This is a genomic window from Massilia endophytica (assembly GCF_021165955.1).
Classification (GTDB): Bacteria; Pseudomonadota; Gammaproteobacteria; order Burkholderiales; family Burkholderiaceae_D; genus Rugamonas; species Rugamonas endophytica.
The window spans coordinates 1,015,994-1,124,664 of record NZ_CP088952.1; the positions used below are offsets into that span (position 1 = coordinate 1,015,994).

112 protein-coding genes, 3 tRNA genes, 1 other RNA gene and 1 riboswitch (2 of these 117 running past the window's edge) are annotated in these 108,671 nt (G+C 64.7%); of the genes, 58 read left to right on the forward strand and 58 right to left on the reverse strand.

Translation table 11 applies throughout. The features are described from left to right. On the forward strand, positions 1-365 hold the 3' portion of the coding sequence (locus LSQ66_RS04670) for a hypothetical protein (protein ID WP_231768639.1). It extends 151 nt beyond the left edge of the window; the window shows 365 of its 516 coding nt (coding positions 152-516); its start codon lies off the left edge, out of view; the stop codon is at positions 363-365. Here the strand turns inward: LSQ66_RS04670 and LSQ66_RS04675 are convergent, their stop codons facing one another. The 3 genes from LSQ66_RS04675 to LSQ66_RS04685 form a co-directional block, all read right to left on the reverse strand. Then, entirely contained in the window at positions 366-1,022 is a 657-nt protein-coding gene (locus LSQ66_RS04675) for a thiol:disulfide interchange protein DsbA/DsbL (RefSeq protein WP_231768640.1), read from the reverse strand. Between the two features lie 77 nt (positions 1,023-1,099). Beyond that, entirely contained in the window at positions 1,100-1,294 is a 195-nt protein-coding gene (locus LSQ66_RS04680) for a DUF2970 domain-containing protein (RefSeq protein ID WP_231768641.1), read from the reverse strand. A 216-nt stretch (positions 1,295-1,510) separates the two neighbouring features. After that, on the reverse strand, positions 1,511-3,304 hold the full coding sequence (locus LSQ66_RS04685; RefSeq protein WP_231768642.1) for an amidase: 1,794 nt from the start codon (positions 3,302-3,304) through the stop codon (positions 1,511-1,513). Positions 3,305-3,551: 247 nt separating this feature from the next. Here LSQ66_RS04685 and LSQ66_RS04690 point away from each other — a divergent pair, with 247 nt between their 5' ends. The 5 genes from LSQ66_RS04690 (at position 3,552) to LSQ66_RS04710 (ending at position 14,226) form a co-directional block, all read left to right on the forward strand. Further along, positions 3,552-5,183, forward strand: a complete 1,632-nt coding sequence (locus LSQ66_RS04690; RefSeq protein ID WP_231768643.1) for a GGDEF domain-containing protein — start codon at positions 3,552-3,554, stop codon at positions 5,181-5,183. A gap of 121 nt (positions 5,184-5,304) precedes the next feature. Further along, positions 5,305-7,254: a helicase-related protein gene (locus LSQ66_RS04695; RefSeq protein ID WP_231768644.1), complete on the forward strand. Its 1,950-nt coding sequence runs from the start codon at positions 5,305-5,307 to the stop codon at positions 7,252-7,254. A 154-nt stretch (positions 7,255-7,408) separates the two neighbouring features. Further along, complete coding sequence (locus LSQ66_RS04700) at positions 7,409-10,171, forward strand: TonB-dependent receptor (RefSeq protein WP_231768645.1); 2,763 nt, start codon at positions 7,409-7,411, stop codon at positions 10,169-10,171. 58 nt (positions 10,172-10,229) lie between these two features. Further along, on the forward strand, positions 10,230-11,414 hold the full coding sequence (locus LSQ66_RS04705) for a DUF418 domain-containing protein (protein WP_231768646.1): 1,185 nt from the start codon (positions 10,230-10,232) through the stop codon (positions 11,412-11,414). Between the two features lie 115 nt (positions 11,415-11,529). Continuing rightward, the gene (locus tag LSQ66_RS04710) at positions 11,530-14,226 is read left to right on the forward strand and encodes an eCIS core domain-containing protein (protein WP_231768647.1); all 2,697 of its coding nucleotides are present in this window, start codon (positions 11,530-11,532) and stop codon (positions 14,224-14,226) included. Between the two features lie 40 nt (positions 14,227-14,266). Here the strand turns inward: LSQ66_RS04710 and LSQ66_RS04715 are convergent. From LSQ66_RS04715 to LSQ66_RS04760, 10 genes are all read right to left on the reverse strand, one after another. Continuing rightward, positions 14,267-14,342, reverse strand: a tRNA-Lys gene (locus LSQ66_RS04715). 16 nt (positions 14,343-14,358) lie between these two features. Next, positions 14,359-14,434 (reverse strand) — tRNA-Lys (locus tag LSQ66_RS04720). 91 nt (positions 14,435-14,525) lie between these two features. Further along, positions 14,526-15,272, reverse strand: a complete 747-nt coding sequence (gene ybgF / locus LSQ66_RS04725; protein WP_231768648.1) for a tol-pal system protein YbgF — start codon at positions 15,270-15,272, stop codon at positions 14,526-14,528. A 100-nt stretch (positions 15,273-15,372) separates the two neighbouring features. Then, positions 15,373-15,900 (reverse strand): peptidoglycan-associated lipoprotein Pal, encoded by a 528-nt coding sequence (gene pal / locus LSQ66_RS04730; RefSeq protein ID WP_231768649.1) that lies wholly within the window; start codon positions 15,898-15,900, stop codon positions 15,373-15,375. Positions 15,901-15,934: 34 nt separating this feature from the next. After that, on the reverse strand, positions 15,935-17,206 hold the full coding sequence (gene tolB, locus LSQ66_RS04735) for a Tol-Pal system beta propeller repeat protein TolB (protein ID WP_231768650.1): 1,272 nt from the start codon (positions 17,204-17,206) through the stop codon (positions 15,935-15,937). Positions 17,207-17,214: 8 nt separating this feature from the next. Next, positions 17,215-18,057: an energy transducer TonB gene (locus LSQ66_RS04740; protein WP_231768651.1), complete on the reverse strand. Its 843-nt coding sequence runs from the start codon at positions 18,055-18,057 to the stop codon at positions 17,215-17,217. Positions 18,058-18,059: 2 nt separating this feature from the next. Then, positions 18,060-18,497, reverse strand: a complete 438-nt coding sequence (locus tag LSQ66_RS04745; RefSeq protein ID WP_231768652.1) for an ExbD/TolR family protein — start codon at positions 18,495-18,497, stop codon at positions 18,060-18,062. 9 nt (positions 18,498-18,506) lie between these two features. Then, complete coding sequence (gene tolQ / locus LSQ66_RS04750) at positions 18,507-19,202, reverse strand: protein TolQ (protein WP_231768653.1); 696 nt, start codon at positions 19,200-19,202, stop codon at positions 18,507-18,509. After that, positions 19,202-19,636, reverse strand: a complete 435-nt coding sequence (ybgC, locus tag LSQ66_RS04755) for a tol-pal system-associated acyl-CoA thioesterase (protein ID WP_231768654.1) — start codon at positions 19,634-19,636, stop codon at positions 19,202-19,204. Before ybgC ends, tolQ begins: the two co-directional genes overlap by 1 nt. Positions 19,637-19,786: 150 nt before the next feature. Next, positions 19,787-20,539, reverse strand: a complete 753-nt coding sequence (locus LSQ66_RS04760) for an SDR family NAD(P)-dependent oxidoreductase (RefSeq protein ID WP_231768655.1) — start codon at positions 20,537-20,539, stop codon at positions 19,787-19,789. A 152-nt stretch (positions 20,540-20,691) separates the two neighbouring features. Then, positions 20,692-20,791, forward strand: a riboswitch (ZMP/ZTP riboswitch). Positions 20,792-20,879: 88 nt separating this feature from the next. Here LSQ66_RS04760 and glyA point away from each other — a divergent pair. The 11 genes from glyA to LSQ66_RS04815 all read left to right on the forward strand — a co-directional run bounded on the left by glyA (position 20,880) and on the right by LSQ66_RS04815 (position 30,637). Continuing rightward, positions 20,880-22,127, forward strand: coding sequence for a serine hydroxymethyltransferase (glyA, locus tag LSQ66_RS04765; protein ID WP_231768656.1), 1,248 nt, complete (start codon positions 20,880-20,882; stop codon positions 22,125-22,127). 3 nt (positions 22,128-22,130) lie between these two features. Continuing rightward, positions 22,131-22,601 (forward strand): transcriptional regulator NrdR, encoded by a 471-nt coding sequence (gene nrdR, locus LSQ66_RS04770; RefSeq protein WP_231768657.1) that lies wholly within the window; start codon positions 22,131-22,133, stop codon positions 22,599-22,601. A gap of 99 nt (positions 22,602-22,700) precedes the next feature. Continuing rightward, on the forward strand, positions 22,701-23,240 hold the full coding sequence (pilV, locus tag LSQ66_RS04775; RefSeq protein ID WP_231768658.1) for a type IV pilus modification protein PilV: 540 nt from the start codon (positions 22,701-22,703) through the stop codon (positions 23,238-23,240). Further along, positions 23,237-24,295, forward strand: coding sequence for a PilW family protein (locus LSQ66_RS04780; RefSeq protein WP_231768659.1), 1,059 nt, complete (start codon positions 23,237-23,239; stop codon positions 24,293-24,295). The genes pilV and LSQ66_RS04780 overlap by 4 nt, the downstream gene beginning before the upstream one ends. A gap of 3 nt (positions 24,296-24,298) precedes the next feature. After that, a complete protein-coding gene (locus tag LSQ66_RS04785) occupies positions 24,299-24,868 on the forward strand; it encodes a pilus assembly PilX family protein (protein WP_231768660.1) in 570 nt (189 codons plus the stop codon). Between the two features lie 4 nt (positions 24,869-24,872). Beyond that, positions 24,873-26,933: a pilus assembly protein gene (locus LSQ66_RS04790; protein ID WP_231768661.1), complete on the forward strand. Its 2,061-nt coding sequence runs from the start codon at positions 24,873-24,875 to the stop codon at positions 26,931-26,933. Beyond that, the gene (locus LSQ66_RS04795) at positions 26,930-27,379 is read left to right on the forward strand and encodes a type IV pilin protein (protein ID WP_231768662.1); all 450 of its coding nucleotides are present in this window, start codon (positions 26,930-26,932) and stop codon (positions 27,377-27,379) included. Before LSQ66_RS04790 ends, LSQ66_RS04795 begins: the two co-directional genes overlap by 4 nt. Before the next feature lie 14 nt (positions 27,380-27,393). Further along, positions 27,394-27,936, forward strand: coding sequence for a GspH/FimT family pseudopilin (locus tag LSQ66_RS04800; RefSeq protein WP_231768663.1), 543 nt, complete (start codon positions 27,394-27,396; stop codon positions 27,934-27,936). Between the two features lie 14 nt (positions 27,937-27,950). Continuing rightward, positions 27,951-29,048, forward strand: coding sequence for a bifunctional diaminohydroxyphosphoribosylaminopyrimidine deaminase/5-amino-6-(5-phosphoribosylamino)uracil reductase RibD (gene ribD / locus LSQ66_RS04805; RefSeq protein WP_231768664.1), 1,098 nt, complete (start codon positions 27,951-27,953; stop codon positions 29,046-29,048). A 15-nt stretch (positions 29,049-29,063) separates the two neighbouring features. Continuing rightward, complete coding sequence (locus LSQ66_RS04810; RefSeq protein ID WP_231768665.1) at positions 29,064-29,708, forward strand: riboflavin synthase; 645 nt, start codon at positions 29,064-29,066, stop codon at positions 29,706-29,708. Next, entirely contained in the window at positions 29,705-30,637 is a 933-nt protein-coding gene (locus LSQ66_RS04815; protein ID WP_231768666.1) for a hypothetical protein, read from the forward strand. Before LSQ66_RS04810 ends, LSQ66_RS04815 begins: the two co-directional genes overlap by 4 nt. On the opposite strand, the gene LSQ66_RS04820 is transcribed toward LSQ66_RS04815, so the two are convergent. The 3 genes from LSQ66_RS04820 to LSQ66_RS04830 all read right to left on the reverse strand — a co-directional run bounded on the left by LSQ66_RS04820 (position 30,621) and on the right by LSQ66_RS04830 (position 36,361). After that, complete coding sequence (locus LSQ66_RS04820; protein WP_231768667.1) at positions 30,621-32,366, reverse strand: DUF885 domain-containing protein; 1,746 nt, start codon at positions 32,364-32,366, stop codon at positions 30,621-30,623. The two genes, LSQ66_RS04815 and LSQ66_RS04820, sit on opposite strands and share 17 nt — an antisense overlap. A 59-nt stretch (positions 32,367-32,425) precedes the next feature. Next, a complete protein-coding gene (locus LSQ66_RS04825; protein ID WP_231768668.1) occupies positions 32,426-32,848 on the reverse strand; it encodes an OsmC family protein in 423 nt (140 codons plus the stop codon). 69 nt (positions 32,849-32,917) lie between these two features. Beyond that, a complete protein-coding gene (locus LSQ66_RS04830; RefSeq protein WP_231768669.1) occupies positions 32,918-36,361 on the reverse strand; it encodes an EAL domain-containing protein in 3,444 nt (1,147 codons plus the stop codon). A gap of 273 nt (positions 36,362-36,634) precedes the next feature. Here LSQ66_RS04830 and ribBA point away from each other — a divergent pair, with 273 nt between their 5' ends. Genes ribBA through nusB form a run of 3 tightly spaced genes read left to right on the forward strand, consistent with a single transcriptional unit; the run spans position 36,635 to position 38,748 of the window. Next, complete coding sequence (gene ribBA / locus LSQ66_RS04835) at positions 36,635-37,747, forward strand: bifunctional 3,4-dihydroxy-2-butanone-4-phosphate synthase/GTP cyclohydrolase II (RefSeq protein ID WP_231768670.1); 1,113 nt, start codon at positions 36,635-36,637, stop codon at positions 37,745-37,747. A gap of 27 nt (positions 37,748-37,774) precedes the next feature. Next, entirely contained in the window at positions 37,775-38,263 is a 489-nt protein-coding gene (ribH, locus tag LSQ66_RS04840) for a 6,7-dimethyl-8-ribityllumazine synthase (RefSeq protein ID WP_231768671.1), read from the forward strand. A 14-nt stretch (positions 38,264-38,277) separates the two neighbouring features. Continuing rightward, positions 38,278-38,748 (forward strand): transcription antitermination factor NusB, encoded by a 471-nt coding sequence (nusB, locus tag LSQ66_RS04845; RefSeq protein WP_231768672.1) that lies wholly within the window; start codon positions 38,278-38,280, stop codon positions 38,746-38,748. A gap of 64 nt (positions 38,749-38,812) precedes the next feature. Here nusB and LSQ66_RS04850 read toward each other — a convergent pair whose 3' ends face one another. Then, a complete protein-coding gene (locus LSQ66_RS04850; protein ID WP_231768673.1) occupies positions 38,813-39,736 on the reverse strand; it encodes a lytic transglycosylase domain-containing protein in 924 nt (307 codons plus the stop codon). Between the two features lie 466 nt (positions 39,737-40,202). Here LSQ66_RS04850 and ubiD point away from each other — a divergent pair, with 466 nt between their 5' ends. Further along, the gene (ubiD, locus tag LSQ66_RS04855) at positions 40,203-41,687 is read left to right on the forward strand and encodes a 4-hydroxy-3-polyprenylbenzoate decarboxylase (protein WP_231768674.1); all 1,485 of its coding nucleotides are present in this window, start codon (positions 40,203-40,205) and stop codon (positions 41,685-41,687) included. A 31-nt stretch (positions 41,688-41,718) separates the two neighbouring features. After that, positions 41,719-41,817: signal recognition particle sRNA small type (gene ffs, locus LSQ66_RS04860), an RNA gene on the forward strand. A 39-nt stretch (positions 41,818-41,856) separates the two neighbouring features. On the opposite strand, the gene LSQ66_RS04865 is transcribed toward ffs, so the two are convergent. Next, positions 41,857-42,522 (reverse strand): hypothetical protein, encoded by a 666-nt coding sequence (locus LSQ66_RS04865; RefSeq protein WP_231768675.1) that lies wholly within the window; start codon positions 42,520-42,522, stop codon positions 41,857-41,859. A 97-nt stretch (positions 42,523-42,619) separates the two neighbouring features. Here LSQ66_RS04865 and dnaX point away from each other — a divergent pair, with 97 nt between their 5' ends. Genes dnaX through recR form a run of 3 tightly spaced genes read left to right on the forward strand, consistent with a single transcriptional unit; the run spans position 42,620 to position 46,006 of the window. Further along, positions 42,620-45,040 (forward strand): DNA polymerase III subunit gamma/tau, encoded by a 2,421-nt coding sequence (gene dnaX / locus LSQ66_RS04870; RefSeq protein WP_231768676.1) that lies wholly within the window; start codon positions 42,620-42,622, stop codon positions 45,038-45,040. A gap of 39 nt (positions 45,041-45,079) precedes the next feature. Next, positions 45,080-45,406: a YbaB/EbfC family nucleoid-associated protein gene (locus LSQ66_RS04875; RefSeq protein ID WP_112937853.1), complete on the forward strand. Its 327-nt coding sequence runs from the start codon at positions 45,080-45,082 to the stop codon at positions 45,404-45,406. A gap of 9 nt (positions 45,407-45,415) precedes the next feature. Continuing rightward, positions 45,416-46,006, forward strand: a complete 591-nt coding sequence (gene recR / locus LSQ66_RS04880; protein WP_231768677.1) for a recombination mediator RecR — start codon at positions 45,416-45,418, stop codon at positions 46,004-46,006. Here recR and LSQ66_RS04885 read toward each other — a convergent pair whose 3' ends face one another. The 4 genes from LSQ66_RS04885 to LSQ66_RS04900 all read right to left on the reverse strand — a co-directional run bounded on the left by LSQ66_RS04885 (position 46,007) and on the right by LSQ66_RS04900 (position 53,263). Further along, entirely contained in the window at positions 46,007-48,085 is a 2,079-nt protein-coding gene (locus LSQ66_RS04885) for a putative bifunctional diguanylate cyclase/phosphodiesterase (RefSeq protein ID WP_231768678.1), read from the reverse strand. Position 48,086: 1 nt separating this feature from the next. Beyond that, positions 48,087-50,873, reverse strand: coding sequence for a hybrid sensor histidine kinase/response regulator (locus LSQ66_RS04890; protein WP_231768679.1), 2,787 nt, complete (start codon positions 50,871-50,873; stop codon positions 48,087-48,089). Between the two features lie 138 nt (positions 50,874-51,011). Next, a complete protein-coding gene (locus LSQ66_RS04895) occupies positions 51,012-51,212 on the reverse strand; it encodes a YbdD/YjiX family protein (RefSeq protein ID WP_231768680.1) in 201 nt (66 codons plus the stop codon). Next, positions 51,212-53,263: a carbon starvation CstA family protein gene (locus LSQ66_RS04900; protein WP_231768681.1), complete on the reverse strand. Its 2,052-nt coding sequence runs from the start codon at positions 53,261-53,263 to the stop codon at positions 51,212-51,214. Before LSQ66_RS04900 ends, LSQ66_RS04895 begins: the two co-directional genes overlap by 1 nt. A gap of 157 nt (positions 53,264-53,420) precedes the next feature. On the opposite strand from LSQ66_RS04900, the gene LSQ66_RS04905 reads away from it, so the two are divergent. The 3 genes from LSQ66_RS04905 (at position 53,421) to LSQ66_RS04915 (ending at position 57,689) form a co-directional block, all read left to right on the forward strand. Further along, positions 53,421-54,779, forward strand: coding sequence for a cache domain-containing protein (locus LSQ66_RS04905; RefSeq protein ID WP_231768682.1), 1,359 nt, complete (start codon positions 53,421-53,423; stop codon positions 54,777-54,779). A 14-nt stretch (positions 54,780-54,793) separates the two neighbouring features. Continuing rightward, entirely contained in the window at positions 54,794-55,423 is a 630-nt protein-coding gene (locus LSQ66_RS04910; RefSeq protein WP_231768683.1) for a response regulator, read from the forward strand. 244 nt (positions 55,424-55,667) lie between these two features. Further along, entirely contained in the window at positions 55,668-57,689 is a 2,022-nt protein-coding gene (locus LSQ66_RS04915) for a putative bifunctional diguanylate cyclase/phosphodiesterase (protein WP_231768684.1), read from the forward strand. Between the two features lie 50 nt (positions 57,690-57,739). Here LSQ66_RS04915 and LSQ66_RS04920 read toward each other — a convergent pair. Continuing rightward, positions 57,740-57,829 (reverse strand) — tRNA-Ser (locus LSQ66_RS04920). Between the two features lie 78 nt (positions 57,830-57,907). Here LSQ66_RS04920 and LSQ66_RS04925 point away from each other — a divergent pair. Beyond that, positions 57,908-58,684 (forward strand): hypothetical protein, encoded by a 777-nt coding sequence (locus LSQ66_RS04925; protein ID WP_231768685.1) that lies wholly within the window; start codon positions 57,908-57,910, stop codon positions 58,682-58,684. On the opposite strand, the gene LSQ66_RS04930 is transcribed toward LSQ66_RS04925, so the two are convergent. Genes LSQ66_RS04930 through LSQ66_RS04940 form a run of 3 tightly spaced genes read right to left on the reverse strand, consistent with a single transcriptional unit; the run spans position 58,648 to position 59,985 of the window. Beyond that, positions 58,648-59,322 carry an SOS response-associated peptidase gene (locus tag LSQ66_RS04930; protein WP_231770050.1) on the reverse strand — a complete coding sequence of 225 codons (675 nt, stop codon included), beginning with the start codon at positions 59,320-59,322 and terminating at the stop codon, positions 58,648-58,650. The genes LSQ66_RS04925 and LSQ66_RS04930 overlap by 37 nt on opposite strands. Positions 59,323-59,360: 38 nt before the next feature. Further along, positions 59,361-59,777: a type II toxin-antitoxin system HicB family antitoxin gene (locus LSQ66_RS04935; RefSeq protein ID WP_231770051.1), complete on the reverse strand. Its 417-nt coding sequence runs from the start codon at positions 59,775-59,777 to the stop codon at positions 59,361-59,363. Positions 59,778-59,802: 25 nt separating this feature from the next. After that, entirely contained in the window at positions 59,803-59,985 is a 183-nt protein-coding gene (locus LSQ66_RS04940) for a type II toxin-antitoxin system HicA family toxin (protein WP_231768686.1), read from the reverse strand. 171 nt (positions 59,986-60,156) lie between these two features. Between LSQ66_RS04940 and LSQ66_RS04945 the strand changes: the two genes are divergently transcribed. The 3 genes from LSQ66_RS04945 (at position 60,157) to LSQ66_RS04955 (ending at position 62,019) form a co-directional block, all read left to right on the forward strand. Then, the gene (locus LSQ66_RS04945) at positions 60,157-60,642 is read left to right on the forward strand and encodes a hypothetical protein (RefSeq protein WP_231768687.1); all 486 of its coding nucleotides are present in this window, start codon (positions 60,157-60,159) and stop codon (positions 60,640-60,642) included. 147 nt (positions 60,643-60,789) lie between these two features. Beyond that, positions 60,790-61,518: a DNA-binding protein gene (locus LSQ66_RS04950; protein WP_231768688.1), complete on the forward strand. Its 729-nt coding sequence runs from the start codon at positions 60,790-60,792 to the stop codon at positions 61,516-61,518. A gap of 291 nt (positions 61,519-61,809) precedes the next feature. Further along, on the forward strand, positions 61,810-62,019 hold the full coding sequence (locus LSQ66_RS04955) for a cold-shock protein (RefSeq protein ID WP_231768689.1): 210 nt from the start codon (positions 61,810-61,812) through the stop codon (positions 62,017-62,019). 88 nt (positions 62,020-62,107) lie between these two features. Here the strand turns inward: LSQ66_RS04955 and LSQ66_RS04960 are convergent, their stop codons facing one another. Then, positions 62,108-63,319: a PepSY-associated TM helix domain-containing protein gene (locus LSQ66_RS04960; protein ID WP_231768690.1), complete on the reverse strand. Its 1,212-nt coding sequence runs from the start codon at positions 63,317-63,319 to the stop codon at positions 62,108-62,110. 90 nt (positions 63,320-63,409) lie between these two features. On the opposite strand from LSQ66_RS04960, the gene LSQ66_RS04965 reads away from it, so the two are divergent. The 3 genes from LSQ66_RS04965 to LSQ66_RS04975 all read left to right on the forward strand — a co-directional run bounded on the left by LSQ66_RS04965 (position 63,410) and on the right by LSQ66_RS04975 (position 67,191). After that, positions 63,410-65,536, forward strand: a complete 2,127-nt coding sequence (locus LSQ66_RS04965) for a TonB-dependent receptor (protein WP_231768691.1) — start codon at positions 63,410-63,412, stop codon at positions 65,534-65,536. 63 nt (positions 65,537-65,599) lie between these two features. Then, positions 65,600-66,319, forward strand: a complete 720-nt coding sequence (locus LSQ66_RS04970; RefSeq protein ID WP_231768692.1) for a hypothetical protein — start codon at positions 65,600-65,602, stop codon at positions 66,317-66,319. Positions 66,320-66,384: 65 nt separating this feature from the next. Continuing rightward, positions 66,385-67,191, forward strand: a complete 807-nt coding sequence (locus LSQ66_RS04975; protein ID WP_231768693.1) for a hypothetical protein — start codon at positions 66,385-66,387, stop codon at positions 67,189-67,191. 4 nt (positions 67,192-67,195) lie between these two features. Here the strand turns inward: LSQ66_RS04975 and LSQ66_RS04980 are convergent, their stop codons facing one another. The 3 genes from LSQ66_RS04980 to LSQ66_RS04990 all read right to left on the reverse strand — a co-directional run bounded on the left by LSQ66_RS04980 (position 67,196) and on the right by LSQ66_RS04990 (position 68,082). Then, positions 67,196-67,378, reverse strand: a complete 183-nt coding sequence (locus LSQ66_RS04980) for a hypothetical protein (RefSeq protein WP_231768694.1) — start codon at positions 67,376-67,378, stop codon at positions 67,196-67,198. An 80-nt stretch (positions 67,379-67,458) separates the two neighbouring features. Next, positions 67,459-67,851 (reverse strand): hypothetical protein, encoded by a 393-nt coding sequence (locus tag LSQ66_RS04985; protein ID WP_231768695.1) that lies wholly within the window; start codon positions 67,849-67,851, stop codon positions 67,459-67,461. A gap of 3 nt (positions 67,852-67,854) precedes the next feature. Further along, complete coding sequence (locus LSQ66_RS04990; RefSeq protein ID WP_231768696.1) at positions 67,855-68,082, reverse strand: hypothetical protein; 228 nt, start codon at positions 68,080-68,082, stop codon at positions 67,855-67,857. Between the two features lie 168 nt (positions 68,083-68,250). Between LSQ66_RS04990 and LSQ66_RS04995 the strand changes: the two genes are divergently transcribed. Next, a complete protein-coding gene (locus LSQ66_RS04995) occupies positions 68,251-68,652 on the forward strand; it encodes a hypothetical protein (RefSeq protein WP_231768697.1) in 402 nt (133 codons plus the stop codon). Here the strand turns inward: LSQ66_RS04995 and LSQ66_RS05000 are convergent, their stop codons facing one another. Continuing rightward, on the reverse strand, positions 68,653-69,786 hold the full coding sequence (locus tag LSQ66_RS05000) for a DUF2278 family protein (RefSeq protein WP_231768698.1): 1,134 nt from the start codon (positions 69,784-69,786) through the stop codon (positions 68,653-68,655). A 245-nt stretch (positions 69,787-70,031) separates the two neighbouring features. Here LSQ66_RS05000 and LSQ66_RS05005 point away from each other — a divergent pair, with 245 nt between their 5' ends. After that, the gene (locus tag LSQ66_RS05005) at positions 70,032-70,595 is read left to right on the forward strand and encodes a hypothetical protein (RefSeq protein WP_231768699.1); all 564 of its coding nucleotides are present in this window, start codon (positions 70,032-70,034) and stop codon (positions 70,593-70,595) included. Here the strand turns inward: LSQ66_RS05005 and LSQ66_RS05010 are convergent. Next, on the reverse strand, positions 70,592-71,602 hold the full coding sequence (locus tag LSQ66_RS05010) for a zinc-binding alcohol dehydrogenase family protein (RefSeq protein WP_231768700.1): 1,011 nt from the start codon (positions 71,600-71,602) through the stop codon (positions 70,592-70,594). The two genes, LSQ66_RS05005 and LSQ66_RS05010, sit on opposite strands and share 4 nt — an antisense overlap. A 98-nt stretch (positions 71,603-71,700) precedes the next feature. Here LSQ66_RS05010 and LSQ66_RS05015 point away from each other — a divergent pair, with 98 nt between their 5' ends. After that, positions 71,701-72,597, forward strand: coding sequence for a LysR family transcriptional regulator (locus LSQ66_RS05015; protein ID WP_231770052.1), 897 nt, complete (start codon positions 71,701-71,703; stop codon positions 72,595-72,597). 17 nt (positions 72,598-72,614) lie between these two features. Here the strand turns inward: LSQ66_RS05015 and LSQ66_RS05020 are convergent, their stop codons facing one another. Then, positions 72,615-72,839 carry a hypothetical protein gene (locus LSQ66_RS05020; RefSeq protein ID WP_231768701.1) on the reverse strand — a complete coding sequence of 75 codons (225 nt, stop codon included), beginning with the start codon at positions 72,837-72,839 and terminating at the stop codon, positions 72,615-72,617. Positions 72,840-72,976: 137 nt separating this feature from the next. Between LSQ66_RS05020 and LSQ66_RS05025 the strand changes: the two genes are divergently transcribed. Genes LSQ66_RS05025 through LSQ66_RS05035 form a run of 3 tightly spaced genes read left to right on the forward strand, consistent with a single transcriptional unit; the run spans position 72,977 to position 75,418 of the window. Beyond that, positions 72,977-73,693: a phosphatase PAP2 family protein gene (locus LSQ66_RS05025; RefSeq protein ID WP_231768702.1), complete on the forward strand. Its 717-nt coding sequence runs from the start codon at positions 72,977-72,979 to the stop codon at positions 73,691-73,693. Beyond that, complete coding sequence (locus LSQ66_RS05030) at positions 73,693-74,589, forward strand: diacylglycerol/lipid kinase family protein (RefSeq protein WP_407659623.1); 897 nt, start codon at positions 73,693-73,695, stop codon at positions 74,587-74,589. The genes LSQ66_RS05025 and LSQ66_RS05030 overlap by 1 nt, the downstream gene beginning before the upstream one ends. Positions 74,590-74,602: 13 nt before the next feature. After that, positions 74,603-75,418 carry a metallophosphoesterase family protein gene (locus LSQ66_RS05035; RefSeq protein WP_231768704.1) on the forward strand — a complete coding sequence of 272 codons (816 nt, stop codon included), beginning with the start codon at positions 74,603-74,605 and terminating at the stop codon, positions 75,416-75,418. On the opposite strand, the gene LSQ66_RS05040 is transcribed toward LSQ66_RS05035, so the two are convergent. Together LSQ66_RS05040 and cls are read right to left on the reverse strand one after the other, a co-directional pair. Next, positions 75,415-75,738 carry a hypothetical protein gene (locus tag LSQ66_RS05040; RefSeq protein ID WP_231768705.1) on the reverse strand — a complete coding sequence of 108 codons (324 nt, stop codon included), beginning with the start codon at positions 75,736-75,738 and terminating at the stop codon, positions 75,415-75,417. The genes LSQ66_RS05035 and LSQ66_RS05040 overlap by 4 nt on opposite strands. 54 nt (positions 75,739-75,792) lie before the next feature. After that, on the reverse strand, positions 75,793-77,181 hold the full coding sequence (gene cls, locus LSQ66_RS05045; RefSeq protein ID WP_231768706.1) for a cardiolipin synthase: 1,389 nt from the start codon (positions 77,179-77,181) through the stop codon (positions 75,793-75,795). 274 nt (positions 77,182-77,455) lie between these two features. On the opposite strand from cls, the gene LSQ66_RS05050 reads away from it, so the two are divergent. After that, positions 77,456-78,529 (forward strand): porin, encoded by a 1,074-nt coding sequence (locus tag LSQ66_RS05050; RefSeq protein ID WP_231768707.1) that lies wholly within the window; start codon positions 77,456-77,458, stop codon positions 78,527-78,529. 59 nt (positions 78,530-78,588) lie between these two features. Then, positions 78,589-79,425: a branched-chain amino acid aminotransferase gene (locus LSQ66_RS05055; protein ID WP_231768708.1), complete on the forward strand. Its 837-nt coding sequence runs from the start codon at positions 78,589-78,591 to the stop codon at positions 79,423-79,425. On the opposite strand, the gene LSQ66_RS05060 is transcribed toward LSQ66_RS05055, so the two are convergent. The 5 genes from LSQ66_RS05060 to LSQ66_RS05080 all read right to left on the reverse strand — a co-directional run bounded on the left by LSQ66_RS05060 (position 79,426) and on the right by LSQ66_RS05080 (position 82,103). After that, on the reverse strand, positions 79,426-79,959 hold the full coding sequence (locus LSQ66_RS05060; RefSeq protein WP_231768709.1) for a DUF3617 domain-containing protein: 534 nt from the start codon (positions 79,957-79,959) through the stop codon (positions 79,426-79,428). A 39-nt stretch (positions 79,960-79,998) separates the two neighbouring features. After that, positions 79,999-80,673 (reverse strand): OmpA family protein, encoded by a 675-nt coding sequence (locus tag LSQ66_RS05065; RefSeq protein ID WP_231768710.1) that lies wholly within the window; start codon positions 80,671-80,673, stop codon positions 79,999-80,001. An 87-nt stretch (positions 80,674-80,760) separates the two neighbouring features. Then, entirely contained in the window at positions 80,761-80,907 is a 147-nt protein-coding gene (locus tag LSQ66_RS05070; RefSeq protein ID WP_231770053.1) for a lmo0937 family membrane protein, read from the reverse strand. A 126-nt stretch (positions 80,908-81,033) separates the two neighbouring features. Continuing rightward, positions 81,034-81,243 carry a hypothetical protein gene (locus tag LSQ66_RS05075; protein ID WP_231768711.1) on the reverse strand — a complete coding sequence of 70 codons (210 nt, stop codon included), beginning with the start codon at positions 81,241-81,243 and terminating at the stop codon, positions 81,034-81,036. A 167-nt stretch (positions 81,244-81,410) separates the two neighbouring features. Beyond that, entirely contained in the window at positions 81,411-82,103 is a 693-nt protein-coding gene (locus LSQ66_RS05080) for an outer membrane lipoprotein (RefSeq protein ID WP_231768712.1), read from the reverse strand. Between the two features lie 151 nt (positions 82,104-82,254). Between LSQ66_RS05080 and LSQ66_RS05085 the strand changes: the two genes are divergently transcribed. Next, a complete protein-coding gene (locus tag LSQ66_RS05085; RefSeq protein WP_231770054.1) occupies positions 82,255-83,001 on the forward strand; it encodes a Crp/Fnr family transcriptional regulator in 747 nt (248 codons plus the stop codon). A gap of 125 nt (positions 83,002-83,126) precedes the next feature. On the opposite strand, the gene LSQ66_RS05090 is transcribed toward LSQ66_RS05085, so the two are convergent. From LSQ66_RS05090 to LSQ66_RS05100, 3 genes are all read right to left on the reverse strand, one after another. Next, positions 83,127-83,348, reverse strand: a complete 222-nt coding sequence (locus LSQ66_RS05090) for a glycine zipper 2TM domain-containing protein (RefSeq protein WP_231768713.1) — start codon at positions 83,346-83,348, stop codon at positions 83,127-83,129. 35 nt (positions 83,349-83,383) lie between these two features. Then, positions 83,384-83,689, reverse strand: coding sequence for a BON domain-containing protein (locus LSQ66_RS05095; RefSeq protein WP_231768714.1), 306 nt, complete (start codon positions 83,687-83,689; stop codon positions 83,384-83,386). An 86-nt stretch (positions 83,690-83,775) separates the two neighbouring features. Further along, a complete protein-coding gene (locus LSQ66_RS05100) occupies positions 83,776-85,806 on the reverse strand; it encodes an AsmA family protein (RefSeq protein WP_307730243.1) in 2,031 nt (676 codons plus the stop codon). A gap of 199 nt (positions 85,807-86,005) precedes the next feature. Between LSQ66_RS05100 and LSQ66_RS05105 the strand changes: the two genes are divergently transcribed. From LSQ66_RS05105 to LSQ66_RS05130, 6 genes are read left to right on the forward strand one after another with little or no spacing between them, the layout of a single operon-like run. Then, positions 86,006-86,392: a DUF4398 domain-containing protein gene (locus tag LSQ66_RS05105; protein WP_231768716.1), complete on the forward strand. Its 387-nt coding sequence runs from the start codon at positions 86,006-86,008 to the stop codon at positions 86,390-86,392. 18 nt (positions 86,393-86,410) lie between these two features. After that, complete coding sequence (locus tag LSQ66_RS05110; RefSeq protein WP_231768717.1) at positions 86,411-87,325, forward strand: OmpA family protein; 915 nt, start codon at positions 86,411-86,413, stop codon at positions 87,323-87,325. A 27-nt stretch (positions 87,326-87,352) separates the two neighbouring features. Continuing rightward, on the forward strand, positions 87,353-87,886 hold the full coding sequence (locus tag LSQ66_RS05115; protein ID WP_231768718.1) for a ferritin-like domain-containing protein: 534 nt from the start codon (positions 87,353-87,355) through the stop codon (positions 87,884-87,886). 50 nt (positions 87,887-87,936) lie between these two features. Continuing rightward, the gene (locus LSQ66_RS05120) at positions 87,937-88,239 is read left to right on the forward strand and encodes a DUF883 family protein (RefSeq protein WP_231768719.1); all 303 of its coding nucleotides are present in this window, start codon (positions 87,937-87,939) and stop codon (positions 88,237-88,239) included. Positions 88,240-88,260: 21 nt separating this feature from the next. Further along, positions 88,261-88,641: a phage holin family protein gene (locus tag LSQ66_RS05125; protein WP_231768720.1), complete on the forward strand. Its 381-nt coding sequence runs from the start codon at positions 88,261-88,263 to the stop codon at positions 88,639-88,641. Between the two features lie 10 nt (positions 88,642-88,651). Then, positions 88,652-89,044: a hypothetical protein gene (locus tag LSQ66_RS05130; protein ID WP_231768721.1), complete on the forward strand. Its 393-nt coding sequence runs from the start codon at positions 88,652-88,654 to the stop codon at positions 89,042-89,044. 98 nt (positions 89,045-89,142) lie between these two features. Here the strand turns inward: LSQ66_RS05130 and LSQ66_RS05135 are convergent, their stop codons facing one another. The 4 genes from LSQ66_RS05135 to LSQ66_RS05150 form a co-directional block, all read right to left on the reverse strand. After that, positions 89,143-89,664, reverse strand: a complete 522-nt coding sequence (locus tag LSQ66_RS05135) for a hypothetical protein (RefSeq protein ID WP_231768722.1) — start codon at positions 89,662-89,664, stop codon at positions 89,143-89,145. 48 nt (positions 89,665-89,712) lie between these two features. Continuing rightward, a complete protein-coding gene (locus tag LSQ66_RS05140; protein ID WP_231768723.1) occupies positions 89,713-90,339 on the reverse strand; it encodes a hypothetical protein in 627 nt (208 codons plus the stop codon). Positions 90,340-90,865: 526 nt separating this feature from the next. Further along, complete coding sequence (locus tag LSQ66_RS05145; protein ID WP_231768724.1) at positions 90,866-93,112, reverse strand: RHS repeat-associated core domain-containing protein; 2,247 nt, start codon at positions 93,110-93,112, stop codon at positions 90,866-90,868. After that, positions 93,109-95,484 (reverse strand): hypothetical protein, encoded by a 2,376-nt coding sequence (locus LSQ66_RS05150; protein WP_231768725.1) that lies wholly within the window; start codon positions 95,482-95,484, stop codon positions 93,109-93,111. Before LSQ66_RS05150 ends, LSQ66_RS05145 begins: the two co-directional genes overlap by 4 nt. 202 nt (positions 95,485-95,686) lie before the next feature. Here LSQ66_RS05150 and LSQ66_RS05155 point away from each other — a divergent pair, with 202 nt between their 5' ends. Continuing rightward, positions 95,687-96,841, forward strand: a complete 1,155-nt coding sequence (locus LSQ66_RS05155) for a patatin-like phospholipase family protein (RefSeq protein ID WP_231768726.1) — start codon at positions 95,687-95,689, stop codon at positions 96,839-96,841. Here the strand turns inward: LSQ66_RS05155 and LSQ66_RS05160 are convergent. The 3 genes from LSQ66_RS05160 to LSQ66_RS05170 are packed head-to-tail and all read right to left on the reverse strand — an operon-like array spanning position 96,838 to position 97,894. Then, positions 96,838-97,197 (reverse strand): hypothetical protein, encoded by a 360-nt coding sequence (locus tag LSQ66_RS05160; RefSeq protein WP_231768727.1) that lies wholly within the window; start codon positions 97,195-97,197, stop codon positions 96,838-96,840. The two genes, LSQ66_RS05155 and LSQ66_RS05160, sit on opposite strands and share 4 nt — an antisense overlap. A gap of 48 nt (positions 97,198-97,245) precedes the next feature. Next, positions 97,246-97,398 carry a DUF3309 domain-containing protein gene (locus tag LSQ66_RS05165; protein ID WP_231768728.1) on the reverse strand — a complete coding sequence of 51 codons (153 nt, stop codon included), beginning with the start codon at positions 97,396-97,398 and terminating at the stop codon, positions 97,246-97,248. A 52-nt stretch (positions 97,399-97,450) separates the two neighbouring features. Further along, positions 97,451-97,894, reverse strand: a complete 444-nt coding sequence (locus tag LSQ66_RS05170; protein ID WP_231768729.1) for an outer membrane lipoprotein — start codon at positions 97,892-97,894, stop codon at positions 97,451-97,453. A gap of 188 nt (positions 97,895-98,082) precedes the next feature. Here LSQ66_RS05170 and LSQ66_RS05175 point away from each other — a divergent pair, with 188 nt between their 5' ends. From LSQ66_RS05175 to LSQ66_RS05185, 3 genes are all read left to right on the forward strand, one after another. Next, positions 98,083-98,613, forward strand: coding sequence for a hypothetical protein (locus LSQ66_RS05175; protein WP_231768730.1), 531 nt, complete (start codon positions 98,083-98,085; stop codon positions 98,611-98,613). A gap of 61 nt (positions 98,614-98,674) precedes the next feature. Beyond that, positions 98,675-98,989 carry a BON domain-containing protein gene (locus tag LSQ66_RS05180; RefSeq protein ID WP_231768731.1) on the forward strand — a complete coding sequence of 105 codons (315 nt, stop codon included), beginning with the start codon at positions 98,675-98,677 and terminating at the stop codon, positions 98,987-98,989. Positions 98,990-99,039: 50 nt separating this feature from the next. Then, on the forward strand, positions 99,040-100,236 hold the full coding sequence (locus LSQ66_RS05185) for an AI-2E family transporter (protein WP_407659557.1): 1,197 nt from the start codon (positions 99,040-99,042) through the stop codon (positions 100,234-100,236). 1 nt (position 100,237) lies between these two features. Here the strand turns inward: LSQ66_RS05185 and LSQ66_RS05190 are convergent, their stop codons facing one another. The 3 genes from LSQ66_RS05190 to LSQ66_RS05200 all read right to left on the reverse strand — a co-directional run bounded on the left by LSQ66_RS05190 (position 100,238) and on the right by LSQ66_RS05200 (position 102,742). Then, entirely contained in the window at positions 100,238-101,140 is a 903-nt protein-coding gene (locus tag LSQ66_RS05190; RefSeq protein ID WP_231768732.1) for a YihY/virulence factor BrkB family protein, read from the reverse strand. A gap of 68 nt (positions 101,141-101,208) precedes the next feature. After that, positions 101,209-102,246 carry an OmpA family protein gene (locus tag LSQ66_RS05195; protein ID WP_231768733.1) on the reverse strand — a complete coding sequence of 346 codons (1,038 nt, stop codon included), beginning with the start codon at positions 102,244-102,246 and terminating at the stop codon, positions 101,209-101,211. Positions 102,247-102,475: 229 nt separating this feature from the next. Beyond that, on the reverse strand, positions 102,476-102,742 hold the full coding sequence (locus LSQ66_RS05200) for a hypothetical protein (RefSeq protein ID WP_231768734.1): 267 nt from the start codon (positions 102,740-102,742) through the stop codon (positions 102,476-102,478). A 303-nt stretch (positions 102,743-103,045) separates the two neighbouring features. Between LSQ66_RS05200 and LSQ66_RS05205 the strand changes: the two genes are divergently transcribed. The 4 genes from LSQ66_RS05205 to LSQ66_RS05220 all read left to right on the forward strand — a co-directional run bounded on the left by LSQ66_RS05205 (position 103,046) and on the right by LSQ66_RS05220 (position 105,731). After that, the gene (locus tag LSQ66_RS05205) at positions 103,046-103,642 is read left to right on the forward strand and encodes a winged helix-turn-helix domain-containing protein (protein ID WP_407659624.1); all 597 of its coding nucleotides are present in this window, start codon (positions 103,046-103,048) and stop codon (positions 103,640-103,642) included. A 93-nt stretch (positions 103,643-103,735) separates the two neighbouring features. After that, positions 103,736-104,626 (forward strand): M90 family metallopeptidase, encoded by an 891-nt coding sequence (locus LSQ66_RS05210; protein WP_231768735.1) that lies wholly within the window; start codon positions 103,736-103,738, stop codon positions 104,624-104,626. 92 nt (positions 104,627-104,718) lie between these two features. Then, entirely contained in the window at positions 104,719-105,270 is a 552-nt protein-coding gene (locus LSQ66_RS05215; RefSeq protein WP_231768736.1) for a glycine zipper domain-containing protein, read from the forward strand. 101 nt (positions 105,271-105,371) lie between these two features. Then, on the forward strand, positions 105,372-105,731 hold the full coding sequence (locus tag LSQ66_RS05220; protein ID WP_231768737.1) for a hypothetical protein: 360 nt from the start codon (positions 105,372-105,374) through the stop codon (positions 105,729-105,731). Here the strand turns inward: LSQ66_RS05220 and LSQ66_RS05225 are convergent. The 5 genes from LSQ66_RS05225 to hyi form a co-directional block, all read right to left on the reverse strand. Next, the gene (locus LSQ66_RS05225) at positions 105,728-106,633 is read right to left on the reverse strand and encodes a universal stress protein (protein WP_231768738.1); all 906 of its coding nucleotides are present in this window, start codon (positions 106,631-106,633) and stop codon (positions 105,728-105,730) included. The genes LSQ66_RS05220 and LSQ66_RS05225 overlap by 4 nt on opposite strands. Positions 106,634-106,679: 46 nt before the next feature. Next, positions 106,680-107,051: a TraR/DksA family transcriptional regulator gene (locus LSQ66_RS05230; RefSeq protein ID WP_231768739.1), complete on the reverse strand. Its 372-nt coding sequence runs from the start codon at positions 107,049-107,051 to the stop codon at positions 106,680-106,682. A 28-nt stretch (positions 107,052-107,079) separates the two neighbouring features. Continuing rightward, a complete protein-coding gene (locus LSQ66_RS05235; RefSeq protein ID WP_231768740.1) occupies positions 107,080-107,505 on the reverse strand; it encodes a hypothetical protein in 426 nt (141 codons plus the stop codon). Then, the gene (locus LSQ66_RS05240; RefSeq protein ID WP_231768741.1) at positions 107,502-108,320 is read right to left on the reverse strand and encodes a hypothetical protein; all 819 of its coding nucleotides are present in this window, start codon (positions 108,318-108,320) and stop codon (positions 107,502-107,504) included. Before LSQ66_RS05240 ends, LSQ66_RS05235 begins: the two co-directional genes overlap by 4 nt. 208 nt (positions 108,321-108,528) lie before the next feature. Then, positions 108,529-108,671: the final stretch of a hydroxypyruvate isomerase gene (gene hyi / locus LSQ66_RS05245; protein WP_231768742.1), read on the reverse strand. The gene runs 625 nt beyond the window's last position; only the last 143 of its 768 coding nucleotides appear in the window; its start codon lies off the right edge, out of view — the gene reads right to left on this strand; its stop codon occupies positions 108,529-108,531.

Below are 108,671 nucleotides of genomic sequence, written 5' to 3' on the forward strand. Positions count from 1 at the left end.
TGAAAGTGCTGGAGTGCATCGGCCTGCTGACCATCAGCGTGGCGGCCTTCGAGCTGGGACAGACGGTGCTGGAGGAAGAGGTGCAGCGCTCGGCCAGCATCTCCACGCCGACGCGGGTGCGGCGTTTTCTTTCGCGCTTCCTGATCGTGGTGATCGTGTCGCTGTCGATCGAATGCCTGGTGTCGGCGTTCCAGTCGCTGCACGGCAGGCCGGAACTGCTGCCGCATGCGGGAGTGATCGGCCTGTGCGCCGCATTGCTGCTGGTGGCCTGGGGCGTATTCGTGCGCCTGAACATCCGCGCCGAACACCTGGAGCCCCAGGCCATGCAGGAAGCGCAGGCCGAGGATACGAAGGTCGAGACCTGATTACTTCTTCGACTGGGCGACCAGGGCGTCCAGCACCTGCATGGTGGCCTGCCCCGCATTGGCATTGGTGACGCCGGGATTGCTCTTGCCGATCAGCTCAGGGCTGGTGAGGAAGCGGCCGTCCACGATCAGGGTCGGGGTGCTGTTGACCTGGTAGGCCGCGGCCACCTTGCCCAGGTTCTTGAGGCGGGTCATCACGCCGAAGGAGTTGTAGACAGCGGTGTACTGCTCCTTGTTCACGCCGTTCTTCGCGGCCCAGTCGATATTGTCCTCGTCGCTGCGCAGCTGGCGGCGCTGCACGTGCCAGGTGTTGAGGATCTTGGCATGCAGGCTGTCCTCCAGCTTCATGGCCTCCAGGGTCAGGAACATGTGCGCCTCCGGATCGTTCGGGCCCGTGAGCGGCAGGTGGATGCGGCGGAACGTCACCTTGTCCGCGTTCTTCTGCGCCCACTCCAGCAGGGTTGGCTCCAGCATGTAGCAGGCAGGGCAGTGATACATGAAGAACTCGATGACCTCCACTTTCCCGGCGGCAGCCTGGGTCTTCTGGGGCGTCTTCAGGGTGGTGTACTCGGCGCCGTCGCGGGGCGCGGTGGGTGAAGCGAAGGCCGGGGCGGCCATCAGGCTGGCGGCGGCCAGCAGGGCGAGAACAAAGCGCATGAGGTTCCTTATCGCATATGAAGGGTAATCCTCCGCTATGGTGACACGCAATCCGGACCCCGGCAATAGCGGCCTCGTCAGGCGACGGCCAGGCGCACGGCTCCCAGCAGCAAGGCGATGAAGAGGGCGCAGCCGAGCACGCCGCCCGCGATCACGTAGAAAGGATTGAGGGCGCCCACATCCTCATCGAAATCGCGGCGGCGGCGCAAGCCGATGAAGGACCAGGCGACGGCGTTCAGGGTCTGGGCGAAACTGCGTTGTTTGGCTGGCATGGCGGCTCCTTGAGTGTGCGCCCATTGTCGCGCGCCCCGCCCGCGCAGAACAGATGCAGAACCGCCCCCAATCGACCGTATCAGCAAAGCCCAGTCCGTGTCCAACTCTGGTGCCAGGGAAGAAAAGTGGACACGAACTTGGCCGTAGGGGCTTTAGCGCTGGGCTCGTGTCCAAAAATCTTCCCTGGCACCAGAGTTGGACACGGGCTCGGCTGTTCAGAAGCCGGGAGGGCGGTGGGCGGCGACGGCGGCGGCGCGCTCCAGGGCCATGCCGGCGCGGCCGAGCGTGCCTTCGTCGAAGAGGCGGCCGATCAGCGTGACGCCGTGCGGCACGCGGCGCGGCGGGTCGAACTTCGGCAGGGGACGCGCGGGATGCGGCGCCCAGTCGCTGCGCGCTTCGCTCACGTCCACGAAGCCGGTGCGCAGGGTGAGGGAAGGATGGCCGGTGTGGTTGGAGATGGTGAGCATTTCGTCGCGCAGGGAGGGAACGAGCATCAGGTCCACTTGCCCGAACAGGCGCGCCATCTCGCCCGCCACCTTGCGCCGCATGCGGTCGGCCTGCACGAAGTCCACCGCCGACAGGAAGCGCGCTTCGCGGAAGAGGTTGGGCCAGGCGTCCGGCGTCTGTTCGCGCAGCGTGGCCAGGCGGCCGTCCAGGGTGATCTCTTCGAAGGCGGCGGCCGCTTCCGCGAACAGGATGGTGTTCAGGCTCTGCCAGGGCCAGTCCGGCAGCGAGAGCGGAACGGCTTGCATGCCCAGCTTCTGCGCCATGGCCAGCGCCTGGCGGTCGATCGCGGTGGCGGGCGCTTCCTCCATCCATTGGGGGAAGTAGCCGAGCTTGAGGCCGCGCACGGGGGCGGCGGCATCGAAATCGAGCTTGGCGGGAACGCTGGCGATGTCGCCCGCGTCCGGCCCGGAGATGGCGCGCAGCACCAGCATGGCGTCTTCCACGCTGCGCGTCATGGGGCCGAGCTTGTCGAGCGACCAGCACAGGGTCATGGCGCCTGTGCGCGGCACGCGGCCGTAGGTGGGGCGCAGTCCGGCCACGCCGCAGCGCATGCTGGGGCTGACGATGCTGCCGCCCGTTTCGCTGCCGATGGAGAAGGCGACCAGGGCCGCCGCCGTGGCGGCGCCCGGGCCCGCGCTGGAGCCGGAGGCGCCTTCTTCGGGCAGCCAGGGATTCATGGTCTGGCCGCCGAACCAGATGTCGTTGAGGGCGAGGGCGCCCAGGCTGAGCTTGGCGACCAGCACGGCGCCCGCCGCATTCAGGCGCGCCACCACGGCCGCATCGCTGAGCGGCACGCGCTCGCGGAAAGGCTCGGCGCCCCAGGTGGTGGGGATGCCAGCCGTATCCAGCAGGTCCTTCACCCCATAGGGAATGCCGTGCAGGGGACCGCGGTAGCGTCCGGCGGCAATCTCCCGGTCCGCCTGGCGCGCCTGCCTGAGCGCGAGCTCGGGCGTGGCGGTGATGACGCTGCGCAGTTTCGGGTCCAGGCGGCGGATGCGCTCGAGGTAGATCCCCGTCAGCCGCTCCGAGCTCAGCTGGCGGCTTTCGATCCAGCGCGAGAGCTTGCTCACGGGGGCGTAGGCAATGTCCGCATCGTCGGCGGGCAGGGGACCGGGCGCGGCCGCGCTGCGCAGGAAGCGCGCGCGGGCCGGACCAGCCTGCTGGCCCGGCAGCACAGGGTTCCATTGCGAGGCGGGCGCGGCATTGTCTTCCAGGGCCAGCTTGCGCGGTCCGCTGCGGCGCTCCATCACCCCCGCCATCGAGGTGGGCCAGCTGGCGGCGGCCATGGCCCGCTCCGCCGGGCTCAGGGTCACCTGCATGAGCTTTTCCGCCTCCGCGAAGGTGGCTTGCGTCAGCGCCGGTCCCACGGCGGGCATGGCGCCGAAGGTGGGCGGTGCGCCGGCCGGGGCAGCAGGCGGCGGGGTTTGGGCGCCGGCGGGCAGGGCGGTGGCGGCCAGCAGGCCGAGCGGGGCGTCGATGAGGAATTGGCGGCGGTTGCGCATGGGGTCTCGCTGGGAAGTCGGGGCGCAGCCATGATAGCGAAACTGCAAGGATGGGGCGCGAATGTTGCAGATTCTCCACAGTTATTTCGAAGAGGTAAGTTGACTGTGAGTTTCTGTTAGAATTTCTTTCAGTTAATCATCTGCCAGAGAGCGCCTTGCCCCGCGCCCATGGCTCACCCGGCCCCAGCCCAGCCGGCGGGCGGCTCCGCTGCCCTACCTGACGGCCCCATGCCGCCTGGGGGAGACCATGTTCAACATCAACACCGCTAGCGTCAAATTCCGCATGACTGCCGTGCTCGGCATGCTCGTGCTGCTGGCTGCCGGCCTCGTGGCCCTGGTATCGCTGACGCTGGCCGAGCGCCATATGCGCAAGGTCCTGGGCGACGAACAGATGGCGCTGCTGTCCAGCGCCGCCGCCTATATCGACCAGAACCTCAATGCCCAGCGCAGCCTGCTGGCCGTGCTGGCCGAACGCTTCCCCGCCGAAGCCATGCACGATGCGCGCCAGGTGCAGGGCGTGCTGGAAGACCACTTCACCCTGCGCGACGAGTTCTTCAATGTCTCCGCCGTGAACCGGCATGGCGATCTGGTGGCCAACCTGAACGACCGCCGCGCCATTGGCATCAGCAACTTCTCCGACCGCGCCTACTTCCGCGATACGGTGGCCGCGCGCGAAGGCGTGATCTCGGCGCCATTCCGCAGCCAGCTCTCGGGCAAGCAGGTTGTGCTCATTACCCAGCCCGTGTTCGACGCGGGAGGCCAGCTGCAATATATCCTGCTGGGCAGCATCGACTTGGAACGCCCGCGCTTCTTCGGCCAGATCGAAGCCATGCGGCCCAGCGTCAACGGCTTCATCTTCATGCTGACGACGGACGGCGTCATCATCCACCACCCGCACAAGAACCGCATCCTGGGCAAGGTGACGGAGGAGCCGGGCGGCGCCATGCCCGCCACGCTGAAAGCGCTGCAAGGCTGGGAAGGCTGGGTCGAAGGCGAGACCAAGGCGGGCGTGCCCGCGCTCATGGCCTACAAGCGCATCCGCAGCACCAACTGGATCGTGGGCGCGGCCTATCCGCTGGAGGACGCCTTCGCGCCCATGCTGGCCATGCGCCGCAACGCGCTGCTGGGTTCGGTGATGGTGGCCGTGCTGGCAGGCGCGGTGGGCCTGCTGGCCATCCGCTGGCTCTTGCGTCCGCTCGGCGTGCTGCGCCGCCAGGTCGCCTGCATGGCCGAAGGGCAGGGCGAGGCCAATATCCGCGTCTTCGACACGGGCCGGCGCGACGAGTTCGGTGAACTCAGCCGTGCCTTCTATGCCCTGAGCCGCCAGCGCGAGCTGGCCGAAGCCAGCCTGCGCGCGCTGGCCCGCACCGATACCCTCACCGGCATCAGCAACCGCCGCATGTTCGAAGAACTGTTCAGCGCAGCCCTGGCGCGCCAGGCCCGCACCGGCGCCGCGCTCGGCCTGGCCTACCTCGACATCGACCACTTCAAGCGCATCAACGACACCCATGGCCATGGCGTGGGCGACGAAGTGCTGATCGAGTTCGCGCGCCGCCTGAAAGGGGCGGTGCGGGCCAGCGACACGGTGGCGCGGCTTGCAGGCGACGAATTCGTCATCATCTTCGACCATCTCAGCAGCGAAGCCGAGCCCGCCGCCCTGGGCGCCAAGATACTGGCCGCGATGGAGGCGCCCATTGCCGCGGGCGGCCTGCGGCTGACGGTGACGGCCAGCGTCGGCATCGCCCTGCACAGCGGGGGCGCGGCGGCCATGGAAGACGTCATCCGCACGGCCGACGAAGCCCTCTACAGCGCCAAGGCCCAGGGCCGCCGCCGCTGCGCGGTCAAGCGCGTCACCCCCAAGATCCGCAACATTGCCTAGGCGCACACGTTTCCTAATTGGGGACAGACCCCTTTAAGAAAGTTTCTTAAAGGGGTCTGTCCCCAATTAGGAAACTCGTAGGGCGTGGGCGGGGAAGGGCGGGGTGCGGCACAATAGGCGCATGAGCTCTCCATCCCATGAGCAGGACGACGACCTGCTGATCGCCGAACTGGGCCTGGCGGCCCGCAATATCGAACTGGTCAAGCTGGAAGGCCGCGTCTTCCTGCGCTTTCATGGCGTGGCCGACAGCGCCGGCCTGCGCGTGCCCTATGCCCTCGTCCCCGAGCAGGGCGTGCTGGCCAAGCCTTCGAAGTGGCGCAAGCTCGATGCCGAAGGGCGCAGCGCGCTGCTGCGCGAACGGGCCAGCCCCGCTGCCGAAGCCACCCTGCGCGCGAGCGTCGAATCCTTTATCGCCGAACTGGCGCAGGAGTGCGAGGACGCGGGCCTTGATCCCATGAGCTTCCTGCATGCGCTGGACGAGGTGCAGACTTCGGAACCGGCCAGTATCGTCTTCGAGCGCCTGCGACAGCGCCTGCTGCACGCCGTGGAGCGCGAACGCGAGGAGCAGCATGCGGAGCGCACGCGCCAGAGCATCAACCTCGCTGAGTATCCGGCCTCGTTCGAAACTGCGCGCCGCATGCCGCGCCGCTTTATCGCGCTGCTGGGTCCCACCAATTCGGGTAAGACGCACAAGGCAATGGAGGCCCTGGCCAAAGCTGCCAGTGGCGTTTATCTTGCGCCTCTGCGCCTGCTGGCGCTGGAGAACTACGAGCGCCTGCAGGCCGCCGAGCCGCATGGCAAGCCGCTTGCGGTGAGCCTCATCACCGGCGAGGAACGCCGCATTGCTCCGGATGCGACCCACGTGGCCAGCACGGTGGAGATGCTCGATTCGCGCACGCCCGTGGAGGTGGCGGTGATCGACGAGATCCAGATGCTGGCCGACCGTGAACGCGGCGCCGCCTGGACGGCCGCCGTGTGCGGGGCCCCCGCGCGCACGGTGTATCTGGTGGGGGCGCCGGAGGCGCGCCGCGCCATCGAGGCGCTGGCCGAGCGGCTTGAGTGTCCGCTGGAGGTGCATGTGCTGAAGCGCAAAGGACCGCTTGTGGTCGAGCCCACGTCCGTGCGCAAGCTGAAGAACGTGCGCAAGGGCGATGCGCTGATCGCGTTTTCGCGCCGCGATGTGCTGATGTGGCGCGACCTGGTCACGGAGATGGGCCTCTCCGTCGCCACGGTCTACGGCAATCTCTCGCCCGAGGTGCGCCGCGCCCAGGCCCAGCGTTTCCGCGAGGGCAGGGCAGATGTGGTGGTAGGCACGGATGCCATTGCCATGGGCCTCAACCTGCCCATCGCCCGCATTGTGCTGACCAGCACAGTGAAATTCAACGGCGTGGAAGAGGAGGAGATTCCTTCTGCGCTGGCGCGCCAGATCGCGGGCCGCGCGGGGCGCTATGGCCTGCACGAAGAAGGACTGGTGGCGGGCTATGACGACGAGACCCACGGTGTGCTGCGCGCCCTGCTGAAGGAGAAGCCCACGCCGCTCAATGCCAGCGGCTTTGCCGTCGCGCCCACGCTGGAGCACCTGCACCGCATTGCATCGGTGACGGGCGAGACGTCGCTGGCCAAGCTGCTCAAGCGCTTCATCCACAATATCGATGTACCGGACGGCTTCTTCTACCCGCGCATCACCGAGGACCAGGCCGAGCGCGCGGAATGGCTGGATACGCTGCCGCTTTCCGTGGCGGACAAGTTCACCCTGTCGCTGGTGCCCGTATCGACGAAGATCGCGTCGCTGCAAAGCGCGTGGGAGCACTGGGCCGTTTCGCTGTCTCGCCATCGCATCACGCATCTGCATCCCGAGGACTCCCCGCTGCATTACCTCTCGCTACAGGAGGTGGAGGACCTGTGCCGTCTCTACTCGGCCTATGCATGGCTGGGGTACCGCCTGCCGGAATACTTCCCCGATATCGAACTGGCGCAGCAGCTTTCGCGCGAGGCCTCCGAGCGCGTGGACACCATCCTGCAAGACCAGAACGCCGCCGCGCGCCAGCGCCATCACAGGAAATTCCGCTGATGCCCGAGGGGTGGCATGCCGACATATATTTTTTTGGCATGTCATTTTTCAAAGAAAGAATGCATACCACTTCCGATGCCGGACTAAGATCTCCGTCATGCAGCCAAGGTCCTTGCGACTGCATCCATAACAGAATAACGGAGATTAAATGGGAATGCATAACACTCGTATGCGCAAGACCGTATTGGCTGCGCTGATTGCCGAAATGCTGGTGTCGGCCGGCGCCTTCGCTCAAACCACCAACGCGCCTGACGGCACCGATCCGGCCAACAGGGTTGTCGTCAGCGGCATCCGCGCATCGCTCACCTCGTCCCTCACGACCAAGCGCATGCAGGACGGCGTGGTGGACGCAGTGTCGGCCGAAGATGCCGGCAAGTTCCCGGACACGAACATCGCCGAATCCCTGCAGCGCGTGACCGGCGTGCAGATCCAGCGCAACAACGGCGAAGGCCGCTATATCTCCGTTCGCGGCCTGGGCCCCGAATTCAACAACGTGCTGGTGAACGGCCGCACCATGACCAGCGACACCGGCGGCCGCGATTTCTCCTTCGACCTGCTGTCTTCGGACCTGATCTCGAAGGCCCTGGTCTACAAGACCTCGCAGCCCTTCCTGCCGGAAGGCGGTATCGGTTCGACGGTCGACATCCAGACCGCGCGCCCTCTTTCGGGCAAGACCGGCCACAGTTCGGTGGTCAACGTTTCGGCCGCCCGCGACTCGAACTCGAAGAAGACCACGCCTAACGCCAGCGGCATGTACACCTATGCCAACGAGGCGCGCGACTTCGGGGTGGCAGGCTCGATTTCCTATACCGACCGCGCTTCCAAGCAGAACAAGGCAGTGACCGACGCGTGGAACCTGCGCGACGTTTCCGTCATCAACGGCGATCTCAATTCGAAGAACCTGACGATGGCCGACGTGACGACCAAGAAGCTGCTGATGCCGCAGAGCTTCGGCTTCCAGCAGGAAGACGAGAGCCGCAAGCGCCTGGTCGGTAACCTGACGGTGCAGTACAACCCTTCGTCGACCTGGAAGCTCACGGCCGACGCGCTGTACTCCCGCCTCGACCAGCGCAACGCCGTCATCGCCATCAGCGACTGGAACAACCCGGTGCAGCTGGGCGTGAAGGCCGATTCGAATAACCAGGTGACCAGCTTCCTGCGTCCCGGCTCGACCTTCTACGCAAACAACCCGGCCATCGTCGGCGAAGGCAAGGCGCTCACCGACGCCAACTCGAACGACATGATCGTGAAGGGCGGCGACCGGCTGTCCGAGACCAAGGCATTCGGCCTGAATTCGAAGTGGGCCCTGGCGCCGGAGTGGAAGCTGGAAGGCGACGTATCGAGCTCGCGCACCACCACCAAGACTCCCGACATGTGGGTGGTTGCGGGCATGGTGCCGAAGAACGGCGATACCCTGAGCTTCGGCAGCATTCCGAGCCTGACCTTTGGCGACGGCATTGCCGACCCGTCCGCGGTGTTCGCCCACGCCGTGTCGAACAACGATGTGCGCTTTCACGACAAGCTACACGAAGGCCGCCTGAATCTCTCCTGGAGCCACGATATCGGCAACTTCAAGGGCCTGGATTCCGGCCTCGCGTATTCGCAGCGCGAAGTGGGCCGCACCAGCTGGAGTTCCGATTCCTGGAACGCCTACAGCGGCTACCACGTATCCCTGCCTTCGAGCCTGTTCACCGTGACACCGATGGATCAGTTCCTCGGCAGCGGCGTGAAAATGCCGAGCGCCTACCTGCGCTTCGACCCGAACGAGTACATGAGCTACCTGAACCAGCCGTCGACGATCGCGAAGTCGAACGACCCGGCCCTGTATTCGGACAAGACCAAGTTCCCGAACGGCCCGATGGCGATCGACTACACCAAGCCTTCCATCTGGGCGGTGAAGGAAAAAGTGTCGAGCCTCTTCGTGGATTCGAAGTGGGAAGGCGAGGGCTGGTCCGCCAATGCTGGCCTGCGCTATGTGCACGTGAACTCTTCCTCCACCGGTATCAGCCGCGTGCTGCTGTCGGCCGTGAAGAGCCCGAACGACACGACCTACATCCTGAACTGGGGGCCGTCGAGCCTGACCACGGTGGAGAACAGCTACAACAGCCTGCTGCCATCGGCTAACCTGAAGATCGACCTGCGCTCCGACATGCTGCTGCGCTTCGGCGCCTCCAAGACCGAGACCCGTCCTACGCTGAACCAGATGGGCGTGGACAACTGGTACGGCGGCCGCTTCGGCGACGTGCAGACCGGCGGCGGCAACCCTTACCTGAAGCCGATGCAGTCGAAGAACTTCGACTTGTCCTGGGAATGGTATCTGTCGAAGACGAACTACGTGAGCACCGCCGTCTTCCAGAAGAACGTGTCGGACTTCCTGGAGAAGAAGCTGGTGGACATCAAGATCCCCCAGTACACCGAAACGGTTCACGATACCCGCGTTCGTAACGGCCAGAAGGGCAAGATCAAGGGTGTCGAGCTGGCAGGCCAGTATGCCTTCGATACGGCAGTGCCCTGGCTGCAGGGCTTCGGCGTGGCCGCCAATTACACCTATGTGGACGCCACGGCGAGCCGCGAAGGCGGCGCGCCGGAATGCGGCTACCCCGGCCTGTCCCCGCAGTCGTACAACGGCTCCGTGTTCTACGAGAACGGCAAGTTCCAGGCCCGCGTGAGCTACAACTGGCGCAATCACTTCTCCGTGGACTGCGGCGGCGGCAGCACCTTGCCACGCAACCGCGCAGCGTACGGCCAGACCGACGCCAGCCTGCGCTACAATCTGACTCCGTCGATTGCGTTGTATGCGGATGGCATCAACCTGAGCAACTCCAGGATGCGTGAATATGCCAATAATGAAGGCCAGTTCCTGACCCTGGAAGATGTCGGCCGCCGCGTCAACGTCGGCCTGCGTGTAGCCTTCTAAGCATAAACTTTTGCCTTGAAAGGGACGCCAGCCGCGAGGCTGGCGTTTTTGCGTATACATGAATTCATCCAATCGCCTTGAACTTGTCGACGCCGTGCGCGGCTTTGCCCTTGTCTCGATCATGCTGCTGCATAACATCGAGCACTTCGATCTTTACCATGTGCCGCAAGGGCTTCCGGCCTGGCTGGCCACTCTCGACAAATGGATCTGGGATGCGGCCTTCTTCCTCTTCGGAGGCAAGTCCTACGCCATCTTCGCGCTGCTGTTCGGCGTGACCTTCCAGCTGCAGTTCCAGCGCCGCGCGCAGATGGGCGATGATTTCCGGCCGCGCTTCGTGTGGCGCATGGCGCTGCTGCTCGGATTCGGCATCGTGAACTCGCTGTTCTACCACGGCGATATCCTGAGCATCTACGCTGTCCTGGCGCTTGCGCTGCTGCCGGTGGCCCGCCTGCGCGATGGCGCCGTGCTGGCGATCGCCTGCCTTCTTCTGCTGCAGCCCGCCGCCTGGCTGGATCTGGCGGCAGCGCTTCCGGACACCCATCTCAAACTGGCGGATCCCGAGTCCTGGGCCTACTTCGGCCGGGCCAACGAGTACCTCGCCAAGGGCACAATGCCGGATGTCTGGCAGGGCAATCTGGCGAACGGCAAGCCGGGCGTGGTGCTGTGGAGCTGGGAGAACGGCCGCATCTTCCAGATTCCGGCGCTGTTCATGCTGGGCATGCTGGCTGCGCGGCGCGGGCTGTTCGCGCTGACGGAGGCGAACCGCAACTGGTGGAAGCGCGTGCTGCTGGTGGCCTGCGTGTTCTTCGTACCGATGTTCGCACTGAAGACGAAGCTCGGGAGCATGGGCTTCGGCGATGCGGTTCTGCGTCCGCTGGAGGTGATGGTCACCTCATGGTCCAACTTCGCGTTCATGCTGGTGCTGGTGGCCGGCCTTGCGCTGGCATATCAGACGCGGGCGGGAGAGCGCATGCTGAAGTTGTTCGCGCCGCTGGGCCGAATGAGCCTGACCAGCTATCTCACGCAAAGCGTGATCGGCACGGCGCTGTACTACGGCTGGGGCCTGGGCTTGTATGCGGCGACCGGCGCCACTGGTTGCCTGCTGATCGGCATTGCGCTCGCCGTACTGCAAGGCGCCTTCAGCGCATGGTGGCTGCGCAGCCACGCCCAGGGCCCGCTCGAATCGCTGTGGCACCGCCTTACCTGGCTGAAGCAGCCGGCGCCCAGCCCTGCACGTGGATAGCGAAACGCTAGTCGAGAACAGTGAGCGCCAGCCGTGAGGCTGGCGTTTTTGTTGGTTGCTCCCACGCTGGGCTCATGCCATCATGCCTTGACTTCGCCAATTGGGGACAACCGACATGAGAAGGCATGCTGACAAGGTCCTGGACGCGCCAGCGGGCGTGAATACGCCTGCACGCCGAAGGCCTGAAGCCGCCGCCCAACTTGCTGGCAAGCGTGGCGAGTCGCTTGTTCAACTCCAGCAGATCGCCAATAACAGCTCGCGCTTCGATGGCGCGCGCGGGTTCCGGCAAATCAGCCAGGGCGGCGCCATCAACCGCACCGGCCTGCCGGACACGCTTAAAAAAGGCATCGAGAACCTTTCCGGTCAGGCGCTGGATGGCGTAAAGGTCCACTACAATTCGTCCCGGCCCGCCCAGCTGAACGCCCATGCGTACAGCCAGGGGACGGACATCCATCTCGCGCCTGGCCAGGAAAAGCACCTGCCGCACGAAGCCTGGCACGTCGTGCAGCAGATGCAGGGGCGCGTGAAGCCCACCATGCAGCTCAAGGGCGGCACTGCCATCAACGACGACGCAGGCCTGGAGCGCGAGGCGGACATCATGGGCTCCCGGGCGCAGGGAGCAAGCCATGCCCGCTCTCCTGTCCAGCTCAGGGCAGGGCCTCACGCGACGCGCGTCGTCCAGCGTGTGGTGCTGACCAAGATCGTGGGCCAGTGGGAGATGGCGGATGGCTTCTACAAGATCGATGATGTCCTGATCGGTGGGCGTACGCCGTCGCCTTTCAGCGGCACCATGGGGGCGCACAGCACGGCCTGGGTCGCACACGTGGACGCAATACGGCGGCATCTGGTGGGCACCAATCTTGGCCAGGGTATCGACTGGTTCACTGCGCTGGCGCAGGATGACCTGGCATCGCCCTTGCTGAAACTGGACGGCTACCTGAACACAACCCAGAAAAGCAATCTGGCCACTGCCCAATTTCACTTGTTGAAGCATCTGAACGAGCTTGGGCTGTACAAGGGGAAGATCACCAGCGGGAACTACGCCAAGGTTCTGATGTGGCTGCGGTCCGCCATCAATGCCTACCTTACCTTCGTCAATTTCCTGCCCTTGTCCACGGTCGCTGGAGGCGACCCGAAGGGCCACGGTGAAGGGACCGCGCGTAGCGAGCTCAACGTGTTCGAGTACGGCTTCGCGCTGCGGCATGAAAAGACGATGGGCCTGCCCGGCAGTACCGCCGACCTTGGCATCTTGTCGGAGCAGGACCTTGCGGAGAGCGAACTGAAGGGACTGGATACCAAGCTCAGGCAGTCGCTGCTTGGGACCATGCGCCAGGATAAGGTGGCAGCTTACCGGAAAGCGGTCAGGAAGACCCTTATCAATATGTTTGCAAGCGAAACACCGGACGCGTATGCCAGCATGAGCGGCGACTTGCAGAAAGACGAGGTGAAGCAGGAAATATGGGCCCTGGCGCTACAGAATTTTCTGCGCACGATACGGCTGGCCTACCCATATGCTTACGACTTTGCGGAGATGGCCGACAAGGAGGTTCTCTTGTCCGTGATCGGCGGACTAAATGCTGGCCTGAATGCCGCCGCCGTGTATGACTACCTGAGTGGACAGAAGAAGTTCGAGGCGATCGCAGGCACTTACACCTTCCACAGTGGCGACTCGCTTCAGGATTTTATCAACAAGCATCACGTCGAGTCGGCCCTCAGCGGCAAGCACAAGCTGGGCGCATCGAAGCTCAGGTCCTCCGCCAAAGGCTTGTCGGACCGGCAGCAGGGAGGCTCAGGTTTTGGCGTAACAGTGATGGTGGACTCGCAGACAGATTCCATTGGCGATGTGCTGATGAACGGACGCACGAGGAGCCCGTTCAGCGCGACGATGGGAGCGCACACGACGGCATGGACCGTGCATGTCGATGCCGTGGTACGCCTGCTGAAAGGGCATTCCCTGACTGAGGGGATCAGGGCGCTTGCCAACCAGGCGCGCGCAGAGATGATGCACAACAAGGCGATAAAGTATGCAGGCCATATTTCAGAGAAACATCAGATTTTCCTGGTCGAGGCATTGAACTACCTGAAATCGAGGATTGCAGAGGCGATTGACGCCATCGGTACGCATGACGAAGGAAAGAAGACCGCCGCATTGGAGGCCCTCATCCATGACTACATGACCTTCGTCAATTTCATTCCGATGTCCACCATCGAAATCGCCATGCCCAATGGACGGACCGAGGGCATGCGCCGCGCCTTCCTGAACAAATACGAGGAGCACGGGGACGCGATCTTCGTCAAAGGCGAAACCAAAGACCAGCGCACGCAGATCATTCGCGACCATCTGCTGGGGATGTTCGACCCCAAGGGCCTCGACCATTTTCCGCCGGACCTGGGGGAGCGTGAGCCTACGGATATCAACAAGCATGCCGGCGGCGGCTACGACGAGCAGCACCCGCTGTACAAGCACATATCGAAACCAGTGGTGGTCAACGCGAAACGCACGATTTCATACGAAAACTTCCTGCACACGATAGAGGCGGCATATCCGAATGCGGCTGAGGCGGTGGATCTGGCCGGCCATTTGAAGGGCAAATGGCCGAATATCGAAACAACCAGCGACAAGCACGCCAAGCTGATGAACAAGAAAGCGCATGTGATCGGCAACCCCGCCGATCCCTTGGCCTGTCTGTATAAAGGCTATCAGGTGGAAATCAGGGCGGTAAACAGGGGCAAGGCGACCGTCATGGTGCTGGCTGATCCGAATCAGCCAAAGATCACCGTTGACGTGATTTCGCTGGCAATGGACAAATAAACAAAAAAGCCAACCCGAAGGTTGGCTTTTTCTTGAATCTTGGTAGGCCGTGCGGGATTCGAACCTGCGACCAACGGATTAAAAGTCCGCTGCTCTACCAGCTGAGCTAACGACCCAAGGGGTTCTTTCGAATGGTAGGCCGTGCGGGATTCGAACCTGCGACCAACGGATTAAAAGTCCGCTGCTCTACCAGCTGAGCTAACGACCCCCGAAAGAAGCGAGATTATAGACGGCCCGACCATGCCTGTCAAATGCCGTTGAGCATGAATCTGCGGAATTCGGCAGGCACAGCCTTCGGCTTATTTGCCGCGCAGGCGCTCCTTGGCGGTGGCGGCGGCGGCGCTGTCCGGATAGGTCTTGATCAGCTCCTGCAGCGTCTTCTTGGCGTTGTTGACGGCTTTCAGCTCGGTCTGGCAGCTGGCGATGTTGAGCATGGCGTCCGCGGCGCGCGGGCTGTCCGGATACTGCTTGACCACCTGCTGCTGCGCCAAGATGGCGTTCTTGCAGTCGCGCTGGGCGTAGTAGGCGTTGCCCAGCCAGTATTGGGCGTTGGCCGCGTAGGCCGAGCCGGGATAGCGCTGGGTGAAGGCCTGCAGCGCGGCCGCGGCGCCCTTGTAGTCGCCGTCCTTGAACAGCTGCATGGCCGCGTCGTGGGCGTTCAGTTCGGACTGGTCCACCGAGGCGGTCTTGCCGTCCACCGTCACTTCGCGCGGCTCGAGCTTCTTGATGCGGGCGTCCAGGTCGGCGTAGAAGTCCTTCTGGCGCTTCTGGGCCGTGGAGATCTCGTTGGCCAGCAGCTCGATCTGGCCGCGCAGCTGGGCGATCTCCTGCATCGTCTGCTCGTGCTGGTTCAGGATGTCCAGGGTGGAGGTCTTGTCGGCCTTGGTGTCGATGCGCGCGTTCAGCTCGCGCTGCAGGGCTTCCACCTTGGCGCGCAGGTCCAGGATCGCGCGGCGCGCTTCGTCGTCGTCAAACACGCCGGCCGAAGCCTGCAGGGACAGGCCGGCAAATGCCAGCGCAAGAGCGGTCTTGGTGAATTTGGTCATGATTCGGGACGCTTTCTCAAAACAAATGGAAACGGGGCAGGGCGCAGTATATACCGCGCGCCGCCCCGTTATGCCTGGCCAGCCAGGAATCGTTCAGCGATTACTTGTAAACGATGTCGGCACGGCGGTTCTGCGCCCATGCTTCTTCGTTGTGGCCTTCGGCCTTTGGCTTCTCTTTGCCCAGCGACACGGCTTCGATCTGGCCTTCGGACACGCCCAGGGCGGTCATCGCCTTGCGTACGGCTTCGGCACGCTTCTGGCCCAGGGCCAGGTTGTACTCGGCGCCGCCGCGCTCGTCGGTGTTACCCTGGATCAGGATGTTGCGGCTGGTGTTCTTGGTCAGGTAGGCGGAGTGGTTCTGCACCACTGGCTTGCCGTCTTCACGCACCACGTAGCTGTCGAAGTCGAAGTACACGGAGCGGTTGGCCAGCACGCCTTTCGGGTCGTTCAGCGGATCGATGGAAGCGGTTTCCACCGGCGCCACGGCGCGGGTGTCAGCGGCTGGAGCGGCTTCGGCCGGCTTGCTTTCCACCACAGGAGCCGGTTCCGAGATTTTCACCGGGGTCGAGCAAGCGGACAGCAGGGCTGCACTGGAAATGAGGAAGGCGATGCTTTTTACGTTACGCATTTTTGTTTCTCCTGGTCGTTAATGAGGTTGCTGCTTACTTCATGAAAGGACCCCAGGTGGGCTCCTTGATATTGCCCGCTTGAGTGGTCAAGCGCTGCTTAACTCGGCCGTCCACCGACACCATGGCCAGCGCCTTGCGTCCGCCCGAATCGGTGGCGTACAGGATGTACTTGCCGTTCGGGGCGAAGCTAGGCGCCTGGTCATTGGTGGTGTCGGACAGACGTTGCTCCTGGCCGCTTGCCAGATCCAGGACATAGAGCTGGTAGTTGCCGTTGCGCCGGGAAATATAAGCCAGCGACTTTCCATCGGAGGAAATGCGCGGGCTGATATTGTAGGTGCCGCTGAAGGTGACGCGCTTGACGTCGCCGCCGTTCACGTTCATGCGGTAAATCTGGGGACCGCCGCTGCGGTCGCTGGTGAAGTAGATGGATTCGCCGTCCGCCGAGAACTGGGGCTCGGTGTCGATCACGGGCGGGTTCGAGTTGGTCAGGCGGCGCAGGGAGCCGCCGCTGGCGCTGGCCACATAGATCTGGGTGTTGCCGCTCTTGGAGAGGGCGATGGCGAGCTTGCTGCCGTCCGGCGACCAGGCGGGCGCCGAGTTGTTGCCCTTCTCGTTGGCGATCACGGTGCGCTGGCGCGTCACCAGGTTCTGCACGTAGACCACCGGCTTCTTCTGCTCCAGCGACACATAGGCCACCTTGGTGCCGTCCGGCGACCAGGAAGGGGAGAAGATGGGCTCGTTCGAGCTCAGGGCCAGCTGCTCGCTCTCGCCGTCGGCGTCCGCCACGTAGAGGCGGAAGGCTTTGCCTTCCTGCTTCACGTAGGCGATGCGGGTGGCGAAGATGCCGGGCACGCCGGTCAGCTTTTCATACACGTCGTCTGCGATCTTGTGCGCGGCCAGGCGGGTGTACTGCTGCGGGGCCGACTGGTCCAGCTGGCTCAGCTTGCTGGCCTGGACCGTGGAGTGCAGCTTGTAGCGCACGTCGAAGCTGCCGTTGGCCAGCTTCTGCACCGTGCCCACCACCACCGCGTCCGCGCCGCGCTGCTTCCAGGCGCCGTAGTCGACATTGTTGGGATCGTTGATCGTGCCCGCATCGATGACCTTGAAGGCGCCGCTGCGTTCCAGGTCGGACTTGATGACGGCGGAAATCTGCGTCGGGGACTGGCCCTCGTCGGCGAAGGCCGCCACGGCCACGGGAATCTGGTTGCTGCCCACGCCGGAGATCTCGACGCGCAGCTGGGCATAGGCGCCCTGGCCGGCCACCAGGCCGGCGGTGAAAATGAGGGAGGTCAGGATCGTCTTCATAGCTCGCATCAAGGTAAATCTTTCATATTGAACACCAGCTCCAGGTCCTTCTCCACCGTGCCGTCTTTCTTCTTCGGCAGGGGCGAGGACTTGTTGATGGCGTTTTCCACAGCGGCATCGTAGGCCGGATTGCCGCTACTCTTGATCTTTCGGACTGTTATCACTTCCCCTGTCGGCAGCTGGGTCACGCGGAACCGTGCTTCGATGTCCTGCTTGGCTCCCGCATACACGACATTGCTCTGGATCTTGGCGCGCAGGGCAGCCAGGTAGCCGGCGTCCATGCGCGGCGCGGTGGATTTCTCCGCCGTGCCCGTGCTGCCCGTGCCTGCCGCCTGCGCCATCATGCGGCGCATGTTCTCGGCACGGATCTTCGCCGCCTTTTCTTCCGCCAGCTTCTTCTCAGCCAGTTCCTTCTTCTTCTTTTCCGCTTCCAGCTTCTTCTGCTCCGCCAGCTCTTCTTCCTGCTGGCGTTTCAGTTCTTCCTTCTTTTTCTTCTCTTCCGCGAGGCGTTCCTTTTCCTTCTTCTCGCGCTCCTTGCGCAGCGCGATCTCGGGATCGGCCTTGGGCGGCGCCACTTCTTCCGGCGGCGCGGCCTTCACGGGCGGAGGCGGCGGCTCCGGTTCGGGCTCCGGCTTCACCTCGGGCTGCGGCTCGGGCGGCGGGGCCGCCTGCTGCGTGCTCAGGTCCCATACTTCCGCTTCCACGGCCGTCGGCTGCTCGTTCTGCCAGCGGATGCCGCCCCACAGGAAGACGAACAGCAAGGCATGCATGCCCACCGCCAGCGCCACGGAGCGCCAGCCGTCGTGCCGCTTCGGCACTTTATAGGGACCGCCTGCCATTGCCATCGTCATCGTTACTTCGTTGCCAGGCCGACCCGGCTGATCCCCATCTTCTTCGCTTCCGAGATCAGCTGGATCACGTCGTCGTACTTGCTTTCCTTGTCGCCCGCGATCAGCACCGGATAGTCCGGATTGCTCTCATGCAGGGCGCGCAGTTTCTTCACCAGGGCGTCGCGGTTGGGCGCCGTTTCGGGCGCGTCGGCCGTCTTGCCCGCGATGCCGATCGAGAGCGCACCATTGGGCTTGATCGTCACCTGGATATAGGCATCGGGCGGACGCACCGCCTTTTCCGCATGCGGCAGCTCGATCGTGCTCGGATTGTTCGAGCTCGGGATCACCATGAAGATGATCAGCAGGCAGAGCATCACGTCGATATAGGGAACGACGTTGATCTCCGACTTGAGCTTGCGGCCGCGGCCGCCGCGCATGCTGCTGTGGAAGGACGATGCCATGCTTGCCTCTTAGCGCGACTGCCGCTGCAGGATGTTGGAGAACTCCTCGACGAAGCTCTCGAAACGGATCGCCAGGCGGTCGATGTCGTGCGAAAAACGGTTGTAGGCCACCACCGCGGGAATCGCGGCGAAGAGGCCGATGGCGGTGGCGATCAGGGCTTCGGCAATGCCGGGCGCCACGGCCGACAGCGTGGCCTGCTGCACGTTGGCCAGGCCGCGGAAGGCGTTCATGATGCCCCACACGGTGCCGAGCAGGCCGATATACGGGGACACGGAACCGACGGAGGCCAGGAAGGCCAGGTGCGATTCCAGGGCGTCCATCTCGCGCTGGAAGGCGGCGCGCATGGCGCGGCGGGCGCCGTCCAGCACCGCGCCCATGTCGAGCGACTCGCGGCTGGCGGCCAGGGCCTGCTTGCCCTTGATGAATTCGCCCATCCCGGCCTCGAAGATGCGGGCCAGGGCGCCGCTGCTGGCGCGGTTGCTGCTCGCGTTCTGATGCAGGGCGTGCAGGTTGCCGCCGGCCCAGAAGGTCTTTTCGAAGTCGATGGTCTGGCGCCGCGCGGCGCGCACGTCGAACAGCTTCTTGAAGATATAGGTCCAGCTGACCAGGGACACACCAAGCAGCAGCGCCATGATCAGCTGAACGATCAGGTGTGCGTTGGAGATGAGGGCGAGGAAGGAAAGGTCCTGGGTGACGTCGTTCATTATGTCTCGTTGTTAGGAATAAAGCCGGCTGCGGCGCCGCCCTGCATGCGGGCGGCCACGGCGTCCGGTAAGGCGCGCGGACGCAGCGCGGAATCGACGCAGCCCACCTTCACGCGGGCCGTGTTGAGCAGGGTCGCGCCGCACCACGCCTCCTGCACGAAGACGACCGAGGCGCGGCCCAGCTTGTCGATTCTGAGTGTTAATCTTAGTACATCGTCCAGCTTCGCTGGCGCATGATAGTCGGCGTTCACACTCTTGACCACGAACATGGCGTCATGTTCGGCCAGCAATACCTGCTGGCCAACGCCAATGGCGCGCAGCCATTCGGTCCGCGCGCGTTCGAAGAACTTCAGATAATTAGCGTAATAAACGATGCCGCCCGCGTCCGTATCCTCGTAGTAGACACGAACCTCCCAGGTGAACTCCGAAGCCATTGTTTGATTGCTACAAATGTTGTTGAGCAACATTTTACGCGATTTCGCGCCAAATGTTGCCATTTCTTTGGTACTTATCAAGATAGCCGATCAGTTAATCTGATCGGCGGGCAAACACCAACCTTTGTAACATTCGCTTACGAGTTTCATTCAGGCACCGCCGCGCTTGATGGCGAAGGGCGAGAAGCCCTGGCAGGTGGGCATGAGCTCGATCAGGTTGACATTGATATGGGGCGGCAGGGTGGCGATCCAGTAGGCCGTGTTCGCGATGTCCTCGGCCGTGAGCGGGGTGGTGCCCTCGTAGACCTTGGCCGCGGCCGCGTCGTCGCCCTTGAAGCGCACATTGGAGAACTCCGTGCCCCCGCACAGGCCGGGCGCCAGGTTGGTGGCGCGCACGCCGGTGCCCACCAGGTCGGCGCGCAGGTTGAGGGTGAACTGCTCGACAAAGGCCTTGGTGGCGCCGTAAACATTGCCGCCGGGGTAGGGGTAGTGGCCCGCCACGGAGCCCAGGTTGATGATGGTGCCGCGGCCGCGCGCCACCATGCCGGGCAGGAGGGCGCGCGTCATGGTCACCAGGCCGGTGCAGTTGGTGGCAATCATGGTCTCCCAGTCCTCCAGGGAGGCTTCGTGGGCGCCTTTCAGGCCCAGGGCCAGGCCGGCGTTGTTGATGAGGACGTCCACTTCCGCCCAGCCGGCGGGCAGGGCGGCGACGGCGGCATGGATGGCCGCCTTGTCCGACACATCCAGCGGCACGGCGCGCGCGTTCGGACCCAGTTCGGCGGCCAGGGTCTGCAGGCGGTCCTCGCGGCGGCCCGCGATCAGGACCTTGTGGCCCCCGGCGGCAAACACGCGGGCCATCGCCGCGCCGAAACCGGCGGTGGCGCCGGTGATGAATACGATCATGTCGGGTCCTTCATTGCTAAAGTGAACTGGTCCGATTGTAGCCGAAGCGCCTGGCCGCCGTGCTGGCGGCGCCTGACAATATTTCCATTGGGAAACCTTGCCGGGGCTTCCTTGCTCTGCGATGTGACTTAACTTACAATCTGGGCTCCATTTATGTCTCACGTAACTGGCGAAAAGCGGCTGGTCCGCGAAAGGTGGGCTTCCACCGGGGAACGTGAGATGTCAGATAAGCCGTTCGCCTGGGCAGCCACCGATGGAATTTGCGCGAAGAGGCTGCCTTTGCCGCTCCCGGCGTCCCTCATTCGATCCAATCTGCCAGTCTTACTCATCGGAGTTATTCATGTTCGCTAAAGATCACACCCTCGCCAGCATCGACCCGGAACTGTTCGGCGCCATCCAGAACGAGAACAAGCGCCAGCACGACCATATCGAGCTGATTGCGTCGGAGAACTACACCTCGCCAGCCGTGATGGAAGCCCAGGGCTCCCAGCTCACCAACAAGTACGCCGAAGGCTATCCCGGCAAGCGCTACTACGGCGGCTGCGAATACGTGGACGTGGTGGAACAGCTGGCCATCGACCGCGTCAAGCAGCTCTTCGGCGCGGAAGCGGCGAACGTGCAGCCGAACTCCGGCTCCCAGGCCAACCAGGGCGTGTTCTTCGCCGTGCTGAAGCCTGGCGACACCATCATGGGCATGTCCCTGGCCGAAGGCGGCCACCTGACCCACGGCATGGCGCTGAACATGTCCGGCAAGTGGTTCAATGTGGTGTCCTACGGCCTGACCGCCGAAGAGGACATCGACTACGAGGCCATGGAAAAGCTGGCCCACGAGCGCAAGCCCAAGCTGATCATCGCCGGCGCCTCGGCCTTCTCCAGGAAGATCGACTTCGAGCGCTTCGCCAAAGTGGCCAAGGCCGTGGGCGCCTACTTCATGGTGGACATGGCCCACTACGCCGGCCTGATCGCCGCCGGCCTGTACCCCAACCCGGTGCCGCACGCCGACTTCGTGACCTCGACCACCCACAAGTCCCTGCGCGGCCCGCGCGGCGGCATCATCCTGATGAAGGCCGAGCACGAGAAGATCATCAACTCCGCCATCTTCCCCGGCATCCAGGGCGGCCCCCTGATGCACGTGATCGCGGGCAAGGCCGTGGCCTTCAAGGAAGCCCTGAGCCCCGAGTTCAAGGCCTACCAGCAGCAGGTGGTGAAGAACGCCGACGTGCTGGCCAGGACCCTGATCAAGCGCGGCCTGCGCATCGTGTCCGGCGGCACCGAGTCGCACGTGTTCCTGGTGGACCTGCGCGCCAAGAACCTGACCGGCAAGGAAGCGGAAGCCATCCTGGGTTCGGCCCACATCACCTGCAACAAGAACGGCATCCCGAACGATCCGCAGAAGCCTTTCGTGACCTCGGGCATCCGCCTGGGCAGCCCGGCCATGACCACGCGCGGTTTCGGCGAGGCCGAAGCCGAGCAAGTGGGCAACCTGATCGCCGACGTGCTGGACAACCCGCACGACGCCGCCACCATCGAGCGCGTGAAGGCGGCCGTGAAGGTGCTGGCCGATAAGTTCCCGGTCTACGCTGCCTGATTCATGAAGTGTCCGTTCTGCCAGCATGACGAGATTCACGTCCTCGACACCCGCGTGTCGGAGGAAGGGGACGCGATCCGCCGCCGCCGGCGCTGTGGCAAATGCGACAAGCGCTTCACCACGTATGAGCGCATCGAGCTCTCGATGCCGTATGTGGTGAAGAAGAACGGAAGCCGCACCGAGTATTCCCCCGCCAAGCTGCGCGACAGCCTGATGCTGGCGCTGCGCAAGCGGCCCGTGGCGGCTGCCTCCGTCGATTTGGCGGTGCAGTCGATCGAGGAGAAGCTGCTCACCAGCGGCAAGCGCGAGGTCGATTCCGGCCATATCGGCGAGCTGGTGATGCAGGAGCTGAAGCGCCTGGACAAGGTAGCCTATATCCGCTTTGCCTCCGTCTACAAGAACTTCGAGGACCTGGCCGAATTCCAGGATGCCATCGAGGAGGCGGGGCGCGGCAGCAAGCCGCGCGCCGAGTAAGCCGCCCCGCGTGCGCGCCCGCGCACGTTTGATTTATCTCAACCGTTCAAAAGGCCCCAAGGCTAACGTTCCAGGATAGAGCGTTCGTCCGGAGGGTCTATGCTGCGCGCATCGCAAGCGGGCTTTACATTGCTGGAAGTGCTGATCGCCGTGCTGGTGCTGGCGCTGGGCATGGTGGGCGGCCTGGCCATGCAGCTGCATGCGCTGCGGGCGCGCCATGAATCGGCCCTGCTGTCGAACGCCACGCAGCTGGCGGCGGGCGCGCTGGAACGGCTGCGCGCCAATCCCGGCCAGCAGGCCTCCTATCTCACGCTGGATTTCGACGCCGCCAGCGAACCATCTCCTGCATCCTCTGCCGCCTGTTTCGCGCGCGCCTGTTCCGCCGCCGAACTGGCAGCCATGGACATCGCCGACATCAAGCGCCTGGCTGCCAGCATGCTCCCGCTGGCGCGCATCCGCCTGTGCCGCGACCGCATGGGCTGGCAGGGAGGCCGCTGGCGCTGGCCCTGCAGCGGCGAGAGCGATGCGCCCATCGTCGTGAAAGTGGGCTGGCGCATGCGCCAGCCTGCCGGAGCGGCAGCCGGCGGCGCCGGGCGCGAACATCCCGTGCTGGCCATGCCGCTGGGGAGCCTGCCATGAAGCCGCTGCGCACTCCGCCCGCAGGGCAGGGACTGAGCGCCGCGCCCTATGGTGGCCCGGCGAAGGGCGATGCGCCGGATCGGCAGCCGCCGCCACCACGTTTGCGCCAGCCCGCGCGGATGGGCCCGGCCCGGCTGCTTGCGCCGCGGCGCGAGGGCGGCTTCGGCATGACCGAGATTCTGGTTGCGCTGGCCGTCGGGCTGCTGGTCACGCTCACGGCCAGCGCGATGCTGGTGAGTGCGGGCGGCAATTTCACGCAGCATGCGGCGCACGCCCAGTTGAACGACAACGGCCGCTTCGCGCTGGAGCTGGTTGGGCAGGCGCTGAGGCAGGGCAGCTTCGTCAATCTCGAAACGGACGCATGGCCGGGCGGGAATGGCGAGGCGGCCGTCGCGGGACTGGATGCAGCCAGCCTCGGCCACAGCAGCGCGGGGATCGGCAATCCGCTGGCGGGCGCCGTCAACGGCAGCGACGTGCTGGCGCTGCGCTATGCGGGCTCCGGAGAAGGCGGCGGCGACGGCTCGGTCCTCAACTGCGCGGGATTCGCGGTGCCGCGGGGCGCGGCCTGGAGCATCTTTTACGTCGCCCGGAGCGACGACGGCGAAGCGGAGCTGCGCTGCAAGTACCTCAGCGACAGCAGCTGGAGCTCGGACGCCATCGTGCGCGGCGTGGACAGCTTCCAGGTGCTCTATGGCCTGGATACGGACACGCCGCCCGACGGCGTTCCCAACCGCTACCTGAACGCGCGGGGCATCGAAGCGCTGGACGCGGACCTGGTGCTGGAAGGCGCGACCGCCGCCGCCCGGGAAGCGGACCTGCGCCGCCGGACGCACTGGAAGCGCGTCGCCAGCCTGCGCCTGGCCCTGCTGCTGCACGGCGGGGCGGAAGCGCGGCGGGACACGGAACCCGTCGTCTACCGCCTGTTCGGTCCGGCGTATGCCGCGGCGGGGGACGCGGGCGCCGTCATCGACGAAGCGCGGCTGCCTGCGGACCTGCGCCAGCGCACGCGGCGCCTTTTCGAAGCCAGCTACGCGGTACGCAATGCGCAGAGGTGAGCCATGCGCACCCGGCAGGACGGCATCACGCTGCTGCTGACGATCCTGCTCCTGCTGGGCGTGCTGATCCTGGGCGCCTCGGCGGCGAAGCTGGCGCTGAGCGGCGAGAAGGCCGCGCGGGCGGAGCGCGACCGCCACATTGCCTTCCAGGCGGCGGAGGATGCCCTGATGGACGCGGAACGCGATATCGACGGCAAGGCGGGCCCCGGGCGCCAGGCCATGTTCGATAGCGGGCGCGCGGAGAGCTTTGTGCCCGGCTGCGGCAGGGGCGATGCGGCGGGCCTGTGCGCGGCGGGGGAGGGCGCGCCGCCTGCCTGGCAGGCGGTGGATATCGCGGATGGGCCCAGCGCCAGCCATGGCCAGTTCACCGGCGCGGACATGCAGACAGGGCAGGGCCCCTTGCCCTGGCGGCGTCCGCGCTACATCGTCGAACGCCTGCCGTACAAGGCGCCGGGAGCGCCGGCGGACGCTGCCCCGGCTTACTACTACCGGGTAACAGTGCTGGGTTTCGGGGCGCGCGAAGGCACGGAAGTCGTGTTGCAGAGTTCTTACCGCCGAACCGTGGACGAGTGAGGCCATGATGTGGATGCGAAGGGCACAATGGCTGGCAGCACTGGCGACGGCCGCCTGGCCGCTGGCAGGCGCAGGGGCGGGCCTCGCCGTGGATGCGGGCCAGGCAGCGCTGGGCTGCGGCTTGCGCGGCGCCGTGCTGCGCGGTCCCGGCCTGGCATTGGCCGCGCCCGCCCTGGCGGCGCAGCCGGGACAGCCCGTGCAGGCAGGCGAGCTGCTGCGCACCGAGTACCGCGCCGACGACTGGACAGGCAGGCTGCTGCGCTCCGCCGTATGGAGCAGCGGCGCGTCTGGCTTGAGCCTGCAGCCCGAGCGCTGGGATGCCGCGGCGCAGCTGGAGGCAATGCCCGCCGCCGCGCGCCGCATCTACACCGCGAGCGCAGGGCAGACTGTGCCTTTCGAATGGGCGGCCCTGTCGGCCGAGCAGCGCAGCGCGCTTGGCCGCAGCCCGGCGCTCCCTGGCGCGCAGGATGGCCTGGGGCCTGAACGCCTCGCCTATCTGCGCGGGGAGCGTAGCCGCGAAGGCAATCCCTTTCGCCGCCGCGGCAGCCTGCTCGGCGCATCTGTCCACAGCGCACCGCTTTATGTCGGCGCCGCTGCCGTTCGCCCCGATGTGGACGGCTATGCCGCCTTCCGCGAGCAGACACTGCTCCGCCCGCCAGCCGTCTACCTCGGCGCCAACGACGGCATGCTGCACGCTTTCGATTTCACCAGCGGCCGGGAACTGTTTGCCTACATACCCGATGCGCTCTTCGGCGAACTGAATCTGCTTGCTTCGCCCGCATTCCAGCCGCGCGCCTATATCGACGGTCCGCTGTTCGCAGGCGATGCACGCATCGGCGGAAGCTGGCGCAGCGTGCTGCTGGGCGCCCTGGGCGGCGGCGGACCCGGCCTGTTCGCGCTGGACATCAGCGACCCGCTGAAGTTCGGCCCTGCCCAAGGCGCGCTGTGGGAGTTCACACAGAAGGACGATGCCGCGATGGGCATGTTGACCACGCCTGCGCAGATCGCGCGCCTGCGCGAGGCAGCTCCCCGCAGCGGCGCGCGCTACCGCTATTTCGCCGTGGCGGGGAACGGCTGGAACGGCGCAGGTTCGGGCGCGCTCTTCCTGCTGGCACTCGACAAACCGGCGGGCGAAGCCTGGCAGCTCAACCGGAACTACTACCGGCTTGACCTGCCCGACGAAGGCCCGAACGGGCTTGGCGCACCGGCGCTGGTGGGCGATGCCGACCGCCTGCTCTATGCTTATGCGGGCGACCTGCGCGGCAGAGTATGGCGCTTCAGCTTCCAGGGCCATGCGCCGTGGCGCGGCAGCGGGGTGCTGCTGTTCAGGGCCCACGATGCACAAGGCAGGAGCCAGCCCATTACCCAGCAGCCCCGCGTGGCCTATGCGCCCGGTGGCGGCTACCTGATTCTCTTCGGTACGGGCCAGCTGTTGAGCCGCGCCGACCGTGTGCAGCTGGCGGGCCAGAGCTACTATGCCGTGTTCGACGACCCCGATGGCGATGCAGCGCCATCGACGCTGACCCGCGGCGATCTTCTGCCGCGCCATGCCGGAGAAAGCGCGGGCGTGCCGGACTTCGATATCACGGGACGCAGCGGCAGCATCGGCCGGGGCGGCGCCCGGGGCTGGTACCTGGACTTCGCGCAGAGCGGCGAGCGCAGCCTGACAGCGGCCACACTGCGGGATGGAAAACTGCTGTTCACGACGGTGATACCCGGTCCCGGTCCCTGCGACGGCAGCGCCAGCCGCAGCTACCAGCTCGATGTACTGGCAGGGCTGGCGAGCGACGCCGACGGCACAGTACGCAGCGGCGAACGTACGGGCCGCGAACTGCCGGACTTCATCGATACGCCGCCCCTGCTGCTGCCGCCGGAGCGCAGCGTGCGCCGCGAGCCCACTGGCCGCATGGCCGTTCACAAGAGCACACGCGTGGTGCAGTTCGGCGCGGAGACTACCGAGCCCAGCGAGTCCACGCTGCGCGCCATCCTGCCAGCCGGGAGGCTCAGCTGGCGCGAGGTGGCGAACTGGCGCGAACTGCACCGGGCGGCGGGGAGGCCGCCATGAGGCGGGCGCATGGCGCCAGCGCCCTCGAACTGATGACGGTGCTGGTCATTACGGGCGTGCTGAGCGCAGTGGCGCTGCCGAGCTACCAGGAGCAGGTGCTGCGGGCGCGGCGCAGCGAAGCCCAGGCCATGCTGCTGGCATTGATGCAGCAGCAGGAGCGCTACGCTTCCCAGCACAACCGCTACATCGCCTTTTCGGCCGACAGCAGCGATGCCGACGCGCGCCAGTTCCGCTGGCATTCCGGTCCTGTCGCGCGGCGCAGCGCCTACGAGATCGAAGGCCGCGCCTGCGCGGGCGAGGACATTGCCGATTGCATCGAGCTGGTCGCAACGCCCGGCACCGCGCGTGTCGATCCAGCCTTCCGGGATCCTCTATGCGGAAAGTTGATTCTAACGAGCAACGGCGAACAGAAAGTCAGCGGGCAGGGCGAGCGCTGCTGGCGCTGAGGCGCGCCAGTCCCGTGCTGGCAGGCTTCACACTGATCGAGCTGCTGGCCGTCATGGCGATTGCCTCCCTGCTGCTGGGCTTCAGCGCGCCCAGCCTGCAGCTGGCGATCGAAGGCTACCGCCTGCGCAGCGCGGCGGCCGACCTGCTGGGCGCGCTGAACCTGGCCCGCAGCCAGGCCATTGCCGGTGGCGCCATCGTCCTGCTCACGCCTGCCGATCCGTCGGGCCTGGACTGGCGCCAGGGCTGGCAGGTGTTCGTCGACCGCGACGGCGACCGCCGCCCCGGCCGTGGCGATACCCTGCTGATGCGCCACGGCCCCGTCGATGGCGGCCTGCGCATCTGGTCACGATTCAGCGCCAATACGCCGCCCCTGTATATCGCCTACAATAGTGCCGGGCGAAGCTGCAAGGCGAATACCGGCCTGGGCGCCCATTTCGGCACCCTGTCGCTGGAGGCCGGAAGGCAGCAGCGCAACATCAAGATCAATATGCTGGGCCGGGCGCGCCTGTGCGACCCGGCCCGCGAACCGTCCGGCTGTACGGCAGCCAGCGGCTAGGATTGGCAAAGGCAATGAACATCGCGAACGACCTGGAAGGCATGCGCCTGGCCCTGCAGTGGGCGGAGAAGGGGCTGTATACCACTTCCCCCAACCCCCATATCGGCTGCGTCATTGTGAAGGACGGCGCGGTGATCGGCGAAGGCGTCACCCAGCCCGCAGGGCAGGACCATGCGGAAATCCAGGCGATGAAGGACGCGCAGCGCCGCGGCCACGACGTGCGCGGCGCCACCGCCTACGTCACGCTGGAACCCTGCAACCACTACGGCCGCACGCCGCCCTGTTCGGAAGCCCTGGTGGCATCGGGCCTGGGCCGCGTCGTCGCGGCGATGGAGGACCCCAATCCCCTGGTGGCGGGGCAGGGCATGGCCCGCCTGGCCGCCGCAGGCATCGCCACGGAAACGGGGCTCCTGGCGGAAGAGGCCTACGAACTCAATATCGGCTTCTTCTCGCGCATGCGGCGCCAACTGCCCTGGGTGCGCATGAAGACCGCCGCCAGCCTGGATGGCATGACGGCCCTGAACAATGGCCAGAGCCAGTGGATCACCGGCCCTGCGGCGCGTGCCGACGGCCATCACTGGCGCGCCCGCGCCTGCGCCATCCTCACCGGCATCGGCACCGTGAAGGCGGACGACCCCCTGCTCAATGTGCGCGAGGTGCAGACCCCGCGCCAGCCGCGCCGCATCGTGGTGGACAGCCGCCTCGATATCAGCCCCGGCGCCCGCATCCTGGAGGGCGGCGGCACCTGGATCGTGGCCGCCAGCAGCAACCACGAGAAGGAGGCTGCCCTGCGCGACCGGGGCGCCGAGATCATCACCCTGCCCAACGCCCAGGGCAAGGTCGACCTGCCGGAACTCATGCGCGAGTTGGCACGGCGCCAGATCAACGAGCTGCATGTGGAAGCGGGCACGAAGCTGAACGGCTCCCTGGTGCGCGAGGGCTGCGTGGACGAGCTGCTGCTCTACATGGCTCCCATGCTGCTGGGCGAGGCCCAGGGCATGTTTGCGCTGCCCCCGCTGACAGACCTGAGCGGCAGGAAGCAGCTAAAATTCCACGAGATCCGGCAAGTCGGCGACGATCTGCGCATCCTCGCCCGTTTCAACCCTCAATAAGAAGATTGGTATCCCATGTTTACTGGAATCGTGGCCGCCGTCGGCCAAATCAAATCCGTCACGCCGCTGCCCGGCGGGCATGACGCGGGCGTGCGCCTGGACATCGATGCGGGCAGCCTGCCGCTGGCCGATGTGGCCCTGGGCGACTCCATCGCCATCAACGGCGCCTGCATGACAGTGGTGGAAAAGACCGGCGGAAGCTTCACGGTTGACGTGTCGCGCGAAAGCCTGAACTGCACCGTGGGCCTGGATGCGCCGGGCGAAGTGAATCTGGAAAAGGCGCTGACCCTGGCCGAGCGCCTGGGCGGCCATCTCGTGTCCGGACACGTGGACGGCCTGGGCGTGGTGCGCAAGTTCGAACCCGTGGGCGAATCCTGGGAGCTGGTGATCGAGGCGCCGCGCAATATCGCCAAGTACCTGGCCTTCAAGGGTTCCATCGTCGTGAACGGCGTGTCGCTGACCGTCAACCGCGTGCAGGACATCGGCAGCGGCGCCGATCTCGTTTGCCAGTTCTCCATCAACCTCATTCCGCACACCATCCAGGTCACCACGCTCAAGCACCTGACCGTGGGCGCGCGCGTGAACCTGGAGATCGACCTGATCGCACGCTACGTCGAGCGCATGCTCTCGCTCACCAGCACGGACGAAGTCAAGCGGTGAAACCCAGCCTCGCGCTGCTGTGCCTTGCGGCCGCCAGCGCGCAGGCCTCGGGGCCCTTGCGCTTCGAGCCCGCCGGTCCGCAGCATATGCCCCCTGCTACCGTGTGCCAGCAGCCCATTCCCGCCGCGCGGGCGGAAGCCGCGACTCCCGATTCGGCGGCGGTGCAGGCGCTGGCGGATTCTCCGCAGTTCGCGAGCATGCAGCCCCTGTTCGATGCCGCGCGTCCCCAGGTCATGTGGTGGATACGCCATGCGGGCGCCATCAACCTGCAGTCCGTGCTCACGGCCTTCCACGAAGCGAACCACATGCTGGACTTCGCCCTCTCGGATTGCCACAAGGGGAAGGCAGTCTACTTCTTCCGCGGCCGGACCTATGTGACCGACTACCAGCGCGGCGAGGCTCCCGCTTTTTCCATCGCGGCCAGCGAGATCCCGGCGCGCTTCAAGACGGCGCTGGGCCGCTATGCCGTCTACTTCGGGGACCCGGGCGTGTACCGGGGCGATTTCTTCCCCCTGATCGATGAACTGAACGCCCATGTCGGCGGCGCCGAGTTCGAGCTCGCCGCGGCGGCAACGCCTCTCTACCGGGAACTGGCGGGGCAGGTTAACGCCATCGACGGCAATATCGGCGGCATGGCCGACTTCATGCTCTATACCGTGAGCTACCTGAAAGCCCTGCGCAAGAGCGATCCGGAGGCTTACCGCCTGCTGGCGTCGCGCCGCACTGCGCTGGAGCACGTGCAGCGCCTGTGGAGCGCCGCGGAGGCGGTGCTGGAAAAGGCGGTGCATCTGGCGCCCGAGCGGGGAGGCATCTACCGCTATCCCGCCGAGGCGCTCAAGGCTGTCTATTCGCCGGACATGCTGGGCGAGCTCGATGCCATCGGCATCCGCCACGCCCAGCGTGCGCCCGGGCTCACTGCTTCGGAATGAATTCTTCGAGCACGGCCTGCTTCATCAGGTCCGGCGGCAGGATGCCCTGCGAGATGATGAAGTCATTGAAGGCGCGCAGGCGGAAGCGCGAACCCAGCGCTATCTCGGCCTGCGTCTTCAGGGCGCGCAGCTTCACGTAGCCGTAGTAGTAGGACGTGGCCTGGCCCGGCATGCGGTAGGAGTAGCGGTCCACCTCCGACTGGGCGAATGGCTCGGAGAGCACCACCTCCTGCATCAGGAATTTCTTCGCTTCCTCCGGCGTCATGCGGCCCAGGTTGATCTGCGGGTCGAGCAGGGCGCGCGCCATGCGCAGCAGGCGGGCCTGCAGGGACACCAGCTGGCCTTCCGGCGGCATGAAAGGCAGGATCAGCGCCTCCGAGTACAGGCCCCAGCCTTCCGAGTTTGCACTGTTGAAGGCAAAGTTGGCGCGGGCGATGGACATGCCCTGTTCCACAATGGACGCGAACTGCAGCTCGTGGCCGGGACGGGCCTCGTGCGCCGTCAGCGTCCAGGCCATGGCCGCGAAATCGAAGTCGTTCATGCGCTCCGTGGTTTTCGCGTTCGGGTTCGACAGCGGAATCACGAATTCGCCGTATTCGCCGGTATTGCCGATCAGGCGCGGCGGCGTCATGAAGGGGGCGGGCGAGCGGGCCGCCTCGGCGCCGGTCGCGGTGCGGATGTTGGCGTCGCGCGCCGGCAGGGTCACGAGTTCGTTCCTGCGGATCAGGCCCTCGATATCCTTCAGGCGCTCGCGGTAGTAAGGGAGCAGATTGTCCGGCGCGATCTGCTCCTTTTTCAGTTCGCGGATCACGTCGCGGTAGTCGGAGGAGGGCAGCTTGCGCTGGGCGGCGATCACGTTGGCCACCACCTGCATCTGGTCGCGCACCTCCTGGAAGTCGAAGCCCGCCCGTTCGATCATCTGTTCCGGCGCGATATCCACGCCTTCGTTGGACAGGCGGTTCACGTAGATGGCGAGCGGCAGGCGCACTTCCTTGCGGGCGCGGGGCACGATGGCGCTGCGCGTCCAGTCGTCGTAAGCCTTCACCTGCGCGGCGAGCGCGGCCAGGTCAGCCTCCCAGCCCGCGAGCTTCGCCTTGCGGAACAGGTCTGCCAGGCCCTCCATATAGGTGGGGCTGTTGCTCAGCGCTTCTTCCAGCTCGCCGATATAGGGGCCGATCAGCTCCTTGCGGCCCATGCGCTCTTCCGTGCGGTCGCGCGCCAGCACGGCGATGGGCGTGTAGCCGTTCTCCTTGCCCGCATAGCGCTTCAGGCGCTTGATGGCAGCAGCTTGGCGCTCAGGCTTGTTGCGCGGATCGAGCAGGGTGCGCAGGCCGTCGAATACCAGCTCGCTCACATTGACGTATTTGAGCAGGTGCCTGCGCTCCAGCTTCATGGTCTCGATCTTCTTCACCCGCGAGCTGATGAGGATGTCGAGATCCTGCTTCACTTTCGGGTCGCGCTCCTTTGCGTGCAGCTGGCGCAGGGAAGCGAGGCGCTTCTCGGTATCGGCCAGCTCGCGTTCGTAGTCGCGCGGCTTGAAGTCGGCGACGGCCGTATCGAACTCCGCGTTGCCAAGCTGGCTCGATTCTTCCGGCGAGTACTTGCCGATGTCCTGCAGCACGGGCTGGGAGAGGGCGTCGCTGCGCGCGACCCAGGCGGAGGAGGCGGCGAAGGCGCTGCCGGAAACGAGGAGGAGGGCGATGCGGAGAGCGAGGCGGGCTGCGGACATGGAATCCCTTTCAAGAATGGGCGGGCAAGGGATTGTAAGCCCAAAGCCCGCCGTTCAAATCACTGCAATGTTGCGTCGAGCGTGATCTTCGTGTTCAGGAGCTTCGATACCGGGCAGCCCGCCTTGGCCTTGCCCGCCAGCTCCTGGAATTTCGCGTTGTCCGCGCCGGGAATTTTCGCCTGCAGCGTGAGATGGACGGCCGTGATGGCAAAGCCGTCGTCCACCTTGTCCAGGGTGACTTCCGCCCTGGTTTCCATTTTCTCGGCGGTGAGCCCCGCTTCGCCCAGGATCAGCGACAGCGCCATCGTGAAGCAGCCCGCGTGCGCCGCTCCGATCAACTCCTCGGGATTCGTGCCCGGCTTGCCCTCGAAACGGCTGGCGAAGCCATAGGGGTAGTCCTTCATTGCGCCGCTCTGGGTGCTGATCGCGCCTTTGCCGTCCTTGATGCCGCCGGACCAGACGGCCGAACCGGAAGTCTTCATCGCATGCTCCTTCAGGAAGTTTGGGGGCATTCATCTTATGCCGAACGCCCCGGCCGTGCCGCACAGGAGTCAGCCGAGGCGGCGTTCGCCGGGAGACTCGGCCCGGCGGAAGGCGTCGCGCACGGTTTCGCGCAGCTCGTCGTCGTCCCAGGGCTTGCTGAGGAATTTGTAGACGGCGCCGCGGTTGATGGCATCCTTGACGCTCGTGAGGTCGGCGTAGCCGGAAAGGATCATGCGCACCGTATCGGGATAGAGTTCCTTGGCGCGCGCCATGAATTCGGTGCCCTGCATCTCGGGCATGCGCTGGTCCGAGATGACTACCTGCACATCGTTGCTGGCCAGGAGTTCGAGGCCCTGCTTGCCGCTGCCCGCCGAGAGAATGCGGTAGCCCTCGCGCCGGAACAGCCGCTCCAGCGAGGAAAGGACGCTTGGCTCGTCATCCACCAGCAGCAGGGTGCGCGGCGTCTTGCTTTCTTCGCCAGCGGGCTTCAGGCAGCGCTGCTCGCGCAGCAGGGCCGCCAGGTCTTCGGCGGGCAGGGGCCTGCTGAAGAGGAAGCCCTGGATCTTGTCGCAGCCCATGGAGCGCAGGAAGTTCAGCTGGCCCTCCGTTTCCACCCCCTCCGCCACCACCACGAGGTTCAGGCCGTGCGCCAGCGCCGCCGTGGCGCGGGCGATGGCCGCGCTGCGTGGCTCGCTGGTGATGTTGCGCACGAAGGTCTGGTCGATCTTCAGCTTGTCCAGCCGGAAGCGCGAGAGATAGCCGAGCGAGGAGTAGCCCGTTCCGAAGTCGTCCAGCGAAATGGAGACGCCCATGGCGGAAAGCTCGTTCAGCTGCATCTGCGTATGCTCGCTGTCGTGCATCATCACGCTTTCGGTCAGCTCCACTTCCAGATACTGTGGCGCCAGGCCGCTGCAATTGAGGGCGCTGCGCACCACGGCGGGCAGGTTCCCCGCCGCGAACTGGCGCGCGGAGACATTCACCGCCACCGTCAGCGGCGGAAGTCCGGCCGCCTGCCAGGCCTTGTTCTGGCGGCAGGCTTCCTCGATCACCCAGTTCCCGATGGGGAGTATCAGGCCGCTGTCCTCGGCCAGTGGTATGAAATCGGCGGGCGAGATCGGTCCCAGCTCGGCGCTGTTCCAGCGCAGCAGCGCCTCCATGCCGGAGACATGGCCGTCGCGCAGCGAAACCTGGGGCTGGTAATGCAGCTGAAGTTCCTTGCGCTCGATGGCGTGCCGCAGCTGAACTTCCAGCGACATCCAGCGCAGGGCGTGCGCGTTCATCTCACCGGTATAGAAATGCAGGCCGTTGCGGCCCGAGTCCTTCACGTGGGAGAGGGCTACGTCCGCCCCGATCAGGAGGGCCCCCGGGGTGGCGCCGTCGCGCGGATAGATGCTGATGCCCACGCTCGCCGTGACGTACACTTCCTGCCCATTGAGGCGCACAGGCTGGGAGATCTGCTCCATCAGCCGCCGTGCGCAGACGATCACGTCGTCCACATCCTGGCAGCGCGTGAGCATCATCGCGAATTCGTCGGCCCCCAGGTGGGCCAGGGTGTCGCCCGGCGATACGATGTCCGACACTCGGGCGGCAATCTCCTGCAACAGGGCGTCGCCCGCGTCGTGCCCCAGGGCGTCGTTGATGCGCTGAAGGCGGTCGATGTTGAACAGCATGAGGGCCACCTGCCTGCCGCCATGTTCGGCCGCCGTCATGGCCAGCTGCAGCCGGTCGTTCAGCAGGTTGCGGTTGGGGAGCAGGGTCAGGGGATCGTGGTTGCTCAGGAAGTCCAGCTGGTGGTGGGCTTCCTTCAGGGCGCTGATGTCGCTCGATACCGAAACGTAGCCCGTCACCTTTTCGCGCTGGTCGCGCACGGCGTTGATGCTGATCCGCTCGGGATACACCTGGCCGTTCTTGCGCCGGTTCCAGATCTCGCCGCGCCACTGCCCCTGCTGTTCCAGCCCCTGCCAGATGGAGCGGTAGAAGGCGCTGTCATGGCGGCCCGAGCGCAGCAGGCGCGGATTCTGGCCCAGCACCTCGGCCTCCCGGTAGCCCGTGATCTGCTCGAAGGCAGGATTGACGGCAATGATCCTCGCCTCCGCATCGGTCATCATGATGCTTTCCTGGGTGCTGTCGAAGACCTGGGCCGACAGGCGCAGGCGGTCCTCCAGCGCGCGCCGCGCGCTGGTGTCGCGCAGGATCACGGTAAACATCTTCTCGTCGCCGATGTTTACCACCGCCAGAGAGAGTTCGGCGCTGAACTCCTCGCCGTTCTTGCGCACCCCGAACAGCTCCACCACGCGGCCGCTGTAGAAACGCTCGCTTGTCTTGCGGTAGCGCTCGAAGCGCTCCAGGTGTTCCTCCAGCGAGCGCTGCGAGATCAGCTTGAGCACCGGCTGGCCCATCATCTCGTCCGCCCGGTAGCCGAACATGGCTTCGGCGGCGCGGTTGAAGTGGAGCACGCGCTGCTGCTCGTCCAGGCTGATGATGGCGTCCGGCGCGGACTGGGTCATGGCGCGGTAGCGCGCCTCGCTGGCCCGCAGGGCCGCATCGGCCGTGCGGCGGGCCGATACCTCCATCTGCAGCTGGGCCGCATGGCGCTGCACCACCTCGTACAGGTTCATGTTCTCGTAGGCCACCGCCAGCTGCGCGGCCAGCATGCGGATGAACTGTTCGTCCTTGTCGTCGAAGCAGGGCGCGCTGCGCCGGTCTGCGGCGTACAGCCAGCCGTAGAGATGGTACTGGTCGCGCACCGCAAGTCCCAGCAGGTTGCGCACCGGCGGATGGCCCGCTGGCAGCGGCGGCATGTCGCCATCCGCGCCGCAGCGCCGCAGCACGCCGTCTTCCGCCATCAGGGCGCCCGGAAAGGCCGCCCTGTCCATCGGCACCGGATGCAGCACGGCGGCATCCACCCCCACCGCTTCCACCTGCTGGACCTTCGCCTCGTTTGCATCGAGCAGGCAGAGGGCGACGATGTCCGCATCCAGGATCTGGGCCGCCGACTGGCAGAAGAGGGCGGCCATGCCCGCCGCTTCGCGTTCCCCGTTCAGGCGCAGGCTCAGTTCATGCAGGGCGGCCATGCGGTCCACGGTATTGTGGCTGGCGGGCGGCTCCGGATAGTGGTGGGGACGGGCCGGGGCATCGGGCGCCTTGCCGCCCAGTTCCGATGCGATGGCGTCCAGGATCACCTGGGGCTCGGCGGGCTTGGGCAGCACGGTGCGCACGCCGCAGCTGGCGGCCATGGTGCGCAGCTCGGGCAGGGCATAGGTGGCGCTGAAGAAGATGACGGGCGTGTGCGCCAGGTCGGGATAGCTGCGCAGGCGCTGCACGAGTTCATAGCCGTCCATGGTCGGCATGAGAATGTCCGTGATGATCAGGTCGGGCCGGTGTTCGGTGGCCAGGGCCAGCGCCTCCGCGCCGTCCGCCGCCTCCAATACCGCATGCTCCGTGAAGCCGAGCAGGGTCAGCAGATATTGCCGGTTGGTGGGACGGTCGTCGACGATCAGTATGGTGGACATTGTGGCCAGGCTGAGTGCGGAGTTCCTCGTTTTTATGCTACTCCCACAGGCTGTGGAGCAGGCGCACGGCTTTGCTATTGCTATGCATCTTATGCCAGTGCGGAAGAGCTTGCCTAATGTTTTCTTGGTAGTGTGTGCAGATTAACAACTTCTCGGTATTCGTGGACACACCCGGCGGTTTTACGGTGAGGCGGCGGCAAATCCTTTAAAATAGCGGGTTGATACTGTGGCATGCGTTTGCCTTGCCACTTCCGCAATGAAGGAAGAATTTTTATGACTATCTCCAGCACCGAAGAAATCGTCGCGGAACTGCGCGCCGGCCGCATGGTGATCCTGGTGGACGAGGAAGACCGCGAGAATGAAGGCGACCTGGTGCTGGCCGCCGACTTCGTCACGCCCGAAGCAATCAATTTCATGATCCGCCATGCGCGCGGCCTGGTCTGCCTCACCCTGAGCGAGGAAATCTGCGACCGCCTGGAACTGCCCATGATGGCGACCAGGAACGGCACCTCCTTCGGCACCAATTTCACGGTGTCCATCGAGGCGGCGGAAGGCGTCACCACCGGCATTTCGGCCGCCGACCGCGCCCGCACCATCCAGGCGGCGGTGGCCAAGGGCGCCAAGCCTTCGGACATCGTCCAGCCCGGCCACATCTTCCCCCTGCGGGCGGTGGCGGGCGGCGTGCTGATGCGCGCCGGCCATACGGAAGCGGGCTGCGACCTCACGGCCATGGCCGGCCTCACCCCGGCCTCCGTGATCTGCGAGATCGTGAAGGACGACGGCACCATGGCCCGCCTGCCGGACCTGCTGGAATTCGGCAAGGAGCACGGCCTGAAGATCGGCACGATCACCGACCTGATCCACTACCGCAGCCAGAAGGAGTGCATGGTCGAACGCGTGGCCGAGCGCCCCCTGCGCACGGCCCACGGCGACTTCCGCCTGATCGCCTTCCGCGACAAGCCGAGCGGCTCGGCCCACCTGGCCCTGGTGCACGGCGAGATGCGTCCCGACCGCGAATCCCTGGTGCGCGTGCACCAGCCCGTGTCCATCCTGGACCTGCTGGAAACGGAAGCCACCACCCACTCCTGGACCGTGGCCTCCTCGCTGAAGGCGATCCATGCGGCGGAACAGGGCGTGATGGTGCTCCTGAACTGCGGAGAGACCGCGGCCCAGCTCTTCAGCCAGCTCGAAGCCCTGGACAAGCCCGCCGCCAAGCCCATGGGCCGCGCCGCCAGCATGGACCTGCGCACCTACGGCATCGGCGCCCAGATCCTGCGCGCCGTCGGCGTGCGCAAGATGCAGCTGCTGGCCAGCCCGCGCAAGATGCCGTCCATGTCCGGCTTCGACCTGGAAGTGACCGGCTACCTGGCCAAACCCGCACCCTGATCAACTACATATAAGAAGAGGCAAGTCATGACCGTAGGAAGCTACGAAACCAATCTGAACGGCGAAGGGCTGCGTATCGGCATCGTGCAGGCGCGCTTCAATGAAGACGTGTGCCATGGCCTGCTGTCGGCCTGCCTGGCCGAGCTCAAGCATCTGGGCGTAGCGGACGAGGACGTGCTGCACGTGACCGTACCGGGCGCCCTGGAAATTCCCCTGGTGCTGCAGAAGATGGCCGAATCGGGCCAGTTCGACGCCCTGGTGGCCCTGGGCGCAGTGATCCGCGGCGAAACCTACCACTTCGAGCTGGTGTCCAACGAATCGGGCGCGGGCATCACGCGCATCGGCCTGGACTACAGCATCCCCATCGCCAATGCCGTGCTGACCACCGAGAACGACGAGCAGGCCGAAGTGCGCATGGCCGTGAAGGGCGCCGACGCGGCCCGCGTGGCGGTGGAAATGGCCAACCTGGCCATCGCACTGGAAGAGCTGCAGCAGGACCAGGGCGACGACGAGTAATCAAGGAAGAAAACATGAACGACAAATCCGTGCACGCCAACCCGAGCAAGAACCGCACCCCGCGCCACCGCGCGCGCGAGTTCGCGCTGCAGGGCCTGTACCAGTGGCTGCTCAATAATGAAGCGGCATCGACCGTGGTGAACAATATCCGCAGCGCCCACGGCTTCGACAAGGCCGACGCCGAATATTTCGCCCAGCTCCTGCATGGCGCCATCGCCGACTCCGTGGCCCTGCGCGACACCTTCGCGCCCCTGGTGGACCGCGGCGTGGCCGAGCTTTCGCCCATCGAGCACGCCGTGCTGCTGATCGGCGCCTACGAGCTGAAGAACAATCTGGAGATCCCTTACCGCGTCGTGATCAACGAGGCGGTGGAGCTCACCAAGTCCTTTGGCGGCATCGACGGCCACAAGTACGTGAACGGCGTGCTGGACAAGCTGGCAGGCCAGCTGCGCGCCGAGGAAGTGGCGGCGGACAAGAAGCGCTGAGCGCTTGCGCCAGGCGTAAAAAAGGCCAGCCCGCGGGCTGGCCTTTTTATTTGGCCGAGCCGGCCTACAGGCCTGCCAGCTCCGTCGTGGCTGCCTCGGCGGCTGCCGCCACCGGCACGCCTTGGGACGGCGCGGAAGCGGTGGTCTTGGCCACCAGCACAGGCTGGGCGGACGGCGGCGTGAAGGTCGGCACCTTCTTGCCCGCGGAAACCTGCTTCAGGCGGCGGTACTCGGCCAGCACCTTGGAGCCGTAGCCCTCGTCGGTTTCGAAGGCGGCGGCGCCTACGTAGCTCTTCAGGCCCGCTTCCACGGAACCGCCACGGGTCACGTAGTCCTTCAGGATCAGGGAACCGACGCGGATATTGGCCACGGGATTCAGCGCAGCCTGCACGCCGCCCATGTCCTGGAATTTGTCGTGGTGGACCTTGGACATCACCTGCATCAGGCCCTGGGCGCCCACCGGGCTCTCGGCGAAGGGGTTGAGGCCGGATTCGATGGCCATCACTGCCAGGATCAGCAGCGGGTCCAGCTTGATCTCGCGCGCCGTCAGGTAGGCGGTGGACACGAGCATATTGGCGGCGTCGCCCGCCACGCGGTAGCGCTTGGAGAGCCAGGAGGTGACCCATTCCTGCTGCTTGCGGGTGCCCATCAGGGCCTTTTCCTCGGCCGTGAGGGGTTCGGATTCGGTGCTGGCCTGGGCCGGGGTGGCGGCGGCTGGGCCTTCCATCAGTTCGGACAGGGGCGGGGCGGTCACGGCCGCCACAGGGGTTTCGTCTTCGGCCAGGGCCTTGGACAGCGAGCGCGCCAGGTCTGGGCGGGCGAAGAGCACTGCAATCATGACCAGGGCGGTCACGCCGAAAATGGTGAAGGTGTGCTGGGCGGTAGTAAACACGCTGCGCAGCGAGACGCGTTGCGCGGCAAATCGCGCGGCCGGCACAACGGCCAGCGAACGGGCGGCCGTGGCCATCCCAGTAAAACGAATGTTCATTAGATACTCCCCTAATGTCCGAAAAGAGCGCAACAGGGCCGCGCGGAACGCGCCGATCCTCCATACGCCGATGCCGTACACAGAATTAAATGGTCCGCCGCCGCAGGGAGCGCGCGCCGAACGCGTTATTGCTTGCTTGAGCTGTCCTCTAGACGGGCCAGTCGCAATACAACTTTTGCCGGGGTTAGGGCAGACGCCCTGAGAAAAACACTCCTTAAAATGTCTGTGGAGCCCGGACTCCGTGAATGAATGAGTGACAATAGATGTTGGCGAAATTGCCATGTCCCTCTTCAAGTAGTTCGAATTGTAGAAGCCGTTTTATATCACGTCAATACTAACACAATCGTTCTTCATAACTTTTGAATCTTATTTTCCAAGGTATGGCTGAGCAAAAACCAATAGAATCAACCACTTGACCGGAAGAGCTCAGACGGGGCGTCCGGAGCATAAAAATCGTAAAAAATGTATGAAATACTCCGATCTGCGTGATTTTATTTCCCAGCTGCAAAAAAGTGGCGAATTAAAGCCGATTTCCTTGTCAGTCTCACCATATCTGGAGATGACCGAGGTCTGCGACCGCACCCTGCGTGCGGGCGGCCCGGCGCTCCTCTTCGAAAAGCCGGCCGGTTTCGACATGCCCGTGCTGGGCAACCTGTTCGGCACGCCGCGCCGCGTGGCCCTGGGCATGGGGGCCGAGGATGTGAGCGAACTGCGCCGCATCGGCCATGTGCTGGCCCGCCTCAAGGAACCCGAGCCGCCCAAGGACTTCAAGGACCTGATGGGCCTGGGCTCCCTCGTCAAATCGCTGTGGGACATGTCGCCGAAGGAGCAGCGCGGCGCGCCCTGCCAGGAGATCGTGTGGGAAGGGCAGGACGTGGACCTGGGCCGCCTGCCCATCCAGCACTGCTGGCCGGGCGACGTAGCCCCTCTTATTACCTGGGGCCTGGTGATTACCAAAGGTCCGAACAAGAAGCGCCAGAACCTGGGCATCTACCGCCAGCAGGTGCTGGGGCCGAACAAGGTCATCATGCGCTGGCTGGCGCACCGGGGCGGGGCCCTCGACTTCCGCGAGCATGCCATCCGCAATCCCGGCCAGCCTTATCCGGTCTGCGTTGCCTTGGGCGCCGACCCCGCCACCATCCTGGGCGCCGTGACGCCGGTGCCGGACAGCCTGTCCGAATACCAGTTCGCGGGCCTGCTGCGCGGCAGCCGCACGGAGCTGACCAAGGCCATCGGCAGCGAGCTGCGCGTGCCCGCCTCCGCGGAGATCGTGCTGGAAGGGCATATCTACCCGGACGAGAGCCATCCCTCCGGCTACGAGCACGCCCTGGAAGGGCCGTACGGCGACCACACCGGCTACTATAATGAGCAGGACTGGTTCCCCGTCTTCACCATCGACCGCATCACCATGCGGCGCGACCCGATCTACCACTCCACCTATACAGGCAAGCCCCCGGACGAACCGGCCGTGCTGGGCCTGGCGCTCAACGAAGTGTTCGTGCCCCTGCTGCAGAAGCAGTTCAGCGAGATCACGGACTTCTACCTGCCGCCCGAAGGCTGCAGCTACCGCATGGCCGTGGTCCAGATCCGCAAGCAGTACGCGGGCCACGCCAAGCGGGTGATGTTCGGGGTCTGGAGCTTCCTGCGCCAGTTCATGTATACCAAGTTCATTGTGGTGGTGGACGAGGACGTGAATATCCGCGACTGGAAGGAGGTCATCTGGGCCATCACCACCCGCGTCGACCCCACCCGCGACACCACCCTGGTGGACAACACGCCCATCGACTACCTGGACTTCGCCTCGCCGGTGAGCGGCCTTGGCAGCAAGATGGGCATCGACGCCACCAACAAGTGGCCGGGCGAAACGAGCAGGGAGTGGGGCACGACGATCCAGATGTCGGCCGAGGTGAAACAGAAGGTGGACCAGATCTGGCAGCAGCTCGGTTTGTGAAGCGGGGCCGGAGCGGGTATAATTGCCGCCGGGCGGGCCCCTGCGCATTGCGGCATGGCTAACCTGGTCAGGTCGGGAACGAAGCAGCCACGGCTGTTAACCGCAAGTGCCGCAGATCAGGCTCGCCTCCTTATTTAAAAAAAGCTGCCCATGGCAGCTTTTTTGTTTTTTACTCGGCGTCGTCCAGCTCCGCCTCGGTGGGCCTTGCGGAGGCCAGCATCACCGGGTTTTCCTTCAGCAGCGAACTGTCCGGCTTCAGGCGGACCTGGTTCTTCGCGTCTGTCGCATACTGCTTTGCGCCATCCTTCGACTGGATCGTCACCTGCGCAGGCTTGTCGAACTTGAGGATCACCGACTTGATCTTGGGTGCGAACATGCTGAAGGCGCCCGCCATCTTGCCGATCACTTCATTGGACTGGTCCACGCTCGACATCAGGCTGGCGTAAGGCCACTGGGTTCCCGCGGGCAGCACGGCGTTCATCACATAGATCATCTTCGACTTTTCGCCGGTGGGCATGCTGGTCATGATCTTCGCGTCTTCCGCCACCCACTTCGGATTGGGCACCACGTGGATGCGGCCCTGGGCGTCGACCGGAATTGGCGAGCGCCCGCCGCTGTGGACCACCGTCAGCAGGATGTCGGAGCCCTTGAAATTCTTGTTGTTCGGCTCGAGCTTGATCGAGAGATCGAGCTTGTCGCGCTGGGCAGGGGGGACGGCGTAGAACTTGTCCAGGCGCAGATCCTGCACCAGCTTCTTGTAGGGGACCCACTCGCGTTCATCCGCGAAGGCGGAGGAGGCGAGCAGCAGGAGGGCGTAAGGCAGGATTTTTTTCATCGTCTCTTTTTGCTTGTGAAAAAGTAAAGTGTATTCCATGTTCCGGGGTTTGGCTATTGTTGACCGCAGGGCTCTCCAACTACGGTAAAATCGCGGAATGTCCTATCAAGTCCTCGCTCGCAAATACCGTCCCCGGAACTTTGAAACGCTCGTCGGCCAGGAGCACGTCGTGCGCGCCCTGACGCATGCGCTGGGCACGGGACGGCTGCACCACGCCTACCTGTTCACGGGAACGCGCGGTGTGGGCAAGACCACGCTCTCGCGCATCCTGGCGAAGTCGCTGAACTGCACCGGGCCGGATGGCGCGGGCGGCATCACGGCTACGCCCTGCGGCGCCTGCGAAGCCTGTACCGCCATCGACGGCGGCCGCTTCGTGGACTATATCGAGATGGACGCGGCATCCAACCGCGGCGTGGACGAAATGGCGCAGCTGCTGGAACAGGCGGTGTACGCACCGTCCAATGCGCGCTTCAAGGTCTATATGATCGACGAGGTGCACATGCTCACCAACCACGCCTTCAACGCCATGCTGAAGACGCTGGAAGAGCCGCCCGAGCACGTGAAGTTCATCCTGGCGACCACCGACCCGCAGAAGATTCCCGTCACCGTACTGTCGCGCTGCCTGCAGTTCAACCTGAAGCAGATGCCGCCGGGGCATATCGTGGGCCACCTCGAGAATATCCTGGGCCAGGAGAACGTGAGCTTCGAGCAGCCCGCCCTGCGCCTGCTGGCACAGGGGGCGCATGGTTCGATGCGCGACGCGCTCTCCCTGACCGACCAGGCCATCGCCTACGCCGCCGGCGCCGTGACGCTGGACGCGGTGCAGGGCATGCTCGGCGCCCTGGACCAGTCCTACCTGGTGCGCCTGCTCGACGCGCTGGCGAACCAGGACGGCGCCGACCTGATGGCGGTGGCCGACGAAATGGCTTCGCGCTCGCTCTCCTACAACGGCGCCCTGCAGGACCTGGGCACGCTGCTGCACCGCATCGCGCTGGCGCAGACCGTGCCTTCCGCCGTGCCCGAAGACCTGCCGGAGCACGCGGATATCGTGCGCCTCTCGCAGCTCTTCGACGCGGAGGAAGTACAGCTGTACTACCAGATCTGCGTGCACGGACGGAATGAACTGGGGCTCGCGCCGGACGAATACGCGGGCTTCACCATGACCCTGCTCCGCATGCTTGCCTTTCGGCCCGGCATCGGCGGCGCAGACGGTCTCCCGGCTGCGCCAGTAGGGGCGCGTCCCGCCGGTGCGAATCCGGCGCGCGCTGCCGCCGCAGCGGCAGGCGCCACGCGCGCCGCCTCCGTGGCTGGCGCGAGCCATGCCAGCGTGACGCCGCATCCGGCGGTCGTGGCAGGCGCCGCCGCGCGCCACGCCGACGATGCAGCGCAGGCCGAAGCCGCCCCGGCACCGGCCATGGCGCCGCAGCCGTCTCCGCCCGTTCCCGCACAGCAGGCCGCCCCGGCGCCAGCGCCTCAGGCAGCTCCGGCGCCAGCGGCTCCGGCCCCCGTGCAGCAGGCCGCCCCGGCGCCTGCGGCTCCCGCACCAGCAGCGCGTCCGGCCTCGGGCCCCGTCAGCCCCGCGCGCGCCGCCATCAATGCCGCGCTGGAAGCGGCACGCGCCGCAGCTGCCGCCCGCACCGGCGCGCGGCCGCCAATGAAAACCACGCCGGATGCCGCCGGTCCGGGCGATGCCCCGGGCGCAACGGCATCGGCCATGCCATCGGCCGCTCCGCAGGCGCCCGCGCAGCCGCAGTCCGCCGCCTCCGCGCCAGCGGTGCAGGCCATCGCCCAGGCTCCGGCCGTGCAGTCGCGCGCGCCAGCTCCTTGGGAAGACGCGCCTGCCGACATGGGCGACGCCGCCGTGATCGAAGCGCCGCCCGCGGTGCAGACGCAGACCGCGCCTGTGCAGCCCGCCGTGCGCCAGGCGCCGCAAGTCGCCGAAGACGACGACCTGCCGCCCTGGGTCACCGAATTCTCGGACGACAGCGCCGTTCCCGCCGGCGACTCGCACGCCGCTGCCGAGGCGGAGTTCGAGCAGCCCATCGCGCGCCCCGTGCAGCAGCAGCGTGCGCCCGCCAAGGCGCCATACGAATACGTGATCACGCCCGTCCCGGAACTGGGCTGGGACGGCAACTGGCCCATGCTGGCCGCCCACCTGCCGCTGCGCGGCGTGGCCCAGCAGCTGGCAACCCAGGCCGAGCTGGTGAGCTGCACCATCGACGGCAACGCCGCGCTCTTCAAGCTGCGCTGCCCGATCGACACCTGGTGCACGCCGCCGAATATCGAGAAGCTCACCGCCGCGTTGTCCGAACGCTTCGGCCGCCCGGCGCGGGTGGAAACGGAAATTGGGCCGGTGTGGTACACCACCACCGCCGAAGCCCAGGCGCACCGCGATGCCTGCCAGCGCGCAGCCGAAGAAACGGTCAACAGCGATCCCTTCGTGCAGAGCATGGCCCGCGAATTCGGCGCCTTCGTGGTGCCCGGTTCCATCGTGGCGCCCATGACGCCTGCGCACTAATTACAATCCTGGAAATAACCCAATACGGAGAATCACATCATGATGAAGAACCAGCTCGCCGGTCTGATGAAACAGGCCCAGGCCATGCAGGACAATATGAAGAAGGCCCAGGAGTCCCTGGCCCTGATCGAGGTCGAAGGCCAGTCCGGCGCAGGCCTGGTGAAGGTCGTCATGACCTGCAAGAACGACGTGAAGCGCGTCTCCATCGACCCGTCCCTGCTGGCCGACGACAAGGACATGCTGGAAGACCTGGTGGCCGCCGCCTTCAACGACGCCGTGCGCAAGGCAGAAGCCACCGCCGCCGAAAAGATGAGCGGCCTGACCGCTGGCATGAACCTGCCAGCCGGTTTCAAGATGCCGTTCTAAGCTTCACCCATGGCCAAGTCGCTGGAGTTCCTGACCGAGGCCCTGCGCCGCCTTCCCGGCGTCGGGCCCAAGTCGGCGCAGCGCATGGCCTTCCATCTCCTGCAGCATGACCGCGAAGGCGCAGCCATGCTGTCGCGCGCCCTGTACCAGGCCGTCGAGGCGGTGCACCACTGCGCCCTGTGCAATACGTTCACCGAAAGCGAAGTGTGCGAGCTGTGCTCGGACGATTCGCGCGACCGCAGGCTGCTCTGCGTGGTGGAAACGCCTGCCGACCAGGCCATGATCGAACAGACCCTGACCTACAAGGGCCTCTACTTCGTGCTTATGGGCCGCCTTTCTCCGCTGGACGGCATCGGCCCCAAGGACATCCATCTGGAAAAGCTGCTGGCGCGCGCCGCCGACGGTACGGTGGGCGAAGTGGTGCTGGCGACGAACTTCACCAACGAAGGCGAGGCCACGGCCCACTACATCAGCGAGATGCTGAAGGCGCGCGGCCTGCAGGTGACGCGCCTGGCGCGCGGCGTGCCGGTAGGCGGCGAACTCGAATACGTGGACGCGGGCACCATTGCACGCGCGATGCTGGACCGCCGCAGCACCTGATTACTGCACGGGCGCGTCGGCCGGCATGCAGCTCAGCATCTCGGTAATCGCCTGTTCGGAGGAAGGGCGCCCCAGCAGATAGCCCTGCGCCATGTCGCAGCCGTACTGCTCCAGCAGTGTAAGCTGCTCCCCCGTCTCCACGCCCTCGGCCACCACGGCCAGTTTCAGCCCATGCGCCATGGCGATGATGGCGCGCGTGATGGCGGCGTTCTCCGAATCCTGCGGCAGCCCGCTGATGAAGCTCTTGTCGATCTTCAGCGCCCGCACGTCGAAGCGCTTCAGGTAGTTCATGGACGAATAGCCGGTGCCGAAATCGTCGATGGATAAGTAGACCCCGATGCCGCGCAGCTGTTCCAGGGTGGCCATGGTGGCGCGCGCGTCGTCCATCAGTGTGCCTTCCGTCAGCTCCAGCTCCAGCAGGCCCGGGTCCAGGCCCGTTTCGCTCAGCACCGAGAGCACCGTCTGGGCCAGGTTTTCGTCCTTGAACTGGCGGGCCGAGAGATTGACTGCCACGCGCAGGGCGCGCTGGCACTGGCGCTGCCAGGCGCGCGCCTGGAGGCAGGCCGTGCGCAGCACCCAGGCGCCGATTGGCACGATGAGGCCCGTCTCCTCGGCCAGGGGAATGAAGTCGTTGGGGGGAATCATGCCTAGCTCGGGGTGGCGCCAGCGCACCAGCGCCTCCACGCCCACGATGCGCGCCGTGGGCACGTCGATCTGGGGCTGGTACTGCACGTAGAGCTCATTGTTCTGCAGGGCCTTGCGCAGGCCCACTTCCAGCTTCACATGACTCATGATCTGCGTGGTCAGCGCTGAGCTGTACAGCTTTGCGTTGTTCTTGCCGCAGTTCTTGGCATGGTACATGGCGGTGTCCGCGTATTTGAGCAGGGAGGTGCAGTCTTCCCCGTCTTCGGGATAGAGCGAGATGCCGATGCTGGCCGTGACGAAGATCTCGTGGCCGTCCAGGTTGAAAGGGCGGCGCATGGCGTCGCGCACGCGGTGGGCCACATTCAGCGCGTCGTCCACCCGGTCAAGTTCCGGCAGGAGGATGGTGAATTCGTCGCCGCCCAGGCGGGCAAGATTGGCGTGCTCGCTGCGCGACACCATGTCGCTGGGGCGTATGGTTTCGCGCAGGCGCTCGGATACCACCTTCAACAGCTGGTCGCCCACATTGTGGCCCAGGGTGTCGTTGATGCGCTTGAAGGAGTCGAGGTCCATGAAGAGCACGGCGAACTTGTTGCCCGTCTGGCGCGAGCGCGCCAGCTCGCGTTCGAGCGTTTCTAGGAAGGCCTGGCGGTTGGGTATGCCCGTCAGGCTGTCGCAATAGGCGAGCCGGCGGATCTGTTCTTCCGTGCGTTTGCGTTCGCTGATGTCGCGCACAAGGCCCAGAACCTCGCCTGCGCCCGTGCTGACCAGCCGCGCTTCGAAGTGATGCACGCAGTCGCCGCGCACTAGCTCGTAGTCCACCGAGCGGATGCTCTGGGTCGCAAGCACAGTCTCCAGCTGCTCCAGCAGGCGCCTTGCGATCTCTGGAGGCAGGACCTCGCTTACGTGGCGCCCCACGCAGGCCAGCTCGTTGAAGACCGCGGCGGGATCGTGGCCCTGTTCATAATCGAGATAGACGCCTTCCGGACTGAGGCGGAAGAAGGTGTCCGGGATGGCGGCCAGCACCGCGCGGTTGTGCGCGTCCGCCACGCGCAGGCGGGCGATGGCGTCGCTCGCGCGCAGCACATAGAGCACGCGGTGGCCGAGAATGGGCCAGTTGATCGGCTTCGACACGAAGTCCGTGGCGCCGTCCTCATACGCCTGGGTCACGGCATCCAGGTCGTCGCCGCCTGTGACCATGATGATCGGCACCGTGAGGTGGGGCTCCAGCGCGCGCATGGCGCGGCAGACGGCAAAGCCGTCCATGCCCGGCATGTCCACGTCCAGCAGCACCAGTTCCGGCGCCTCGGACTGGAAGAGGGCCACGGCGCGCTCGCCGTTCTCCGCTTCGATGGATGGCAGGCCAACCTGGGCCAGCATCCTCAGCATCAGCATCCGCATTACCGGATCGTCGTCCACTACCAGCACTGCGCCCATATCAGTTCTCCTTAACGAGCATGGCGCCGAAGGACTGCTGCACGGCCAGGAACTCACGGTCGATGTCGCCCATCAGCACGGCTGCGCCATGCGCCGTGCCTTGTTTGCCCAGCTGCTCCATGTCCTTCAGCAGGCGCGCCAGGCTATCCGCGCCCACATTCGCACTGCTGGATTTCAGGCTGTGCGCCGTCTGCCGCATGGCCTGCGTGTCGCCCGCCTGCACTGCGGCACGCAGCTGCCGCAGCTGGGCGGGTGTGTCGCCTACAAAAGCGTTGATCACGCGTTCCAGCAGCTGGTCGCCCTGCGCGCTCAGTGCGCGGATCGCATCGAGGGCGTGGTGGTTGATGGCGGCAGCGGCAGGCGGCGGTGGCGGTGCGGGGGAGGGCGCGTCGGCATGGTGCACCGTGGCCGGACGCGGCAAGGCGACCCAGCGGCCCAGCGTGTCGGCCAGTCCCTGCTGGGTGAAAGGCTTGCTCAGGTAGTCGTCCATGCCCGCCGCCAGGCAGGTTTCGCGGTCGCCCTGCAGCGCATTGGCCGTGATGGCGATGATGGGCAGCTGACGCGCGCGGCCCTGCAGCTGCTCGCGGCGCCGGATTTCGGCGGTCGCCGCCATGCCGTCCATGACGGGCATCTGGCAGTCCATCAGCACGATGTCGATGCCCCCGCTCTGCACCACATCCAGCGCCTGCTGGCCGTTCTCCGCATGGAGCACTTCGAGCCCCAGCCCTTGCAGCATGGCGGACGCCACTTCCACGTTGACGGAATTATCCTCGGCCAGCAGCACCCTCAGCTTCTGCCGTGCGCTCTTGCGGGGCTGTGCAGGCGCCTGCGCCGACGCCGCGCGCACGCCTTCGCTGGCGCGCAGGGGCGTCATGATGCAGTCGTACAGATCGCTGTCGCGTATGGGCTTGATCAGCTGGAAGGCCACGCCAGCCTCGCGCCGCTGGCGCGTATCGGCCGCGAAGCGCTCGGCGCTAAGCAGCAGTACCCGCACGTCGGCGATTTCCGCGTCGGACTTGATCTCCGCCGCCAGCGCCAGGCCGCTCAGCACAGGCAGTTCCATGTCGATCAGGGCCACATCGTAGGGCTGGCCACAGGCGATGGCCGCGCGCAGCAGTTCCAGGCATTCGTCCGCCGTGGCCACGGCGTCGCAGCGCATGCCCCACTGCGCGAGCAGGGCTTCAAGCGCGCGGCGGCTGGCGGTATTGGGGTCGACGAGCAGGGCGCGCAGAGGGGCGCCGCCTTCTGCCGGAGCGGCATCGTCCAGCCGCCGCTTGTCGAAGCGCACGCTGAACCAGAACATGGAGCCGCGGCCCAGAGGCTGCTCCATGCCGATGGCGCCGCCCATCAGCTCCACCAGCTGCTTGGAGATCGCCAGGCCCAGGCCGGTGCCGCCGTGCTTGCGGGTGGTGGAACCATCCGCCTGCGAGAAGGAGTCGAAGATATGCTCGCGTGCCTCGCGCGAAATGCCGATGCCGGTGTCGTGGACCTCGACGCGCAAGGTCACGGCCTGCGCGTCTTCCGCGGTGACAAGCACCTTCACATGGATCTTCCCCTGTTCCGTGAACTTGACGGCATTGCCCAGCAGGTTGACGATGACCTGCCGCAGCCGGTTCGGATCGCCGCACACGGCAAAGGGAATGTTCGGCGCCAGCGTGAACTCCAGCGCCAGCTGTTTGGCCTGCGCCTGGGGCGTGAAAACGTAGTCAATATCGTCAAGAAGTTCGCCCAGGTTGAAGTGAATGTATTCCACCGTGAGCTTGCCCGCTTCCACCTTCGAGAAGTCGAGGATGTCGTTGATGATCACCAGCAGGTGCTCGCCCGAGCGCTTCACCATGCTCGTGTAATGGCGCTGCTGCTCCGTGAGGGGGCTGGCCAGCAGAAGCTCCGTCATGCCCAGCACACCGTTCATCGGCGTGCGGATCTCGTGGCTCATGTTTGCCAGGAAGGCGCTCTTGGCCTGGCTGGCCGCTTCCGCCGCGTTCTTGGCCTTTTCCAGCTGCTCGGTGCGGCGGCTGACCTGCCGCTCCAGCTGCTCGCGCGACTGGGCCAGTTTCAGGTCGCGCTGCTCGATCTGCGCCAGCATGGTGTTGAAGCTGTCGATCAGGGTGCCCAGTTCGTCGTTGCGCTTGTGCGGCACCTGGGCGTAGGTCTGGCTGCCGGAGACCTGGCGCGCCGCCGCGATCAGCTGGGCGATGGGCTGGGCGATGCTGCGGCGGAAGCGCACCGCCATGAAGAGGGCCCAGAAGAAGGCGGCCGCGGTGGCCGCGCCCGTGACGCCGAGGCTGCGCCCGATATCCTCCAGAAGCTGGCGCTGGCCCGCTTCGATCATCATCACCCCCACCACATGCGTATCCACCCACACCGGGCGGTAGATGCGCAGCACGGCATCCCACGGCGGCCCGTCGTACTGCGTGATCGGGGCTTTCTGCACGTGCTCCATCAGGGCAGCGCCCAGCGCGCGCGGGACGGTGGAGCCTTCCTCGCCGTAGCGGGCGAACAGCTCGCCGTTACGGTCGAAGAGCACGGCCTGGGTCAGGTCCTCCTGCGCCGCGAGCGCGGTGAGCAGGCGCTGGGCGCCTTCCCGGTCCGCCGCCAGCAGCGGGGCGATGGCGTTGGTGCCCGCCAGGTCGGCCAGGGACGCGAGCTGGCGCGACTGGCTGGCCTGCTGGTGGTGGATGGACGTAATTGTGAAGGCGGCAAAGACCAGCAGCAGGGCGCTGCCGGTCGAAAGCAGAGAGATGAGCGTCAGTTTCTGGCTGAGGCTGGAGCGGTCGAAGTTGAGCATTGCCATCGCCGAAGAAGGATTCTTGCCGGAAAAATATACCTTCGGGCAACGGTCTGCCTTGATCTGCCTCTAGCGTGCTTGCAAAAAGAAAGGGGCAGGCCCGCTACGGGACTGCCCCTCGTGGGGAACCGGGATGTTTCAGCAGCATCCGCCGCGCTTGCCGGCGCCGCCGTAGCGCGCCTCCTGCCGCTCGCGGAAGAACTCTTCGTAGCTCATCACCGGTTCGCCGGGATGGGTGGTTTCGCGGTGCGCCACATAGGTGTCGTACTCCGGCAGGCCGCACATCAGCCGCATGCTCTGGCCGAGGTAGCGGCCTGCCTTGACGATATCCTGGAACATCAGGCCACCAGCTGCGCCGGGCTTTCGTTGTGGCTTGGTTTGGCGTTGGCGCGCGCCTGCAGCGCCGTGCGCACGCCGAACACCAGCACGGCCAGCACCACGACCATGAAGAAACCTGCCAGCGAGGCATCCAGGTAGTCGTTGAAGATCACCTGCTGCATCTGTTCAATGGATTTGGCGGGCGCCAACACCTTGCCTTCGGCCAGGGCTGCCGCGTACTTGTTCGCGTGCGCCAGGAAGCCCACTTTCGGGTTGGCGTCGAAGATCTTCTGCCAGCCCGCCGTCAGGGTGCAGAGCAGCAGCCACACGGTGGGCGCCATGGTGACCCAGGCGTAGCGTGCCCGCTTCATCTTGAACAGCACCACGGTGGCGAGGATCAGCGCGATACCGGCCAGCATCTGGTTGGCGATGCCGAACAACGGCCACAAGGTGTTGATGCCTCCCAGCGGATCGACCACGCCCTGGTAGAGGAAGTAGCCCCAGGCCGCCACGCACAGGCCCGTGGCCAGCAGGCTGGCGAAGGTGGACTCGGTGCGCTTGAGGGAAGGCGCGAAGGCGCCCAGCAGGTCCTGCAGCATGAAGCGCCCGGCGCGCGTGCCCGCGTCCACGGCGGTCAGGATGAACAGGGCTTCGAACAGGATGGCGAAGTGATACCAGAAGGCCATCATGGTCTTGCCGCCGATGACGGAGGAGAGGATCTGGGCCATGCCCACGGCCAGCGTCGGTGCGCCGCCTGCGCGGGAGATGATGGAATGCTCGCCCACATCCGCAGCCACCTGCGTCAGCATTTCCGGCGTGACGCGGAAGCCCCATTGCGAGATGGTGGCAGCCGCCGTTTCGGCCGTGGTGCCGATCAGCGCCGCGGGGCTGTTCATGGCGAAGTATACGCCCGGCTCGATGGTGGACGCGGCCACCAGGGCCATGATGGCGACGAAGGACTCCATCAGCATGGCGCCATAGCCGATGAAACGGGCGTGGGTTTCGTTCTCGATCATCTTCGGCGTGGTGCCGGAGGAGATCAGCGCATGGAAGCCGGAAACGGCGCCGCAGGCGATGGTGATGAAGAGGAAGGGGAAGAGGTTGCCCGCCCACACAGGGCCGGAACCGTCGATGAACTTCGTCACCGCAGGCATCTGCAGGTAGGGGGCGGCGATCACGATGCCCAGGGCCAGGCCGACGATGGTGCCGATCTTCAGGAAGGTCGACAGGTAGTCGCGCGGCGCCAGCAGCAGCCACACGGGCAGCACGGAGGCGATGAAGCCGTAGCCGATCAGCATCCAGGTCAGTTCCGTGCCCGTGAAGGTGAACAGCGGCGCGAGCGCGGGATTCTCCTGCACCCACTGGCCGCCCAGGATGGCCAGCATCAGCAGCACGAAGCCGATCAGCGATACCTCGCCGACCCGGCCGACGCGGAAGTAGCGCGAATAGACGCCCATGAAGAGGGCGATGGGAATGGTGGCCATGACGGTGAAGCTGCCCCACGGCGATCCGGTAAGGGCCTTCACCACGATCAGCGCCAGCACGGCGAGAATGATCACCATGATCATGAAGGTGCCGAGCAGCGCGATATTGCCGGGGATGGGACCCAGCTCGGACTTGATCAGGTCACCGAGGGAGCGGCCGTCGCGGCGCATGGAGAGGAAGAGGACGATGAAGTCCTGCACCGCGCCCGCGAACACCACGCCCGCCAGAATCCACAGCATGCCGGGCAGGTAGCCCATCTGCGCGGCCAGCACGGGACCGACCAGGGGACCGGCGCCGGCGATGGCGGCGAAATGGTGGCCGAACAGCACGTTCTTGTTGGTCGGGACGTAATCCAGGCCGTCGTTGTGCTTGCGGGCGGGCGTCAAGCGGCGCTCGTCCAGGCCCAGCACGTCGCGCGCGATGAACAGGCTGTAGAAGCGGTAGGCGATCAGGTAGACGCAGACGGCCGCGATCACGATCCAGATGGCGCTAATGGGTTCGCCGCGCTTCAGCGCGACCACGCCCAGCGCCCCGGCGCCGGCCAGCGACAGCGCGCCCCAGCCGAGTTTTCTCAGTACGGGATTCATCCAATTCCTCCAATAGGGTAAGAGAGTGCTGGCGTCTTTGCGCAGCTTATGTTCAGTATTCAGGAAGTGCATATCTGCCCACAAGCGCAGCACTACGCAAATGCGGTGCGTAGTACTACTTAGCGCGGGCGCGCCTGGGCAACGTACAATCGGGGACATGAAACTCCGGCAGAAAGTCCTGTTCCTGGCCATCGTGCCCCTGATACTGGCCCTGTGCGCCATTGCGCTCGCCGTGCGCCACCAGGCGAATCTGCTGGCGCAGCAGCAGAAGCAGACCATCGAGCAGGCCTACCTCGCCAGCAAGGAGGCGGAGCTGAAGCACTATGTGACGCTGGCCACGCACTCCATTGCGCATCTCTACAAGTCAGGCCGCAGCGACCCTGCCACACTGGATGAGGCCAAGCGCATACTGGCCTCCCTCAGTTTCGGCGACGACGGCTACTTCTTCGTCTACGACATGCAGGGCAACAGCCTGATGCACCCGCGCCAGCCGGAACTCGTGGGCCGCAACCTCTACGAGCTGCGCGACGAAATGGGCAACCCCACCATCCAGCGCTTGCTGGCGCGCGCCCGCGCGGGCGGCGGCCTGGAACGCTACTACTGGACCAAGCCCTCGCTGCACAAGGAGGCGCCCAAGCTGGGCTACGTGATCCCGCTGGAGAAATGGGGCTGGATGCTGGGCACCGGCATCTATCTCGACGACGTGGAGGACGCGCTGGCCAAGGTGGACGCCCAGCAGCGCGGCAATATCCAGAACACCATGCTGTGGATCGCGGGCATTGCGATATTGAGCGCTCTGGCCGTGGGCTTCAGCGGCCTGGCGCTCAATGTGAGCGAGTCGCGCGTGGCGGACGCCAAGCTGAAGGCGCTGGCGCAGCGCGTGGTGGAGTCGCAGGAAGAGGAGAGGGCGCGCCTGTCGCGCGACCTGCACGACGGCATCAGCCAGTGGCTGGTATCGATCAAGCTGCAGATCGAGGCGGGCATCATCCGCCTTTCGGGCGGGGCGGCGCAGCAGCAGGCCGCGCAGGGTGTGTTCGAACACACCGCCGAACAGTTGAACAATGTGCTGGGCGAGGTGCGCCGCATCTCGCACAACCTGCGCCCCGCGGTGCTGGATGACATCGGCCTGGCGGCCGCCCTCGACCACCTGGCCCAGGAATACCAGCACAACAGCGGCACCCCGGTGGACTTCCGCGCGGAAGGCTGCACCGACGGCCTGCCCGAAGTGGCGAACACGGTGCTGTTCCGCATTGCGCAGGAAGCGCTGACCAATATCGAACGCCACGCGCATGCGCGGCGCGTGGAGATGCAGCTGACTGGCGCACCCGAAGGCGTGACCCTGCGCATCCGCGACGACGGACAGGGCTTCGACGCGGCGGGCATCGCCCAGCATCCCAAGCGCGGAATCGGTTTGCGCAATATGATGGAACGCATGGAGGCCATCGGCGGCCGTTTCGAGCTGGCGTCTTCGCCCGCCGGAACGCTTGTCGAGGCCCATGTACATAATCGGAACTAAGCGGAGCCAAGGCCATGGCAATCAGGATTCTTCTGGTGGACGATCACCCCCTGGTGCGGGACGGACTGCGCGCGCGCCTGGAGGCCATGCCCCAGTTCGAGGTGGTGGGCGAAGCAGGCAGCGCGGACGAGGCGCTGGAAGTGGCTGCGGCCCAGAAGCCGGAGCTGGTGCTCATGGATATCAATATGCGCGGCGTGAACGGCATCGAGGCCACGGCGCGCTTCCGCCAGCAGTTCCCCGAGATGGCCGTGCTGGTGCTCTCCATGCACGACAAGCTGGAATACGTATCCCAGGCCATCCAGGCCGGTGCGCGCGGCTATGTGCTGAAGGATGCGCCGGGCAAGGATATCGTGGTGGCCATCGAAACCGTGATGTCCGGCGGGATCTACTACAGCGCCGCGCTGGCGCGCCAGCTGGCCAAGCCCCAGAACCAGGACAACCAGCTCACCCTGCGCGAGCAGGAGGTGCTGCGCCATATCGCCAACGGCGAATCGAACAAGGTGATCGCCCGGGCGCTGGACCTGAGCGTGCGCACGGTGGAGACCCACCGCCTGAACATCAAGCGCAAGCTGGGCATCGAAGGGCAGGCCGAGCTCATCAAGTTTGCAGTGCAGCATGCACCTTTTGGCGCTGGCGGTTTGTAACTGACTGAAACTGTCTCCGCAAGGGTACAGATTCTCACCAATTATCACGTGGTAGCGTTACCCATGTCCCGCCGGGCCTGATTCTGCCGCAATATCTGGTATATTGCACAACTCAGCAGTTGTGTCATCCTGGCAATAACACGTATTGCTCTGCTGAAACGTTTCGGTGTGTTGCCCTGCGCCAATAGGGTTGCCTTCCGTTATACTTGAACCACGATTGCGCGCAAAAAGCTACGCCCGAGACATGCAGAACCGTCCCGCTTCCGACTTCCTGAACAGCAGCGCCGCCCTGTGCGATGCCGTGCTGCGCCTGCGTGGTCCGGCCCTGAGCGAAGAGCTGGGCCGCATCGCGCGCGAAGTCACGCACAGCCTGTGGGGCCGCTTCGTGCCACGCCATGACGCATCGCCCCGCGCCGCCAGCGGCCTGCAGCAGGAGATCTTCTTCGAGGACGTCTACTTCGGCCGTTTCGAAGTGGGCGGGCGCGAGAATTATTCGGACACCGAACGCCAGCACCTCGCCAGCCTGGCCAGCCTGGCGGGCAGCGTCATGCAGGTGCACATGGTGGCGCAGCGCACCACCCACGCCTACGTGCAGGTGGAAGCGCAGCTGCAGCACCAGTCGCAGATTCTGGACCAGATCCACGAGTCCGTGATGACCATGGACCTGAACGGCATCATCACCAGCTGGAACAAGGGCGCCGAGCGCCTGTTCGGCTATACGGCGGTGGAAGCGGTGGGCCGCAATGTGCTCTTCCTCTACGACGACGAAGACACCAGCTTCAGCGACAACATCCTCGAGCAGGGCGCGCGCCTGATGGAAGTGCGGCGCAAGAAAAAGAACGGCGAAGTCTTCTGGGCCAGCCTCTCGCTCTCGCCGCTGTGCGACCGTGAAGACCGCTCCATCGGCCTCATCGCCTATATCACCGACATCACCGAGCGCAAGGCGGCCGAAGAGCGCATCCACCATCTGGCTTACTACGACGCGCTCACCAGCCTGCCCAACCGCAGCCTGCTGACCAAGCTGGTGGACCAGGCCCTGAGCGTGGCCCAGCGCAGCCGCATGCTGGGCTGCATCCTCTTCGTGGACCTCAACCGCTTCAAGCTGATCAACGACACCCTCGGCCGCGCCGCGGGCGACGAGCTGCTGCGCGAAGTCGCGCGCCGCTTCCGCCTTGCCCTGCGCGAGCAGGATATCGTGGCGCGCCTGGGCGGCGACGAATTCGCGGTCGGCCTCTTCGACATCAGCCAGCACTACGAAGCGAGCATGGTGGCGCAAAAGCTGCTGGCCGTGCTGAACGAACCCTTCCTCATCGACGGCAACGACCTGCGCGTGGACGCCAGCATCGGCATCAGCGTCTACCCGCAGGACGGCGCGGACGGCGAGACCTTGCTGCGCCTGGCGGACATCGCCATGTACCGCGCCAAGGTGGGCGGGCCGGATGGCGAGCATGTCGCCTTCTACAGCCAGGACATGAACCAGGGCATGCAGGAACGCATGCGCATCGAATCGGGCCTGCGGCAGGCGCTGGGCAACGGCCAGCTCCAGCTGCACTACCAGCCCAAGTTCTCCATCGAGGACGGCCAGATCATCGGCGCCGAAGCGCTGGTGCGCTGGCGGCACCCCGAGCGCGGCCTGATTCCCCCGGCCGAATTCATTCCGCTGGCCGAATCCACGGGACTGGTGGTGCAGGTGGGCGAATGGGTGCTCGAAGCGGCGTGCGCCCAGGCCCAGGCCTGGAAGATGGCGGGCCTGCCTCCGATCCGCCTGGCCGTGAACGTGTCGGCACGCGAATTCACCTCGACCCTGCCCACGCGCGTCAAGGACACCCTGCGCCGCTACGGCCTGGAACCCTCGTGGCTGGAACTGGAGATCACCGAGAGCACGCTGATGACCAATATCGACCGCGTCATCGGCATCATGGACCGCATCACCGCGCTGGGCGTCACGCTCTCGCTGGACGATTTCGGCACCGGCTACTCCTCGCTGTCCTACCTGAAGCGCTTCCCCATCGACACGCTCAAGATCGACCGCTCCTTCACCACCGGCATTCCGGCGGACGCCAACGACTGCGCTATCGCCAGCACCATCATCAGCATCGCCCAGCAGCTCAAGCACAAGGTGATTGCCGAAGGCGTGGAAACGGTGGAGCAACTGGCCTTCCTGCGCCGCTCCGGCTGCGACGAAGTGCAGGGCTACCTCTTCTCCCAGCCGCTACCTGCCGCCGAGTTCGAGCGCGCGCTCAAGGAAAACTGGACGCCTGCCTGAACTGGCGGGGTGGAAATAAAAAAGCGCCTTGCGGCGCTCGTCTGAATGTTTGGCGGAAGCGGTGAGATTCGAACTCACGAACGGGATTAACCGTCGGCAGTTTTCAAGACTGCTGCCTTCAACCACTCGGCCACGCTTCCTCGGGTGCTGCATTATACCGAAACAGCCCGCCCTGACCAGTATCATTTGGCCAAGCACAACGTGAGCAGGACTGGAGCATGCAGGACGTACTCAAATTATTCCGGCAGGAATTCAACCATGACGGCCAGGCAGGGCTTTGCGCCAGCCACCTGGAGCTGTTGCGTAAAGATCTGGCTGGCGCCTGGTGGGAGTTTCCCAAAGAGGAGCGCAAACGAACGGCACGCCGTGGCAGCCCCAACTGGGTAGAAGGCCCATGGACCCGCGAGCAGATGAATCTGGCCGGCCACCTCATCAGGCACGCGGGCGAGTCGGCTGACTACCCGGCAACGGTGGACTTTATTACCAAAGGTACTGCCGGACATATCAAGGCATCGCTCGCCACCTCGAAGAGACGCACAATCGGCAACCTCAAGCAGTGGGAGCTGTTCACGCACGAGCACATGGTTCCGGGCCAGGCCGTACTTCGCGTTATCACGGATGCCGATCACCCGGAGAGTCGGGGAGAGTTGCAGCCCTTGCTGGCGGCGCTGAATCTGCGGGCACTGGTGACAGGCACCAAGCGCAAGCGCCCGGATGGATGGACGCCCCGGGAGATCGATGCGCTCGAGCCCAGGTGGGCCTCGGTGCTGCCGGAACCATCCGACATCAGCGGATGGAATGGCCATCCGCGCCTGCATGACGTTCCGGCGCGCTTTTACGGACTGATGCGATATGAGGCCGCTGGCCTGCTTGATAGCCTGATTCCCGTCAGCGGGCGCGCAGGCAAGGTGCTGGCTGAATACTTCGCATACCGTGGCAGGACTCCGGCAGCCGCCGGTCAATCCTCCAGCCTCAGTGCGAGCTGTTCGCCCTGATTGCGGCTGCTGTTGACGGCTCGGCCGACGCGATACCATTCGAACGCTTCCGGCCCCAGGGCAAGCTCGCGCGCCAATTGCTCGGCCAGTTCGGGCGGCGTGGCCGGATCCAGCCAGGTCGCCGCGTCCTCGGCGGTGAATACGACAGGCCTGCGGCCATGCACGTCGAGCAGGCCGCCCTGGGCATCGTCGGTAACGAGCGCAAAGCCCGTGCTCGCCGGTTCGGCTCCCTCCGGACCGAAGCAGGCCACCCCGGCCATATAGAGAGGCCGCCGGTCCTGGCGGTGAATATGCCATGGCTGCCTGTCGTTCCTGGGCCCGGTCCATTCGTACCAGCCATCGGCAGGCACGATGACACGCCCGCGCTTCAGCAGCCCGCTCCAGTAGCCTTTCAGCAGCTTGTCCCGGCGCGCATGGTTTGCGATTGGCAGGCCCTTCGCCAGCGCCCACTGCGGCCGGTATCCCCAGTACTTGTCGTCCATGACCAGGGCTGCGCCTTCCACGAACAGGATCGCACGCCGCATGGTGGGCGCGACGTTCCAGCAGGGCTCGGCCTGCCCGCGCCGCAGGATCTCGTCCACCCAGCCGAAGTCGTCGAGCATTCGCGAGATATCGTTTTGGTCGAAGCGTCCACACATGAACAAATCTTAACCCACCACTGACCAGGACACCTCTCTCAACCCGCACCTGCCTTCTCGGTACGAATCAACTGCAATGCGGCGCGCGCCAGGAACCCGCTGCGAGTCTCGCTGCGTGCGCTTGCATACTGGTCGATCTTCGCCAGTACAAAGCGGGGAATGCTGACATTAATCCGTTCGGGTTTCGAATCGAGCGTCATGGGATCAAGGTCGATCAAGGCCCAGATACCGCCCGCTAACTCTTCCATTTGAATGAGGTCATCGATTCTGGATGGGACAATATTTACCGCTATCCCTTCGTCAATCATTGCCTCAACATGAGATTGAACTGCGTCCTTCGTATTCCTCAGCGCCGCCTCTATGGACTCGCCCCAGGAATAGCATCCCTCGATATCGGGGACCGTGACCCCGTATACGCTGGCATCGTCCTTGTGTATCACTACAGGCAGTTCCATCATGCCTCCTCAATTCAGCTGAAATTCATTTCAGACCGGCATTTTTCAAAATACTCTTCACCGTCCCAGTCGGCAGGTCCTTTTTAGGATGAGGAACCGTGCAGAGCTTGTGAGTCAGCGGATGCTTAAGGGTGACATGGCTGCCGCGCTGCCGAACCTGCCGCCAACCCGCATCAAGGAGTATTTGGATGAGCTTGGCGGAATCCATAACGTTCTTCGCCTTGTGTAATCATACACATCCGACTTCAAAAGTGTGTAAGAGTGTGTACCAAAACGAGCTCTGTTTAAGCACAATTTTCCGGGGGCGGCGCGGTGAAGTTGATGCTTTTGCTCAAGAAGAATGCCAGAATGGGGCACTGAAATTGGGGCGGAAGCAACGATGCGAATTCAACAGAGGTTCTACGGTGGCATGAGGGCCGCGCAAATTCTCCGGTGGGGCACGATCATCGCCGTCCTGGATATCGGCAGTGCGCTCGTGTACTGGTCTGTGTTCAAGGATGTGGCGCCTGCCCGTATCTTCCAAAGCGTGGCTGCGGGCTTGCTGGGAAGGGAGGCGTTCAGCGGCGGCATCGCTACTGCCTTGCTTGGGGCAGGGCTGCACTGGGCTATCGCCTGTGGGATGGCGGCCGTGTTTGCCGCGCTGGTGCGCGCGCGTCCCGGTCTTCTGGGCACGCCGCTGCTCACAGCTTGCCTTACCGGCCTGACCATCTATGCGCTGATGAATGGGGTGGTCGTACCGCTGTCGAACGCCATGCCGTTCAGACTGGACTGGCCTTGGGTTGCTTTCAATGTGATTGTCAGCCACATGCTGTGCGTGGGCCTCTGCCTGGTCCTGCTGGCGCGCAGGGAGCTGGCAAGAAAGTGACTTCCTGTTAAGTTACAGGGGCGACTGAATTCGCATTTACAACAGCTGAAGCCCGATGGACTCACTTCCCGCATACACCTCTTGCTGTGAGGGAAGTTCGTCCTGTATCGTGTTGATCTTCCTTGCACTTGATGTGAAGTATCGATAATGACAACCCAAACCCAACAGGAAACGGAAATCGCGTCCCAGGAAGTCGCTTTTGACGACGTTGCGGATGCTGCCGAGCGTCTGCAGGACGACGGCAAGAAGGTGACCATCGAAGCCGTGAGCGAAATCCTGGGCTCCGGTTCGGTGACCGAGATCCACAAACACCTGGGGACCTGGCGCGCAAGCAATGCCAAGCCCTTCGAGCTGCCCAAGGTGGAGATGCCGGACTCGCTGATGTCCGCCATGAGCGACTGGGTGAAGCGCTACGCGGAAGAGTCCGGCGCAGGTTCGCGCCAGTCCCTGGCCCAGGCCGAGCTGGACCTGGAAGCCCTGGCCAAGTCGGGCGAGCAGCTGGAAGCTGAGCGCGACGAGCTGCGCGAGCAGATCGCCGACCTGAATTCCGCCCTGGACGACCGCATCGAGCAGATCGAACGCCTCACGGCCGAGCTGCGCAACGCGCGCCAGATCGCCAGCGACGCCCTGGTCAGCAAAGCGAAGGACCAGCTTGCTATCGACGGCAAGGACAACCAGCTGGCCGAACTGCGTGCCCAGCTGGAACGCAACGTGGCGGCCTCGGCGGCCGAGTCCGACAAGCGCCTCGCTGCGGAAATGGAGCTGGTGGGCGCTATCACGGCGCGCGACAACTTCGAAGCCGAAGCCAAGGAACTGCGCGCCCAGCTCGAATCCTGCTACAACGACCGCCGCAAGGCGGCAGGCGTCAAAGCCTGATACAGCGGCGGGTAACCGCCCGCCACGCGCTTTGTCGTGCACTCCAGCCTTGCGCTGGGGTGCGGACTGACGGATCGGCGCAACGCTCGAAAAAATAGTCCGAATTGATTAGGTGTTCGGGGCCCGGACCTGTATAGTGGGTTCTGCACTACATCAAGTCCTCGTCATTGTTGGTTTCTTTCCCGTCTTGCTCCTGCCGGAGCCATTCCTGTCTGATCTCCGCGGTTTCATCTCTTGGTCGCAAGTGCGTTCCGGGCTATGCCCTATCGTATCTTTAAAGGAAATATCAGCATGACTACCCAAACCGGCACCGTGAAATGGTTCAACGATTCCAAAGGCTTCGGCTTCATTACCCCTGACGCGGGCGGCGCAGACCTGTTCGCGCACTTCCAGGACATCCAGTCCCAGGGCTTCAAGAGCCTGGCGGAGAACCAGCGCGTGAGCTTCGAGCGGACCCCTAGCCCCAAAGGCGAAAAGGCGAGCAATATTCGCGCCATTTAAGGTTCCAGGGACTACCGCGCAGAGCGCGCGGTACGGCTCTTGTACGTCAAGCCCGCCATGTGCGGGCTTTTTTTTGTCCGCAGACAGTCTAGGCGGCCGCCTTGTTCGGCAGGCCGGACCGCGGCGCCGTGGCCAGCGCCCGGCGATGGATGGCGCGGCGGCCAAGCCACAGCACGAGGCCAGTAATCATGAACAGCAGCGGCATCAACCCGCTGACGGAGACGAGCACGCGTCCCGGCAGGCCGAAGGCCTCGCCCGTGTGCAGGGGGAACTGCCAGTTGAAGAAGGTATCGCCGGAGGGCGCCGTCAACGGGTCGCGCACGCGCAACACGGCGCCGCTGAAGGCGTCGACGCTGACACGCGTGAGGCCGTCGCCCTTGCGCACTTCGCCCGGCTGGCGCAGGCGGATCTCGTAAGGCGCCTTGGCCGATCCCAGGGCCACGCGCGAAATGCGCCCGGCCGGAACGCGCTGCTGCGCCGCCTGCATCGCCGCTGCCACGCCGATCGGCTTGCGTCCCTGTGCCGCTTCGTTCGCCACCTTGTCATTGGGCTGCAGCACCGACACGGCGCCCACCACGGGCCGCACCCAGTCCGGCAGGTTCATGGCCATGCCGGTGAAGCCCAGTACCGCCAGTATCGGTGTCATGAAGAAGCCCGCCGAGCGGTGGAAGCTGTAGTGGAAGCGGCGGCTTTTCCAGTCGCCGGCCACGGTCAGCGACTTGCGCAGCGAGGACCAGGTCGATTTCGGCCACCACAGGCAGAGCCCAAGCAGCGACGTAATCGTCAGCAGCAGGCCGCTGATGCCGATGAGGGTTTTGCCGAACTCGCCCGCCAGCAGGTAGCGGTGCAGATGGAAGAGGGTAGGCATCAGCAGGGGGCGGGACAGGCCGAATTCCCCGTAGTTGCGCTCGCCCAGCACCTGCAGAGTGTAGCGGTCCAGCATGACCTGGCGCGAAACGTCGGTATCGAAGCGGCCTTTGTCCTTGGCGGGCTGGCGATACCAGGCCACATACACGTCGTCGGCTTCAAAGGGGAGCATCAGCTGGCTGGGCCGGCCATATTCCTTGTCCTGAGAAAGGCGCTCCACCGCGGCCTGCACCTGGGCCGGAGAGGGGGCGATATCCGCCGCGCCTTGCGGGGCGCGCGAGTGGAGGAGGGTGGGGTTCAGGGCGGCGTCGAGCTCGTGGTCCCAGGCCAGGGCGGCACCCGTCAGGCCCGCCAGGACGAAGAGCGTGCCGAAGATGAGGGACACGTAGAGATGGATATCGCGCAGGCGCGCACGCAGCAGACCGGTCAGCATTTATGAAGGTTCAGTCATAAAAGTAATTGAAATTATAAATGATAATGATTATCATTGCCGTTCTTTTTTGGCCTGAACAGGAGTTATTGCATGACGACGTTGCATCCCCTCACCCGCGCAGTAGCGCTGGCCTGCCTGGCCCTTTCCGGCACGGCTGCGGTAGCGCAAAGCAGCGAGGAACCGATGAGTGAAGTCGTCGTGACGGCAACCCGCAACTCCAAGAGCGTGGACAAGATTCCGGGCGCGGTGAGCGTGATCTCGCAGCGCGAGCTGGAAACCCAGTACCTGCTGGCTGACGACCCGTCGCAGGCCCTGGCCACCTATATTCCCGGCTATGCGCCAAGCCGCCAGAAAATGAGCTCCACCGGCGAGTCGCTGCGCGGCCGCAGCACCCTCATCCTGTTGGACGGCGTGCCGCAATCGAACCCGCTGCGCGCGGGCATGCGCGAAGGCTATATCGCCGACAGCGCCATCATCGAGCGTGTGGAAGTGATCAACGGCGCCTCCGCCATGCAGGGCATGGGCGCCACAGGCGGCATCGTCAACTACATCAGCAAGTCGCCGAAGGCGGAGGGCACGAGCCACAGCATCAATGTGCGCATGTCGTCCCAGCTGCGGCACGACAGCCTGGACTGGAAAACGGGCTACACCCTGCAGCACAAGTCCGGCGACTTCGACCTGCTGGCCTTCGGCAGCATCCAGCAGCGCGGTATCGGCTACGACGGCAAGGGCCGCGTGCTGGGCATCGAGGCGGTGCAGGGCGACACCATGGATTCCGAAGGCAGCGACCTGTTCTTCAAGCTGGGCAAGAACTTCGGCGACCAGCGCCTGCAGCTCACGGTGAACCGCTTCCGCATGGAAGGCGATGGCGACTACAAGCCCGTCCCCGCCAACTTCGCCGCCGGCACGCCCACCAGCGCCACGCCGGGCACGCCGCCGGGCAAGCCGCCGCGCAACAAGGTGGAAACCAAGAGCCTGGAATACCGCCACAACAGCCTGTTCGGCGGCAGCTTCAACGCCCAGCTGTTCAAGCAGGACTTCGCCTCGCTGTACGGCGCGACCAATACGGCCACCTTCCAGGACGTGCGCATCGCCCCGGCCGGTACGCTGTACGACCAGTCCGAAGTGGTGGCCGACAAATATGGCGCCAAGCTGACCTATGTACGTCCCAACACCGTGATCGACGGCCTGGAATTCACCGCGGGCATGGACCTGCTGCGCGACCGCACCAAGCAGCATCTGGCGGGCACCGGCCGCACCTGGGTGCCGACGCTGGACTTCAAGTCCCTGGCGCCGTTCACCCAGCTCGAATACGAAATCGGCCCGCTGACGGTGCGCGGCGGCGTGCGCCGCGAAGACGCGGAGCTGCGCGTGGATACCTACACCACACTGGCCGCCTATGGCAGCCGCGTGGTGCAGGGCGGCGAGCGCTCCTTCACCAAGGCCGTGAAGAACATCGGCGCCGTGTGGCGCTTCAGCCCGAACTGGTCGGCCTTCGTGTCCAGCGCCGAAGGCTTCGGATTGCCCGACGTGGGCCTGGTGCTGCGCGGCGTGAACAAGCCCAACCAGTCCGTGGAAAAGCTGTTCGACATGGAGCCAGTCGTCACCCGCAACAACGAGGTGGGCGTGAACTGGCGCGGCGCCATGGGCAATGTGGGCGCCTCCTTCTACGACTCGCGTTCCAAGCTGGGCACGGCGCTGCGCATCAACTCCGCCGGTATCGGCGTGCTGGACCGCGTGCCGACCCGCGTGCGCGGCTGGGAGGTCTCGGGCGAACTGCGCGCTTCGAAGCAGCTCTCCGCCTTCGGCAGCTATGCGCGTACCATGGGCAAGACGGCCACCACGGCCGGCGCGCCGATGGATGTGGCCCTGGGCGCGCGCTCGCAAGGCCCGGACAAGCTCGTGGCAGGCGCCAACTGGCAGTGGATGCCGAAGGCGAACCTGCGCCTGCAGGCGACCAGGCTGAACGACCGCGACATCAATATCGGCCGCACCGTGGGCACCTCCAACCTGGAAGAGCACTTCCGCGGCTATACGCTGGTGGACATTGCCAACAGCTGGGACTCCCCATGGGGCAAGCTGGGCGTGGGCATCGAGAACCTGACGGACCGCCAGTACGTGGGCTACTACCCGCAGTCGGCCAGCTACAAGGACCCGGTATCGTATTTCGCGGGGCGCGGCCGTACCCTGTCGGTGAGCCTGGTCCGCAGTTTCTAATGTCGTGCCCCCCGGGGCGGGGTTCAGGCATCATACGGAGGTAACGCTTCCGGAGTGAGAGCCATGGACGCCGCCCTGAAGAGACCGATCAAGACCCTGCCTTTTGCCGAGGCCGGCACGGAAGACGTGCTGGTCGAGGTGCGCCGCATGACATGGGACCATGTCAATGTCTGGCACTCGCTGGTCCAGCCCATCATCAACGCCAACTTCCGCCACTGGCACAGCGGCATCGCCCCCGGCGACGCGCGCGCCGACGTGGGCTGGGACTGGGGCTTCAACTACGCCCTTGCGCTTTTGCACAACGCCGCCACCTATGTCCCAGGCAACGCTTCCGGCCCGGCCCTCGCCATGGCCGTGACGGTGGCCACGGTGGAAGGGCGCGAAATCCCCATCGGCATGCTGACCGTGGTGCCGCAGTTCCAGAGCACAGTGGAGCGGCAGGCGGCGCAGCGTTCCTTTGCCTGGTATCTGGCCGATGCGCCCAAGGCTTTCTACACCGATGTGCTTGGCGCCGTGCCGGTGAAGGGCGTGGCGAGCGCGCTCCTCGATTGCGCCGTGCAGAGCGGTTTCGATGCGGGCGGCAGCGGGGACACCCTGCTGCACGCGGACCCGCACGGCGGCGAGAAGCTCCAGGAGTTTTATGTCCAGCGCTGCGGCATGCGCCAGGTGGGCATCGACAACGGGCCGATATCGCTGTTCCGGCGCCGCCATACGGACCAGTACTTCCATATGGACGCGCCCACGGCAAGCGGCTTCAGCCAGCGTTTCGATGCCCGGCGCTAAGGCGCGTACAATCGGTCCGGAGCGGAGTTTTCAGCGAGGCGAGCATGAGTCTTGAAACCCAAACAGTGCCAACAGACGTCCTGTGCAGGGCCGTGAAGGACGTGGTCGGCCTGGATTTCGACGCCAGCAAACCCCAGGAGCTGGCCGCCGCCCGGCTGATCGTGGACAAGCTCGTGGACAACGCCCAGCTCGCCGGCGACCTGGCCAGCAGCATTGCCCGCCAGTCCCGCCCCGCCGAGCCCGGACACGATACGCTGCTTGCGGGCCTGCACAATGCGCGCCTGCGCACCGCGCCGGCCAGGATGGTCGAGAACGATCCCGCGGCGGACGACTATCCTGCCGAATCCTCGGTGGAGCTGGGCCTGGCGCCCGCCGTCGCCGCTTCGGCCAATACCTACACGCCCGAGGACTGGGACATTCTCTCGGCCCTGGACAAGGCCTATGTGACGGTATCGCCCGAGCGCCTGGGCTTCCATCCGCTCGCCATCCGCAGCGAATGGGGCGGGGACATCGAAAGCAAGTGGTTCGACTTCCTCGCGCGGGCGGAGCAGAAAGTGGGCTCGCGCACGGGGCATACGCGCTGGCTGCTGGACTGGTGGCGCAAGGACTACGCCACCACGGCCAAGCAGGCGGGGAAGAATTATGGAATCTGGACGCTGGAGGCGGGGCCGCAGAAGGCAGCCGCCCATTTCATCTTCGACCCGGGAACGCTCTATGTGCTGGTCATCAAGGCCAAGGGCGAGGAGAGCCGCTTCGCCGTTCCGGTCGATAATGTGGACGATTTCACCGCGAATCTCGTGCAGGCCTTCGAGGGGCACGAGGACTACGCGAAGCTGGTCCTCAATTCGATGACCAAGCTCTTCGCGCAGTAAACCATCATGCGCGCCGCTCGTTGGGGCTGGACAGGACTCGCTTGATCACCTGGGCCTTGATGCGGTGGCGCGTGAGGAAGCGGTGGGCTTCCTTCAGGCCGGTGCTGCCCTGAATGGCCAGGGCCCGGTTCACCAGCAGCTCGGTCATGACGTCGCTGCGCGAATAGGCTTTCTTGATCTTGAACATGGCAGGCCTCCTTTGAGAGAAGCTTAGTTCATCTGCCGGAGCGCTGTTGTGCGCTCCTTAACACAAATGCAAGATCGCCCTTACTGGCGGCAGTAGCGTTTGCCGTCCTTCACAAAGCAGTCGCGGCGCGGCTTGCGATGGCGGTGATCGCGGTCGTCTTCGTCGTCGGCTACCGCGGCGGCCGCCACGACTGCGCCGGCCATCACGGCCAGCGCAATGGTCTCCTCCCGTTCCTTGACGATCTGTCCGCAGGCGGCCGGACTGACGCGCCGGTCCAGCAGCTCGGAATTCAGGTCGCTGACGAAGCGGCGGTCGACTGCCGCCTCCTCTCCCTGCAGCGCCTTGCAGATCTCATAGTTGCTGGCCGCCTGGGGATTGGCGCGGAAATCCTCGCGGCTCACGGCGCAGCCCGCAAGGGCGGCGGCGAGGGCGAGGAAAGCAGCGGTGCTGCGGAAACGGGAGAGAGGGCTCATGGTTTATTGGCGAAGTGCAGTGGTTGTATTGTCCAGAACGCGCTGGACCTCGTCTCCGCTGACAACATTCATCTTTCCGTCACGTTCGACCTTTTTTCGGGGGATCAGGGTTCCGGTCGGGGTGTAGGTTTCCTCTTTCAGGGCCATCTCGAGGGAGCTCTTTTCCGGGGCGGCGCAGGCCGACAGGATCAGAGCCGAAAAAGCTGCGAATGCCAAGGTTTTGTATGCCATTTTTACTTTTTCCTAAAGTTATGAAAAGTGGCGCAAGATACCACGGCCAGCCTGGGCAGAGTTATAGCGAATTTGTAAGCGGGAGGATTACGCGAGGCAATGCTGTGCTGCCCAAAATGCAGTTCCGCTAGCATGAAGCTTCCGGAATACAGCATACGAGGAGGCATCATGCGCAACGATAACCAACAGCGGGCGGACCAGCCGCCGATCCACACCCATCTGCCGGACCAGGTGCCGCAGCAGGACGAGAAAAAGATCGTGGGCGAGCGCGTGCCGCATGGGGCGGATTACAACTCGCCCCCGCCCGAGGGCGCCGCGAAGTCGATGGGCCAGGGCCTGGACGACGTGGGCGGTAACCTCGGCGAGCCCGCAGGCGGGCAGGTCCGTTCGGAGGGCCTGCTGCCCGCGGACCAGGAAGAGAAGGACGGCCGCTTCAACGTGGCCGAGGAGGTCAACCTCGACCAGCAGTCCGACAGCGCCCGCCGGGTAGGCAGCCTGCCGGAGACCAGCGCCGGCCCGCACGGCGAGAAGCTGGGCCAGGCCATTGCGGGCGCGGCCAGGAAGGATTGATCAGGGCACGTAGCGGATGGTGACGTTGGTGGCGGAGCCATCCGAATTCATCGGAATGTAGACGTAGTAATTGGTCGACACCCCGTTCGCGGCCTTGGTATAGGAACGGCGGTAGTTCTTCGCCTCCGCGACGTAGGCGCTCGTCTGCGCGCCCAGGCGGGCAGACTGCATCGATGCCGCCTGCGGCTGCTCCCCCGTCAGCGAGGTGGGAGGGCCGTCCTGCGTGCCGAAGTAGATCTCCGAGGCATAGGCGCCGGGACGCGTGGTCTCCACCTCGATCTGGGAGGCGGCAAAGGGACCGAAGGTGCAGGATTCGAAGCCCGGCAGCACCGATTCGCCGCCGCCCATGGTCTGGTCGCAATAGGTGCTCACGACCGTCGGGTTGCGGTTGACGCCGATGCGCAGCGGGCCGCTGCCGTCCGGATCGGACTCGTAGCTGAAATCGCCCTGGCCCAGGTCGCCCGGCTGGTCGGCGAAGCGGGTCAGCAGGATCTTGCGGTCGCCGTTGGCGTATTCGAAGATCACCGCGCCGTCCTGGTACAGGCCGTTCGAGCCGTAGAACTGCGACTTCTTGTCCGCCTGGTTCTGGTGCACCACGTGCACGCCGTAGCCGCTCGAATAGGGCTGGCCGAAGGCATAGATCTTCACCACGCCGTTGAAGAGCTGATCCCACTGGGGCATGGTGTACACGTTCGGGTCCGCCGTCGGCGTGGCCTTGATGTACTGCCAGGCCGAGCGCATGTCCTGCAGCAGGCCCGGGTGGCGGATGTAGTCCATGGCGCCCTGGGCCGGGTTGCCGCCGGCGCTGGTCATGCTGATGGCGTGGTAGCCGTTCGTCGAACCGAGCACGGGGGTGTACAGTTCGGGCGTCTTGATGTCGACCACGCGCTGCGGGAAGGGATACAGGTGGCCGTTCTTCACGTCGATCACGGCCTCGTAGAGGATGCCCGGCGCGGTTTCGATCTTGAAGTGGTAGTGCAGGAACTTGCCTTGCACATCGAGCGGTTCCAGGTAGTTGGAGCCGGCCACGAAATTGCCGGTCACGTAGCCGTAAGTGGGCAGTGCGGCCTGCGCGGCGGCGGACAGGGCGGCGGTGCCGAAGAGTAAGGTGTGCAGCAGCTTGCGGGTTGACATCGGATCCTCCTCTGAATTGGGAGGGGCAACAGTAGCACCGGCCTCGGGCTGGCTTCCTCAGCAAAATTGTCCGGTTTTTTCATTGCTTTGTATTAACATTCCTAGCGTTTTGCTAGCCACCGCGAAACGGAAGAGCGTCGTTTTTTAAGCTGTGTCAAACGCGGATGAGAGCCGAATTCGGCTGCCCTCCCTATACTGGTAGCATTGCGCCGCGCCTTGCGGCCTGTTCGGAGGGAGGACTAGCCATGCGCCATGATCCGATCATTGCCGGACTCAGCGGGATGCTGCGGAAGATCAAGCGGATGGAGGACTGGCTGCGCCGCGCCGGCCTGCCTGCCGTGCTGGCGCGCCTGCCCGTTTCGCTGCTCTGCCTGAACTACTGCATGATGATGTCCGGGAAGTCGATGCGGCTGGCGCGCATCGGCGAGCGCATCAGCCGCTGGCTGCGCACCGTGGAGGAACTGGCCGCCAGCGAAAAGGCAAAATTCGAGATGATCGACCTGGACCGGGGCATGCGCGACGACATCGAAGCGACCAAGCGCACCATCCTCTCCCTGCGCGAGCTGTGCGACGACGTGGCCCGCCTCTTCGCATCGGCGGGCTACCGCTCCTGGCTGCTGGACCGCGTGCAGCGGCGCTTCGCCGACGTGGTGGACGACTGCTGCAACACGGCGACGCGGCTGCAGCAGGCCCTGGAAAGCCACGACCGGCGGGCATTGGCCCTGCTGCGCCAGATGCAGGCCGAACAGCAGGCCGCCGACGCAAGCGCCGCCGCCCACCAGGCGCGTTCGGCGCTGCAAACGAGTTAAAACCCTTCCAGAACAATCTTGCCGCGGGCGCGCTGGCTTTCGATCAGCGCGTGAGCCCGCTTCAGCTGCGCGGCGTTGATGGCGCCGAAGCGTTCTCCCAGCGTTGTCTTCAGCACGCCTGTGTCCACCAGCTGCGCCACATCGTTCAGCAGGGCGTGCTGCTGCTGCATGTCCGGCGTCTGGAACATGGAGCGGGTGAACATGAATTCCCAGTGCAGCGACACGCTCTTGCGCTTGAGCAGGCGCACGTCGATGGCCGCGGGATCGTCGATAAGGGCCAGCTTGCCCTGCGGCGCGATCAGTTCGGCCAGGGCAGGGAAGTGGGTCTCGCTCTGGTTCAGGCTGGCGATATAGTTCACGGGAGGCAGGTCCAGGCGGCTGAACTCCTCGCCCAGCGGCTTGCTGTGGTCGATGACGTGGTGGGCGCCGAGTTCCCGGATCCAGGCGGCGGTCTCCGGGCGCGAAGCCGTGCCGATCACGGTCAGGCCCGTCAGCTGGCGCGCCAGCTGCACGAGGATGGAGCCGACGCCGCCCGCCGCTCCCGTCACCAACAGCGATTTGCCGCGCAGGCTGCGGTCGCGGCTTACTTCCAGGCGTTCGAAGAGCAGTTCCCAGGCCGTGATGGCGGTGAGGGGAAGGGCGGCGGCCTGGGCGAAATCCAGCTTGCGCGGCTTGTAGCCCACAATGCGCTCGTCCACCAGCTGCAGCTCGCTGTTGCTGCCGGGCCGGTTCAGGTCGCCAGCGTACCAGACTTCGTCGCCCGGCTTGAACAGGGTAGCGTCCGGCCCGACGGCTTTTACGATGCCGGCGGCATCCCATCCCAGCACGCGTGGCGCGTCGCCGGGACTCACGAAACGGCGGATCTTGGTGTCCACCGGATTGACCGACACGGCCTTGACCTCCACCAGCAGGTCGCGCCCCGTGGCCTCGGGCGCAGGCAGCTCGATATCGATCAGGGAATCCTCGTGCTCGATGGGCAGGGAGGTGCGGTAGGCGACAGCTTTCATCTTCAGCTCCTGAATGTTTTCGATATGGCCATCTTCCCCGAAGCGACTCTCGTGGGAAAGGCTAAAATCCAGGAAACACTTTCGCTGAAATGAAGAAGATGCTGCGTACGGATGATCTGGAAGTCTTTGTTTTTACGGCCGACCACGGCAGCCTCTCGGCCGCCGCTCGGGCGCTCGATATCTCGCCTGCCCTGGCCAGCGCGGCCCTGCGGCGCCTGGAAGAGGCCTTGGCCTTGCGCCTTTTTGCCCGCACCACGCGCTCATTGCGCCTGACGGACGAGGGCGAACGCTATCTGGCGCACGCGCGGGAAGCCTTGCGCCTGCTGAAGGAGGGCCACAGTTCGGCCACCCGGCACCAGGAAACGCTGGGCGGAACGCTCAAGATCGCAATGCCTTCGGATGCAGGCCGCAACCTGTTCCTGGAATGGCTGGACAGGTTCCAGACCCTGCATCCCCGCGTGGCCTTCCAGATCAGCATCAGCGACCGGCTGGCCGATATGTACCGGCAGCCGGTGGATATCGCCCTGCGCTACGGAAAGCAGGACGATTCCAGCCTGATCGCCATGCCGGTGGCGCCGGACAACCGCCGCGTGCTGGTGGCCTCAAGCGCTTATATCGCCCGCCACGGCAAGCCGGAAACGCTGGAAGAACTGAAGAAGCACAACTGCCTGCGCTTCATGGTGGATGAGGCAACGCACGACCGCTGGACTTTCTACCCCGCCCAGGGCGGGAGCAGCACGATTGCCGTGGAAGGCAACCGCAGTGCGGACGATGCGGACCTGGTGCGCCGCTGGGCAGTCGCAGGCCAGGGCATCGCCTACAAGTCACGCCTGGACGTGACCGCCGACCTTCAGGCCGGCCGCTTGCAGGTGCTGCTGCCAGATATCGCGGGTGAAGAGGTGCCGCTCTATCTGCTTTGCATGCACCGCATGCAGGTCACGCCCACCGTGATCGCCTTGCGCGACTTCCTGAGAGCGGAAGTCGAACGCATGTGAGAATCTGCACAGATGAATTAGTGCGCTTTTGACAAGATCAACAGCCAGCGGCCGAACAGCAGCACCTCGATATGGCCCGGCTGCACGCCGGTATCGCATTCGATGATGGGGTTCACTGCATAGAAGCGCTTGCGGAAATCGCGGCAAACGAGCATTTCGCGTTTGCCCATACGGATCAAAAAGGACATGGGAGCATATTCGAGGCCGAAGCGGGAGCCGAAACCAGGGGTGATAGTTGCCATGATCATTCCTTCATGCGTTGGGTTATTCGTTGTTCTGAACTGCATTAAGGAAGAGCTTAACACAACTACTGTACAAAAACACAGGCCTGTATGAAAAATCAGCTTTTTTTACTAATCGTTGTTTTTGCGCCAAGCCCATGAGCCGCATCGCCTACGCCAAGCTGCTGCGCTTTATCGAGGCCCGGCTGAGCCCGGGCGGCGAGCTGGGCCTGCACCTCACGGCGGGTATCGTGCTGCTGCTGGGGGCGGTCTCCCTGTTCGCCGAAATCGCCGAAGACATGGTCGAGCGCGACACGATCTGGCGCATCGACCATCTGGTCGCGCACTGGTTCAACGTGCATGCCTTCGAACCCATGACCGGCTTCATGCTCGTCATTACCCATTGGCACAGCGTGCCCGGCGTGCTGGTGATGGGCTGCCTGCTCGCCGCGTGGTTCTGGCGCAGGAACGCGCCATACTGGCTGCTGGCGCTCCTGATCTCCCTGCCGGGCGGCATGGTGGTGAATGTGCTGCTCAAGCATGCCTTCCAGCGGCAGCGTCCCGTCTTCGATGAACCGCTGCTGACGCTGGCCACCTACAGCTTCCCCAGCGGCCATACGGCGGGCGCCACGCTCTTCTATGGCCTGCTGGCCAGCTATATCGTGGTCACCAGCCGCCGCTGGCGGGTGCGCGTGGCGGCCATGGCGGGCGCGGTGCTGATGGTGGGCCTCGTGGCGCTGAGCCGCATCTACCTCGGCGTGCATTTCGTCAGCGACACCATGGCCGCGGTGGCCGGCAGCGCCGCATGGCTGACGATCTGCATCACTTCCATCTCGTCGCTGCGCAGGCGCCGCGCCGCGCGCAAGGAGCAGTGATGCGCGCAGCAGCCGTCATCGTGAACGGAGGCGCGGGCCTGGGCTACGACGAGAACTGGGTGCGGCAGCTGGAAGGGAAGTTCCAGCGCGCGGGGCTGCTGGCGCGCGTCACGCTGGCGCGCAGCGGCGAGGAGATGGTGGCGGCTGCGCGGGCGGCGCTGGAAGAGGGCACAGGCATCGTCGTGGCGGGCGGGGGCGACGGCACAATCAATGCCGTGGCCTCGGTACTGCTGGACAGCGCAGCAAGTTTCGGCGTGCTGCCCCTGGGGACCCTGAACCACTTTGCAAAGGACCTTAAGATTCCGCTGGATCTCGATGCGGCCGTCGCCACCATTTCGCAGGGCGTGGTGAAGAACGTGGACGCGGGCGAAGTGAACGGGCGCATTTTCCTCAACAACTCCAGCCTGGGCCTGTATCCGGACATCGTGCGCGACCGGGAACGCCAGCAGCGGCGGCTGGGGCGCGGCAAGTGGCCCGCCTTCTGCTGGGCCGCGCTGGCCGCGCTGCGGCGCTATCCCTTCCTCAATGTGTGGCTGGACGTGAACCGGGACCGGCACGCGCGGCGCACGCCCTTCGTCTTCATCGGCAATAACGAATACACGATGGAAGGCTTCAGCATCGGCGAGCGCGCGCGCCTCGATGCGGGCTTGTTGAGCCTCTATGTCGCGCAAAGGCCCACGCGCCTGGGCCTTGTGCGGCTGGCCTTCCATGCCCTGTGTGGAAGGCTGCGCCAGCAGCGGGACTTCGACGTGCTGCTGGCGGAGGAGATGGAAATCCACACGCGGCACAAGCGCCTGCGCGTGGCGACCGACGGCGAAGTAACGGTGATGACGCCGCCCCTGCGCTACCGCAGCCGCAAGGCGGCGCTGGCCGTGCTCGTACCCGCGCGGACATAACAAGGAGAACATCATGCGAACGCTCGTGCATCTGTCGGACATTCATTTTGGCCGTATCGACTACAAGCTGCTCGATCCCCTGCGGGAAACGGTCGCCGCGCAGAAGCCCGATGTGGTGGTGGTGTCGGGCGACCTCACGCAGCGCGCGCGCAGCGCCCAGTTCAAGGAGGCGAAGGCCTACCTGGACACGCTGCCCCAGCCCCAGATCGTAGTGCCCGGGAATCACGACATCCCGCTTTACAACGTCGCCGCGCGCTTCCTCACGCCGCTTACCAAATACCGGCGCCACATCACGCCCAATCTCGCGCCCGAGTATGTGGATGAAGAGATCGCGGTGATGGGCCTGAACACCGCGCGTTCGCTCACCTTCAAGGATGGCCGCGTGAACGAGGAGCAGATCGGCCGCCTGCACGACCGGCTCGCGGGCCTGCGCCCCGAGATCACGCGCATTGTCGTCACCCACCATCCCTTCGACCTGCCGGAGAACGCCGACGAGGACGATCTCGTCGACCGCGCGCCGATGGCAATGGAAGCCTTCTCGCGCTGCGGCGTGGACCTGCTGCTGGCGGGGCACCTGCACGCCAGCCACTCGGGCAGCAGCGCCAAGCGCTACAAGATCAGCGGCTACGCCGCGCTCGTCGTGCAGGCCGGGACGGCGACATCGACGCGCGGCCGGGGCGAGCAGAACTCCTTCAATGTGCTGCGCGTGGAGCACGACGAAATCCAGGTGGAGCGCCACAGCTGGTCCGACGAAGCGGCGGCATTCAGGATCGCCAACGTCGAAACCTTCCGCCGTGAAGGCGACATCTGGGAGCCCTTGCGCGCCTAGTAAAGATTTGTGACCTTCGCGAGCAGGCCGAACAGAGCGATAACGGTCGCCCCAAGCATGCCGAGCAGCCACCGGATGAGCATCAGCATCTCGCGCCGGTGCTCGACGGCCCGGGCGTCGATCGTGGCGCGCAACTCAGCGCTGCGTGCGTTAAGTTCCTCAAGCAACATACGGAAATTGGCATCGAATCGCGACTCAATCCGGTCGAGGCGGCTTGCAATGGGCTCCACAAGAATCTCCAGCCGCGCTATACGCGCTTTGATAGCGGGATCATCTTCCTGAGGGGGAGGGCTGTCAAGCGGAGGCATGTGGTCGGCCATGATTGGCCATTCTCCGCCGCCGGCCACCCCTGCGTTTGACGCCGCTCAATCGTGCTAGAGCCAATAGTCCCAGAAGCGCGCCATGAATTCCTTGAAGCGCGTGCCGATGCCGCGGTTCTTCCAGGCCTTCAGCGTCACCTCATTGGAGTTGCGCAGGTCTTCCTTGAAGGCGTTCTCCATCTCCAGCCCGAAGGCGTCGCCCATCACAATCACGTTCATCTCCGCATTGTGCAGGAAGCTGCGCGTATCGATATTGGTGGAGCCCACAGTCGACCATACGCCATCGATCACCACGGTCTTCGCATGCAGCACCGACAGCTTCAGCTCATAGATCTTCACGCCCGCTTCCAGCAGCTGCGTGTAGAAGGCGCGGCCCGCATGGAAAACCAGGCCGCTGTCCGACACGCTGGGCAGCACAAGCTTCACATCCACCCCGCGCTTGGCGGCATCGATCAGGGCCTGCAAGGTCTGGTCGTCCGGCACGAAATAGGCGCAGGTGATGTGGATGGATTTCTTCGCCTCCTGGATCGCCAGCAGCAGGGCGCGGTAGATCTCGTACTTTCCCCCTGGCTCGCTGCCCAGGACGCGCACCACCTTGTCTCCCGCCACGACGGGCTTCGGGAAGTAGTCGGCGTCGCGCAGGTCTTCCGCGTCCTGGTTGGCCCAATGCTGGATGAAGAGCCACTGCATGGCCTGCACCGCCGGGCCTTCGATCTTCACGTGCGTATCGCGCCAGCCCACGTCGGACTTGTCGCGCGGGCGCGTCTTGGAGCGGAAGGGCGAGCTTTTGGAATAGGTGTCGCTGATGTTGATGCCGCCCGTGAAGCCCACACGGCCATCGACGATCAGCATCTTGCGGTGGTCGCGGTTGTTCACCTTCCAGCCGTTGCCGCGCACCTTGGCCGGATTCACCGGGTTGAAGGCGACGAGGCGGATGCCGCCCTGGCGCATGCGGTCGAAGAATTCCTGCGGAACTCCGATGGTCCCCACGCTGTCATAGATTACGTTGACGGTGACGCCTTCGCGCTGCTTTTGGATCAGGAGGTTGGCGAACTTTTCGCCCAGTTCGTCCTGGTCGAAGATATAGGTCTCGAAATTGATATGGTTCTTCGCCTGCGCGATGGCCTTCATCATTTCGGCCATGGTGGCGGGGCCGTCGAAGAGCAGCTTGACGGTGTTGCCAGCAATCAGGGGAACGCCCGTGGCCTCCTCTTCGAGCGTGGCCTGCGCCTTCAGGTCCAGCGTGTTTTTGGCCCAGCGCTTCTTGAGCAGTGCCTCCGCGCGGTTGGGCGGCAGCACGCCGTTGGCGGACTTCACCAGCGGCGCATCGGTGGCCAGCACCTTGGCCTTGTTGGGGTCCACATCGGGCAGGGAGGCGCAGGCGGCCATGGTCCATCCCATGAGGATGGCGGCCAGCCAGTGTTGTGCGCTGCGATATTTCATGGGGTCTCCTTCTGCGGCGGACACACCGTCGGCCGTGAAACCAGTCTAACCCTCCGGCAAGGGGAGTTATGTACGCCAGCGAACGCTCAGCAGGACTCGCTGCCTGCTGCGGATGCAGCAAAGAATAGATGAGTAATAACTTGCTTTTTTTGTGGGTCTGCGCACAGAATGAATCAAGCGCAAGCAATAAACTGCAACCTAGCTTTAGGAAAAGCAAGCAAGGTGGCACAGCCGAGCCCATCGGCAAATTGTTGACTTGACCTAGAGACGCATCATGAAAACCCCGATGATGGCGCTCATCTGCCTGAGTCCGCTGGCAGTGTGGGCGCAGAGCGGCAGCTCCACGCAGATCTACGGCGTGCTGGATGCGGGCGTTGTGTCGGAACACAATTGCCAGGGCGCTTGCCCCAGCACCAAACTCTCCCCCGGAGTCTCCACCGGTTCGGTCCTTGGCGTGACCGGACGCGAGCCCTTGAACGGCGACACCGCCGCCATCTACCGCCTGGAAGCGGGCGTGCGCAACGATACCGGCCAGAGCGACGAGAACCGCCTGTTCGGCAGCCAGGCCTACGTGGGCCTGGACAGCCGCTGGGGCGTGCTCACGCTGGGACGCCAGTACAACCTGCAGTACGAAGCCCTGGTGAACGTGGCCGATCCCTTCAACGGCGGCACGGCGGGCACGGCGACGAACCTGATCGGCAACGGCTACAAGCGCTACGACAATTCCATCAAGTACCAGTCGCGTCCCTTCCACGGCGTGACTGGATCGGCCATCTACAGCTTCGGCGAATCCACCTTCAGCAGTTCGCGCAACCGCGGCTACGGCGCCATGATCGGCTATGCAGGCGGCATGTTCAACCTGCGCATCGCGTATCAGCGCAAGAACAACCTGATCGAGGCGGCGGGTGCGACCGCGCCGGTCGATCTCTCGGCCCGCAACACGCTCGTCGCGGCGAACGCGAACCTCGGCCCGGCCACCGTGTTCGCGGCTTACGGCATCAACCGCGGCATCGGCAGCTCTCCCTGGGACCAGAACAATCCCATTGGCGCGCTGGTGCTCTCTTCGCCCTCCACGCGCAGCCATGACCAGCTGGTGGGCATCTCGGTGCCGCGCGGCGCGGCCACCTTCATGGTCTCGTATATCCGCAAGAACGACCGCACGCCCGCCAACCTGGACGCCAACCAGCTCGCCGTCGGCATGACCTATGCGCTCTCCAGGCGCACGGCCCTGTACGCCGCCTACGCGAAGATCCGCAGCGAAAACGGTGCGCCTTACACCGTGGGCAATTTCAGCGAAGCGGGGCGCGGCCGCAGCGGCATCAACCTGGGACTGCGCCACGCCTTCTGATGCCCTATGCTGCTTGTGCTACATTGTGAGGCTTACTCAACAATTAGCAGGATGGCGGCATGTACCTTACTTATTTCAACGGCGCCTGGAGCGAAGGCAATACCCCCATTTTCGGCGCCATGGACCACAGCGTCTGGCTCGGTTCCTCCGTGTTCGACGGCGCGCGCTCGGTGCGCGGCCATATGCCGGACCTGCGTCCCCACCTTGAGCGCGTGATCCGCTCGGCGAGCAGCCTGGGCATGCGCTGCCCGCTGGGCGTGGACGAGATGGAAGCCCTGGTGCGCGAGGGCGTGGCGAAGTTCCCGGCGGACGCCGAACTCTATATCCGTCCCCTTGTCTTCGCGACGGAAGGCCTGCTGATTCCCGTGGTGGAGAAGAGCGGCTTTGCCCTGACCCTGTTCGATGCGCCCATGCCCGCGTTCACCGGCTTCAGCGCCTGCCTGTCGCAGCTGCGCCGTCCCACCTCGCTGATGGCGCCGACCGATGCCAAGGCCTCCTCGCTGTACGCGAACACCACGCGCGCCCTGCGCGACGCCAAGGAGCGCGGCTACGACAATGCCGTGGTGTGCGACAGCGAAGGCAACGTGGCCGAATTCGCCTCCGCCAACCTGTTCTTCGTGACGGCGGAAGGGAAGGTGGTCACGCCCGCGCTGAACGGCACCTTCCTGGCCGGGATCACGCGCGCACGCGTCATCAAGCTGCTGAAGGAAGACGGGATCGAGGTGGAAGAGCGCAGCGTGAAGCCCGGGGAGCTGGCCACGGCGTCGGAGATCTTCAATACGGGGAACTACGGCAAGGTCACGCCCTGCGTGAACTACGAAGGGCGCGCGCTGCCGGTGGGCCCGGTGGCCACCCGCGCGCGCGACCTTTACTTCGCTTTCATGGAAGCGAACTGATTACTTCGCCTTGACGGCGCCGCAGTCGGCCGCCAGCCAGCGGCCGCTGCCTTCCACCGTCATGTTCTCCGCCTTGCCGCCGCCTTCGACGTTCATGCGCATCGAATAGCCGGTGTTGCCGTTGAAGATGATCTGGCCGCTGCCGCTCGATGGCGGTTTGCTGCACTTGAATGCAATGTTCAGGCCGCCCGGCACCGGCGTGCGGGTGGTCTTGCAATCGCCTTCCTGGCCGGACGGCAGCTCCTGCTTCTCCGCCATTTCCTTCGTCAGGCAGAACTTCATGGCCACGCCGCCGCCGTCGGCCAGGTTCAGGCTCATGCCGTTCTTCGCCATCATCTGCTCCATCATCTTGCGCTGTTCGGGCGGCATGTTCGCCATCTCCTTCTGCGCCATGGCCAGGGCCTGCATGGTCTCGGGATTGGCCGAAGCGATCTTGGTCTTCATTTCCCACAGGCCCGGCTTGAGCGACTGGGCGGAGGCGGGCAGGGCGGCCAGCAGGGCGCTGGCGCAGAGAGCGAGGACTGGCGGTTTCATGATGTCTCCGTGTTGTTAGCTGAGCATTATCCTACCTCATCAGCTACGCGGTGCGGGCTCGGCCACGAAAATTTCCACGCGCCGGTTCCGGGCGCGTCCCGCATTGTCCTCGTTCGATGCGACGGGCTCGCGCTCGCCCCGTCCCTCCACCACGATGCGGGTGGGCGAAACGCCGCGGCCCGCGAGGTAATCGCGGGTATGCGAGGCGCGGTCCACCGACAGCGCCTGGTTGTGCTGGTCGCTGCCGGTACTGTCCGTGTGGCCGATGATGGTCACGCTGGCCGCCGGGTTGTCCTGCAGCGTGCTGGCGAAGCGGTCCAGGATGGGCTGGAAATTGGGCTTGATGTCCGCCCTGTCCGTATCGAAGGAGATATCGCTGGGGATCTCCAGGCGCAGGCGGTTGTCGCCCGTCTGGCTCACCTGCACGCCGGTGCCGCGCGTGGCCTGTTCCATGGCCTGCTTCTGCTGCTCCATGCGCTTGGACCAGATATTGCCAACCACCGCGCCTGCCGCCGCGCCCAGCACCGCGCCGCCCGCCGTGCGCCCGCTGCCGCCGCCGCTGGTCGTCGCGCCCAGGATCGCGCCGAGTCCGGCGCCGATGCCCGCGCCCGTTGCCGTGCCGCGCTGCGTGCTGTTCATGTCGGCGCAGCCCGTTGCGCCCACCGTCATGGCCAGCGCTACCGCGCCCGCCGTCATCTTTTTCAGAACGTACATGATTGTTACCTCCAAGCTAAAAGGGGACGGACCCCACGTTTTGCAAACCGCTGCAAAACGTGGGGTCCGTCCCCGTTGTTCCTGTCGCTAAACTCCGCGTCCGCTGATCAGGCGCAGCAGGATCATGATGATGGCCACAACCAGCAGGATGTGGATGAAGCCGCCGACGGTGTAGGAAGTCACCAGGCCCAGCAGCCATAGAATAATCAGTACTACAGCAATGGTGTACAGCATATCGAGTCCTCTCATTCTCCAGGTTGTATGGCCGGCGATGAAAAACGGCGCCGTCATGGAATCCATTTTCGGCGCCGCCTCGATTTCCTTCTGTACGCTGACGTACAGTTTAGCTAACATTTGCAATTATTCATGTTTCTCCGCGATGCGCGGCACCCAGCCCAGCATGCCCAGCAGGCCCGTAATGCCGAACAGGCCGATCAGCAGCCCTCCCGTCAACAGCAGCATCACCGTCACCTCCGGCGAAGCGGTTTCCGCCGATTCAAACTCGGCATAGCCGATCCGCGCTACCAGCAGTCCGACAGCAATGATCCAACCCCAAAGCACCCTGTTCATTGTTGTTCTCCCAATGTCACAAACCGTTTCCGCTTTGTGCGACAGCGTGAATTCATTGTCCGGCTGGGTTCCGGGCCGACTCTGTTCGGCATCACACATAGCGAAAAAAAGCCCTGCTGAGCACAACAGGGCTTGTATCGGGAGAAACGAAGTGTTGCTTTTGGCCGTCAGCGTGCGCGCAGTTGACCGTTGACGATGCGCACGCGGTCGCCCTGCTGCCACTGGGCGGACGTGGTGTGGATGGTGCGGGTGCTGCCATTGTTCATGCGCACGGTAACGTCGTAGCTCTTGGTGGCTTTCATATTGCCCTCCACCTGGTTGCCGACGACGGCGCCGCCGATGGCGCCCGCAATCGTGGCCAGGTCGCGGCCGCGGCCGTCGCCCACCTGGTGGCCCAGCAGGCCGCCCACCACGGCGCCGCCCGCGGCGCCCACGCCGCTGCCGGAGGCGCGCTGCGTGACCACGTTCACGTGCTCCACCACGCCGCAGTTCTTGCAGACGGGAGCGGGGGCAGCGGCCCGCACCGGCGCTTCATCGCGCGGCTCAGGGCGCGGTTCCGGACGCGGCGCGGCCACGCCGGCCGCTGCGCCCACGGCGCCGCCACCGATGGCGTCGGCAGGCATGGTGGCGCCGTACTGGCTGTTGTTGACGGCGGCCGACGGCGGCGGATAGGCCGGGGTAGTGGCCGGCGCGCTGCTTACCGCCAGCGACTCGGCGCTGGGGCGCTCGCCCATGGAGGAAGGCAGCCAGCCCATGACAGCCGCAATGCCTACGGTGCAGAACAGGATGACCGCGATGGCGGCGATCAGCAGCACCGGATGCGTGTTGTGCTTGCGGGTGGAGGTGATTGGATTGTCCATAATAATTCCCTTCTTCTGATGGCCGCGGGTGCGCGGCCGATGCAGGTATTGTCATCCGGCACCGAGACTCGTTCCGTGCGTCACCGTACATACATGGGTAATGGGAGTCGTTACGCTCGGCCTAACACTCTGAACCGCGCCCGCCATGCCGATGAACCTCAACTTCGACACCGTGCAAAGCAGTCCCGTCCGGCCCCAGCCCGCCAGCAATCGCCTGCTGGCCAGCCTGCCGGAGGACGAGCTGCAGCAGATCGAGGCGCTGTGCGAGCCCATCGAAGCGGAGGTGGGCGACCTGCTCTTCGAGCCGGGAGAACCCATCCACTACATCTACTTCCCCATCGACGCTCTGGTTTCCCTGCTGGCGGTGGCCGAAGGGCGCATGACGCTGGAAGTCGGCTCGGTGGGGCGCGAGGGCATGATCGGCGCCTCGGTGGCGCTGGGCCATGGCCAGGCCCAAGTGCGGGCCGTGGTGCAGCGGGCAGGGCGCATGCTGCGCATGGGCGCGGAGGAATTCTGCAGCGAGTTCTCGCGCAACGAAGCCTTGCAGCGCCTGCTGCACCGCTATACGGACACCTTGCTGGCCCAGGCCATCCAGATTGCCGTGTGCAGCCGCTTCCACGTACTGGAAGCGCGGCTGGCGCGTTCGCTGCTGATTACGCGCGACCGGCTGCAATCCGAAAAATTCCACCTCACGCACGAGTTCCTGGCCCATGCGCTGGGCGTGCGGCGCGTCGGCGTGACGAAGGCCGCGAGCGCGCTGCAGCAGCAGAAGCTCATCACCTACAGCCGGGGCAATATCGAGATCCTCGATTCAGCAGGGCTGGAAGCCGTATCCTGCCGCTGCTACGAGCTGGTCAAGGACGACGGCAGCCTCGGCATCAGCACCGTCTTCGTCTGAGTTTTTATTGCTTAATTGGGGACAGACCCCTTTAAGAAATTTCGCAAAAATTTCTTAAAGGGGTCTGTCCCCAATTAAGCAATAAAAAAGGGGCCCAAAGGGGCCCCTGTTTTGCTGCGGCCGGATTAGCGGCGGGGCTTGTCGACCTGGTTGCCGATTACGCCGCCCACGGCGGCGCCGCCCACGGTGCCCAGTGCCGAGCCGCCCGACAGGGCGGAGCCGGCCACGGCGCCGACGCCTGCGCCGATGGCGGTGTTGCGGTCCTGGGTGCTCATGCCGGAGCAGGCGGTGAGGCCGGCCACGGCGGCGACGAGGGATGCGCGGGTCACGATCTGTTTGATGTTCATGATGATCTCCTTAATGTGGTTAAGTGGTAGCGTGCTTATTTCACTTGCATGTCGTTCCTGACAACCTTCACGCCAGTGACGCTGCGGGCCGCAGCAACTGCCGTGTCGATCTCCTGCTGTGATGGGGCAAAGCCGCTCAGGCGCACTTCACCGTTGTAGGTTTCCACCATGACGCTGGCCGGGTCCAGGCCTTTTTGCTCGGCGAGGGCGGTGCGCACGTTGCTGGTCAGCGAGGCGTCGTCGGTCGCCACAATGGGCGCCGGTTCCGGCGTCGCGCAGCCTGCGAGTGCTGCCAGCGCCAGCCCGGACAGAACAGCCGGCAGAGAAGTCAGTTGCTTCATGTTGCGCTCCTTGTCTGAAACACGGTTCCTATCTTAGGAAGCTCGGCACAAACGTTCTGTTCGCCATCTCACCCAGTTACGCTTTGTTACCGTTTCGTCTTGCCGGGCGGGGGCGCCTGCGGCTTCTCGCGCGCCACAGCCAGCAGTTTTCCGCAGTCGGCGCCGCCGCCTCCGCCGCTGATCAGCGGCGCCAGCGCGGCGGCGGGAGCGGCCAGCGCGGCCAGCGCGATGGCGCCGCCCGCGCGCATGGCCAGCACGCCCTTGTCGATGTCTACGTCCGGTTTCTTCAGGCTGCCGCGCACGTAGATGGGCGAGCGCAGGGAGATGATGCGCAGGCCCTTGCTTTCGGGCTTGAGGGTGAGGTCCATCTTCTCGTTGGCCAGATTGATGCCGCCGCTCACGTAGATGGTGGCGTCCTCCGTGTCGGCGACAAGCAGGCGGGTCTGGGCGAGCCCGTTGTTGACGGCGAAGTCGCCCGCCAGGCAGTTCAGCTTCACGGGCTTGTCGCCCACCAGCTTGGTGACGATGATGCTGCCCACGTTCAGGCCCATCTGCTCGAGAAGCAGCTTGCTGATGGTGCCGTCGTTGATCAGGGTCTTGAGCTCACCGTTCGAGCTCGCCATCATGGTCGCCACGGAGTTGCCCGTCGCCGTAAGCTTGGTTTCGGCGTTGATCTCGCCCACCGTGGCCTGCATCTGCGGCAGGTTGGGGAAGAGCTCCTTGAGCTTGATGTGGCGGCCCGTGGCATCGAGCTGGGCGGCGATGGCGTTCTTCACCTTGCGCCCGCTGCCATCGAGCCGCACGGTGGACTTCAGGTTGCCGCCCGCGAAATCGAAATTCAGGGGCGTGAGCTTGAGCACGCCGTCGTTCAGGTGGAATTCGGTGTAGAGATTGGCCACCGGCAGCTGCTTGGTGCGCGTGATGCGGTCGGCGCGGAAGCTCACGTCGGCATCGATGGCCGTCCAGCGTTCGGTCTTGAAGGTTTCCACCGGCAGCACCTTGTCGCCGGGCTGCACGGCCGCCACGCCGCGCTTTTCCTTGCTCTCGTTGGAGTCGGCGCCGATCAGCGGGCCCAGGTCGGCGAACTGCAGCAGCTTGGAGCGCACGGCGCCCGTCAGGTGGCCGCGCGGTTCCTTGATTTCGTATGCGAGCTTGCCGGAGATGTCGCTGTCGCCCACGCGCCCCGTGAAGTTCTCGTAATGCCATTTGCCGCCTTCCTTGGCCAGCGTGCCCACCAGGTGGCCCTGGGTGGAGAAGGGGGGCGTTTCGGGCAGCACCAGGCCCGTCACCGCGTACAGCCTGGCCATGCTGGCGCCGCTGACCTTCACCTTCATGTCCACGGCCGCCAGCTGGATGGGCCGCGTCAGCGTGCCTTCGGCGCCGAAGCTGACCAGGCCGATCTTCGCGTTGGCCAGCACGGGGAAGGGGATGTCCGCATCCTGCAGGGAGAGCACGGCGCCGGTCTTGCCGCCGCCGCTGATCGGGGCGCGGTTCCAGTGCCCCGCCAGCTTCCAGGCCACGCCGTATTTCGGGTCGTCGATGGTGTCCACGTCGGCGGTTGCGTCGATTTTCTGGATCGCGTCGACGAGGTGAATGCTGCCCTTGCTGAAGACCACGCGCTGCAGGTCCAGCTCCCATGGCGACTTCTTTTCCTTCTTCTTGAAGGTCCAGTTGTTCTTGCCGTCCGCCGTGCGGCGAAGGTAGACCTGGGGCGAATCGAAGCGCAGTTCGGGAATGGAAATCTGGTGGTGCAGCAGCCCGAAGGGATTGAGCGAGAAGGAGAACTGCCTGGCGCTCGCCATGTTGGGCGGCAGCTTGAGCGCCTCATCCGAGCTCATGTCCGCCGGATGGCCGATGCGGACATCGTTGGCCACCAGGTGCGGCCAGGGCACATAGTCGCGCCAGCTGCGGTCCTGCGCGGGCAGGGGCTGCTTCTCCCAGCTCAGCGAGAGATTGCCGCGGATCTCGAAAGGGCGTTCGATGGCTTCGCTGGTCTTCTGGTTCAGCCAGGGCTTGGCGCGGTTCCAGTCGTAGTTGAGCAGCACGATCACCGCAATGAGGGGAATCGCGATCACCGTGCCGCCCACGGCAAGCGCGATCTTGGTTCGGCGTGGCATGGCCATGGGAATCCTCTTCTGTCGATATTCCGGATAAGGCCGAGGCTACACCATCCGCCGGGCAGGCAATGTGCGGTTCCGCACCGTGGGGGCGGGCGCGCTCCATGCTTGCGCCGATATGTGCGGCACCGAACCGATTGCCGGGAGCTGCGCGGCTATAACGTCATAACCACCCCAACGACTATTGAGGAGAACAATAATGCGCCCTCGTACCATGACGTTTCCCCTGGCCTGCGGACTGGCCGTCGCCCTGCTGAGCGGCTGCGCCACCGAGAAGGCGCCCGCCACCGCCGATGTGGCCGTATCCCGCAACGCTGTCGAGAATGCGACCACCGCCGGCGCGGCGGAACTGGCGCCCGCCGAAATGGCGGCAGCGCGCGAGAAGATGCTGCGCGCGAACCAGGCGCTGGCCGCGAAGGACTACCAGCTGGCGCGCGACCTGGCCACCCAGGCCCAGGCCGACGCCAAGCTGGCCCAGAGCAAGGCCAATTCCGCCAAGGCCACCGCTGCCGCCAACACGCTGCAGGAAGATATCCGCGTGCTGCGCGAGGAACTGGACCGCGTGAACAGCAATCTCACCAAATAATCGGGAAAGGACCGTATCATGAACAAGAAGATCTTCCAACCGGCCCTGCTCGCGCTGGCGATTGCCGTGTCGGCCTGCAGCTCGGTGCCCACCACCACCAGCAACCTGGAGCAGGCGCGCAGCGACTACATGGCCGCCCAGAACAATCCCTCCGTGGCCCAGTATGCGCCCATGGAGTTCAAGGCCGCCACCGATGCCCTGAACGCCGCCAATGTGGCCGCCGCCAACAAGGAGAGCCTGGACAAGATCGACCAGCTGGCCTACATCGCCAAGCAGAAGGTGGCCACGGCCCAGGAAGTGGCGCGCGCCAAGCAGGCCGAGGCCGATATCGCCAAGGCGGGACAGCAGCGCGACCAGATCCGCCTGCAGGCCCGCACGGCCGAAGCGGAGGCCGCGAAGCGCAGCGCCGAACAGGCCCAGGCGGATGCCCAGGCCGCCCAGGCGCAGGCTCAGCAGGCCCAGGCCCAGGCCCAGCAGGCCGAGGCCGGCAAGCGCACGGCCGAGACGGCCGCCGCCGTCCTCGCCGCCCAGCTGGCCGAGCTGCACGCCAAGCAGACCGAGCGCGGCATGGTGGTGACCCTGGGCGACGTGCTCTTCAACGTGGACCAGGCCGTGCTGACCTCGCAGGGCATGGCCACCGTGCAGAAGCTGGGCCAGATCCTCGCCGACAACCCGGACCGCAGCGTGCTGGTGGAAGGCTTCACCGACAGCACGGGCTCCACCGCCCACAACCTGGAACTGTCGCAGCGCCGCGCGGAATCGGTGCGCAATGCCCTGATGCAGATGGGGATCGCCAGCAGCCGCATCCAGACGCGCGGCTATGGCGAGGCCTATCCCGTGGCCAGCAACGCCACGGCGGGCGACCGCCAGCTGAACCGCCGCGTCGAGATCGTGCTGTCCGAGCCGGGCGTGCCCGTGCAGGCGCGCCGTTAACCGTTTTTTTCGCAACCAAGGACTATCATGGCTGAAACCACCCCGATCCCAAGCGGCATCGACCGGGAAGCGATCCGCGTGGCGGCGCAGAACCTGGCCGACGGCCCGGTCACCGCCGGCTACAAGGGCGACCGCGAGCTCGTGCTGCGCCTGCTGAACGAAGCGCTGGCCACCGAGCTCGTATGCATCAACCGCTACAAGCGCCACTACTACACCATCGTGGGCCGCGACAACGCGGGCATCAAGGCCGAATTCCTGCAGCACGCCATTGAGGAGCAGGAACACGCGGACTGGATCGCCCAGCGCATCATCCAGCTCAACGGGGAACCGGACTTCAACCCCGCCACCTTGCTCGCGCGCAGCCACGCCGAGTATGATGAGTCGATGGAAGTGCAGTCGATGGTGAGGGCCAACCTGATCGCCGAGCGGGTGGCGATCGAGTCCTATCGCCAGATGATCGAACGGATCGGCGACACCGATCCCACCACGAAGCAGCTCCTGATCAAGATCCTCGCCGTCGAGGAAGAGCATGCGGACGATATGCGGGATTTGCTTGAATAGCCAGTCCGCTGTAAAGTTTCCACTTTCGTACTGTTAATAAGGAGCTAATCATGCTGGAAAATAACATCAGCACCGTGAACAACGATGTGAAGACCCTGGTCAAGGATGCCCAGGCCCTGTTCAGCGCCGCCACCGCCCTGACCGGCGAAAAGGCGGAGGAGCTGCGCGGCCGCGGCATGCGCGCGCTGGAAGGCGCGCTGGCGAAAGCCCAGGAAGCCCAGGCTAGCGCCATCGAATACGGCAAGGCGGCCGCCAGCTCCACGGACGCCTATGTGAAGGAAAACCCATGGCGTTCGATCGCCGTGGCTGCGGGCGTGGGCCTGCTGGTGGGCGTCATCCTGGGCCGCAAATAAGCGGCGCCGGCTGGAGTCCCCATGGAACACTCCGAGCCACAGAACCCCGGCCTGATCGGCTCGCTGGCCGGGGTTGCCAAAAACAGCCTGCGCCTGCTGCTGGCGCGCATCGAGCTGGCCGCCTGCGAACTGTCGGAGGTGCGCAACCACCTGGTGCAGCTGTCGGTGCTGTTCGCCCTGGCCATGCTGGCCGCCTGGTTTGCCATCGCCTTCGGCACCGCCACGCTCATCTATCTGGCCTGGGAAGCGCTGGGCTGGAAGATCCTGCTGATCCTGACGGCGGTCTTCGTCGTGGTGGCCGTGGCCCTGGTCATGAGCATCATGAAGCTGATCCGCCAAGGGAAGCTGGCGCTGCCGTCCACAATGGCCGAGCTGAAGGCCGACCGCGATATGCTGCTGTGAAAGGATAGCGATGAGCGACAAGGAACAACAGCAAGCGGCCCTGCAGGCCGACAAGCAGCGCCTGATCAAGGAGGGCGAGCTGTACCGCGTCAGCGTGCTGCACTCCAAGATGCAGGTGGTGCACGCCCTGCATCCCGAAGCCCTGCTGCATGGGGCGGTGGACCATGCGATCGGCGCGGCCCAGGCCCGCCTGGGCAACCTGCTCGGCGGCGGCAATGGAGGAGGGGGCGGAGGCATCCTCGGCAGCATCAACTACAAGGCCCTGATGCCCTATGCCATCACGGTAGGCTCCTTCATCGCCCGCAAGCGCCTGATCAAGCCGGTGCTCGCGCTGACGGTGGTGGGCGGCGCCCTGGCGGCCTACCTCCTGAAGCGCAACCGCGGGGTCGATCCGGGCATCTGAGCACGACCGGGGCATCATTCTGCGCCACGGAGATATCTGCTCCCACCCTGTGAGCTCGATGCTTGCAGGGTGGCTAATTTTGAACACGGGACTAGAAATCAATCGCTTATCCAAACGCGACGGAACGTTTTTTTTCGCCTATCCCAATAGAAGTATGAACTGGCGCTCTCGAATTTGAAATAGTCAATTGCATCCGTGTCTACGGGTACTGTTGAAGCCTCATTCTTCCGGCATTCCCAGTATCCTTTTCCGCAGGCTGTGTGGTAGGTACCGGCAGGCACTTTTGCGATCCCCATCACTTCCAGCAGCGACCCGTCAACGTTGGCAAGCTGATGGATTTTGAACGGCTTCTGTCGCTGCGACAGGAAGACGAACAGCCCCAGCTTGGTGCCATCCAAGGACAATAGCAGGACTGCTTCATCAGGAAAACCATCCCCGTTGAAATCGCCGTTTGCAATTGCGCCTCGTTCGTCGCGGTTCGGCCGCCAGCCGGCGTTGAGCTCCGAGGTACTGGGCAGCCGCCAGCCAGCAGGCAGGTTCTTGTCAAGAGCGCTTGCTCTTGATCCTATCGTGGTTGCTAATAGCCCGAGGATTATCATCCGAATGAAATTGGACGTCATCAACGTACTCCTTCCGCAAGTCCTGTTTGCTCCTCGCTTACCCGGACGTCATCTCGCGGCCCGCTCCGACCTGCGCAATTCGATTTCCTGTGCAGCCGATTGACCCCTTGCGAAGTCAAGCTTCTTCAACGCCGCCACTAAACCATCTACTTCAGTATCGTCCTGCGGGTCACGAAGTACGGTTAGCAAGCCCTCCATGGATCCAACGCTCGGGCATCGATTCGCGAATCGAAAGAATTTCTCGGCTTGCCGCAGTTCTAGGGAAGCATACAAATGATGCCGTGCCATCGTCAGCGCAGCAGCACAATCAGTCGGCGCCTTATCTGACAGACGCGCTAATTCACGGGCAGGAAGCTGGTATGGTTTGCGGCTTTGGGCCCGATCATTGTCCGCCTCCTGCTGGAGTAGCACGACCGCAGCCAATGCAAGTGCAATCGCAGCAATAAGTGTCAGCATGGTTTTTGGCCGAAGCATCCGTATATCCTCCCTTTGTAGCCTGATTGTGGATAAACCGTTACTCATTTCCCGCCTATGCCACTCGCCGGTATCGCCGACAAGTCGCCGCTTCCAGGAAACGAAGTCTGTTCGTGAGGAGAATGCAAAGACGGAATCCGATCCAGATTGCCTGAAGAGCAGTGATAAAAAGGATAAGAATTTTTTCGAGATAGACATCATTTCCCGCCCGCTGCGTGCTATGGATAAGATCCTCCGCCTCAACCCTGCAAGCCCTATGCGTGCAGAGTCCGTGGGCATTTTTACCTTTTAAAAGCGCAAGCTGCGAGCCACTGCTCTTGGCATGCAATTCATGAGTCATTTGCTCCGGCATTGCCCTGAACGGTGCTGCCGGTGCTGCGCCTGACAAGACAACCGAAAACCACAGGGCCGTACAACCACACCCCTGAGATTAAGAAAAAAAAGAATGGAGGAAAAGGCAAAGCCAGGCACAGATATCCACGTAGTTCGCACTGTGCAGCAAACATCGTAATCAAAGAGGAGACATACCCAGCTGCCACCCCTATAAGGACGACTGCCAGGAGGGGCATGGTGCAAATCTTTGGTCTTAGCAGCCTCAGAAACCAAAACAGCGCCCCAATCAAAATTATTGATAGAAAAAGAGGGTTGTAGTGCCTTCCTATGAGATGAATCCAGGCGGCCTGAAGCACGGTAAAAACGAGGACGGTAACTCTTCTTGGGGTAAACATTATTTTCCTCCGGCTGCTCGATATAGGTTTCCCGGGAAGAAGGTGTCTGGCCGGACGTTCGGGAAGTACCTTGAGCCTGCAAGCACATTCGATACATTTACAGCGCACAACATCGAAGCCGGAGGGGGCAGTGACAAAATTTTTTCCACCAGCCGCTGCTCTTCAGCCCGAGTCGTTGGCTGGCATGTTCTCTCGCCGTTCGCGTCACTGTGATGACGGAAAAAGTCGCCCAGACTGGCTGCGTTTCCGTCTACAAAATCACCTGTTCCACCACCATGCGATCTGGCGTACGATCCGCCAGGATCAAACAAGAAGGGACCTCCGTCATCAGCGCCCTGAGAAAGATAGAGCGCAGCGTGATCCCTCAGTCCATACGAAGTCTTGGTCACCACGACACAGGTTTCGAGGCCATAGAAATCAACGCGTTGGAGCGGATTGCCGTCGGCATATGCGTACGTGTTGATTGATCCCGCGAGGCCGATTGGGTCGGACTGCACGTAGCTGCCGGTTTGCGGGTTGTAGTCTCGGTTGACGTTGTAGTACAGATTGGTTTCGCGGTCATAATACTGGCCAGGGAAACGAGGAGTGTAGGAAAATGTGCCCCCTCCTGGCATCCCTTCGACAGGGGGGCTGACGCCATAGGGATCGGCGCTATCCCAACGCCAAACAACCTTGCTGGTTTCCGCAGAAATGATCAGACGCGGGGTTTCGATGTGATCTGCATAGATGTAGTGCACGGCTGGTCGCATCTTGTTTGTGCCCGGCTGCAGAACGGCAACTGGCGTGGTGCCAAGGTAGATCGTTTCCTGAAGCGCCTGGCCCGCCGCATCGTATTCGCCGATGAGCAGCGGACCCAATGGGTCATAGACGAAGTGAAGCTTTCCACCTCTGACGACAGATTCGGGGCCGCTCTTGAACACGCGCTCGCCTAAGCCATTGTAGGTGTAGGTGACTTTGCCAACGCTGGTTGTCGCTGACTGCATACGGCCGCGCGCGTTGTAAATGAAGTTGATGCTGCCGTCGCTGATCAGGTTTCCCGCTGCGTCGTAGGTGAGCGTTCGCGCGGGTGACGGTCCGCTGGTCGCCAGCAGACGGTTGCTGGCGTTGTCATAGCTGTTCACGTAGGAGTTCGCGCCAAACGTGGTGCTGATACGATTGCCGCTATCGTCGTAACCGTAGGCCTGGGAGGTGTTCGCGCCGGTGAAATGGACGAGGTGATCAAGACCGTCGTATGCATACGCCTGGTCAAGCTCAGGCAGAAGCTTTCCCTGCAGACGGTTCTCGTGTTGGGTGCGGACGATTCTTCCCGCCGCGTCATACACGAGCTTGCGGAATACGCCATTGCCCATATCGTAGCCAACCATCCGCGCATCCAGATCGTACTCGCGGCTGTAGTGGCGCGCTGCGCCCAGGGCCGAGCTGCCCCATGTCCATGAGCGGACTGGGCCGAAGGGCTGGTGGCGGATGTCCTGCAAGAGCGGCACGGCCGTCCCGTCCGGCGTCACGAGCGTCATTTCCGCCAATTGACCTGTGTCGTCATAGGCGAAGCGAATGGCGTTTCCGCTGGGGTAGCGCATGGAAGTGACTTTGCCCAGTGCGCTGCCCTGAATGCCGTATTCGTAGCGGATGACGAAGGTTCGCAGGCCAGTGGTTTGCTCCTTGCTCAGCAGCCGCCCTTGCACGTCGTACTGGTAGCGCGTTTGGCCGGATTCATCAGTCATTTTGCTCAGTTGCCCGATTGCGCCCGGCGATCCGGTGTCGTATTCGAATGTGGTGGCGATGCTGTTCGCGTATTTCGCCTTTGTGAGCCGGTGCAGGGCGTCGTAAGTGAAGCTGGTGATTTGTCCGCGCGCGTCTTTCATCTGCACGATGTCACCGGTGGCGTCGACAAGGAAGCTGGTGGAGCCTGTGTCAGGGCTTGCGGTCAGTGTGCGGTCACCTGTTCCATTGACCGTATAACGCGTCGTTAAGTTCCTTGGGTCGGTTACACCGATCAGTTGGTCCTGCAGATCATAGCTGTAGGAAATGGCAGGTGTCGGATTGCCCGCCGCCGGTGATGGAAGAAGCTGCTTCGTCACCCGTCCAAGCTTGTCGAACACTTGTTGCGTGGTCTGGCCCAAAGGGCTGCTGACACGCGTCAGCTGGCCTTCTCCATCGTATTCATAATGTGTCATGTCCTGGGCTTGAACGACCGGAACGAGCAATGCAGCAGTGCAGGCTGCCAGTCGAATGATGTGGTTTTTCATTTGCTGTTCTCCCTGCTGTCTTGCAAACGGTTGAGGACGTCATACACACGCGTCACTTGCCGTGTCAGCGTTCCGGAGGCGTCGCGCGTTTCCTCGCGAATACGGTTGCCCATGCTGTCCAGGGTGTATTGGATGGAGTTGCCTTGCTTGTCGGTGATGGCCGTCAGACGCTCCGCCTGGTCGTAGCTGTAGGCGAGGGAGGACGAGTCAGGCAAATCTACCCTGATCAGTAGGCCAGCGGCGTTGTAGCTGAAGTCTGTCGTCCTGGCCCCAGGCGTTCCAGCTGCGGTGACGTGACGGGTCAGACGTTGCAAAACGTCGTAGCTCCGCTCGGTCACCGCACCTTGCGGCGTGCGGATTTTGGTGGGCACGCCAGAAGTTGTGTACTCCAGGTATTCGGTAACTTGCCCATCAGGATCTGCCACCTTCCACAGGTCGCCCATGGTGTGCGATGGCGAAGTGTCGGCGTAATATTCGTAGCGTGTGGTGTTGCTGCGCCCTGGGCCGACGAATTCTGCGCTGGATAACATCTGGCCGAAGGCGTTGTAGGTGTAGGTCGTCACGCGGGCAGCACCGTTCGCGGCAGCGGCGAAGCCCTGGCCTCCGCTTTGGTCGGTCGTTGCTTGTTCGATGCGTTTGCAGATAACCGCTACCGGTGACCCGTCCGGAAGCTTGCCGTTACCTGCACATTGAAGAATCTTCCCGTCCCGGTCTGGCTGACCGTTGTAAATGTAACTGGTGATCTTGAGTGGTTCGGCGATGCCGGTTTTTACATCCCAAACCGGATGCCAGCGCGTCGATATCTTGCGTTGGCCGGCACTGGGCGCGACGCTGGCAGCAGGACAGCGCTCGGTATCATTCAGGCCTTCGACACGGGTTATTTCAAGGCCGCGCGTGGCGTGGTTGGCGAAGCAGGTTTTCTGGCCGTTGAACTTGACAAGGCTGACAAGGTTTCCTTCGAGGTCGTAAGTGAACTTGCGAGCCGCCGGGGCGCAGCCAGATCCACCAGGCTGGCTGATCTCGGTAATCCGGTCACGCCAGTTAACTTCATCGTAGGTATAGGTACGCACGGCTCCCAGTGGATCGGTTACCACCGTGCTGGACCAATTGGGGTAGGCAAAGGTGAAGCGATAGGCCCCGCCCGCATGTTCCGAGCTGAGAACCCGTCCTTCATCGTCATAGCTGAATTGGGCGAACTGCACACCGGGCTCGTGCTCGATGCCGGAGAGTAGAAAGCGACTCTGCCATGTTGAGCCATCGAGGTAGTGATAGCGGGTGCTGGCCAGTTCCTGTTTGTCAGCACTTTGTCTCGATACGGAACGCAGCCTGTACAGATTGCGCAGTTGTGTTTCACCGCCAACTGCCTCGTGTTCGTAAGCTGAGATGCTGGTAGCATTCTGAATCGTTGCGAGATTGCCTTCGGCAGTCCACCTCAGATCGACGGTTCGGTTGAACGTATCCATGATCTGGGACAGCCGGTTGCTTTGGTCGTAGGCATAGCTGATTTCCATGCCAGCCGAAGTGTGCGAGCTCGTCAGCCTGAATTCGTTGTCTACCTTCTCGTAGACATCCAGCATGCCATCCGGCTGCAGATGAGCCCATTTTGCGTGGTCGGAACTGAGCGGCTTCAGTACGCCGCCAGACGTTGCGGACCGGTAGTTATCTGCCTCTGGTTTGTACACGTCTGTATTCCCATAGCTATCCGTAATCGTGATCGTAGACGGACGAGATGCCGAGGCTGGCTGCGTCACGTCGAAGCCCCGATCAAAAGAAAAGGACCATAGCTGATGTCCCGCAGAACCGGGCATTGCCTCCCTAATGGATCGATAGGAGCGCACGATGCGGTGGAGAGCTGATGGTCCCCAGAGAAAATCGACCGCGTCCTCTACCTTTGCTCCCAGGGTTACCGAAACTGGGTTCCCAACGGTATAGGACGGATCATTCGACGAGCAAGCCGGCGGCTTCTTGGGTTGACGGCGGACGGGACGGGTGCATACGCCCGGCCACGCTGGAATTTTTCCCCCGGAGCAGTGAAGGGATGTAGATAAGCGAAAGGTAGTGCCAGTCAAGGCCAGGCGATACGTGCAGTCGTAAATCAGACCGCTCCAGACACCGCTGATCAGAGCCGGTGCCGCGTAAAGAAATTCGTCCTTTAGTATCCGGTCTATCCGCCGACATGCTTCCTCAGGCGTTGGAGCGGTGGAAAACAGAGGCCAGGCATAAAGCCAACCGTCTGCATCCTCCTGTGCGCGGCAGCCGGAAAACGGTTGAAGCCAGAGAAACACAAGAACCGCGGCGGCACGACGTCCTGCGTTTGTACCGACCTGTCGAGTAAAGCACTGCATGGAAGCCTCCACGTCTTGGATTTGCATATCCTGATGCTAAGGGGAGGGGTAGGCACGTTCTCTGCTGAACCGCAGCCGGAAATTGTTAAAAAAATACTAAAGTTGGCGTTGCGTCAATAAGTTGAATAAATGACATTAGCTCTGCAGAATGGCAGAAAAATTGGGAGGAATGACCAGGGATTGGGATGCGCGCTACAATGGCTCACGCGTTTTTCCCGTGGGGAGCGAAATGACGAGGACCCTGAACCGCCTGAATCCCGCCGGCTTGCGCGTCGTGCTCGTGCTGCAGGGCGGCGGCGCCCTGGGCGCCTACCAGGCGGGCGTCTACCACGCCCTGCATGAGCATGGCTTGGCGCCGGACTGGATCGTCGGCACCTCGATCGGCGCCATCAATGGCGCGCTGCTGGCGGGCAACCGCCCGGCCGACCGGCTGCAGCGCATCAAGGCCTTCTGGGACCGCGTGTCCCAGCATAACGGCATCGACATGACCCACCTGAGCGAGCAGCAGCGGCGCCACAATGTGGGACTGTCCACCTGGGATGCGCTGCTGCGCGGCATTCCTGGCTTCTTCCGCCCCCGTGCCTTCCATCCCTTCGCCATGGGCCTGCCGGTGGAGCCGGAGCAGGCGAGTTTCTATTCGACCGAGGAGCTGGCGGCCACGCTCAAGGAACTGGTGGATTTCGACTACCTGAACGGCCCGGAAGGCATGCGGCTGACCGTCAATGCCCTGCGCGTGAAATGCGGCAGCCTGCGCAGCTTCGACAGCCAGGACGGCAAGCTGTGCGCCGACCATATCCGCGCCAGCGGCGCCTTGCCCCCGGGCTTCCCGCCGGTGCGCATCGACGGCGACCTGTACTGGGATGGGGGCCTGTATTCGAACACGCCGCTGGAGACCGTGCTGGCCGACCGCAGCAATGCCGATACCCTGTGCTTCATGGTGGACCTGTGGGCCGCGGAAGGCCCCGAGCCCACCACGCTGGAGGAGGTGCAGACGCGCCAGAAGGATGTCACCTTCGCCTCGCGCTCACGGCGCCATCTGGCCGATTACGTGGCCACGCGCGAGATGCAGCAGAAGCTGCGCGACCTGTATGCCGAACTGCCGGACCGGAACCGGAGCGCCCAGGCCGCGCGCGAGCTCGACGCCATGGGCTGCGGCAGCACCCTGCACGTGGTGCGCCTGCCTTACGCGGGCCACGACTGGCATATGCCCATGAAGGACATCAATTTCTCCAAGGGCTCCATCGAATGGCGCTGGGACCAGGGCTACCGCGATGCCACGCGCGCCATCGAGGCGGCGGGCTGGCTGGCCGCCGTCACCGAGGACACGCCGCTCGTGGTCCACGAGCTGCCGCCCCTGCAACAGCGGTCCGGGAAGGCCGCCTAGCGGCCGCTGGTCTCGTAGGCCGAACCCATCTGGTTCGAGGCCGTCACCAGCTCGCGCACATTGGCCATGTCTTCCTGGTAGGTGGCGCGCGCCTCGCGCTGGCATTCGCTGCGCTCGGTGCTCGCCATCTGCTTGCATTCCACCATGGCCTCGTTCAGCGCGGCCTTGATCTCCTTGCGCTTGGTGGCCATCTGGGCCTGCGTGGTGTTGTCGGCCTTCTGCCAGCGCGCAGGTTCGCCGCGCGCGATTTCTTTCGCCTGCTGCTTGGCCACGGCAGGGGGCGTGGTGTCGGTGCTTTGCGCAAAGCCGGCGCAGCACAGGCTGGCCAGCAGCACGCCGAAGAGTGTCTGTTTCATGATAGCTCCCGTGAAATAAGCAGGGGCGCCGCGGCGCCCCTGGATTTCCTACAATCTGCCGGTCAGCAGCATGATCAGCAGGACGATCACGATCAGGCCGGCAATGCCGCTCGGGGCATAGCCCCAGTTTCGGCTGTGGGGCCAGGTTGGCAGCGCCCCGATGAGGACGAGTACCAGAATAATCAAGAGTATGGTGCCCATGATGTGCTCCTAAGTTGGAAGAAAATCCTGTCCCGTCACGGGCCGCGCAGGATCAGTAGCGATACACGCGGCCATCGACCACGCGCACGCGGGTGCCCACGTTCAGGTCGTAGACATTGTCCTGGTTGATGGTGCGGTAGTCGCCGTTGTCCAGGCGTACCGAGATCTGGTACATGTCGTGCGGCATGTTGCGGTTGCGCTCGATGGCATTGCCGGCCACGGCGCCGCCAATGGCGCCGGCCGCGGTGGCGGCCGCGCGGCCGCTGCCCGAGCCGACCTGGTTACCAACGAGGGCGCCCACCAGGCCGCCTGCCACGGCGCCGGCGCCGCTGGTAGCCGGGTCGACCCGCACCACCTGGATATTGTCGATCACCCCGTAGGTGGACGAATCGGCCCGGGTGGAATAGTTGGTGTCGGTTGGGTAAGTGCTGCTGGCGCAGCCGCTGAGTGCTGCGACGGCAACCATGATGGCTGCCAGTGCTGGGGTGGTCTTCATAAGATGTCCTCCACATTGATGTGACTCCAGCATAGGCAGCACGGCTTGCCCGGTCTGTGCGATGCCGCACCTTTTACTGTCGTGCTCGCATTTTCGAGAATAAAGATTTCAATGTACGCCAGCGTACAGAAAGCGCGGCCCGTCTGCTGGACACTGTGGGATATCGCAAGCCCAAAAGCGGAGTGAACATGAAGCTGATCCTGACCATGCTGCTGGCCGCGAGCGCGTCGGCCATGGCGGCGACGCCCGAGGCCAAGGCCCTGTACCAGAACGCGAAGGCGAAAGCGGCCGCCGACTACAAGGTGGCGCGCGCCGCCTGCGACGGCATCGCGGGCAATCCCAAGGACGTGTGCGTGGCCGAGGCCAAGGCGGCCCGCGTGCGCGCCGAGGCCGACGCCACCGCCCAGTACAAGAACACGCTGCGCGCCTACACCAAGGCGCGCAAGGATATCGCCGATGCCGACTTCGCGCTGGACAAGACGCGCTGCGACGCCTACACCGGCAACGACAAGGATGTCTGCCTGCAGCGCGCCAAGGCCACCCATGTGGCGGCGCTGGCGGACGCCAAGGCCGACAAGAAAGTGATCGAAGCGCGCACCGCCGCGCGCGAAGACAAACGGATCGCCGAGTACAAGGTCGCAGCTGAAAAGTGCGATGCATTGGCCGGTACAGCCAAAGACCAGTGCGTCTCGGCTGCGAAGACCCAGTTCGGTTATTGAACCGGCTGGATTTGAACGCTCGTCCTGCGAGCATTTTTGAAAACCAAGAAGGAGATTCGCCATGAAAATCGCGCAGAAAATCGCCACCGCAGTGTTTACCGCAGCCACCGTCTTCGCCGTCGTGGGCTGCGCCTCGAGCCCATCCAAGGAAGGCACCGGCGAGTACATCGACGACGCCGTGATCACCACCAAGGTCAAGGCCAGCATCTTCAACGAGCCGACCCTGAAGTCCACCGAAATCAATGTGGAAACCTTCAAGGGCACCGTGCAGCTGAGCGGCTTCGTGGCCCAGCCCGGCGACATCACCAAGGCCGGCGAGATTGCCCGCGGCGTGAAAGGCGTGCAGGCCGTGAAGAACGACATCCGCGTCAAGTAATGGGCGTGGCCGGCGCCCGCAGCGCGGGCGCCGGCAGTATGTGAGATTGTATGGACCAGCCGCCTCGCCACGTCCCCCTTGCCGAACCGGATGACGCCCTGGAGGCCGGCGCCGGCGCACCGGCGGAGATCCTGGGCGGCGCCCAGCTGCGCCTGCCGCTGCACGTCAACGCGCGCGGGCTCGCGCTGGGCATCATCGCCACCGTGGCCTTCCTGTACGCGGTCCAGTGGGCCAAGAATTTCCTCGTGCCCCTGCTGCTGGGCATTCTCATCGCCTATACCCTCAATCCCCTCGTCGTCTGGCTGGAGCGCCTGCGCATTCCGCGCGCTGCAGGCTCGACCCTCGTCACGGGCGCCATCCTCCTGGGCTCGGCCATGATGATGGACAGGGTGCACGGCGAATTCCAGAACATCGTCGAAGAGCTGCCCACCATCAGCCACAAGGTTTCCAAGCTGCTGGCCACGACCACCAGCAGCAGCACCAGCACCATCCAGCGCATCCAGGCCGTGGCCAACGAGATCGAGCAGGCGACCGCCGGGGCGCAGGCGAAGCGCCAGGCCAGGCGCGCGGCGCCCCCGGCGGCCGACACGGGCGGCAGCATCAAGGTCATCGACTGGATCTGGGCCGGTTCGCGCGGGCTGGTGGGCTTCCTGAGCCAGGCCACCATGGTCATCTTCCTCGTCTTCTTCCTGCTGCTCTCGGGCGACACCTTCAAGCGCAAGCTGGTGAAGCTGACCGGGCCTTCGCTGTCGAAGAAGAAGATCACCGTGCACATCCTGGAGGACATCAACAGCTCCATCCAGGCCTATATGTTCATGCTGCTGGTGACCAATGTTCTGCTGGCGCTGCTGATGTGGATCGCCCTGCGCAGCATCGGCCTGGAGAATGCGGGCGCCTGGGCCATCGTGGCCGGGCTGCTGCACATCATGCCTTACTTCGGGCCGCTCCTGATCACCAGCGCCACGGGCCTGGTGGCCTACCTGCAGTTCGAGTCCATCGAGATGGTGCTGCTGGTAACGGGCGCCTCGCTGGCCATCGCCACCCTGGTGGGCACCTTCGTCACCACCCTCATGACGGGGCGCATCGCCCGCATGAACGCGGCGGCCGTGTTCGTGAGCCTGCTGTTCTGGGGCTGGCTGTGGGGCGTGTGGGGGCTGCTGCTCGGCGTGCCCGTGATCGTGATCGTCAAGGTGGTGGCCGAGCGGGTCGAGGGCATGGAAGTGGTCGCCGAACTCCTCGGCGAATAGCTCAGACCTTCAGCCGCCCCTGTTCGTCGCGCGGATGGTGCCGCAGGCTGCCCAGCTGCAGCGCGTACTGGCGGGCGAACTCGGCGCCCAGGAAGAAGATCTGCGCCGAGTAATACACCCAGAGCAGCAGGGCGATCATGGAACCGGCCGCGCCGAAGCTGTTGGCCACGCCGCTGTTGCCGATGTAGAGGCCGATGGCGTATTTCCCCAGCGTGAACAGGAAGGCCGTCCCCAGGGCGCCGATGACGACGTCGCGCCAGGACAGCTTGATCCGCGGCAGCATCTTGTAGATGACGGCGAACATGGCGGCGATCACGCAGAAGCTGATCATGTAGTTGACGAAGGTGAGCAGCATGGCCGTGTTCTGCCAGTAGCCGTTCCAGATCTTCTCCAGCACGGCGAGGGCGGCGCTGATGACCAGCGACACCAGCAGAAGGAAACCCAGCACGAGAATCATGCCGAAGGAGAGCAGGCGGGTGCGCACCGTGTCCCATACCGTGCCCGTGGTCAGGGGCGGAATCTCCCAGATGGTGTCAAGGCTGGACTTGAGTTCGGCAAAGGCGCTGGTGGCGCCGAAGAGCAGCAGGGCCCCGGCCACGATGGTGGCGATGCGGCCCTGTTCCTCGTTGTGGGCGCCCGCCAGGATCAGCTGGATCGCCTCCGCGCCCTGGGCGCCGACCAGGCCGCGCAGCTGCAGGAACAGCTCGCCCTGGGCGGCTTCCTTGCCGTAGAAGAAGCCCGCGATGGCGATCACCAGCACCAGGATGGGCGCGATCGAGAACAGGGTATAGAAGGCGAGGGCGGCGCCCTTGCTGGCGTCGCTGTGCTCGAACCACTCCGTGATGGCGCAATAGCCTACGCCGGGCAGCTTCTTGGCGAGGTGGGGAAGTTTTCTCCAGCTCATGGGTTTCTCCGAAAGTGAACAAAACAAAAAGGGGCCTACGCCCCTTTTTGTTCCCGCCGGCAGGCGCCTTACTGCACGCGGCGTTCGACGGTGATCTGCTCCACTTCGACGCGGCGGTTCGGCTCCAGGCACTTGATCAGGTCCGAACGCTTCTTGTTGTTGCACTGAACAACAGGTTCGTCCTCGCCCTTGCCCTGGGTCGTCAGGCGGTCGGCGGCAATGCCCTTGCCCACCAGGTAGGCCTTGACCGAGTCCGCGCGGCGCAGCGAGAGCTTCTGGTTGTAGCTCTTGGAGCCGATGCGGTCCGCGTGGCCGGTGATGACGATGCCGCTCAGGCTGGGGTTCTCGTTCAGCAGGCGGGCGATGTCATCCAGCTTCGGCTGGTTCGGGTTCAGCTTGGCGCTGTCGAACTCGAACAGCTCGGTGGCCGACATGGTCACCTTCTCGAAGCGTGCTGGCGGCGGTGGCGGCGGTGGCGGCGGAGCCACTGGCGGCGGTGGCGGCGGCGGTTCGGCCGCGACCGGCGGCGGCGCGACCGGCGCCGGCGCCGGGGCGGCGCCCAGCAGGTAGTTGAAGCCCAGGTTCAGGTAGACATTGTTCGCGCTGGAGTGCGGGAAGGTGTCGCCGCGCAGGAAGCCGTGCACATTGCGCACGTCCGCCTGGAAGGACCAGCGGTCGTTGATCGAGGACTGGAAGCCCAGGCCGGCGCTCAGGAACGGCGAGGTGCGGCGCGGCTGGCTGAAGCTCTGGAAGGGGTTGGCCTTGTCGCGCTCGGCGCCCAGGCCGACCAGGATGAAGGGGCGGAAGGTCTTGCGCGAGAACATATAGAGGGCGTCCAGGCCCACGGTCTGCTGCTCGTAGCGGGTGCCGTTTTCTTTCGAGCGGGCGTAGGTGTAGCCCACCTGCACGTCCCAGTCCGGATGCACGGTGCGGCCGAACTTGAGGCCGCCGCCATGGCCGGTGCGGTCGGTGACCCAGTCGCTGTCCGGCTTCATGACGCTGAAACTGGGCTGGATATACCAGTTCGGGTTGATCGCGGCGTCTTGCGCGGACGCGGCGAAGGAAGCACACAGCAGGGCTGCGGCAGTAGCAATATTTTTATTCATCGATGCTCCTGATGCGTTGAAAAAGTAATCCAGCGATTCGTGAGATAGCTGTTGGACGCAGTGTAGGGGGGCGCCGTTCGCGCACTCCGTGCGCTAGCGCACAAATAGCTTGCGTTAAATCAAACATGTTGCGCTTTTCATACAGGAACTGCGCTTCGCTGCCGCAGTCAAAGAAAAGAATCGCGCCGCTCCGCGAGGGAGGGGCGCGATTCTGGCGGGGACGGCGCGCTTAGCGGGCCGGGGTGGTCGCGGCGGCGTCTGCCGGCGGCGGCGTGGTGGCGTTGTTGGCCGGCGGGGTCTCGGCGCTTGGCGCCACGATCACGGTATCGCCAGGCTTGCCCGGCTCGCCCTGTGGGCCGGGAGCGCCGGCCGGGCCTTGCGGTCCGGGCACGGCCACGGCTGCCGGGGTTTCCGGCGGCGGGTTGTTGGTGACGGTTTTTTCGCAGGCGGCCAGGCTCAGGGCGGCGACCGCTGCCAGCAGGATGGAAGATTTCATGGTGTTCGTCCTTTCGTAAAGGTCTCTCGATGAACCGGGTTACAGCTTAAACAGGCGTGCCGATGCCGCTCTGTACGAGAACGCACACTTCAGCGGCTTTCCAGGCCTTCATGTCTGACCGGCAATTAATTGCGTGATTTATGTTCGTTGCCGCACAGACTTTCCCGGCTCCGGAGCGCAATCTGTGGCCATAGATTCAAGCGATTACCGGCGGCTTCCCGGCAGCCGCCCTTTCTGGACATCGTTATTAAGGAGTTTCACATGCACGCAATCAATTCTCACGACCTGCCAAGCAGCGAAATGATGGGCACCCAGAACGAAGGCCGCGAGGCTGCCGTGTCCGCGTCGAAGCCGCGCCTGGCACTGGTCGAGCGTCCGGGCCCGGGAACCGAGCGCAAGGCATTGTCCCTGGCATCGATCGAGCGCGTACGCTCGACCTCCGCGACGCTGCGCCGCATCGAAAACATGCAGAAACTGATCGGCGAGCTGCAGAACCACGAGATGCTGGCCGACGAGATCGCCTGGTTCCTGAAATTCTCGCCCTCGGGCGCCCGCAAATATATCCGCGACCTGCGCGAGGCGGGCGTCATCGAGCTGGCGCGCTATATCGAGGGCACTGCCACCTATCTGGGCAAGGCCGTCTACCGCCTTACCCCGGATGCGGAACGCGTGCAGGCCTTCCTGGCCGCCATCGCCCAGCCCAAGCGCGAAGGCGCGCCGCCCCGCAAGGAGCGCCCCAGCCTGCGCGAGCAGAGCATGGCCGGCGCGGGCCGCCACTTCCATATCCTGGCCGACGATACGCATTACGCCATCCGTGTGAACCGCGGCCCCGTGACGCGCGATCCCCTGGTGGCCGCCCTGTTCGGCGCCCCGGCATCCCTGCAAAAAGCCCAATCCTGAAGCAGCAGTGCTAAGCTTCCCTTGCCGGCATGTTGAAATGCCGGCAAGCCACCCCATCTGTGGCAGAACTGATCTGTTATGGACGGCATTCCCATGGAAGCTTTGCTCTGGCTTACCCTCCTGGCGCTGGCGATAGCCGCGCCTTTCGCCTATCCCCGCTGGTCGCTGCGCCGCGCCCTGGCGCGGCCGCTGTCCCCGTCCGCACTGAACATCCTGCGCCGCCGCGTTGCGGTCTATGGGCGCATGGCGCCTGAGCTGCAGGCCCAGCTGCAGAAGATGGTGGTCCAATTCCTGCACCAGAAGAAGTTTGTCGGCTGCGCAGGCCTCGAAGTGACGGAGGAAATGCGGGTGACCATTGCCGCCCAGGCCTGCCTGCTGCTGCTGAACCGTCCCAGCAGGGTCTTTCCGGCCCTGCATACCATCCTGCTGTACCCCGGCGCCTTTGCCGCGCCGCGCAAGGAGATCGGTCCCGGCGGCGTGGTGACGGACGGGCACCAGCACATGCTGGGCGAATCCTGGGGCGACGGCCGCGTGGTCCTGTCCTGGGACGACGTGCGGCGCGGCGCGGGCGACTGGACGGACGGCCAGAACGTGGTACTGCACGAGTTCGCGCACCAGCTGGACAGCGAATCGGGCAGCACCAATGGCGCGCCTTACCTGGGCAGCCAGGAGAGCTACCGCAGCTGGTCCGAGGTGCTGTCGCGCGACTTTGCCAACCTGCGCCACGACGCCTGGTACGGCCGCCAGGACAGCGTGCTCGACCATTACGGCGCCACCAGTCCCGCCGAGTTCTTCGCCGTGGCCACGGAGACCTTCTTCGAAAAGCCCTGGCAGATGGCCGAGCGCCATGCGCAGCTCTTCGGCGAACTGCTCAAGTACTACAGGGTCGATCCACGCGCATGGCAGGACCGGCCCGCGCCGCCGCCCGAGCTGGAAATGCCCGTCATTCCCGGCAACCGCAACATCGCCTGGGCCAGCTGGTAGGCAAGCTGAGCGGCAAGCTGTGTGCGTCAGCGTACGGAAGCGCGGTGGCCGGCACGGCAAGCTGGGGACGTGCCAATATGCGGGAGAACATCATGACAAGAATTATTGCCGGCCATTTCCAGCTGCAGGACCAGACGGAGGCCGCGCGCCAGGCTTTCCTGGACGCGGGCTACCCGGCCGAACAGATCAGTTCCTTCTATCTCAACCAGCCGGGCCAGCATGCCACGCATGAGCTGGGCGGCGACCGCGACAAGTCGCCCGGCGCCAAGGACTCTCCGGAAGGGCTGGCCAAGGGCGCGGCCACGGGCGGCGCCATCGGGGCGGCGCTGGGAGCGGCCACGGTGCCGCTGACCGGCCCCGTGGGCCCCGTGGTCGGCGGCCTGGTGGGCGCCCATGTGGGCTCCCTCTACAGCTTCTCCCATATGAAGGAGCGTGGCGAGCCGGAAAAAGGCGGCGAAAACCAGGTGGAGCCGCGCAAGCCGGGCATGATGATTGCCGTCGCCTTGCCCGACGGGGACGAAACGCGCGCCGTGCAGCTGCTGCGCGACCTGGGCGCCAATCACATCGAGCGGGCCGAAGGCAGCATCGTCAACGGCGACTGGACCGACTTCAATCCCCTGTCCCTGCCGGACCTGGTGCACTGATTGGCTGTTGTAAAGGGCCAATAATTGCTGGCGCGCATGCCGATTTTGGCGCATGATCGGCACAGGGATGCACACACGCTTCTTTGACAGGGAGAGCGTTCATGACACAGGCATGGCTAGTCCTCACCCGCCCGGACGGGCGCGAAGTGGCGGCGCCGACCGAGGCCCAGCTGGCCGCGGCGCTCGCCGATGTGTATGAAGGCAAGGCGCACAGTCCCGAAGGCGGGCCCGGTTCGGCCGTGCTGCGCTTCGGCTACGACGACGGCCTGATGTACCAGATGGAAGTGGCAGGCAACGGCGCCATCCGTTACGAGGAATGGTCGGATCGGGACTGCGAGATTGCGCTGGCGCAGCCACGGCTCATGTCCGCCGACCGCCAGCATGCGCTCAGGCTGTGGAAGCTGCTGGCCCAGCGCCAGGTGGCGAAGATACGCGACCAGGACTGGCACTCCGGCGCCTAGTGCGCCATCAGCAGCGGAAGCCCCATCGATTCGAGCACCCGGCGCGTCACGCCCCCCAGCAGGGTCTCGCGCACCCGCGAGTGGCCGTAAGCGCCAAGCACCATCAGGTCGCAGCCCAATTCTTCCGCCAGGCCAAGCAGGGCCTCGCCCACATCGCCAGGCCGTTTCAGCAGGCCCTGGCGCGCCGTCTGGCGCAGCGCCACCGTCGCCTGCACGCCCTGGCGCGCCAGCCAGGCCAGGAGATCCGCGCCCGGCTCCTCGCCGAAGGCGGCGGGATGCAGGTCCGCGTCGAAGATGGCCACCGTCACCCGTTCGGCGCGCCGCAGCAGGGGCAGGGCTTCGCGCACCGCGCGCGCCGCCTGCTTGCTGGCGTTCCAGGCGATCAGCACCTCGCGCCCCGGCAAGGGAGCGCCGGGCGTGGCCACGCCGCTGCTGTTCACGGAGATGGCGCCGTCCGTGCGCGCCGCATTCGGCACCACGAGCACGGCGCATCCGGCCTCCGTCAGTACTTCGGCGGGAAAGTCGCCCGCGCTGCCGCGCTGGCGGATGTCCGGCTGCGACACCAGCACCAGGTCGGCGTGCCGGGCCAGCAGGCTCAGGCCCGCGCCCGCCTCGTCGTCCAGGATGCGCTCCTCGACATCATGCACGCCGATGGCGTGGAGCTGGGGGCGGAAATCGGCCAGGGCGCGGTTGGCGCGCTCGCGCAGCACATCGAGGTGGCGCGCCAGGTTGGGGTCCTGTTCGTCCACTATCTCGTTCTGGTAAAGGAAGCGCGACACGCCGGTGGCGGCGGCGCCGATGACATGGGCGCCGTCCTGCAGCGCCAGTTCGCCGGCCAGCAGGATGCGCGCCCGCGCGTGCGGGGACTCGTCCACGTGCACCAGGATCGTCTTGTAGGCCATGGAGCGATTATAGGACGGCAGCGCAGGGCTGCCGCGCACGGAACGATCAGCGCTTGCCCTGTTCCAGGCGGGTCTGGCAGGTGATGCAGAAGCGCGCCTCGGGCCGGGCGCTCAGGCGGGAAAAGCCGATGGGATTGCCGCACTGCTCGCAGTAGCCGTAGTCGCCGCTGTCGATGCGGGCCAGGGCGCTGCGCAGGGCGCGCTGCTGCACCAGGCGCAGCTCGTCGGCCTCGGCGGCCAGCTGGTTCATGGTGCGGTTGCTGGCGCTGTCGGCGGGCGAGGTCTCGATCTCCTCGACCACGGGCAGGCGTTTGAATTCGCTGAGCGGGCGCGCGCCGGGCTGCACCTGCAGCTCGTGCAGGCGCTGGCTCAGCAGTTCGCGCAACTGGGCAATCTGGTCGGGGTGCAGGGCGTCCATGTCCCCGATTGTATGCCTGCGGCCCGCGCTACGCTTGCGGCGAATCCTTCAGTGCGGCGAGGTTCGCCTTCAGGCTCTCGGCGGCGGGCGCCAGGTCCTCGGGCCGCGCCGAGGCCACGGCTGCGGCCAGAGAAAGCAGGTCTCCCGCGATATCGGCGATGGTCTTCATGCGCTCGATCTTGCGGATGGTTTCGCGCGCCTGCGCCGCCAGGTCCAGCAGGTGCTGGCGCGGCACTGCCAGCTCGCGCGCCGACAAGGCCACTGCGTTGGTGTACAGCGTGTTGGCCTGCAGGCGCAGCGCCACTTCCTTGTCGAACAGCGCCTGCGCCTCCTCGTGCGTGGCGCTGTTCTTGTTGATCGCGCGCAGCACCCGGGCATGCAGCTCGTTGGCGCTGGCAGTCAGGCTGTCGGCCAGTAGCGCAATATCGGTTGGCGTTTTCGCAGTCTGGCTCATGGCTGGCCTCCTTGGACGGTCGGGGCGGGGAGGGCCGGCGCGGCGGCCAGCGCACGGCCCGCGGGCACCGCGAGCTGCAGCACGAGGGCCTCATGCTGCTTGCGTATCTCCTCCACGTGCTGCAAGGCCAGCGTGTGGCGCAGTCCGAGCAGCTGGTACTCCTTGGCTTTTTCCTGCCGATGCGACTTGGCGAGGATGGCGAGCAGGCGGTCGGTGGGCTTGCTGGCGAACGGAATCTCCACCTCCAGCATCCCGAGCACGATAGCGGCCTCGTTGTCATGATGCTTGTCAAAGGTGCGCAGGAGCGTCGCCATGGCATCGAGCGACTCCTGGAGCGGCGTGTAGCCATCGCGCAGCATGGCATGGACGGCCTCGTGCTGCATGGGCTGGGTGATCATGCGCGAGAGCACGCGCGCCAGGCCCGCATAGGCGTTCACATGGCGGTCGGTCAGGCCGGTATCCGGCCAAGCCTTGATGCCGGAAGCGAGGCCCTTGATCTGCTTGCCCGCATCGAACTGGTCGCCGCCCGCGAGGGCGCCCAGTGCGCGCATGTACAGCACCACGGACTGATGCAGGGCGACGAGATCGGGGTAAGCCGCGCGGCGGGCATCGTCGGCGAGCACTTCGGTGCGCACGTTGGCGGCGGTGAGATAAGGCTGTTCACGCTGGAAGGTATCGCGGAAGCGCTGGCTCAGGTCAGCGAATCCCGCCAGCTTGGGCGCCTCGCTGGCGAAATCGCGGACCTCGCGCATCCGGGAATCGCTGGCGCAGCCGCTCAGGGCGGCGAGCAGAAGAAGGCAGAAAAGGGCGCGCATGGATCATCCTTTGCTGATGAAGCGGAGCACCCATCTTGCCCCCGAGCCAGCCCCCGCCCCTTGCGCCACCGCAACCCCGCTGCTGACTGCTCGGTTCGTGTCCAACTCTGGTGCCAGGGAAGATTCTTGGACACGAGCTCTTCTTTTGCGCCCTTAGCGCTGAGCTCGTGTCCACTTTTCTTCCCTGGCACCAGAATTGGACACGGGCTCAGCGGGGGAGCCAGCCGAGGCTGGCGGCGGTGGTGGTCTGGGGGCGGTATTCGCAGCCGATCCAGCCGTCGTAGCCGAGCTGGTCCAGGAGGCGGAAGAGGTAGGGGTAGTTGATTTCGCCCGTGCCCGGTTCGTGGCGGC

What these genes read in the sequence shown, in the direction of transcription:
- LSQ66_RS04790 (WP_231768661.1), top strand. Translation starts at nt 24,873, where the DNA reads ATGATGTGGATGCGAAGGGCACAATGGCTGGCAGCACTGGCGACGGCC.
- LSQ66_RS05065 (WP_231768710.1), bottom strand. Translation starts at nt 80,673, where the DNA reads ATGTACGTTCTGAAAAAGATGACGGCGGGCGCGGTAGCGCTGGCCATG.
- ribBA (WP_231768670.1), top strand. Translation starts at nt 36,635, where the DNA reads ATGACTATCTCCAGCACCGAAGAAATCGTCGCGGAACTGCGCGCCGGC.
- LSQ66_RS05205 (WP_407659624.1), top strand. Translation starts at nt 103,046, where the DNA reads ATGGGCACCCAGAACGAAGGCCGCGAGGCTGCCGTGTCCGCGTCGAAG.
- LSQ66_RS05040 (WP_231768705.1), bottom strand. Translation starts at nt 75,738, where the DNA reads ATGGCCGACCACATGCCTCCGCTTGACAGCCCTCCCCCTCAGGAAGAT.
- LSQ66_RS05150 (WP_231768725.1), bottom strand. Translation starts at nt 95,484, where the DNA reads ATGCAAATCCAAGACGTGGAGGCTTCCATGCAGTGCTTTACTCGACAG.
- dnaX (WP_231768676.1), top strand. Translation starts at nt 42,620, where the DNA reads ATGTCCTATCAAGTCCTCGCTCGCAAATACCGTCCCCGGAACTTTGAA.
- LSQ66_RS05100 (WP_307730243.1), bottom strand. Translation starts at nt 85,806, where the DNA reads ATGCCACGCCGAACCAAGATCGCGCTTGCCGTGGGCGGCACGGTGATC.
- LSQ66_RS05195 (WP_231768733.1), bottom strand. Translation starts at nt 102,246, where the DNA reads ATGAATAAAAATATTGCTACTGCCGCAGCCCTGCTGTGTGCTTCCTTC.
- LSQ66_RS04955 (WP_231768689.1), top strand. Translation starts at nt 61,810, where the DNA reads ATGACTACCCAAACCGGCACCGTGAAATGGTTCAACGATTCCAAAGGC.
- LSQ66_RS04930 (WP_231770050.1), bottom strand. Translation starts at nt 59,322, where the DNA reads ATGTGTGGACGCTTCGACCAAAACGATATCTCGCGAATGCTCGACGAC.
- LSQ66_RS04890 (WP_231768679.1), bottom strand. Translation starts at nt 50,873, where the DNA reads ATGCTCAACTTCGACCGCTCCAGCCTCAGCCAGAAACTGACGCTCATC.
- LSQ66_RS04850 (WP_231768673.1), bottom strand. Translation starts at nt 39,736, where the DNA reads ATGAACATTCGTTTTACTGGGATGGCCACGGCCGCCCGTTCGCTGGCC.
- LSQ66_RS05095 (WP_231768714.1), bottom strand. Translation starts at nt 83,689, where the DNA reads ATGAAGCAACTGACTTCTCTGCCGGCTGTTCTGTCCGGGCTGGCGCTG.
- ybgF (WP_231768648.1), bottom strand. Translation starts at nt 15,272, where the DNA reads ATGACCAAATTCACCAAGACCGCTCTTGCGCTGGCATTTGCCGGCCTG.
- LSQ66_RS05030 (WP_407659623.1), top strand. Translation starts at nt 73,693, where the DNA reads ATGCGCGCAGCAGCCGTCATCGTGAACGGAGGCGCGGGCCTGGGCTAC.
- LSQ66_RS05010 (WP_231768700.1), bottom strand. Translation starts at nt 71,602, where the DNA reads ATGAAAGCTGTCGCCTACCGCACCTCCCTGCCCATCGAGCACGAGGAT.
- LSQ66_RS05085 (WP_231770054.1), top strand. Translation starts at nt 82,255, where the DNA reads ATGAACCTCAACTTCGACACCGTGCAAAGCAGTCCCGTCCGGCCCCAG.
- LSQ66_RS05075 (WP_231768711.1), bottom strand. Translation starts at nt 81,243, where the DNA reads ATGAACAGGGTGCTTTGGGGTTGGATCATTGCTGTCGGACTGCTGGTA.
- LSQ66_RS04895 (WP_231768680.1), bottom strand. Translation starts at nt 51,212, where the DNA reads ATGTTCCAGGATATCGTCAAGGCAGGCCGCTACCTCGGCCAGAGCATG.
- LSQ66_RS04980 (WP_231768694.1), bottom strand. Translation starts at nt 67,378, where the DNA reads ATGTTCAAGATCAAGAAAGCCTATTCGCGCAGCGACGTCATGACCGAG.
- LSQ66_RS05110 (WP_231768717.1), top strand. Translation starts at nt 86,411, where the DNA reads ATGAACAAGAAGATCTTCCAACCGGCCCTGCTCGCGCTGGCGATTGCC.
- cls (WP_231768706.1), bottom strand. Translation starts at nt 77,181, where the DNA reads ATGAAATATCGCAGCGCACAACACTGGCTGGCCGCCATCCTCATGGGA.
- nusB (WP_231768672.1), top strand. Translation starts at nt 38,278, where the DNA reads ATGAACGACAAATCCGTGCACGCCAACCCGAGCAAGAACCGCACCCCG.
- ribD (WP_231768664.1), top strand. Translation starts at nt 27,951, where the DNA reads ATGAACATCGCGAACGACCTGGAAGGCATGCGCCTGGCCCTGCAGTGG.
- LSQ66_RS04935 (WP_231770051.1), bottom strand. Translation starts at nt 59,777, where the DNA reads ATGGAACTGCCTGTAGTGATACACAAGGACGATGCCAGCGTATACGGG.
- LSQ66_RS05115 (WP_231768718.1), top strand. Translation starts at nt 87,353, where the DNA reads ATGGCTGAAACCACCCCGATCCCAAGCGGCATCGACCGGGAAGCGATC.
- LSQ66_RS04710 (WP_231768647.1), top strand. Translation starts at nt 11,530, where the DNA reads ATGAGAAGGCATGCTGACAAGGTCCTGGACGCGCCAGCGGGCGTGAAT.
- LSQ66_RS04985 (WP_231768695.1), bottom strand. Translation starts at nt 67,851, where the DNA reads ATGAGCCCTCTCTCCCGTTTCCGCAGCACCGCTGCTTTCCTCGCCCTC.
- LSQ66_RS05005 (WP_231768699.1), top strand. Translation starts at nt 70,032, where the DNA reads ATGCGCCATGATCCGATCATTGCCGGACTCAGCGGGATGCTGCGGAAG.
- LSQ66_RS05080 (WP_231768712.1), bottom strand. Translation starts at nt 82,103, where the DNA reads ATGGACAATCCAATCACCTCCACCCGCAAGCACAACACGCATCCGGTG.
- LSQ66_RS04810 (WP_231768665.1), top strand. Translation starts at nt 29,064, where the DNA reads ATGTTTACTGGAATCGTGGCCGCCGTCGGCCAAATCAAATCCGTCACG.
- LSQ66_RS04950 (WP_231768688.1), top strand. Translation starts at nt 60,790, where the DNA reads ATGACAACCCAAACCCAACAGGAAACGGAAATCGCGTCCCAGGAAGTC.
- LSQ66_RS04910 (WP_231768683.1), top strand. Translation starts at nt 54,794, where the DNA reads ATGGCAATCAGGATTCTTCTGGTGGACGATCACCCCCTGGTGCGGGAC.
- LSQ66_RS05145 (WP_231768724.1), bottom strand. Translation starts at nt 93,112, where the DNA reads ATGAAAAACCACATCATTCGACTGGCAGCCTGCACTGCTGCATTGCTC.
- LSQ66_RS05120 (WP_231768719.1), top strand. Translation starts at nt 87,937, where the DNA reads ATGCTGGAAAATAACATCAGCACCGTGAACAACGATGTGAAGACCCTG.
- LSQ66_RS05090 (WP_231768713.1), bottom strand. Translation starts at nt 83,348, where the DNA reads ATGAACATCAAACAGATCGTGACCCGCGCATCCCTCGTCGCCGCCGTG.
- LSQ66_RS05025 (WP_231768702.1), top strand. Translation starts at nt 72,977, where the DNA reads ATGAGCCGCATCGCCTACGCCAAGCTGCTGCGCTTTATCGAGGCCCGG.
- LSQ66_RS04680 (WP_231768641.1), bottom strand. Translation starts at nt 1,294, where the DNA reads ATGCCAGCCAAACAACGCAGTTTCGCCCAGACCCTGAACGCCGTCGCC.
- tolQ (WP_231768653.1), bottom strand. Translation starts at nt 19,202, where the DNA reads ATGAACGACGTCACCCAGGACCTTTCCTTCCTCGCCCTCATCTCCAAC.
- LSQ66_RS04675 (WP_231768640.1), bottom strand. Translation starts at nt 1,022, where the DNA reads ATGCGCTTTGTTCTCGCCCTGCTGGCCGCCGCCAGCCTGATGGCCGCC.
- LSQ66_RS05140 (WP_231768723.1), bottom strand. Translation starts at nt 90,339, where the DNA reads ATGATGTCTATCTCGAAAAAATTCTTATCCTTTTTATCACTGCTCTTC.
- ubiD (WP_231768674.1), top strand. Translation starts at nt 40,203, where the DNA reads ATGAAATACTCCGATCTGCGTGATTTTATTTCCCAGCTGCAAAAAAGT.
- LSQ66_RS04905 (WP_231768682.1), top strand. Translation starts at nt 53,421, where the DNA reads ATGAAACTCCGGCAGAAAGTCCTGTTCCTGGCCATCGTGCCCCTGATA.
- glyA (WP_231768656.1), top strand. Translation starts at nt 20,880, where the DNA reads ATGTTCGCTAAAGATCACACCCTCGCCAGCATCGACCCGGAACTGTTC.
- LSQ66_RS05215 (WP_231768736.1), top strand. Translation starts at nt 104,719, where the DNA reads ATGACAAGAATTATTGCCGGCCATTTCCAGCTGCAGGACCAGACGGAG.
- LSQ66_RS04780 (WP_231768659.1), top strand. Translation starts at nt 23,237, where the DNA reads ATGAAGCCGCTGCGCACTCCGCCCGCAGGGCAGGGACTGAGCGCCGCG.
- LSQ66_RS05070 (WP_231770053.1), bottom strand. Translation starts at nt 80,907, where the DNA reads ATGCTGTACACCATTGCTGTAGTACTGATTATTCTATGGCTGCTGGGC.
- LSQ66_RS05015 (WP_231770052.1), top strand. Translation starts at nt 71,701, where the DNA reads ATGCTGCGTACGGATGATCTGGAAGTCTTTGTTTTTACGGCCGACCAC.
- ribH (WP_231768671.1), top strand. Translation starts at nt 37,775, where the DNA reads ATGACCGTAGGAAGCTACGAAACCAATCTGAACGGCGAAGGGCTGCGT.
- LSQ66_RS05155 (WP_231768726.1), top strand. Translation starts at nt 95,687, where the DNA reads ATGACGAGGACCCTGAACCGCCTGAATCCCGCCGGCTTGCGCGTCGTG.
- LSQ66_RS05180 (WP_231768731.1), top strand. Translation starts at nt 98,675, where the DNA reads ATGAAAATCGCGCAGAAAATCGCCACCGCAGTGTTTACCGCAGCCACC.
- LSQ66_RS05020 (WP_231768701.1), bottom strand. Translation starts at nt 72,839, where the DNA reads ATGGCAACTATCACCCCTGGTTTCGGCTCCCGCTTCGGCCTCGAATAT.
- LSQ66_RS05220 (WP_231768737.1), top strand. Translation starts at nt 105,372, where the DNA reads ATGACACAGGCATGGCTAGTCCTCACCCGCCCGGACGGGCGCGAAGTG.
- LSQ66_RS05125 (WP_231768720.1), top strand. Translation starts at nt 88,261, where the DNA reads ATGGAACACTCCGAGCCACAGAACCCCGGCCTGATCGGCTCGCTGGCC.
- LSQ66_RS04945 (WP_231768687.1), top strand. Translation starts at nt 60,157, where the DNA reads ATGCGAATTCAACAGAGGTTCTACGGTGGCATGAGGGCCGCGCAAATT.
- LSQ66_RS05000 (WP_231768698.1), bottom strand. Translation starts at nt 69,786, where the DNA reads ATGTCAACCCGCAAGCTGCTGCACACCTTACTCTTCGGCACCGCCGCC.
- LSQ66_RS05230 (WP_231768739.1), bottom strand. Translation starts at nt 107,051, where the DNA reads ATGGACGCCCTGCACCCCGACCAGATTGCCCAGTTGCGCGAACTGCTG.
- LSQ66_RS05175 (WP_231768730.1), top strand. Translation starts at nt 98,083, where the DNA reads ATGAAGCTGATCCTGACCATGCTGCTGGCCGCGAGCGCGTCGGCCATG.
- LSQ66_RS05210 (WP_231768735.1), top strand. Translation starts at nt 103,736, where the DNA reads ATGGAAGCTTTGCTCTGGCTTACCCTCCTGGCGCTGGCGATAGCCGCG.
- LSQ66_RS04925 (WP_231768685.1), top strand. Translation starts at nt 57,908, where the DNA reads ATGCAGGACGTACTCAAATTATTCCGGCAGGAATTCAACCATGACGGC.
- LSQ66_RS05185 (WP_407659557.1), top strand. Translation starts at nt 99,040, where the DNA reads ATGGACCAGCCGCCTCGCCACGTCCCCCTTGCCGAACCGGATGACGCC.
- pilV (WP_231768658.1), top strand. Translation starts at nt 22,701, where the DNA reads ATGCTGCGCGCATCGCAAGCGGGCTTTACATTGCTGGAAGTGCTGATC.
- LSQ66_RS05160 (WP_231768727.1), bottom strand. Translation starts at nt 97,197, where the DNA reads ATGAAACAGACACTCTTCGGCGTGCTGCTGGCCAGCCTGTGCTGCGCC.
- LSQ66_RS05240 (WP_231768741.1), bottom strand. Translation starts at nt 108,320, where the DNA reads ATGCGCGCCCTTTTCTGCCTTCTTCTGCTCGCCGCCCTGAGCGGCTGC.
- LSQ66_RS05165 (WP_231768728.1), bottom strand. Translation starts at nt 97,398, where the DNA reads ATGGGCACCATACTCTTGATTATTCTGGTACTCGTCCTCATCGGGGCG.
- LSQ66_RS04685 (WP_231768642.1), bottom strand. Translation starts at nt 3,304, where the DNA reads ATGCGCAACCGCCGCCAATTCCTCATCGACGCCCCGCTCGGCCTGCTG.
- LSQ66_RS05170 (WP_231768729.1), bottom strand. Translation starts at nt 97,894, where the DNA reads ATGAAGACCACCCCAGCACTGGCAGCCATCATGGTTGCCGTCGCAGCA.
- LSQ66_RS04760 (WP_231768655.1), bottom strand. Translation starts at nt 20,539, where the DNA reads ATGATCGTATTCATCACCGGCGCCACCGCCGGTTTCGGCGCGGCGATG.
- ybgC (WP_231768654.1), bottom strand. Translation starts at nt 19,636, where the DNA reads ATGGCTTCGGAGTTCACCTGGGAGGTTCGTGTCTACTACGAGGATACG.
- LSQ66_RS05200 (WP_231768734.1), bottom strand. Translation starts at nt 102,742, where the DNA reads ATGAAATCTTCCATCCTGCTGGCAGCGGTCGCCGCCCTGAGCCTGGCC.
- LSQ66_RS04700 (WP_231768645.1), top strand. Translation starts at nt 7,409, where the DNA reads ATGCATAACACTCGTATGCGCAAGACCGTATTGGCTGCGCTGATTGCC.
- LSQ66_RS04915 (WP_231768684.1), top strand. Translation starts at nt 55,668, where the DNA reads ATGCAGAACCGTCCCGCTTCCGACTTCCTGAACAGCAGCGCCGCCCTG.
- nrdR (WP_231768657.1), top strand. Translation starts at nt 22,131, where the DNA reads ATGAAGTGTCCGTTCTGCCAGCATGACGAGATTCACGTCCTCGACACC.
- LSQ66_RS04785 (WP_231768660.1), top strand. Translation starts at nt 24,299, where the DNA reads ATGCGCACCCGGCAGGACGGCATCACGCTGCTGCTGACGATCCTGCTC.
- LSQ66_RS05105 (WP_231768716.1), top strand. Translation starts at nt 86,006, where the DNA reads ATGCGCCCTCGTACCATGACGTTTCCCCTGGCCTGCGGACTGGCCGTC.
- LSQ66_RS04820 (WP_231768667.1), bottom strand. Translation starts at nt 32,366, where the DNA reads ATGTCCGCAGCCCGCCTCGCTCTCCGCATCGCCCTCCTCCTCGTTTCC.
- LSQ66_RS05235 (WP_231768740.1), bottom strand. Translation starts at nt 107,505, where the DNA reads ATGAGCCAGACTGCGAAAACGCCAACCGATATTGCGCTACTGGCCGAC.
- LSQ66_RS04825 (WP_231768668.1), bottom strand. Translation starts at nt 32,848, where the DNA reads ATGAAGACTTCCGGTTCGGCCGTCTGGTCCGGCGGCATCAAGGACGGC.
- LSQ66_RS04970 (WP_231768692.1), top strand. Translation starts at nt 65,600, where the DNA reads ATGGACGCCGCCCTGAAGAGACCGATCAAGACCCTGCCTTTTGCCGAG.
- LSQ66_RS04745 (WP_231768652.1), bottom strand. Translation starts at nt 18,497, where the DNA reads ATGGCATCGTCCTTCCACAGCAGCATGCGCGGCGGCCGCGGCCGCAAG.
- LSQ66_RS04705 (WP_231768646.1), top strand. Translation starts at nt 10,230, where the DNA reads ATGAATTCATCCAATCGCCTTGAACTTGTCGACGCCGTGCGCGGCTTT.
- LSQ66_RS04885 (WP_231768678.1), bottom strand. Translation starts at nt 48,085, where the DNA reads ATGGGCGCAGTGCTGGTAGTGGACGACGATCCGGTAATGCGGATGCTG.
- recR (WP_231768677.1), top strand. Translation starts at nt 45,416, where the DNA reads ATGGCCAAGTCGCTGGAGTTCCTGACCGAGGCCCTGCGCCGCCTTCCC.
- LSQ66_RS04995 (WP_231768697.1), top strand. Translation starts at nt 68,251, where the DNA reads ATGCGCAACGATAACCAACAGCGGGCGGACCAGCCGCCGATCCACACC.
- LSQ66_RS04965 (WP_231768691.1), top strand. Translation starts at nt 63,410, where the DNA reads ATGACGACGTTGCATCCCCTCACCCGCGCAGTAGCGCTGGCCTGCCTG.
- LSQ66_RS04960 (WP_231768690.1), bottom strand. Translation starts at nt 63,319, where the DNA reads ATGCTGACCGGTCTGCTGCGTGCGCGCCTGCGCGATATCCATCTCTAC.
- LSQ66_RS05130 (WP_231768721.1), top strand. Translation starts at nt 88,652, where the DNA reads ATGAGCGACAAGGAACAACAGCAAGCGGCCCTGCAGGCCGACAAGCAG.
- LSQ66_RS05190 (WP_231768732.1), bottom strand. Translation starts at nt 101,140, where the DNA reads ATGAGCTGGAGAAAACTTCCCCACCTCGCCAAGAAGCTGCCCGGCGTA.
- LSQ66_RS05035 (WP_231768704.1), top strand. Translation starts at nt 74,603, where the DNA reads ATGCGAACGCTCGTGCATCTGTCGGACATTCATTTTGGCCGTATCGAC.
- LSQ66_RS04865 (WP_231768675.1), bottom strand. Translation starts at nt 42,522, where the DNA reads ATGAAAAAAATCCTGCCTTACGCCCTCCTGCTGCTCGCCTCCTCCGCC.
- LSQ66_RS05135 (WP_231768722.1), bottom strand. Translation starts at nt 89,664, where the DNA reads ATGACGTCCAATTTCATTCGGATGATAATCCTCGGGCTATTAGCAACC.
- LSQ66_RS05225 (WP_231768738.1), bottom strand. Translation starts at nt 106,633, where the DNA reads ATGGCCTACAAGACGATCCTGGTGCACGTGGACGAGTCCCCGCACGCG.
- LSQ66_RS04830 (WP_231768669.1), bottom strand. Translation starts at nt 36,361, where the DNA reads ATGTCCACCATACTGATCGTCGACGACCGTCCCACCAACCGGCAATAT.
- LSQ66_RS04900 (WP_231768681.1), bottom strand. Translation starts at nt 53,263, where the DNA reads ATGAATCCCGTACTGAGAAAACTCGGCTGGGGCGCGCTGTCGCTGGCC.
- LSQ66_RS04940 (WP_231768686.1), bottom strand. Translation starts at nt 59,985, where the DNA reads ATGGATTCCGCCAAGCTCATCCAAATACTCCTTGATGCGGGTTGGCGG.
- LSQ66_RS05060 (WP_231768709.1), bottom strand. Translation starts at nt 79,959, where the DNA reads ATGAAACCGCCAGTCCTCGCTCTCTGCGCCAGCGCCCTGCTGGCCGCC.
- pal (WP_231768649.1), bottom strand. Translation starts at nt 15,900, where the DNA reads ATGCGTAACGTAAAAAGCATCGCCTTCCTCATTTCCAGTGCAGCCCTG.
- tolB (WP_231768650.1), bottom strand. Translation starts at nt 17,206, where the DNA reads ATGAAGACGATCCTGACCTCCCTCATTTTCACCGCCGGCCTGGTGGCC.
- LSQ66_RS04795 (WP_231768662.1), top strand. Translation starts at nt 26,930, where the DNA reads ATGAGGCGGGCGCATGGCGCCAGCGCCCTCGAACTGATGACGGTGCTG.
- LSQ66_RS04990 (WP_231768696.1), bottom strand. Translation starts at nt 68,082, where the DNA reads ATGGCATACAAAACCTTGGCATTCGCAGCTTTTTCGGCTCTGATCCTG.
- LSQ66_RS04875 (WP_112937853.1), top strand. Translation starts at nt 45,080, where the DNA reads ATGATGAAGAACCAGCTCGCCGGTCTGATGAAACAGGCCCAGGCCATG.
- LSQ66_RS05055 (WP_231768708.1), top strand. Translation starts at nt 78,589, where the DNA reads ATGTACCTTACTTATTTCAACGGCGCCTGGAGCGAAGGCAATACCCCC.
- LSQ66_RS04690 (WP_231768643.1), top strand. Translation starts at nt 3,552, where the DNA reads ATGTTCAACATCAACACCGCTAGCGTCAAATTCCGCATGACTGCCGTG.
- LSQ66_RS05050 (WP_231768707.1), top strand. Translation starts at nt 77,456, where the DNA reads ATGAAAACCCCGATGATGGCGCTCATCTGCCTGAGTCCGCTGGCAGTG.
- LSQ66_RS04740 (WP_231768651.1), bottom strand. Translation starts at nt 18,057, where the DNA reads ATGACGATGGCAATGGCAGGCGGTCCCTATAAAGTGCCGAAGCGGCAC.
- LSQ66_RS04695 (WP_231768644.1), top strand. Translation starts at nt 5,305, where the DNA reads ATGAGCTCTCCATCCCATGAGCAGGACGACGACCTGCTGATCGCCGAA.